This window comes from Sulfitobacter sp. 1A13368, assembly GCF_043557275.1.
In the GTDB taxonomy this organism is placed as follows: Bacteria; Pseudomonadota; Alphaproteobacteria; order Rhodobacterales; family Rhodobacteraceae; genus Sulfitobacter; species Sulfitobacter faviae.
In genome coordinates this window covers 1-109,192 of record NZ_JBIFFR010000004.1, presented here as the reverse complement: position 1 = coordinate 109,192, position 109,192 = coordinate 1, and the positions used below count along the sequence as shown (strand labels likewise).

Below are 109,192 nucleotides of genomic sequence, written 5' to 3'. Positions count from 1 at the left end.
CGCTGACCGAACCGCTGTATTTGCGCACCTTCTGGCGCACGGCGGTGATGTCGGTGCTGGCAACCGCGCTGACGCTGCTGATCGCCTTTCCAGTGGCCTATTACATCGCCAAAATGGCCAAGGGGCGGCTGCAGCAGGTGTTGTTCCTGCTCTGCCTGATCCCATTCTACGTCTCGGAACTGGTGCGCACCTTTGGCTGGATGATCCTGCTGCGCGAGACGGGTCTCGTCTCGAACCTGTTGCAATGGGTGGGGCTGGCCGACCGTCCGGTCGAGTTGCTTTATACGGATGCCACGATGATGGTGGGGCTGGTCTATACCTCTATGCTCTTCATGGTGGTGCCGCTTGTCACCACGCTGGAAAGTCTCGACGACAGCGTGATCGAGGCGGGCTATGATCTGGGCGGCAGCGGGCTTTCCGTCCTGCGTGAGATCATCATCCCCCATGCGATGCCCGGCATCGTGTCGGGCTGTATCGTGGTCTTCATGCTGAGCTTGGGCAACTACCTGACGCCGACGATGCTGGGCGGCAAGGACAGTCTGTGGTTCACCGAAATGATCTATAACCAGTTCATCGTGCGCTCCAATTGGGAGCTGGGCGCCGCCTTTGGCTTTATGCTTTTGGTGCTGTCTTCGGTGATCGTCTGGGGGATGCTCTGGCTGACGGGCCGGACCCTCAAGGAAACGATGGGGTGATCCAATGATCCCGACAATCCCGCAATCGCGCAGCTTTCGCATTGTCTATGGTAGCTATGTGGCGCTGTTCTTTCTCTATCTGGCCCTGCCGCTGACCGTGGTGGCGGTCTTCGCCTTCAACGACAGCCAGTTCCCCTCCCTCCCGTGGGAGGGGTTCACATGGAATTGGTTCTTTGGCGAGGAGCGCCCGCAGATCGGCGTCTTTCACGAGCGCGGCATTCTGCGCGCGGTCGGCACCTCGGCCTTTGTGGCGCTTTGCGTGGCCGTGCTTTCCGTCTGCGTGGGCACGACCAACGCCTTTTTGTTCAACCGCTATGAGTTCCGTGGCAAGGGGTTCCTCTATGTGCTGATGCTGCTGCCGCTGGTGATCCCCGGCATCGTCTTAGGTATCTCGGTGCTGGTGTTCTCCTCAACACTGGCCAATGGCGTCTGGGACTTGGCGCAGATCGACATTCAGGCGCTGCGCCCCGGTCTGCTTTTGGTGATCTTGGGGCAGTTCAGCTTTATCACCACCATCGCCACGCTGGTGATCTCGGCCCGGTTGCAGAAATTCGACCGGACCTTGGAGGAGGCGGCGCTGAACCTTGGCGCGGACCGTCTGACGGCGGTGCGCACGATCACGCTGCCCTTCCTCGCGCCTGCGATGGTCGGGGCCGTGGTGGTGGCGTTTTTGATGAGCTTTGAGAACTTTAACACCACGCTGATGCTCGTGGGCTCCGACGCGCCGCTGACCATCGCCATGTTCGACCGGCTGAAAGAGGGGTCGACCCCACTGCTGAACGCCGTGTCGCTGCTCTTGATGCTGGGCTCGTCGCTTTTGGCGCTGCTGGTGATCCTGTTCCAGAAAAAGGGTTAAGCCCCCTCGGCAGGCCCGCCAGCCGGGCCTGCCGCTTTCGGCTAGAGTGCGGCACGCACCGCCCGGCTGAACCTTTCAAGCGAATCCGCATCCTCCGCCAAATGGCGTCTCAGCGACCGGGGCAGTTCAAGCTGCACCCCTGCGCCCTTGCGGGTGCGGTTGCAGATATTCGTCTCATGCAGGCCGGGCAGGGTGGTGTTTACCTCCGCCCCGAAGCCCGCCCTGCGCAGGGCGGAGCCGATGGCATCGCGCATCGCCTTGTCCCGCCCGCCAAGCCATACGGTTTGGGTGCCATCGTCCTTGCGGCCATGCACGGCGACGGCCCCCTCGGCGCTGCCGACAAGCGCCAGCGCCTGCGGCTCATCGAAACGGTGCGAGGTGATGTGAAAATCCCCATGCGCCCCGGGCTTTAGCGCCTCGAAGACATAGAGCGACAGGTCGCGCCCCGCGATGGCCTCGGCGATCAGGCCCGTCTCGGGTTCGATCGTGCCGCCATGCGGGGCCAGAATGACGACCGCGCTGCCGCGGTCCTCGGCCCGGATGCGGTAATCGACGCCCGCGACCATCTCGGCGGAGAGGTCGGCAAAATTCTGGAAGCGATCTGCCATAAAGGCTCCTGTTAAATGGCGGTTACACGTCGAGCTTGCGGACCGTTTTGCGGATCAGCCCATCCTTCCGCTCCAGAAACACGATCTCGCCGAATTCGATCTTCAGCCATTCCTCCGCGTTTTCGGTCAGCGGCTCCGACGCAAGGATGGCCGAGGTCGCCTCCCCCTCGGGGCAGGCGTCGATGTCATAGGTGTTCGCATAGTCCCGAAAATTCGCCCCGGTCAGCAGGTAAATCGGCTCAAGCAGCATGGAGAGGGGCAAATCCTCATCTCGCAGCTTTTGCCAATCGCCGGTAACATCCGTCTCACCCTCATGGCCGCAGCCAAAGTTCACGCCGATGATCCGTTCCTTACTGACCAGCGCAATCTTGAGCTTTGTGAGCGCGGCGAGGTCAAGGTCACGGGCGGCTTTGCAGATCACCTGCAACAGCTTTTCGAACCCGCGCTGCACGTCTTCGTCGCTGTCGCCCTCCAGCAAGGACAGCAGCAGCACATAGAGGAATTCCGTATCCGTCGTGCCGCGCATCTGGGTGAGGTATTGGTCTTTGCAATGGGGCAGGAGTTCGCGCTGCAACTGCCGCCAATGGGGCAGGGCGCCGTTCTGGGCGATGATCCACGGCGTATGGTCAAAGGAGAATGGGTGGCAGTTCTCATCGGCCTGCACCACGCTGGCGTCATAAGAGGCCGCGCGGATATGCGACAGCAGGGTATGGGCCTGAAGGCTAGGGATCACCGATTTGGCGTTGTCGTCGTGAAAGGCGGCCTTGGGCCGGTGGTAGCACAGCGGCGCTTCGGGGTGCAGCAGATGGTCGCTCCAGGCGGCGAAACCCCATCCGGCCAGTTGCAGGCTCGGGTGCAGTTCCGGGTCGAGGCTTTGGTTCAGCAGGCTGTTCTCAGGCGCAAGGAGCAGCGACTCGATTGGCAGTTCAGGTCCGATATAGGCGAGGAAGCGGCACATGGTTTTCCTTACTCTTGAGATATTTCAGCGACTTCGAAAAAGGGTGTGAAGGGCTGAGATAGAGCAAGGCGCGCGAAAATCGACTTAGGACGCGGCAGCGCGGTCAGGGCAAGGTGTCCGTCGGCTGTGGGCGGCCCTGCAAACGGGCCACCCGAGGTTATAAATCAGATGTCAGAGATATAATCCGCCGAGACATAGCCCTGCACCTCAGGCGCATCGGCCAAGGAGACGCGGCACCACAATTGTCCGATCTCGGTCACGCAGTCGCGGCGGTTCAGGACGGTGCCGTCGGGCAGCCCCATGATGATCCCGAAATCCAAGCCCGGCCCGGACCGCAGTTTCAAAAGCTCATCCGGCCCGGTGCGGTGGACCATGACGCGGTCACTGGCCACGCCCGCGCAACCAGCGATGAACATAGCGGTGGAAACGGCTGCGAATGTAATGCTGCGCATGATCTGCCTCTCTTTTGTTTTCTTTCTCATAGATCGAAAACCGGGCTGATCCTAGCCGCCTTATTCCGCCGCCGTCTTGCACTGCTCCAACGCCCGTTTCAACGAATGTTCGTCATAGGGTTTCATCAAGCTGACATAGCGCCCCGCCTCTGCATCGCCTTCGGCATATTCCCGCGGATCGGCACCCGAGGCGATGATCACGGCGATTTCGGGGCGCAGCTGCGTCACATGCCGCACCAGTTCCATGCCAGAGCCATCGGGCAGGCCAAGGTCGGTGAACATGACATCGAACCGCTCTGCCTGAAGGCTGCGTTCGGCGGCGGCGACGCTGTCGGCCTCGGTCACGGCATAGCCCAGATCAGAGAGCATATCCGCCGTGGCCATGCAGATCAGCGCATCGTCTTCGACCAGCAGCACCTTGGGCGCGTCATCGGCGCTCGGCGCGGTCTCTGCCGCTGGCGGGGCGGTCTCGGCATTGGTTTGGCGCGAGAGGATCTCATGGATTTTCAGCGCCAGCCGCTCGCGGGTGTAGGGTTTGCTCAGCAGGTCGACCCCTTCGTCGAGCCGTCCGGCATGAACGATGGCGTTCTGCGTATAGCCCGAGGTAAAGAGCACGCCGACATTCGGCAGATGCGCCTTGGCCTCGCGGGCAAGCTCGGGGCTGCGGATTTTGCCGGGCATGACCACATCGGTGAACAGCAGGTTGATCTGGACCCCGCTTTCCACGATCGCCAGCGCACTGTCCGCATTCTCGGCGGTAAGCACGCCATATCCAAGATCGCGCAGTTGATCGACGGCAGTCTCACGCACGGCGGCATCGTCTTCGACCACAAGGATCACCTCGCCACTGCCGGTGGGCGTGTCGGTGGTGGCGGGCAGCGGGGCGCTTTCCTCCTTGCGCTGTGTGCGTGGCAGGTAGACCCGCACGGTCGTGCCTTGCTTCTCTTCGCTGTAAAGCTTGATGTGCCCGCCGGATTGTTTGACGAAACCGTAGACCATGCTGAGGCCCAGCCCCGTGCCCTCTCCGGTCTCCTTGGTGGTGAAGAAGGGGTCAAAGACCTTCTCCATGATCTCGGGCGGGATGCCCGCGCCGGTATCGGTGATCGCCAGCATGACATATTGGCCCGGCGCCACGTTCGGATGGTTCTGCGTATAGGCATCATCCAGCGCGGCATTGCCCACTTCGATCGTCAGCTTGCCGTGATGAGCCATTGCATCGCGCGCGTTGATGGCGAGGTTTAGGATCACGTTTTCCAACTGCGCCGGATCGACAAGACAGTTCCACAGGCCCCCCGAGATCACCGTCTCGACCTCGATCCCTTCGCCAAGCGTGCGGCGCAGCATGTCGTCCATGCCCCGCACCAATCGGCCAAGGTTCTGCGGTTTCGGCTCCAAGGGCTGCTGCCGCCCAAAGGCCAGCAACTGCGCGGTGAGCTTGGCCCCGCGCGACACGCCTGCCATGGCATTGTCGACGAACCGCCGCTTGGCGTCGCCCTCGGGCAGTTCTTTCGACAAGAGTTGCAGGTTACTGCCCACCACTTGCAACAGGTTGTTGAAGTCATGCGCGATGCCGCCGGTCAACTGGCCCACGGCTTCCATCTTTTGCGCCTGCACCAATTGCGCCTCAAGCCGGTCCCGCTCGGCCATGGCTTCTTCGATCTTGGTTTTCAGCGCGTTGTTGAACTCGATCTCGGCATTGCGGGCGCGCAGTTCTTCGCGCAGGTCGCGTACCTCGATCACCGTGCCCACGGTCTTGCCGGTCTCGTCCTTCATCGGGGAGGCGGTGAAACCCACGGGGTAGAAGCTGCCGTCCTTATGGACAAAGGTCTCTTCCCCTTGGGTCTGGTGGTTCTCGGGAAAGGCCCGGTCGATGGCGCAGTCTTCAATGGGGAAATGCCGCCCGTCGGGATGGGTGTGGTGGATCACATCATGCAACGGTCGGCCTGCGGTTTCCTCGAACCGATAGCCGGTCAGCTCTTCGGCGGCGCGGTTCATGAAAACGCATTGCTGTTTGTCGTCCATCATGAAGATGGCCATCGTCGTGTTGCTCAGGATGGCGTCCAGCCGGGCCGAGACTTTGGTCAGCGCCGCGTTGGCCTCTTTTTGTTTCGTGATGTCCTGAATGGCCGCGTAGAGGACCGTGTCATTCTCGGTCACGATCAATTGCAGATGGGTCAGCACGTTATAGCGCGACCCGTCCTTGCGTTGGTGGATCGTCTCATATTCCAGCGCCGTCTTCTCACCGCTCAGCAGCGGTTGGACGAGATCCAGAAACGCCTCGCGCGAGAGTTCGGGCTTGATGTCCCAAGCCGCCATGCCGCGCAGCTCATCCATCGAATAGCCAAGGTTCTCCCGCGCGCCGCGATTGGCGAGGGTGAAGGTGAAATCTTCGACTGAAAACAGGTAAACTTCGCTGGCCGCATCTTCGACGATCTGGCCAAGGCGATCACTCGCCAATCTGAATGCTTCTCGCACCACTTTCCTCAAACTTGTCGGCCATGATGACCGGCTAAATTGTTACTGCAAGATGCAGGTTTGTTTAACCTAGCCTTATGGAGGGACAAGACGAGGGCAAAAAGCCACATTCGTACAAGGGGCGGGTTTTTGCGCAGATAGGTGGGAGGGGCACCCGCCGGGGCCGGCGGATGCGCAGGGGGCAGGGCGCCGTTACGCCACGCGGTTGCCCATGGCATAGACCGCGCGCAGGATCGGCGCCTCTTTCATGATGTCAAAGAGGATCAGATCGGCCCGCGCGCCCAGAGCGATCTCGCCCCGGTCGGTCAGCCCCACATGATGCGCGGGCGTGCGGGTCACGGTAGCGAGCCCGCGTGCCATATCGCCCCATAGGTTGCCCAGTTGCACCGCGCCCAGCAAAAGGGCTGCGGGCACATAGTCGGACGACAGGATGTCGAGCAGGTCCAGTTCCGCCAGTTCCTTGGCCGCGACATTGCCCGAGTGCGAGCCGCCGCGCACGAGGTTGGGCGCGCCCATGATCGTGGCGATGTCTTGGGCATGGCACGCCTCTGCCGCCTCGCGGGTAGTGGGGAATTCGGCCAGCCGCACGCCATGGGCGTGGCTGGTCGCGACCTGTTCGGCGGTGGTGTCATCATGGCTGGCCAGCGCCGCGCCATAGCGCGCCGCCGCCGCGACCGCTGCCGCCTCATGTCTCGCGCCAAGCCGGTCCTGCAACCCATGTAGGAAGGTGACGTAATCGCCGAAATCCTCCCGCGGCAGGCCGTTCTTGCCGCAGACGTAATCTTCGAACTTTTGCACGTCGCGGAATTGCCGCTGGCCGGGGGTGTGATCCATCAGGCTGACGATGCCGACCTTGTCGTCGGGGCCAAACTCGGCCAGTTCTTCTTCCAGTGTTTCGGAACAGATTTCGGCGCGCAGGTGGATATGGTGGCTGATCGCCAGCGCCCCGCTGTCGCGCATCATCAGGATCTCATCGGCCATGTCGCGGGCGTACTTCCCGTAACGTTTGCGCCCTTCGTCCGACAGGATCGACCCCACCCGGATCGCATCGAAAACCGTGGTGATCCCGGTGCCTGCCAACTCGCGGTCATGGGCGATGATTGCGGCACGGTGCGGCCAGTCGACCTTGGGCCGCGGCTTCATGTGGCGCTCTAGGTTGTCGGTATGCAGCTCCACCAGCCCGGGGGCGAGGTAGCGCCCCTCGCAATCGATCGCCCCCTTGGGCAGGGCGGTGCCTTCGGCGATATCGGCGATCACCCCGTCGCGCAGCACCACGCTGCCGGGGATCACCGCATCGGGCAGGATGATTTTAGCATTGGCGAGAATGGTTTCTTTTGTCATGTGAAGGTCACGCTTGTTGCGCATCCATGGATGCAGGGAGAAGATGAATGAAGTTCGACCGCTACGCGATCTATTACACGCCCAAGGGCGCATTGGCCGAGGCTGGGGCCGCTTGGCTGGGGTGGGATTTGGCGCGCGGGCGTGCCGTGGCACATCCTGAGGTCGCGGGGCTGGACGTGGCCGCGCTGACCCAGACGCCGCGCAAATACGGGCTGCACGCGACGGTCAAACCGCCGTTCGTACTGGCCGAAGGCACATCGGCTGACGGGTTGCTGGCCAAGTTCAAGACGCTTTGCACGCGGCTTGCGCCCGTCGCGCTGGATGGGCTGGCGCTCACCCCGCTGGGCCGGTTTCTGGCGCTGACGCCCGAGGGGGACACCGCCGCGCTCAACGCCATGGCCGCCGAGGTGGTGCGCGGCCTTGATACTTTCCGCGCGCCGCCGACCGAGGCCGATCTGGCCCGCAGGCGTCAGGCCAATCTGACCCCGGTGCAAGAGGCCAACCTCAGCCAATGGGGCTACCCTTATGTGATGGAGGCGTTCCGCTTTCACATCACCTTGACCGGCAAACTGCCCAAGGGCGATCTGCCGCAGGTCACCGCAGCGCTCGCCCCCTATATCACGCCGCATCTGCCGCAGCCCTTCGTGCTGGACAGCCTGACACTGGTGGGGCAGGCCGAAGACGGTATGTTCCATGAGGTTCACCGCGCGGCCCTTTCGGGATAAAGCGCCGCCAGCGCCAGTGCCACGGTTTGCTTCAGCGGGCCGGAGTTGTCGATCTCGATGGCGGCGATATGGTCGGGCAAGACCCGTTCGGCGCGCGCCAGCCGGGCGGTGATTTCCGCTTCACTCTCGCGCCCACGGCCCCGCAGTCGCGCGGCCAGCACTTCGGGCGCGGCGGTGAGCGACAGCACCTCGAACCGGTCAAACCTGAGCTTCGCTTCGGTCAACACCGCGCGCGAGAGGTTGGCCAGCACGTCGCGCCCCTCGGCCAGCGCCATATCGGCCGCGATGGGAATGCCATAGCGCAGCCCATGCGCGGCCCAGCTGAGGGCAAAGGCGCCTTCCGCCTCCAGCCGCAGGAACGTGTTCTCGTCGATCCCGTCGAAGTCTTCGCCGCCCGCTTCGCTGGGCCGGGTGATGGCGCGGCGGGCGAGGAAGAGGTCGGGCCGCGCTTCCGCCAGCGCTGCCATCACGCTGTCCTTGCCCACGCCCGATGGCCCCACCACCGCGATGAAACGCCCGCTCATGCGGCCAGCCCGGGGGTGAAGCGGGTCACGTCCACTTCGCGGTCGCAGATTTGGTCGCGGGCGGCTTCGTCATGGAAAATGCCCAAGATCGCCGTGCCGCGGGCCTTGGCCTCTTCGATCAGCGCCAGCACCGTGGCGCGGTTGGTGGCGTCAAGGCTCGCCGTCGGCTCGTCCAGCAGCAGGACGGGGTAGGGATGCGCAAAGCCGCGCGCGATGTTCACCCGCTGCTGCTCACCGCCGGAAAAGGTCGTGGGGCTGAGCTGCCAAAGTCGTTCGGGGATGTTGAGTTGTGCGAGCAATTCTCCGGCCCGCGCCCGTGCCTCGGCCTCGCTGCTGCCCACCGCGCGCAGCGGCTCGGCCACGACATCCAGCGTCGCCACCCGCGGCACGACGCGCAGGAACTGGCTGACATAGCCTAGCACATGACGGCGCAGCTCCAGTATCTCGCGCGGGGCGGCTTGGGCGACATCCAGATCGCCCACCATGATCCGGCCCGAGGCGGTCAGGTAGTTGCCATAGATCATCCGCATCAGCGTCGATTTCCCGGCGCCCGAAGCGCCGGTCAACGCCACACATTCGCCCCGCGCCACGGTCAACTCACCGCTCCGCATCACCGGGATCACCGCAGCGCCCTGATTGTGCAGGGTGAAGGATTTGCTTACATTTTCCACGCGTATCATGGTTTAGCCTTGTTCGGTATGATTCTGAAATTGAATGGTTTTCTTTGCATGTTCACACCTGTAGCACGCTCGAGACCAAAAGCTGCGTATAGCCGTGCTGCGGGTCGTCGAGCACCTGATCGGTCAGGCCGGTTTCCACCACATGGCCATCCTTCATCACCATCAACCGATCCGCCAAGAGCCGCACCACCGCCAGATCATGGGTCACGATGATGGCGCTCAGCCCCATCTCGCGCACAAGCCCGCGCAGCAGGTCGAGCAGCCGCGCCTGAACACTCACGTCCAGCCCGCCTGTGGGTTCGTCCATGAAGACCAGCCGCGGCCCGGTCACGAGGTTGCGGGCGATCTGCAAACGCTGCTGCATCCCGCCAGAGAAGGCCGAGGGCCGGTCGTCGATCCGGTCTTCGTTGATCTCCACCCGGCCCAGCCAATCGGTGGCGCTGGCGCGGATGTCGCCGTAATGCCGCGCGCCCACGGCCATCAGCCGCTCGCCGACATTGCCGCCCGCGCTGACGTTCATGCGCAGCCCGTCGCGGGCGTGTTGGTGCACAAAGGCCCAATCGGTGCGCGACAGCATCCGGCGCTCCGGCTCGCTCATCGTCACCGTGTCGCGCAGCCCATCGGCGCGGGTGTCGAACCGCACCGCCCCGCGATTTGGGGTCAGATGCCCCGCCAGCGTGTTCAGCAGCGTCGACTTGCCCGAGCCGCTTTCCCCGACGATGCCCATGACTTCGCCGGGGAAGAGGTCAAAGCTGACATCGGTGCAGCCTATCCGCGCGCCATAGAATTTCGCGATGTTTTCAACTTGCAACAAGGGGGTCATGCCATGCCCTCCACCACAGGTGCCGCATCCGCGCCGCGATGTCCGGCGGCCTGACGGGCCGCGCAATAATCGGTGTCGGAACACATGAACAGACGCCCGCCTGCGTCATCGACGATCAACTCATCCAGATAGCTGTCTTCGGCCCCGCAGAGGCCGCAAGGATGGTCGGCCTTGCTCGCCTCAAAGGGGTGGTCCTCGAAATCCAGCGAGACGACCTGCGTATAGGGCGGCAGCGCATAGATCCGCTGCTCGCGCCCCGCGCCGAAGAGTTGGATCGCGGCCATTTCCAGTTTCGGATTGTCGAATTTCGGGATCGGCGAAGGGTCCATCACATAGCGCCCCTCGACCTTGACCGGATAGGCATAGGCCGTGGCAATCGCGCCGTGCTGGGCGATGTCTTCGTAAAGTTTCACATGCATCAGCCCGTATTCCTCCAGCTCGTGCATTTTGCGGGTCTCGACCTCCGAAGGCTCAAGAAAGCGCAGCGGTTCGGGGATTGGCACCTGATAGACCAGCACCTGATCCTCGCGCAGCGCGGCTTCGGGGATGCGGTGGCGGGTTTGGATGACGCTGGCCTCGGTCGTGGCTTCGGTCACAGCGACGCCAGCGGTCTTTTGGAAGAAGCGGCGGATCGAGACGGCATTGGTCGTATCATCCGCGCCTTGGTCGATCACCTTGAAGGTATCCTCGGGCGTCAGCACCGCGGCAGAGACTTGCACCCCGCCGGTGCCCCAGCCGTAAGGCATCGGCATTTCGCGGCTGGCGAAGGGCACCTGATAGCCCGGGATCGCCAGCCCTTTAAGGATCGCGCGGCGGATCATCCGCTTGGTCTGCTCGTCCAGATAGGCAAAATTGTAGTCGTTCATGCCCCGGTCCTCATGCCTGTCTTGGTCACTCTGTGTCATGGCAGGGTTCATTCCGCGGCCTCCCGTGGTGCGTCTTGCGCCGCGGCTGTCGCCTCGCGGCGCAGTTTGCGGATCAGTTCGAGTTCGGATTGGAAATCGACGTAATGGGGCAGTTTGATATGCTCCAAGAACCCCGTCGCCTGAATGTTGTCGGCGTGATAGAGCACGAATTCCGCGTCCTGCGCCGGCGCGCCGAGGTTGTCTTCACCCAATTCCTCCCAACGCAATGCCCGGTCCACCAGCGCCATGGAGATCGCCTTGCGCTCGGACATGCCAAAGACCAGCCCATAGCCGCGGGTGAACTGCGGCGGCTCGGTCTTGGAGCCTGCAAATTGGTTCACCGTCTCGCATTCGGTCAGCTCGACCTCGCCGATCTCGATGGCGAAACCCAGTTCGGGAATATCCATTTCGACCGCGACTTTGCCGATGCGCAGTTCCGCGACAAAAGCGTGGTTGCGCGCATAGCCGCGCTGCGTGGAGTAGGCCATGCCGAGCACGAAGCCCTCGTCGCCGCGGGTCAGCGCTTGCAGGCGCAGGTCGCGGGTGGCGGGGAGTTCCAAAGGCTCGCGGGTTAGGTCGCGCGGCGGGGTCTTGCTGTCCGTGTCGCGCTGCATCAGCCCTTCGCGGTCGAGGAATTCCATGATGTGCGGCGTCTCCGCGGGCGGCTCGCCCTCGGACGCTTCGGGGGCCGGGGGCACCTCACCATCGGCGGCGAGTTTGAAATCCAGCAGCCGGTGCGTGTAGTCGAAGGTCGGCCCCAAGACCTGTCCGCCCGGCGCATCCTTGAAGGTGGCCGAGACGCGGCGGTCGCAGGCCATGCTGCCGGTGTCCATCGGGCGCGAGGCCCCGAAACGCGGCAGGGTGGTGCGATAGGCGCGGATCAGAAACACCGCCTCGATCAGATCGCCCCGCGCCTGTTTGATCGCCAGCGCAGCGAGGTCAGGATCATAGAGCGAGCCTTCGGCCATCACCCGGTTCACCGCCAGCGTCATCTGCTCGCGAATCTGCGCGACGCTGAGTTCGGGCACCTTTGCGTCACCGCGCCGCTCTTCGGCGAGCCATGCGTGGGCGTTGTCAATCGCCCGCTCGCCGCCTTTTACCGCTACATACATCAGGACACCTTTGTGCTTCGGGGCAGCGCCGCCAGACGGTCGCCGCAGGTGAAAATGAAATCCAGCCCACGCGGGAAGAGCGCCGCGTTCTGCTGGAAGGCGGCGCGCTCGGGCAGCGACAGTGCCGCAGTATCCTTGATGCCGGGGCCGGAGAGGGTCGCGCCATCGCCGCGCAGATCATCCACCTCGACGATCAGCGTGGCAGAGCGGTCGGGGTAGGCGGCGGTCCCGAGGGGGAAGTCGCCGCGCGGCAGGTCGTCCCAGGCGCCCAAGGCAAATTCCGCCGCAGTTGCGGGGGCGAAGGGCGCGCCGGTGTGGAAGGTGATCCAGTCGCGCAATTCGGGCCGGTCGAAACCGGGGGCAAGGTAGAGCGGCGTTTCGGGATCGCAGAGCGTCAGCAGGACGACCCCGGCGGCGGTGGAGAGGCCCGCAGGCGGTTCGGCCCCGGTCACGCTGTTGATCTCCCCCGGTTTGGCCATGGCGTTCATCACCGCGCGAAAGGCGAAAGCGGCGTCTTTGGGTGCGTCGCGAAACCCACCTGTCAGCGATAGGGTCTGCATCAGTCTTCTCCTCTGACCATGGTGAAAAAGTCGACCTTGGTGGCGGCGGCCTTGGCGGCACGGCTGGCGCGGCGCTGGCTTTCGATCTCGGCCAGCGGGTCGAGCAGTTTGGCGCGGACTTCATCCGCCGCATCGCCCTGCATCAGCGCGTCGGTAAGGGCTGCTTGCAGCGCCTTGTCGCGGCTGCGGCCCTGCACATAGGCGTGACCGTCTGCCCCGTCCGTCAGCCGCACCGAACAGCGCGTGACCGACATCTCACCCATGTTGAAGGCATCACCCACAGCGCCCATCCGGCCCCGCAGCATGACGCCGCCGATCTCAGGCGCGCGGAGCACCTCATGGGCGGGCAGGGGGCCGAAGCCCTCCCATAGCCGGGCGAGATCGCGGGCCTCGGCCCGTGCGAGCAGGCCCATCCACGCCTGCCTGTCGCGGGTCTTTTCCTTGGTTTTAACCGTCATCTAGACACCTTGTGCATTTGTCTAATTTACTATACAACTAGACAAGTATTAGCCGCTGGCCTTCCGCTGGCGCAAGCTTGGATATGTGAAACTTCTGCGACATGGCCCGTACTGCGATCTGGAAAACCATCACCGCCGCCCTGACCCATGACATCGCCGCGGGGAAATACGCCCCCGGCGACCGGCTCCCGACCGAGGCGCAATTGGCGGCGCGCTTTGGGGTCAACCGCCACACGGTGCGCCGCGCGATCAGCGACATGAACGAGAGCGGGCTGACCTATAGCCGCCGGGGGGCGGGGGTCTTCGTGGCGCAGCGGCCCACGGATTATCCCATCGGCAAACGGGTGCGCTTTCACCAGAACCTCGCGGCGGCGGGGCGGGTGCCGGCCAAGGAGGTTTTGACGTTGGAGACACGGGCGGCTTCGGCCCATGAGGCCGAGCAGTTGGGGCTGGGTGGGGATGCAATGGTGCATGTCTATGAGGGGCTGTCACTGGCCGATGAGCAGCCCATCGCGATCTTCCGCAGCATCTTTCCCGCCGCGCGGTTTCCTGACCTGTTGGCGGCGCTTGAGGCCAGCCGCTCGGTCACCACGGCTTTGGCGCAGGGCGGGGTGGCGGACTACACCCGCGCCTCGACCCGGCTGACGGCGAAACTGGCCAATGCCACGCAGGCGCTGCATTTGCGATTGTCCGAAGGCGCGCCGATCCTGCGCTCGGCGGGGATCAACGTGGACCCGGAGTGCGTGCCGGTGGAATATGGGGTGACATGGTTCGCCGGGGACCGGGTGACGCTGACGCTCAACCCCGGCGACTAGCCGTATTTCTCAAGAAACGCTTCGGCGGGCAGGGTTTGGAAGTTCTTGAGCGATGCGTGCAGCCGGTCATGGGGCCAATCCCACCATGCCAACTCCTCCATCCGCGCGGCGATGCTTTCGGGAAAGCGGCGGCGCAGCGGTTTGGCCGGAATGCCTGCGACGATCATATAAGGGGCGACATCGCGGGTGACGATGGCGCCGCCCGCCACCACCGCGCCATTGCCGATCGTCACCTCGGGCCGGATCTGCGCGCCGTGGCCCAGCCATGTATCATGGCCGATCACCGTGCGGCGGCTGCGGCGCAGGGCGAACCAATCGGCGTCATCCTCGGCCCCGTCAAAGTAGTCCCCGGCGCGGTAGTGGAAGTGGTGCAGGCTGGCCTTTTCCATCGGGTGATCGGTGGCCCCGATGCGCACACTGGCGGCGATATTGCTGAACTTGCCGACTTGCGTGTTGGCGATGTCGCACCAGCGGTCGCAATAGGAGTAATCCCCGATCTTGGAATGGGCGAGGCGCGTGGCGCGCCCGATCTCGACATAGCGCCCGAACTGCGTGTCAGTCACTTCGCAGTCCGGGTGAAGGAAGGGCGCATCCGCTTTGAGACGCGCCATCAGTGGCCCGCCTCATTGCCCGCGATCAGCTTGCGGCGCAGCCAGCCCGAGAAGCTGTCCATCGCCACGACCATCAGGATGATCAGCACGATGTAATAGCTCACCTCTTCCCAGTCTTTCTGGGTGATGATCGCTTGGGTCAGCAAAAGACCGATGCCGCCCCCGGTGATCGCGCCGATGATGGTGGCAGAGCGGGTGTTGGACTCCAGATAGTAGAGGACTTGGCTAAGCAGAACCGGGGTGATCTGCGGGATAACGCCAAAGCGGTAGCGCTGTACGGGAGTGGCCCCGGTGGAGGCGATGCCCTCGATCTGCTTGTCGTCCACATTCTCCAGCGCCTCGGAAAAGATTTTGCCGAAGGTGCCGGTATCTGTCAGCAGGATCGCCAGCGAGCCGGTCAGCGGGCCGGGGCCAAAGGCACGGGACAGCACGATGGTCCAGATCAGCCCGTCGACCCCGCGCAGGAAGTCGAAGAGCCGCCGCGCGGCAAAGCGCAGACCGCCAAGCGGAGAGAAGTTCTTGGCCGCCAGAAACCCCAGCGGCAGGGCAATCATCGCCGCGCCAAAAGTGCCGAGGAAGGCCATGAGAACGGTCTCGACCAGCGCCCAAGCCACATCGCCGTGACGCCACATCTTGTTGGTCCAGAAGTCCTGCCAGATCGCGCCGTATTCACCGCTGCGCAACAGCTCAAGCGGGGACATGCCGTAGTAGGGGCTGTCGAGCGTGAAGAAGAACAGCTCCCACCCGTTGAAATAGCGGAACACCTCGGCGCGGTTGCGGGTGATCGTCAGGCGGCCTGCCTCCGTGGTCACGGCAAGACGGTTTTTCGAGGCGTTGATCCACGCGGGCAAGGGGCCGTCGGGCAGGGTGGCGTTGACGCCGCTGCGCCCCGGTGTGGCGGTGATCAGCCCGTAGCCCGGCACGTCATAGCGCACCTCTGGCCCCAGTTCGACGGTATGGCCGTTGCCCAACTCGACGATAGAGGTCTCGCCCAAGGTGACCCAATCGGGGGCGGTGCCGGGGGCATAGCGGCCCTTGCGCTCCCCTTCGATGGCGATTTCCATCTCGCCGTTGCGGTTGTCGCGGGCGACATGGGTTTTGTAGCTATAGCTGTCGGCCACCAGCGTCTTCATGTTCGACACATTGATGCGGTCACCCAGCCCGGCCACGTCGAAGGCAAAGAAGACGTAAGTGAGATAGGCAAGGATCAGCACCGGGGCGGCAAGGCTCGCCATGCGTTTGCGCCGGAAGCTACGGCTGGCGACCTGCTGAGCGGGGAGGGTGGAAGCGGTAAGGTCGGTCACAGGATGGCTCCCTTGTCCTTATAGGCGCGGCCATGGGTCAGCCGATCGCGGAAATGGCTTGAGACTTGGTCGACGATGATGATGGTGCCGAAGAGCAGCAGAAAGATCGCCGCCGCCTCGTCGAATTTGCCTTGGCCCCAAGACATCGTGTTGCGCAGGTCATAGCCGATGCCGCCTGCGCCGACGAAGCCGAGGATGGCCGAGGCGCGGATGTTGATCTCGAACCGCAGCAGCGCATAGGAGAGGTAGTTGGGCGCGACCTGCGGCACGACGCCCAGAACCATGCGTTGCAGCCAGCCCGCCCCGACAGACGCAAGGCCGTCGACAGGTTTGAGAGAGGCGTTCTCATTCACCTCGGAAAAAAGCTTGCCGAGCGCACCCACGGTATGCAGCGCGATGGCGATCATCGCAGGCACCGGGCCGCCGCCCAGAAGGAAGATCAGCACCAGCGCGACGACGATCTCAGGCACCGCGCGCAGCACGTCGAGCAGGCGGCGCAGCGGGGCCACGAGCCACGGCGCGGGGGCAAGGCCGCGGGTAGCCAGAAGGGCAGCGAAGAAAGCCAGCAGCGCGCCGATCAGCGTGGCGGCTCCGGCGATGTTCACCGTCTCGATCAGAGAGGGGAGGTATTTCGCGAAATAGCCGGGCAGCAGATGGATGCGCGCCCACGCTTCGCTCAGCACATCGGCGGGGAAGTCAAAGACATTGGGCAGCCCGTTCCAGAACCCGCCTGCGTTACGGGCATTGGCGGTGCCGAAACCGCCGATCAGCAGGGCCAGGAAAACGACCAGCAGGATCATGTTCATCACCCGCTTGTGTCGGGTGTGGGCAAGGTAATCCGCCGTGATATCTGGCGCGGTGGTGGTCTGGTGCATCTGTCGTCCCCCTATGACGACAGGCCCCGACAATCGTTGTCGGGACCTGCCAGATGTCTTGTAATCGCTGCGATCAGTTGGATTTCGCCTTGCGCGCTTCGACGATCGAGACATAGGCGTCATGCGCGATCGGATCGAAACCAAGGCTCTCGCCCGCGGCCACGCCGTAGGCGCAATCGGCGTCTTTCTCGTGCAGTTCATCCACCAGTTGGGTCATGGTCGCCTTGACCTCTTCGGGCAGGGCCTTGCGCAGAACGACCGGGCCTTCGGGGATCGGCTTGGAGCGCCAGATTTCCACCAGATCGTTCATGTCGACGAGGCCCGCGTCCACGGCTTTGCGCAGCGCGCCGGAGTTGTAGCCGTCTTCCCAGTTGCCCTGACCGTCGGCCCATGTCACGCCGCCGTCGACATCGCCGTTGTTGACCGCGACGATGGTCTGCTCATGGCCGCCGGTGAATTTCACTTCGCCGAAGTAGTCGCCGGATTCCATCGTGGCACCAGTGGTCTGGGGGATTTCGATGGAGGGGATCAGGTAGCCCGAGGTGGAGTTCGGATCGCCAAAGCCAAAGACCTTGCCCTGCATGTCTTCGAGGCTCTCGATGCCCGCGTCTTTGCGCGCGAAACCGATGGAGTGATAGCCGTAGGAGCCGTCGAGGTTGATCTTGACCAGCACCGGCTCGACCGCTTCGGGGTCTTGCAGGTGCACGGCGGCATAGGCCGAAGCGCCGAGCCATGCCATGTCGAGCGTGCCGCCCAGCAGGCCTTGGATCACGCCGTTATAGTCGGCAGGGGCAAAGAGTTTGGCCGGAACGCCAAGGCGCTCTTCGGTGTAGTCGCGCAGACATTCGTAGGAGTTCATCCGGTCCTGCGCGTTTTCCCCGCCGAGGATGCCGATGCGGAATTCGTCGATCTCGGCACTTTGGGCCATGGCGGTGCCGGTGAGGGCCGTGGTTGCCAAGGCGGCGGCGATGAGCTTTTTCATTGTGTCGTCTCCGTTTGCAAAAAATGCCCTTTGGGGCGGGTCGTGTCAGGCTGGCACTTTGTCCAGCGTTTCGATCTCGGTTGAGGTGGCGGCTTCGGAAAAGCTGCTGTCCGCACCGTAGATTTCGCGGGCCATGCCGGTGGTCAGCTGCTCGGGCGTGCCGTCAAAGACGATCTTGCCGTCGCGCATCCCCACCACGCGGTCGCAGTAGCGGCGCGCGGTATCCAGCGTGTGAAGGTTGGCGATGACCATGCGGCCATCTTCCTCGTGAATGCGGCGCAGCGATTGCATCACCACCTGCGCGTTCATCGGGTCGAGGCTGGCGATGGGTTCATCCGCCAGAATGATCTGCGGGTCCTGCATCAGGGCGCGGGCGATGGCGACGCGCTGTTGCTGCCCGCCGGAAAGCGCCTCGGCGCGTTTGGGCGCGTGCTGTGCGATGCCCAGCCGGTCGAGGATTTCGATGGCGCGGGTGATGTCGGCATCGGGGTAGAGGTTGAAGATGCTGCTGAGCGTCGAGCGGCGGTTGAGCGTGCCGTGCAGCACGTTCGATACCACATCCATCCGCGGGACGAGGTTGAACTGCTGAAAGATCATCGCGCATTCCGCCTGCCAGCCGCGCCGGGCCGCGCCGCGCAGGGCGGTCACATCGCGCCCCTGAAACAGGATCTGCCCCGAAGAGGCATCGGTCAGCCGGTTGAGCATCCGCAGGAGTGTGGATTTCCCCGCGCCGGAGCGTCCGATGATTCCGATCATCTGCGGCTTGTCGACCTCTAGGTTGGCGCGGGCCACCGCTGTGTTCGCGCCGAATGTTTTGGTCAGTTCAGAAATGACGAGCATAAGTCCCCCGGGGTTTGCGGGGCGAGCTATCGCAGCGGTGAATGTCACGAATGTTTAAGTTTGACGAAGCTTTTGTAACGCGTCCCTTTTTGCGGAACGGCTGCCTATGTCCGCGCGTTTGTGCTGGTTTCATAGGCGCTTGTGCGATGCCGCCGCCGCTGCGCAGGGGGCAAAAGAGGGGGCGTGCGGGGGTCAAAGAGTCGGTGGAACGCAATAAAACAAGGGCCTGCGAAATAGAGCTTGCGGAACAAACTGCGCGGATTAATGCTTTCTCTCTTAAGGCGGTTCAGATAGGGCCGCATCTGGTCAGGCCGCGCAATTGGCGCAGCGACCGTTAAGATCTTTGGCCGGATCACCGCGCGCGCAGTGTCTTCCACCCGCGCCCCCTATGGTGAGACAGGCCCCCGACAAGCATTCAAAGGAGCGCGTTCATGGACGCCCAAGTTATCGCATTTCTGATTCTGCTGCCGATCACGCTGGTTTTCGTCTACGCAGGCATCCACGAGTTTCGGCGCTACAAAAGCGAGGGCAAGGCGAACTACGGGTTGGTCTTTGACGAAGAGAGCGGCACGACCCACGTCAGCGGCATCGCCGAACATGAAGACCCCTTCGACCCCGAGGATTTCGATCCCAACGATTACAACGACCCCGAAATCAAATCCGACACGGATGAGCGCAAATCGTGAGCGCGAAGAGCCGCTGCGCCGCGCTGCTGCTCTGGCTCGCGCTGCCCGCGAGCGCTGACACCCCCGCCGAGATCGTGATCTTGGGCGAGGTGCATGACAATCCCCATGCCCATCTCGAACAGGCCGCCGCATTGAAGGCGCTGCGTCCTACGGCTGTGGTGTTCGAGATGCTCACCGCCGAAGAGGCGGCAAAGGCCGACGCCGATCGCAGCCAGATTGCGCAGGCTTGGGCGGCGAGCGGGTGGCAGCACTTCGATATCTATGCCCCCATCTTTGACGCTTTGGGAGACGCCCGCATCATCGGTGCCGCCGCCCCGCGCGCGGCGGTGCGGCGCGTGTACCGCGAGGGGGCAGCCGCGCTCTTCGGGCCTGAGGCGGTGCGCTTCGGCCTTGACCAGCCCTTGCCGGAGGATCAGCAGGCCGCGCGGGTAGAGTTGCAATTCGCCGCTCATTGCGAAGCCATGCCGCGCGAGATGATGGGCGGGATGGTCGCCGTGCAGCGCTACCGCGACGCCACCTTCGCCCGCGCCGCGCTCGCCGCGCTCAAAGCCTACGGCCCGCCCGTGGCGGTAATCACCGGCAATGGCCACGCCCGCACCGATTGGGGCATTCCCGCCCTCATCGCCCGCGCCGCGCCCGAAGTCACGAGCCACGCCATCGGCTTTGTAGAGGCTGAGACCGCAGTGCCTTTCAATGAGGCCCGTCTCATCCCGCCCGCCGAGCGCGACGACCCCTGCAACGCCCTGATCGAGAACTAAAGGACAGGCCCATGTATCTTGCTATGAACCGTTTCACCGTCTTGCCCGAGAATGCCGCCGCTTTCGAAGCGCTTTGGTTGAACCGCGAAAGCCACCTGAAGGAGAGCGAGGGCTTCGTCTCCTTCCATATGCTCAAAGGGCCGGAGACGGAGGGGGCGATCCTCTATGCCTCTCACACCGTTTGGGAGAGCGAGGCGCATTTTCGGGCTTGGACGACCAGCGATGCCTTTCGCGCCGCCCATGCGCGGGCGGGACAGACCCGCAAGCTGCACGAGGGCGCGCCGCAGTTCGAAGGCTTCAGTGCCATTCAGAAGATCGACGCGGAATAACGCGGGAGGGACGGGGTTTCTATACTTGACTAAAATAATCGGATTAAGTAGCCGTTAAAGGAACCCGGGCGTTTTGCCGGGGTATGAACGACTTTACGCCGAAACCGTCCAAGCCACCGCGCGTCGGAAGCCCGGATGTCAATGGAAAGGAGCCCGCCCCGTGAGGACACCCGTGACCACGCCCGAGCCAATGGCCCATGCCCGGCTACAGACCCCATCCAACAACAGCTGGCGCGACATCGCGCTTGGCAGCAACGATGCCGCAGCCTGCGACGGTTTTGGGCTGGAGCATCTCATCGATCTGCAACGCGCCCGCCAGATGGGAGAGATGGCATGAGCCTGATGCAAAAACTGCCCGATCCATCGCCCGCCGCCCAACCGGCCCAAGAGGCCGTGCATGATGCCCGTGCCTTGGTGCCCAATGGCTCGACCGCGAATATCGTCTTGGACGGCCAGACCTATACGCTGCGCATCACGCGGGCGGGCAAGTTGATCCTGACCAAATAAGCCTGCGCGCTTTCCCAAAGCGCGGCTTGCCCTGTGGGCGCGGCGTCTTTACTGACGCGCCATGCCCTGCCGTCTTTGCCCACTTTTGCCGCTGACATGCTGGCCCTGCTGAGCCTGTTCTTCGCGGCGCTGCTGGCGGCCACCCTGATCCCCGCGCAATCCGAAGCGGTGCTTTTGGGGCTGATGTGGTCGGGCGCTCATGCCACGGCGCTGTTGTGGCTGGTGGCGACGCTGGGGAATGTGCTGGGATCGCTGCTGAACTGGTGGCTGGGCCGCTACCTCAGCCATTTCGCCGATCACCGCTGGTTTCCCTTCTCGGCCAAGCAGATGGCCCGCGCCTCTGGCTGGTATCGGCGTTGGGGCTATTGGAGCCTGCTGGCCAGTTGGGTGCCGATCATCGGCGATCCGATGACCTTGGCCGCGGGCATGTTGCGCGAACCGCTTTGGCGGTTCTTGCTGATCGTCACCCTTGCCAAGGGCGGGCGTTACCTCGTGCTGATTCTGATCGCCCGCGGGGTTTTGTGACCCTTAGTGCGGGGTGATCCCTTCGAGCGGCGGCAGCGGGTTGGGCGCGGTCACAAGATGGGCGCGGCGCTTTTCGTAAAAGGCATTGCCCCCCGCCGTCACCACATAATGCATGTTGTTGTAGTTCGCATTGTACCACGCCGCGTGGAAGAATTTTGCGCGGGTGACTTTCGGATGCCGCTCCCCCTGAAGCACGGCAAGTGCCGTGGCGCGGGCCAGCGGGGCGCCGCGGTCGGTCATCGGTTTCGTCATCACGCCGGGGGCGAATTGATTGGGCTGACCGACCACGCCGCAGACCGTGTCAGGGAAGGCGTCGGAGTGGACGCGGTTCAGCACCACCGTCCCCACGGCCACCATTCCGTCGCGGCTGGAACGGTTGGATTCGAAATACATCGCGCGGGCCATACACTCCACCTCATCCGCCGGAACCGCGACGACTTCGGTCTGTTTGCCACCGCAGGCGGCGAGCAGGCCAAGGCCCAAGAACAAAGCGGCAGTGCGGATTTTCGGGGGCTGAACGCGCATGGGCGGCCTTTCTGGCTGAGGGGGCAGGTGGGACATAATTTTCCAGCAAACGCGGGCAGAGGCAAGACCCGCGCCCGGCTCCGGCGGTATCCCTCCGGGCGGGGCGCGCGGGGGGCGCTTGGGCTGGGAATTGATCTAGTGTAATGCTTGGTAAAACAGTCATGATCGCAGCAGGCCGCCCTATGAAAGTCACCTACCGGGATGTGAAAACCGACATCCTGTCAAAGATCACCAAGGGCGAGTGGCCGTTGGGCAGCCTTGTGCCCAATGAGGTCGATCTGGCCGAGACCTATGGCTGCGCCCGGGCGACGGTCAACCGCGCCATGCGCGAATTGGCCGAAGAGGGGTTCATCGAAAGGCGGCGCAAGGCGGGCACGCGGGTGCGCATGGCCCCGCTGCGGCAGGCCCGTTTCGACATTCCGCTGGTCCGGGCCGAGATCGAAGAGAAGGGCGCCGACTATCGGTATTCGCGGGTCAGTCACGCGATTGAGCCTGCGCCCGACTGGCTGCGCGCCCGGCTCAAACTGAGCGCGGGGAGCGAGGCATTGCATCTGGTTTGCATGCATTACGCCGATGGCGACCCCTATCAATTTGAGGACCGTTGGATCAACCTCGCCACCCTCCCGCAGGCGCGGGAGGAGAGTTTCACCGATGTCGGGCCGAACGAATGGCTGATCTCGGCCATTCCCTTTTCGGATGTGGAGATCAGCCTTTCCGCCGGTCTGGCCGATCAGAGGCTGAGCGAATACCTCGCCTGCGGTCTGGGCGATCCGGTCTTTACCGTCGAGCGGTCGACGTGGTGGGAGGGGCAGGCGGTGACCTATGTGCGGCTGTCCTACCGCCCGGGCCACCGCCTGACCACGCGCTATTAAGGTGCCGCCGCCGCGGATGGGCGGCGGCGTGCAGCGCTTAAAGGATACCCGGCAGGTTCAGCCCATGTTCGCGGGCGCAATCGCGCGCTTCGTCATAGCCCGCATCCGCATGGCGCATCACGCCCGTCGCCGGGTCGTTCCAGAGCACCCGCTCGATCCGCCGGTCGGCGTCCTCGGACCCGTCACAGCAGATCACCATGCCAGAGTGCTGTGAGAAGCCCATGCCAACCCCGCCGCCGTGGTGCAGCGACACCCAAGTCGCCCCCGAGGCGGTGTTCAAAAGCGCGTTCAGCAGCGGCCAGTCCGACACCGCGTCAGAGCCGTCTTTCATCGCCTCCGTCTCGCGGTTGGGCGAGGCGACGGAGCCACTGTCGAGGTGGTCGCGGCCAATGACCACCGGCGCGCTGAGCTCGCCCGTGCGGACCATCTCGTTGAACGCCAGCCCCAGCTTGTGGCGCACGCCCAAGCCCACCCAGCAAATCCGTGCGGGCAGCCCTTGGAAAGAGATACGCTCCCGCGCCATGTCGAGCCAGTTGTGCAGATGCGTGTCCTCAGAGAGGATCTCCTTAACCTTGGCGTCGGTCTTGTAGATATCCTCAGGATCGCCCGACAGCGCCGCCCAGCGGAAGGGGCCGATGCCGCGGCAGAACAGCGGGCGGATATAGGCGGGCACGAAGCCGGGGAAGTCGAAAGCGTTCTGCAACCCTTCCTCCAGCGCCATTTGGCGGATGTTGTTGCCATAGTCGACCGTTGGGATGCCAGCGGTGTGGAAATCGACCATCGCCTGCACCTGCACCTTCATCGAGGCGCGGGCGGCTTTTTCGACGGCTTTAGGACCGCTCTCGCGTTTCTCGCGCCATTCGCCCATCGTCCAGCCCTGCGGCAAGTAGCCGTTCACCGGGTCATGGGCCGAGGTCTGGTCGGTCACGATATCGGGGCGGACCCCGCGTTTCACCAGCTCGGAAAAGACATCGGCGGCATTGCCCAGAAGCGCCACGGATTTCGCCTCGCCCGCCGCGGTCCAGCGGTCGATCATCGCCAGCGCTTCATCAAGGCTGTCGGTCTTTTCATCGACATAGCGAGTGCGCAGGCGGAAATCGATGCTGTCGGGATTGCACTCCACCGCCAGACAGCAGGCCCCGGCCATGACCGCGGCCAAAGGCTGCGCGCCGCCCATGCCGCCCAAGCCCCCGGTGAGGATCCATTTGCCCTTGAGGTCACCGCCATAGTGCTGGCGGCCCGCCTCGACGAAGGTCTCATAAGTGCCCTGAACGATGCCTTGACTGCCGATGTAGATCCACGAACCGGCGGTCATCTGGCCGTACATCGCCAGACCCTTCTTATCCAGCTCGTTGAAATGGTCCCAATTGGCCCAATGCGGCACGAGGTTGGAGTTGGCGATCAACACGCGCGGCGCGTCTTTATGGGTTTGGAAGACGCCCACGGGCTTGCCTGATTGCACGAGCAGCGTCTGTTCCTCTTCTAGCGCGCGCAGGGAGGCGACGATCTGGTCATAGTCCTCCCACGTCCGCGCCGCGCGCCCGATGCCGCCGTAGACGACCAGCTCATGCGGGTTCTCGGCCACGTCGGGGTGCAGGTTGTTCATCAGCATCCGCAGGGGCGCTTCGGTGAGCCAGCTTTTCGCCGAAAGCTCGGTGCCGGTGGCGGGATAGACGTCACGGGTGTTCTTGCGCGGATCGCTCATGCTGTGCCTTTCAGGGTAGGGGCCAGTGCGGCCAGAGTTGTCAGGATATCGGTCAGATGGACGCGCAGCCGCGCGGCCTTGTCGGGGTCATAGGGCCAAGGCGGCGCCTCGGCGCCGAGGTAGCTGCTTTGGGCCAGTTCCATCTGGATCGCGTGGACCCCTTCGGCGGGGCGGCCATAGTGGCGCGTGGTCCAGCCGCCTTTGAAGCGCCCGTTGCTGACGGCGGTGTAGTCGGCTGCGGCGGCGCAGATCTCGGCGACGGCGGCTTCGATCTTGGGCGCGCAGGTAGCGCCCAGGTTCGTGCCGATGTTGAAATCGGGCAGCGGGCCGTCAAAGAGGAAGGGGATCAGCGGGCGGATCGAGTGGCAGTCATAGAGGATCGCGACCCCATGCAGGTCGCGAACGCGGGCCAGTTCAGCCTCAAGCGCTGCGTGATAGGGCGCGTGGTATGCCACGCGGCGGGCCTCAACCTCGGCTGCGTCGGGCGGGGTGGTCCAGATGTCTTGCCCGTCGAAATCCGTCAACGGCACCAGCCCGGTGGTGTTCTGCCCGGGGTAGAGCGATGCGCCTGAAGGGTCGCGGTTGGCGTCGATGACATAGCGGTGGAAGGTCGCGCGCACCGTGGTCGCGCCGGGCAGCAACCCGTCGTAGAGCCGATCGATATGCCAATCGGTATCCGCCAATTCCCGCCCGCGCGGGTTCAGGTCGCGCCGGATGTCCTCGGGCAGGTCAGTCCCAGTGTGGGGCAGGCCGAGCACGATGGGGCTGTCGCCGCGGGTGATCTCGACGGGGGTGATCTCAGCGGGGGTCATGTGGAAAGCCCCGGCATCTCGCAGGCGGCGACACGGGTGATCTCACCGCCCGCCACCATCCGTGCCGCGCGTTCCAGATCGGGGGCGAGGTAGCGGTCCTCTTCCAGCGTGGCGACCTCTTCGCGGACCCGCGCGACCACCCGCTGCAACGTCTCGCTGGTGGCCAGCGGCGCGCGAAAGTCGATGCCCTGCGCGGCGCAGAGCAGTTCCACCCCGAGGATGCGGTTCAGGTTCTCGGCCATCTGCCCCAGCCGTCGCGCGCCATGGGCGGCCATGCTGACGTGATCCTCTTGGTTGGCCGAGGTCGGCGTGCTGTCGGTAACGCAGGGGTTGGCGAGATGTTTGTTTTCGCTCATCAGGGCGGCGGTGGTGACTTCGGCGATCATATAGCCGCTGTTGAGACCGGGGGTTGGCGTCAGGAAGGGCGGCAGATTGAAGCTGAGCACCGGGTCCACGATCAGCGCCACCCGGCGCTGCGCGATGGCGCCGATCTCGGCCAGGGCGAGGGCGATCATATCGGCGGCGAAACCCACCGGCTCGGCATGGAAATTCCCGCCCGAAACGATGAGGTCCGCCCCCGTCAGCACCAGCGGGTTGTCGGTGGCGGCATTGGCTTCGACCTCCAGCGTGGCGGCGGCCATGCGCAGCACATCCATCGCCGCCCCTGTCACCTGCGGCTGGCAGCGGATGCAGTAAGGGTCTTGGACGCGGGCATCATTCGCCACATGGCTTTCGCGGATCTCCGAACCCTCGAGCAGGGCGCGCATGGTCTCGCCCGCTTCGATTTGGCCCCGGTGGCCGCGTAGGGCGTGAATTTCCGGTTGCAGCGGCGCGGTGGAGCCCATGATCGCATCCGTCGACAGGGCCGAGATCACCAGCGCCGAGGTCGCGGCCTGCCATGCGTCGAAGAGCCCCGCCAGCGCGAAGGCGGTGGAAAATTGCGTGCCGTTGATCAGCGCCAGCCCTTCCTTGGGGCCGAACTCCAACGGGGTAAGACCCGCGGCGGCCAGCGCCGCGCCGCCCGTCATGACGCGGCCCTCGAACTCCGCCTCGCCATGGCCCATCATCACGGCGGCCATATGTGCCAAGGGGGCCAGATCGCCCGAGGCGCCAACAGAGCCTTGCGCCGGGATCACCGGGGTCACGCCCCGCGCCAGCATGGCTTCGATCAGGTCCACGACCGCCAGCCGCACGCCCGAGGCACCGCGCCCGAGGCTCAGCAGTTTCAGCGCCATCAAGAGCCGCGCATGGCCGCGCGTGATCGCGGGGCCAACACCGCAGCAGTGCGACAGGATCAGGTTGCGTTGCAGCGCCGCCGTATCCTCTGCCGCGATCTTGACCGAGGCGAGCTTTCCGAAACCGGTGTTCACGCCGTAAACGGCATCTTCGCCCGCCACGGCCCGGGCGATGCGCGCATGGGCCTCTTCAATCGCGGGGCGGCAGGCGGGGGCGAGCCGCACCGATGCCTCTTCGCGGTAGATGCGGGCCAGATCGTCCAACGTGGCCGCGCCGGGGGTGAGGGTCAGGGTGGTCACGATTGGCCTCCGAAAATGCGGGAATGAAGCGGGTTGAAGCCGATGCGATAGGCAAGCTCGGCCGGGTGTTTAATGTCCCAAACGGCGAGGTCGGCGCGCAGGCCGGGGCGGATCATGCCGCAGTCGGCCCGCCCGAGCGCGCGGGCGGCGTGCTGCGTGGCGCCGCGGAGCGCCTCTTCCGGCGTCAGGCGGAACAGGGTGCAGCCCATGTTGAGCGTCAGCAGCAGCGAGTTCAGCGGCGATGAGCCGGGGTTGATATCCGTCGCCAGCGCCATCGGCACGACGTGTCGGCGCAGCAGGTCGATGGGCGGCGACTGGGTCTCGCGCAATGTATAGAAGGCACCGGGCAGCAGAACGGCGACGCTGCCCGCCTCGGCCATCGCGCTCACGCCGCTCTCATCAAGGTATTCGATATGATCCGCCGAGAGCGCGCCATAGGAGGCCGCGAGCCGCGCGCCGCCCAAGTTCGACAATTGCTCGGCATGGAGTTTCACCGGCAGGCCCAATTCCCGCGCCACGTCAAAGACCCGCGCGATTTGGGCGGGCTGAAAGGCGATGCCCTCGCAGAACCCGTCGACCGCATCTACCAGCCCTTCGGCATGAGCCGCACGCAGGGCGGGGAGGCAGACATCGTCGATATAGGCATCCGCGCGGCCTGTGTATTCGGCAGGCACCGCATGGGCGCCCAGGAAGGTGGTTGAGACGCGGATCGGGTGCTGCTGGCCAATGGCGCGAGCGGTGCGGAGCATGCGCAGCTCGGTCTCGATATCCAGACCATAGCCGGATTTCACTTCGATGGCCGTGACCCCTTCGGCGATCAGCACGTCGACGCGGCGCAGGGCATCGGCCAGCAACTCTGCCTCATCGGCGGCGCGGGTGGCGGTGACGGTTGAGACGATGCCGCCCCCGGCGCGGGCGATTTCCTCATAGCTGGCGCCCTCCAGCCGCATCTCGAACTCCCGCGCGCGGTCGCCGCCGTGCACGATATGGGTGTGGCAATCGATCAGCCCGGGGGTGACAAGCCGCTGGCCCAGCGATTCGGCGGGCAGGGCGCGGTAGCCTTGCGGCAGATCATCGCGCGGGCCGACCCATGCGATCTGGCCCTCGGCAATCGCGATCGCCGCATCTTCGATCAAACCATAGGGCTGTGGGCCATCCATCGTCGCCGCCGTGAGGTCGACCAAGACCCGATCCTGCGCTGTCATCCTATCGCCTCCTCCTAAGGTTTCACTTTTCTACATCGGTTTTATTTGCTATATGTCTATACATAAAGAAGCAGAGGGCCGTCAAATGATTTTCGCTACACATGCAAAACTGCCGCAGGGATGGGCGCGAGAGGTTCGGATCACGGTTGCCGATGGGCGGGTGACGCAGGTTGAGACCGGGCAGGCACCGCAGGCCGATGACACCCGTGTCGACACCCTGCTGCCCGCGCTGGCCAATCTCCACAGCCACAGCTTCCAACGCGCCATGGCCGGGATGACCGAGACGCGCTTGGCCGGGAAGGACAGTTTCTGGACATGGCGTGATTTGATGTATCGCTTCACCGCCCATCTGACGCCTGCGCATATCGAAGCCATCGCGGCCTTCGTCTTCCTAGAGATGCAAGAGGCCGGTTTCGCCAGCGTGGGAGAGTTTCACTACCTCCACCACCAACCCGACGGCACGCCCTATGACGAACTGGGGGAGCTATCGGCCCGGATCGCGGCCGCGGCGGCGCAGACGGGGATCGGGCTGACCCATCTGCCGGTGCTCTATACCTATGGCGAGGCGGGGCAGCAGCCCTTGCAGGCGGGGCAGGCGCGTTTTGGCAATGGGGTGGCGCGCTTCGGCGCACTGGTTGAGCATGCGCAGCGGGCGGTGCGGGACCTCCCCCCCGATTGCCGCGTCGGCATCGCGCCCCATTCGCTCCGCGCCACCGCCCCGGCGGAATTGGCCGAGGTGCTGGCCGCCCATCCCGATGTGCCGGTCCATATCCACATCGCCGAACAGCCCAAAGAAGTCGCGGATGTCTCCGCTTGGCTTGGCGCGCGCCCGGTCGACTGGTTGCTGGCCAATGCCGAGGTTGCCGAGAACTGGTGCCTGATCCACGCCACCCATATGACGGAAGGTGAGACCGCTGCCATGGCCCGCAGCGGCGCGGTGGCTGGGCTCTGCCCGGTGACGGAGGCCAATTTGGGCGATGGGCCGTTCAACGGGCCGGGCTACCTTGCCGCCGGGGGGCGGTTTGGCATCGGATCGGATTCCAACGTGTTGATTTCACTGACCGAGGAATTGCGCACGCTGGAATATTCGCAACGTCTGCGGGATTTGGCGCGCAATGTGATGGTGGCGGACGAAGGTTCGGTCGGGGCGGCGCTTTACACAGGTGCGGCGCGTGGCGGGGCACAGGCGCTTGGCCGGGGCCGGGGCGAGATTGCCGTGGGCGAATGGGCCGATCTTGTGGCGATCGACAGCCAAGACCCGGCGCTCTGCGCGCTGCGGCCTGACCAATTGCTCGACGGTCTGGCCTTTGCCGCCAAGGACCGGGTGGTGACCGATCTGTGGTCAGCGGGCCGCCATGCGGTGACGGGCGGGCGGCACCGGCAGCGGGATCGGATCGTGGCGGGTTACCGTCGCGCCATGGCAGAGGTGATGGCGCTTTTGTGAAACCTTCCCTTTCTGGGAACTTTAGCGCGGTCTGCCGGGTTGGCCCGGTAACGAGGACCGCGCGAAGTGCTGCGCGGCACAGCCCGAAGACAGCGAAAGGGAGCGGATCATGAGCCCACCAGACACGAACCTCAAAAAACAGGAAAGCCGTCACAAATGGCCCCTGATCGGCATGGCGCTTGTGGTGATCTTTGGCGTCGGGATCATCGTCTATTGGACGGGCGAAGAAGTCGCCACCGCGCCCGAGACGGAAGAAGAAGTGATCGTCGACGAGGAAAACGTCATCGAGGGCGACAATGAAGCATCGGTGCCGATCGCCCCTGATTGATCCAAACGGACAGCACCCAAATGCGAAACCCGGAAGCCTCGGCTTTCGGGTTTTGTTGTTTGACCTTGGCCGCGCGGGCGGGCCATCTTGCACCGGTATCAAGGGCAGCAGGGCAGGCACATGTGGTATTTGGTAGGGGACATCGGCGGCACCAATCTGCGCCTCGCAGCGGTAGACCCCGCGGGAGCGGTGGTAGAACGCCGCACCCATCCCACCGACGGGCTGACCACTTTGCCCGATGCCTGCGCGACGTTTTGTGCCGAGATGGGCCGCCCGCCCGAAGGGGTCGCCATGGCGGTGGCCGGGGTGGTTGTCGACGAGCAGGTGCGCATGACCAATGCGGCGCGCAGCATCTCGCGCGATGATCTGGCGCGGGCCTGCGGTTTGGACCCCACCAAGGTGCTGCTGCTCAATGATTTCGAGGCGGCGGCATGGTCCTTGGCCACGCTGGATACTGAGAAAGTGACCTATCTTCAGGGCGGGCCCGAACCGCAACCGGGGGCGCGGGTGATCATCGGCCCGGGGACGGGCCTTGGCGTCGGGTCTTTGGTCTGGCAGGGCGCGCGGCCCACGGCGGTGCCGGGCGAAGGCGGGCATCTGCGGCTCACCCCCCACAGCGCCGAGGAAGTGGCCTATTTCGAAGCCCTGATCGCGCTCTGGCCCGAGGTGCAGATGGGCGCGGCGCTGGCGGTCGAGGCCGAGGCGATCCTGTCGGGCACCGGCATGCCCTATTGGTATCGTGCCATCGCCTCCGCGCGGGGCGAGGCGGCGCATTTGGAGGGGGCGGCGGCGATTTTCGCGGCGGCCAAGGCCGGGGAGGACGCGAGCGCCTGTCGCGCGGTTGCTTTGATGGTGCAGTATCTTGGCGGGGTCGCGGGGGATCTGGGCTTGGTCATGGGCGCGCGCGGCGGGGTCTTCATCACGGGGGGCGTGGCGCAGCAGAACACTTGGATGCTAGATGACAGCTTCCTCGCCGCCTTTAACGCAGGGGGGCGGCACAGCAAATGGCGCGCGGCGATGCCCTTGGGCCTGTGCAGCGACCCCGACTTTGGCCTGCTGGGCGCGCGCAACTGCCTGTTTGTCCAGCACGAACACCCCCTGCCGGATTGACAGCAGGCAACGGGCCGCCATGATCGCCGCAGCAGTCGGAGTGCCCTATGTCCAACCTCAATGACCCGAAACGCCAGTTCTTGGCCGAACTGTTCGACACCGCCGTCGCCGCCGCCGATCCGCATTTGATCCTGAAAGACCGGCTGCCGCCGCCGCCCAAGGGGCGCACGGTGGTGATCGGTGCGGGCAAGGGGGCCGCGCAGTTGGCGCAGGCGTTCGAGGCCATCTGGCCGCACCCCTATGATGGTGTCGTGGTCACCCGCTACGGCTATGGCGCGCCTTGTCAGCGGATCAAGGTGATGGAGGCCGCCCATCCCGTGCCCGATCAGGCCGGGATCGAGGCTGCCCGCGCCTTGCAGGAAGCGGTGCAAGGTCTGGGGCCGGAGGATCAGGTGATCGCGCTGGTCTGCGGCGGCGGCTCATCGCTTTTGCCCGCTCCGCCCGAGGGGCTGACGTTGGAGGATTTGCAGGCGTTGAACGCGGCGCTGTTGGCCTCGGGCGCGCCGATTTCGGTCATGAATGACATCCGCAAGCAGTTCAGCACGGTCAACGGCGGACGTCTGGCGGAACTGGCCTATCCGGCGCAGGTGGTGAGCCTTGTCGTCTCGGACGTGCCGGGGGATGATCCGGGGGCCGTGGCCTCTGGTCCCACGGTGCCGGGGCGGCGTACTGCGGCGGCGGTGTTGGAAGAGGTGGCCGCGCGGGGGCTTGAGCTGCCGCCCCGTTGCATGGCGTTTCTGGAAAAGGCGGCGGAGCGGCCTGCTCAGGACGCGCCGAGCAACACGACCACCCATGTCATCGCTTCTGCGGGCCTGTCCCTCGCCGCCGCGGCCAAGGCTGCGCGGGCACGGGGCGTGAACGCATGGATCCTGTCGGACGCGATCGAGGGCGAGGCGCGGGAGGTGGCGCTGGTCCATGCGGCCCTTGCCCGACAGGCGCAGGAAAGCGGTTTTCCCCATCCTGCACCGCTGGTGCTGCTCTCGGGTGGGGAGACGACGGTCACCCTGCGCCACAAGGGGCGCGGCGGACGCAACAGTGAGTTTGCGCTGTCCCTTGCGCTGGCGCTCGAAGGGCGGGAGGGGATCACCGCTTTCGCCGCAGATACCGACGGGATTGACGGGTCAGAAGATAACGCGGGCGCCTTCGTCGAAGCGGGTACCGCGGCCGCGATGCGCGCGGCGGGTGTGGACCCGCGCGGCGCTTTGCAGCGCAACGATGCTTACGGCGCGTTCGAGGCGATTGACGCCCTGTTTCACACCGGCCCCACAGGGACCAATGTGAATGATTTTCGCGCTCTGCTGATCGGCGATTTGCCCGAGCGTTAAGCCAACCTAGGACCGGTCGAAAACGATCACATTGCGCCGCGCGGCCCCGGTCTTGGTGTCGGCAATCGCTTCGTTGATCTGGTCCAACCGCCAGCGGCCTGAGATCAGGCTGTCGAGTTGCAACCGGCCTTGGAGATAGAGGTCGACCATCCACGGGATATCCCGCTGGATCACCACATCTCCCATCTTAGAGCCGACCATGCCTTGCCCTAGGGCGGCGAGGACCACCGGCTCATAGCTGGCCTCGGCCCCGCTGTGGGGCATGCCGACCATGATCACCCGGCCTCCGGCGGCAAGGTAGCGCGGCGCGGTTTCATAGGCGGGGATCGCGCCCACGGTGACGATCACGGCATCTGCTCCGCGCCCCATGGCCTTGAAGGCCGCGCGCCACGGCTTCGCCTCGGTCGCGAGCACAGTGTCGGTCGCGCCGAATTCGCGGGCGATGGCGAGTTTGTCTTCGGTCATGTCGACCGCCACGATCCGCCGTGCGCCTGCGATGCGCGCCCCTTGGATGGCGTTGAGGCCGACACCTCCTGCACCGATGACCACCACGTCTTGCCCGGCGCGTAGCCCCGCCGCGTTGACCACGGCGCCCACGCCGGTGATCACGCCGCAGGCGATCAGGCAGGCGGCGTCTTTGGGAATGTCATGCGAGATTTTCACGACCTGCGAGCGGTCGACGACGACCTTCTCGGCGAAACCGCCGGTGTTCATCGCCTGAACGAGCGGTGCGCCCTCCGCCGTTTGCAGCGGCCCTTCGGGCGCTTGCGGGGTTTCGCAGATCGTCGGCTGGCCCGAGGCGCAGTTGGGGCAGCTGCCACAGGCGCGGATCAGGGTGACGATCACGCTGTCGCCCTCGGCCAGACCCTGCACATTCGGCCCCACGGCGCTGACGCGGCCTGCGGCCTCATGGCCATAGACGGCAGGCAGTGTGCCGCCCCAGCCACCTTCGGCAAATAGAATGTCGGAATGGCAGATCGCCACGGCATCCAAGGTCACTTCAACCTCACCCGATTGCGGTGCCTTGATGCGAATGTCTTCGACGCTCAGCGGTGTGTCAAAGGCATGGCAGACGGCGGCTTTGATGGTTTGCAATGGCCTGTCCCTTTCTTTCAATTTTCGCCAGCCTGACGCGGATGGGCCGGTGGCGCAAGACGGGGAATGGGCCTACTGCGGCGAAGTTTCACCTTGTGACGTGGGGGTAGGGCGGCTGGCAAAGAGCACCAAGCCGCCAAGGGTCAGCAAAAGCGCCAGCAGGAAGGGCGCGCCGGGCAGGTAAAGCGCAGCTTCCGGTGCGGTAAAATAGGCGAAAACCGCCGTCATCGTCAGCGGCGAGAGGATCATCGCCAGCGCGGTGGAGGAACTGAGCGCACCGTGCAGTTCCCCTTGGGCATCGGCGCTGACGCGGGCCGACATGATGCCTTGAAGCGCGGGCGGGATCACCCCGGCCAGCGCGGCGAGCGGGGTCATGATCAGCGCCCAAGTGCCCGAGGTCAGCACGGTCAGCGCGGCAAAGGCGGCAAGGGCAAAGATATGGCCTAAGATCACTGTGGCGCGCGCGCCCAAGCGGCGGATCACGGGGCCGATCAAGGCGCCTTGGACAAGCGCCATCAACACGCCGAAAAGGCCCAGAGACAGGCCGATCATCGTCGGGGACCAGCCAAAACGCTCGACCCCGAAATAGGCCCAGACCGCCGGATAGGCGGCAAAGCCCACATGGTAGATGAAATAGACCGCGAGCAGCCTGCCAACCTCGGGCAGGCGGCCAAGGGCGCGCAGCGCGCCCAGCGGATTGGCCCGTCGCCAGTCGAAGGCGCGGCGTTGCGTCGGGGGCAGGGTTTCGCGCAGCACGGCCCAGCCAAGCGCCGCGTTGCCCGCCGCCAGCAGCGCCGCCGCCCAAAAGGGCGCGCGGGTGCCATATTCGCCCAAGACGCCGCCCATCAGCGGCCCCAGAACAAAGCCCGCGCCAAAGGCCGCGCCGATCAGCCCGAAACGCGCCGCGCGGTCCTGCGCCGGAGAGATATCGGCCATATAGGCTGAGGCCGTGGCATGGGTCGCCGCCGTGATACCGCCCACGAGCCGTCCGATCAGCAGGAGCCAGATGCTGCCCGCCAGCGCCATGACACCGTAGTCCACCGTCATCACGACGAGTGCCAGCAGCAGGACCGGGCGGCGGCCAAAGCGGTCGGATAGCCCGCCCAGCACCGGGCCGAAGAGGAATTGCATGGCGGCAAAGCCCGTGGCCAGCACGCCGCCCCAAAGGGCCGCATCGCTCAGCCCGCCGCCGCGAACTTCGCGGATCAGGTCAGGCATGACGGGCAAGATCAGGCCGACGCCCATGGCATCGATCATCACCGTCACAAGGATAAAGATCAGTGGCAGCGGCATTCGGTCAGATGTGGTCCGCGCAGGGGCCAAAGGCAAGGGCGGACGTCGCGATAGGGCGCGAATGCGGCACGAGGCGCACGCGCATGGCCCGCCCGCTGCCGGACACACCTGCCGCCACGATCAGCCCTGCGCCTTCGGGATATGTCCGACACTGGCGAGGAAATCGTTCAACGTTTCTGCGTATTCCTGCGGCTGCTCGACACAGGGCAGATGGCCCGCGCGGCGGATCAATTTGAATTTCGAGGCAGGGATCAGGTCCATCAATTCGCGCACCAGATCGGGCGGGGTGGAGCCGTCTTCGGACCCCGCGATGCCAAGCGCGGGCAGGCGCAGGCCGGAGGTCGGAGTCATGAAGTCGCTGTGCGAGATCGCCGCCGAACAGCCCGCATAGCCCGCGTCGGGCTGCCGGGTCAGCATGTTGCGCCAGAGTGCCAGTTCGGGCGTGGCGCGGAACTGGGGCGAAAACCAGCGCTCCATCACCGCATCGGCAAGGCTTTCGATACCGCCCTGTTCCACCGCCGCGATCCGCGCATCCCAGATGTCGCGGTTGCCGATTTTGGTTGCGGTGTTGCTCAGCACCAGCGCGCGGATCATGTCGAGCCGTTTGACCGCCAGCCCCTGCGCGATCATCCCGCCGATAGAGAGGCCCACGAAGACGCAGCCGCGCACCTGAAGGTGGTCGAGCAGCCGCTCGGTATCTGTGATAAGCGAGCCCATGGAATAGGGCGCGGGCGGGCAGGACGACAGGCCGTGGCCGCGTTTGTCGAAACGGATGATGCGCAGACCGGGCGCGAGCAGCGGCAGGATCGGGTCCCACAGGCGCATGTCGGTGCCGAGCGAATTGGCGAAGACCACGGGCGCGCCGTCCTCAGGGCCGTCGACGCGGTAGTGCAGTTGCACCTCGCCGGTGTCGAAAATCTGCATGGGAGGTCTCCTTTGGGCGGCGTTGAGGGGCAGCATATCGTGCGAACGCGGGAGATCAAAGACGGGACAGTTCGAATAGGTACCGCCCGGTGGCACACCGGGCAGCGCCGACCCGCCCCCCTGGGGCGGCGCTTTCAGCACCACCCCGCGGGTCGGCGCTGCCCTAATCGTTACCCCAGCGTCTGCAGCGCGCGGGCGAACATATCCGCATCAACGTTCCCGCCGGAGATGGTGACGATCACATCGTCCCCGTCAATCTCTCCGCCCCGGAACAACGCCGCGGCAAGCGCCACGGCACCGCCCGGCTCGGCCACGAGTTTCAACCGGTTGAACGCATGCCCCATCGCCTGCAACGCCTCATCATCGCTCACCACCAGTCCCGGCCCTACAAGCCGCTGCATGATCGGAAAGGTCAGCTCCCCCGGCGCAGGCGTGACGATGGCGTCGCAGATCGAGCCGAGCGCCTTCGCATTCCGCTCGATCTGGCCGGAAACCAGCGAGCGGGCGGCATCGTCGAAGCCTTCCGGTTCCGCCGGGCGCACACGGAACCCCGGCGCCTCAGCCTCCAGCGCCAGCGCGATGCCGGAGGTCAGCCCGCCGCCGCCGCAGCAGACAATCACCTCGGCGGCTTCGATCCCGGCCTCGGCGGCCTGTTGGGCGATCTCGAGGCCGGTGGTGCCTTGGCCGGCGATGACCTGCGGCTCGTCATAGGGTTTGATCAGCGTGAGCCCGCGTTCCTCGGCCAAGGCCGCACCGATCTCCTCGCGGCTCTCATTCGCGCGGTCATAGAGCACCACCTCGGCGCCATAGGCGCGGGTGTTGGCGATCTTCAGGCGCGGGCTGTCCTCGGGCATGACGATCACGGCAGGGGCGCCGTGCATCTTGGCGGCCAGCGCCACGCCTTGGGCATGGTTGCCACTGGAATAGGCGATGACGCCCTTAGCGCGCTGCGCGCTCGGCAGGGCCGAGAGGGCCGACCACGCGCCGCGGAACTTGAAGCTGCCAGTATGCTGCAAACACTCGGGTTTGACCCAGACCCGGCGGCCCGCGATCTCGTCCAGAAAGGGGGAGTTCAAGAGCGGCGTGCGCCGCACATGGCCCTTGGCGCGGTCGGCGGCGGCGCGGATCATGTCGATGTTCATTTGATTTGTCCTATCCATTCGTGCAGCGCGGCAAGCGCTTGGGGTTCGTCGAGAAAGGGCACATGGCCGCGGTCCGGCACTTCGGCCACAATCATATCGGGGCGGCGGGCCTGCATTTGCATCAGTGTCTCGCGGCTGAACAAGGTGGAATTGGCCCCGCGGATCGTGACCAGCGGCAGGCCTTGCAGCGCATCGAAAAACGGCCAGAGATCAACCGTCGGTTGACCAGCCGCGGCCACGGCATCGCGCAGATGCGGATCATAGGTGATTTTCAGCCCATCGTCGGTCGCCCTGTAGTGACGCTTGACCTCCTCAAGCCAGCGGCGCTCGGGCACGCCGTGAAACTCGGGGAAGGCGCGGGCCATGGCGGCGGCGGCCTCTTCATAGGTTTTGGCGGCGGGGTTGCGACCGAGATAGCCCATGATGAATTCAACGCCCTTGGGGTCAAGCTCGGGGCCCACGTCATTCAGCGCCACGCCCAAAAGGTGATCATGAGCGACCATCGCCAGCGCCATGGCATTCAGCCCGCCACGCGAGGTGCCGATGAGGGCGACCTGTTCCAGCCCCAGATGCGCCAGCAATTCCAACACGTCGCGGCATTCCACCGAGAGCGTGTAGTTCCGCCAATTCGCGTCGAAATCCGAGCGGCCCCGCCCGCGGTAGTCCATGCGGATCAGCCGGTGATCAGCCAAATGCGGGGCGAGGTAGTCGAAATCCGCGCCGGTGCGGGTGAGACCGGCAAGGCAAAGGATCGGCAAGCCACTGCCCTCATCCGTGTAATGCAGCGACAGCCCGTCGGAGGTGGTGAAACGCGGCATCAGAGCCCCGCCAATGCGGGAATGCCGCTGAGTTCGCGCAACTGATGCGCGGGTTTCCACGGCAGCCGGTCCACCGGATCGCCGCCCCGGTTTACCCATGCGGTGGTGAACCCATAGCCCGTCGCCGCCGCCGCGTCCCAGCCGTTGGAGGACACGAACAGCACCTCGTCCTTGGCGCAGCCGAAGTGTTCTCCGACAAGGTCATAGACCGACGCATGCGGTTTGAAGACGCCGACGCTTTCGACCGAAAGCGAGACATCCAAAAGTTCACCGATTCCCGCCGATTGCACCGCCCCGTCCAGCATCGCGGGGGCGCCGTTGGACAGGATCGCTGTGTTCAGGCCCCCGTCTTTCAGCGCGCGCAGCATGGCGGGCACCTCGTCATAGGCGCGAAGCTCCCAGTAAAGCGCCAGCAGGCGCGCGCGCAGGGCAGGGTCATTGGCGAGGTTCATCTTCTCCAGCGTCCAATCCAGCCCCTCTTGGGTGACTTGCCAGAAATCATCATGCGCCCCGGTCACCGCCCGCAGCCATGAATACTGCAACTGCTTGAGGCGCCAGTGTTCTGCCAGTTCCGGCCAAGTCTCGGCGATGGCGGCGAAAGCGGGTTCGGCTGCGGCCTCACGGGCGGCGGCGGCCACGTCGAAGAGGGTTCCATAGGCGTCGAAAACGCAGGTGGTGATGGGCATCTGACAGGCTCTCCCTTTCCGTGTCGCGGCAGAGTGGCACGCAGGCGCGGCGGCGAAAAGGGGCGAATTCCGCGATCGACCCGGACGGGGGGTTTACTCTCGGGGTCACAATCTTCATGCTGTCGCGGAATTTGGAGCACCCGCGCAGATACGCGGCCTCCTTCCTTTTTTCCCCTACAGATTGGAGACACCCGATGGCTGAGGTCAAATCCGGCGACACAGTACAGATTCACTATACCGGCACGTTGAAAGACGGCACCACCTTCGACAGCTCCGAGGGCCGTGACCCGCTGGAGTTCGTTGTGGGCTCGGGCCAGATCATCCCCGGCCTCGACAGCGCGCTGCCCGGCATGACCGAGGGCGACAAGAAGGTCGTTCAAGTGCCCAGCGAAGAGGCCTATGGCCCCGTGAACCCCGAGATGCGTCAGGCCGTGCCGCGCGAGGGCATCCCGGCGGACATCCCGCTCGATCCCGGCACGCAGCTGCAGATGCAGACCCCCGAAGGTCAGGCCCTGCCGGTGACCGTGGTCGAGGTTGACGAGACCACCGTCACGCTCGACGCCAACCACCCGCTGGCGGGCAAGGACCTGCAGTTCGACATCGAACTGGTCAAGATCGCTCCGGCGGCCTGATATCGGTGGCCGGGGGGGCTTCCCCCCCGGCACGCCCCAAATACGTCTCCGGCGTCTTTTCCCCTCGCACGCCCGCGCATTGGCGCTTATGCAGGGGCCATGGATACCCCAGATACATTCGAGATTTTCCTTGTCTGCCCGCCCGGGCTTGAGGATTTGCTCTGCGCCGAAGCGCAGGAAAAAGGTTTTGCAGCAGCGCAGGCCCAGCCCGGTGGCGTGACCGTTCAGGGCGGCTGGCCCGAGGTCTGGCGCGCCAATCTGGAGCTGCGCGGCGCCGCACGGGTGCTGGCGCGGATCGGCGGTTTCATGGCCTTCCATCTGGCGCAGTTGGATAAGCGTTGTCGGAAGTTTCCTTTCAGTGACGTGCTGCGGTCGGATGTGCCGGTGAAGGTGCAAGTGACGACCAAGGCGTCGAAGATCTATCACGCCGGGGCGGCAGCCCAACGGGTCGAGACGGCGCTGCGCGAGAGCCATGGCATCACTGTCGATGCCGAGGCCGCGCTGGTGCTGAAGGTGCGCATTCACGACAATCAGGTAACCTTCAGCCTCGATACCTCTGGCGAGGCGCTGCACAAGCGCGGCCACAAGGAGGCCGTGGGCAAGGCGCCGATGCGCGAGAACATGGCGGCACTGATGCTGCGGTCCTGCGGCTATGCGCCCGGCGAGCCGGTGGTCGATCCGATGTGCGGCTCGGGCACGTTCCTGATCGAGGCCGCCGAGATCGCGGCGGGGCTGAAGCCCGGGCGCTCGCGGCGTTTCGCTTTCGAGGAACTGGCGAGTTTCGATGCCGGGGCGTGGGAAGAGATGCGCTCTGCGGGGGAGGTGGCCGAGCCTGCTGTGCGGTTCCACGGCTCCGACCGGGACGCGGGCGCGATCCGCATGAGCACGGCCAATGCCGACCGGGCCGGGGTGGGGGCGTGGTGTCACTTCGCCTGCCATGGGGCAGGGGAGGTGCAGCCGCCCGAAGGCCCGCCCGGGCTGGTGATCGTGAACCCGCCCTACGGCGGGCGGATCGGCAACAAGAAGCTACTTTATCCGCTCTACGGGACGCTTGGCGAGACGCTGAAGGCTCGGTTCCGCGGCTGGCGGGTGGGGCTGGTGACCTCGGAGCCGCCGCTTGCGAAGGCGACCGGGCTGCCGTGGAAGGGGCAGGGGCCGGCGATTGCGCATGGCGGGATGAAGGTGTGGCTCTGGCAGACAGAGGCGCTGCGGTAGAGGCTGCCACTTGGCCCGGAATCAAGCCGCAGGCGCCGGGCCATCGCCTGCCCGCCCGGACGGGTAGGCGATTTGGTGAGGCTGGACGCGACTTGGCGAAGTCACGTCACGGCTGAACCATAAAGTGGCAAGGTCCAGCCGTTGCCATCGCCGACCCGCGGGCAGGCGATGGCCCTCGTGCTTCGTTACAGATGCTCCGCCTGCGGCATCCCCAGCACGTGGAAGCCGCCATCCACACGGATGATCTCACCTGTTGTGCAGGCGCCGGCGTCAGACGCCAGATACACCGCCGTGCCGCCCACAGCCTCGAGCGTCGCGTTGGACCGCAGCGGCGCATTCTGATCCGTGTGCTTGTAGGTCTTGCGCGCGCCGCCGATGGCAGCCCCCGCCAGCGTCTTCATCGGACCCGGCGAGATCGCGTTCACGCGGATGCCTTCCGGCCCCAGATCATTCGCCAGATAGCGCGTCGCACTCTCCAGGGCCGCTTTGGCCACGCCCATCACGTTGTAATTCGGCGTCACCCGGTTCGAGCCCATGTAGGTCAGCGTCATCAGGGTACCGCCGGTGTCTTTCATCAGCGGATGCGCGCGGCGCGCCACGTCGATGAAGGAATAGGCCGAGATATCCATGGAGTTCTTGAAGTTCGCCCGGCTGGTGTTCAAAAACCGCCCCGTCAGTTCGGACTTGTCCGAAAAGGCAATGGCATGCACGACGAAGTCGATCGTCGGCCAACGCGCGCCCAACTCCTCGAAAGCGCGGTCGAGCGAGGCGTCGTCGGTCACGTCGACATCGACCATGAAGTCGGACCCGACGCTCTGCGCCAGCGGCTTCAACCGGCTGCCAAAAGCCTCGCCCTGATAGGTGAAGGCCAGTTCCGCCCCGGCCTCGGCCATCGCCTTGGCGATGCCCCAGGCGATGGAGCGTTCATTGGCCACACCCATGACGAGGCCACGTTTTCCTGCAAGTAATCCAGACATGCCCAGCCCTCAGCCTTGGTACTTCGACAGGATCATCGACCCGTTTGTGCCGCCGAACCCGAAGGAGTTCGTCATCACCGTGTCGAGGCCCGCGTTGTCGACCCGCTCGAGCGCGATCTCGGACGCATCAAGCGCGGGGTCGAGGTTCTGCACGTTGATCGACTTGGCGATGAAATCGTTGTCGAGCATCAAAAGCGAGAAGATCGCCTCCAGCGCGCCGGCAGCGCCCTGCGCGTGGCCGGTCATCGACTTGGTGGAGCTGACGGGCGGGGTGTTGCCCTCACCGAAGACACGGCGCACCGCCTCGATCTCGCCCACGTCGCCCACCGGGGTCGAAGTGCCATGGGCGTTGATATAGCCCACCTTGCGGCCCTCGGGCAGGGTCTCCAGCGCCAGACGCATGGCGCGCTCACCGCCCTCGCCCGAAGGGGCGACCATGTCATGCCCGTCGCTGGTGGCGGCATAGCCGGTCACCTCGGCGTAGATCTTCGCACCCCGCGCCAGCGCGTGGTCGAGGTCTTCCAGCACCAGCATGCCGCCGCCGCCGGAGATCACGAAACCGTCGCGGTCAGCGTCAAAAGCGCGGCTCGCGGTTTCGGGCGCGTCATTGTATTTGGACGACATTGCGCCCATTGCGTCGAAGAGGCAGCTGAGCGTCCAGTCCAACTCCTCACCACCACCGGCGAACATCACGTCTTGCTTGCCCAGCATGATCTGCTCGGCCGCGTTGCCGATGCAATGCAGGGAGGTAGAACAGGCCGAGGTGATGGAATAGTTGATGCCCTTGATCTTGAACGCGGTCGAGAGGTTCGCACTGACGGTCGAGGACATGCATTTGGGCACGGCAAAGGGCCCGATGCGCTTGGTCGCGCCGGTGTCCTTCACGATGTTATGCGCGGCGAACATGGCGGAGGTCGACGGCCCGCCCGAGCCTGCCACCAGACCGGTGCGCGGGTTGCTGATCTGCGCCTCGTCGAGACCCGCATCCTTGATCGCCTGATCCATGGCGACATAGGCATAGCCCGCGCCCGGCCCCATGAAACGCAAGGTCCGCTTGTCGATGTGATCGGCCAGATTCATCTTCAGCGTCCCGGCGACGCGGCTGCGGAACCCGTGTTCGGCCATCTCCGGGCTGGCTTCGATCCCGGAGGTGCCGTTTTTCAGTGCTTCGAGCACTTCTTCGGCGTTGTTTCCGATGGATGAGACAATCCCCAACCCTGTGACGACGACGCGGCGCATGCGCAGCACTCCTTTGTTTTGGCAGCCCCGGTGTATGCCAGCACGCCCATACGGCGCAAGCGGTTTGCCGATCCTCTGCGCGCGAAGGTCGCGGTCAAGGTTCTGTGATGGAACGGTGCAGTGGCAGGTGGTGTTGGCTTCACGAGACATAAAGGAGATTAGAATGCCCAAGATCAATACGGTAAATCCCGCCACCGAAGAGGTGCTCGACACCTATGACGTGATGTCCGAAACCGAAGCGACCCAAGCGGTCGAGGCCACGCATGAGGCGTTTAAGGAATGGCGCAAGCTGACCCATGCCGAACGCGCGCCCTATCTGAAAAAGATCGCCGAGAAGCTGCGCGAAAATAAGGAAAGCCTGTCGGAACTGATGACCCGCGAGGTCGGCAAGCTCTACAAAGACGGGCTGACCGAGGTCGAACTCTGCGCCCAGATCTTTGAATATACCGCCGAGAACGGCCCCGACATGCTGAAGGACGAGGAGCGTAAACACGCGGGCGGCAAGAAGCGCGGTGTGGTGACCTATCAGCCCATCGGCGTGATCTATCAGATTCAGCCGTGGAACTTCCCTCTCTACCAGCCCGTGCGCGTGCTGGCCGCGAACCTGCTGACCGGCAACGGCTGCGTCCTGAAACACGCGGAAATCTGCACCGGCAGCGGCTTGCGTTTGAAAGAGATCTGCGAAGAAGCGGGCCTGCCCAAAGACCTTTTCAACGTCATCATCATCGACCACGATACCTCCGACAAGCTGATCGGCCATAAGCTGGTACGCGGCGTGACCATGACCGGCTCTGACAGCGCGGGCAGCCATATCGGGTCCGAGGCCGCGAAACATCTCAAGAAATCCGTGCTCGAACTGGGCTCGAACGACGCCTATCTCGTGCTCGACGACGCCGATATCGAAACGGCGGTGAAATTCTCGACCATGGGGCGGCTTTATAACAACGGCCAGACCTGCGTGTCGGCCAAGCGTTTCATCGTGACCGAGAAGAATTACGACGCGTTCGTGAGCGCCTATGTCGATGCGATGAAGGCGATCCCGATGGGCGATCCAATGGACGAAGACACCAAGCTCGGGCCGCTGTCGAGCCAAGAGCAGTTTGAATCCGTCCGTGATCAGGTGAAAGAGAGTGTTGAGAAGGGCGCCAAGGTCCTCTGCGGTGGCGAAGTGCCCGATCGCACGGGTGCCTATTATCCCGCGACCGTTCTGGCCGAGGTCAAGCCGGGCATGCCAGCCTATGACGATGAAATCTTCGGCCCCGTCGCCTCGGTTATCCGGGCGAAGGATGACGAAGACGCGATGCGCATTGCCAATGACAGCCGCTATGGTCTGGGCGGCGGCATCTTCTGCACGGATGAAGAACACGCCCTGCGCCTTGCGCGGGATGAGTTCGACACCGGCATGGTGCGGATCAACAACTTTGGCGCCGCCGATCCGAATATGCCCTTCGGCGGGGTGAAGAATTCCGGCTACGGGCGCGAACACGGCGGCTTTGGCATGAAAGAGTTCGTCAACGCCAAGTCGATTTTTCTGCCGTCGTAACCGGCAAAGGGCGGGCGGCGCGAAACGCCGCTGCCCGTATCAAACTAAATTCCGAGAGGTTCCATATGACCATGAAAGTACTTGTCGCCGGTGCGACCGGCAAAACCGGGCGTCTGCTCGTCAGTGAATTGAAAGACCGCGGGGCCGAGCCCATCGCACTGGTGCGCGACGGCTCCGATACCTCTGTTCTGCCCGAGGGCACTGAAGAGCGGAAGGGTGATCTGACCAACCTGCAAGCGGGTGTGTGCGACGGTGTAGACGCCGTTGTTTTCGCCGCCGGGTCGGGCGGCAGCACGGGGCCGGAGATGACTGAGAAGGTCGACCGCGAAGGCGCGCAGCGTCTGGTCGATCTGGCCCGCGAGGCCGAGGTCGACCGCTTTGTGATGCTGAGTTCGGTGGGCGCCGATAATCCGCCGGAGGATCATGAGATGACCCATTACCTGAAGGCGAAGCAGGCGGCGGATGAACATCTGCAAGCATCCGGCCTGACCCATTCGATCCTGCGGCCCGTGGCGCTGACCGATGACCCCAAGACCAATGCGGTCAATCTCGGCGAAGGTGTCGATCAGAAGAGCGAGGCGCATCGTGCCGATGTGGCAGCCGTATTGGCCGAGGCCGCGGTGACCGGGCGTCATGACGGTAAGGTGCAGGAAATGCAAACGCTTTGAGCGACAATGCAAAAGGGGGCCGCGCGGCCCCCTTTTCATATCCGTAAAGTCGCAGCGCTTCAGCTCTCGCTGAGGGCGACTTTCATGTCTTTTACCTGATAGATCACCTCGCCGTCCGCCTCGACGATGCCATCGGCCACGCCCATGGTCAGGCGGCGGGTTTGGATCGCCTTGGTGAAGTCGATCTTGTAGGTCAGCATCTTGCGGTCCGGGCGCACCATGCCGGTGAGCTTCACCTCGCCCACGCCAAGCGCATAGCCGCGCCCCTGCCAGCCACGCCAGCCGAGGTTGAAGCCCGTGAGCTGCCACAGGCCGTCAAGGCCAAGGCAGCCGGGCATGATCGGATTGCCGGGGAAGTGGCATTCAAAGAACCACAGGTCGGGGGTGATATCGAACTCGGCGGTGATATGGCCCTTGCCATGCGCGCCACCATCGGCCGAGACATCGGTGATCCGGTCCATCATGAGCATCGGCGGGGCGGGAAGCTGTGCGTTGCCGGGGCCGAAAAGCTCACCGCGGGCGCATTTCAGCAGATCTTCCTTGTCGAAACTCGTGGGGTAGTCGGCCATCCTGCGGCTCTCCTGCTGCTCTGTTATAACGTCCGGCCCCGTTTAGCACCCCGCCGCCGCGTGCCGCAAGGGCGCGGCAGGGACGCTGCGACGATTGGTGCAAGGTTTTCAATTGAAAACCGGGGATTTCCTCCTTTATATGACCCTGAAAGGCAGGGAACTGATGTCCGTAGAGGTACAAGAGGTCGGAACGCGCTGGTTGGCTCAGGCCGGGCTGCGCCCCACGCGCCAACGTGTCACGCTGGCGAGCCTTCTGGTGGGCGATGGGCAAGACCGCCACGTCACCGCCGAAAGCCTGTTTGAGGCTGCGAAGGGGCAGGGCGAAGCCGTGTCGCTGGCGACGGTCTACAACACGCTGCGCGCCTTTTGTGATGCGGGGCTGTTGCAGGAGGTGACCGTGGATGGCTCGAAAAGCTATTTCGACACCAACACCCACGACCACCCGCATTTCTTTTGGGAAGACGACAGCAAGCTGACCGATGCGCCCTCGGAAGAGTTGGTGATCGCTCAGCTTCCTGATGCGCCTGAGGGGGCCGAGATTGCCTCGGTCGATGTGGTGATCCGGCTGCGCCGGAAGACCTGAACCGGCGGGGGACGCCCCGCCGCCTGCGTGATCAGCCGCGTTTGCGCAACACTAGGAAGGTCATCATGCCCATGGGCGGCAGGGCGCGTTCGTCTTCGACTTCCAGCGCATCTTGTTGCAACACGGTTTCCATCTCGAAATCCGAATGCCAGCCGAGCGTATTCGCAAAGGGGGCCGAGACTTTCTCAAGAAAGCCCAGCACCCCCGTGGTGCGCATGAAATGGTTGGCGATGACCACCTGACCGCCGGGTTTGAGCACGCGGGCGATTTCCTCCATCACCCGCTCAGGCTCGGGCACCACGGACAGCACATGCATCGCAGCAACCGTGTCGAAACTGGCATCGGGGAAGTCGAGGTCGCGCGCGTCCATCTGGCGCAGGTCAGCTACATGTTGCAGCCCTTCACGGGTGACGCGCTGGCGGGCCTTGGCGAGCATCTCGTCGCTGAAATCAATGCCTGTGACGGAGAGGTGCGGCGCGTAGTGGGGCAAGGACAGGCCGGTGCCGACACCCACTTCAAGGACAGAGCCGCTGCCCTTGTTGATATGGGCCACGACATGGCGGCGACCGCCGCTGGTCAGCGCGCCGAAGGTCTTGTCGTAGATCGGTGCCCAACGGGCATAGGAAGTCTCGACCGCCTTGATGTCCATTTCAATTCCTTTTGGTTAAACTCGTTTTCCGTGCTCTCAAAAGCCCCCAGATCACCATGCCGATATAGGCCAAGCAAAGCACGACGAGCGTGGTCCAAGCGTAGGTGGCCAAGGCGGCGGCGAAAATTGCCACGCCCACCAGCAGGTATTTCACATGGCGTCGGGAGACTTTGGTGGTTTTGAAAGACCATGTGGGGATGCGGCTGATCATCAGAAATCCAATCAGCACCATATGCAGGCAGATCATCCAATCCGGCAGGATCGGCCGGTTGTGAAAGGCAAAGGACAGCGTCATCGGCAAGAGCACCAGCAGCGCGCCCGCGGGCGAGGGGATGCCGGTGAAGAAGGAACCGGATTCGCCCACCGCATCGCCGTTCTTGGCCTTAGCGGCTTCGGCCTTGTCGTTGACGTTGAACCGCGCCAGCCGCACAACGCAGCAGACCGCGTAGACGAGCACAGAAATCCACGCCGCGCTGCGCATGTCTTGCAGCGCCCAGAAATAGAGGATCAGCGGCGGGGCCACGCCGAAGTTCAAAAAATCGGCCAGGGAGTCCAATTCCGCCCCCATCGGACTGGAAGACCGCAGGAGTCGCGCCAGCCGCCCGTCCAACCCATCCAGCACGCAGGCCAAAAGGATCAGTTGCACCGCCAGCACATAGTTGCCCTGCACCCCAAAGCGGATCGCCGAAAGCCCTGCGCAAATCGCGGTGATCGTCAGCGCATTGGGCAGAAGCTGGATCAGCGCAAGGTCCGCGCCGGTCTTTTCAGATGGGGGGCGCATGGGGTCTTTCCTAAAGCGGGGCGGTCTCTATGACCGGCTGTTTCAACTCGGCCAGCACGGTTTCCCCGGCGACCATGGTCTGCCCGATGCGCACCATCGGGTCGACGCCTTCGGGCAGGTAAACATCTAGCCGGGAGCCAAAGCGGATCAAGCCGAAGCGTTCGCCGGTCTCAAGCCCGTCGCCGGATTTCACGAAACAGACGATGCGCCGCGCCACGAGGCCCGCGATCTGCACCACCGCGATGTCGCGCCCGTCGTCCATGCGGATGCACAGGCTGTTGCGCTCATTGTCGGCGCTGGCCTTGTCGAGCGAGGCGTTGAAGAATTTGCCCGGACGGTAGGCCACGGCCTGCACCTTGCCCGCGACGGGGGCGCGGTTGATGTGGCAGTTAAAGACGCTCATGAAAACGCTGACGCGGGTCAGGGGTACATCCGGCATCCCCAGTTCGGCGGGCGGCACCGCAGGCTCGATGAGTGAGACGATGCCGTCGGCGGGGCTGACGATCAGGTCGGGCCGGTCCGGGGTGACACGCTCGGGGTCGCGGAAGAAGTAGTAGCACCAGATCGTCAGGCCGACGCCGATCCAGCCGAGGACTTCTTCGATGGCGAAGAGCACCAGCGTGACAGCGGCGAAGACCGCCACGAATTTGATGCCCTCGCGGTGCATCGGTTTGATGAATGTGTCGAGCAAGTTGACGGCCATCGGACCCTCCCGTTCAGGCTGTCTTCCGTCATAGGTGCATAGCGGGTGAGTGCAAGGAGGTTTTAGGTGGGCGCGTTTTTTGGGCGGTTGCGGGCTGAGGGTAGCGGATACCGGCGGTGTCTTGTCCGGGCATCGAAAAGGTTAGCCGCCATGCGCTGAGGGTGTCGCCCTCCCTGGGGGGCGATGAGCGGTCGCGTGGTATGGGGCGGTCATTCTGGACCCTGAGTGGCCCGTCCACCGAAACGTTGCAAGATCGCCCTCCGGGGGGAGGGAGGGCGATGCCCGTGGTTCCCACGGGCGGGACAGTTCAGAGGGGCCGCGCTCAAAACCACTGCCCCGGCTCCATCAAACCCAGATCCATCAACTGCCGGGAATGCCACTCGAACGGCTCGGAGTTGTGCCACTGGAATGTGACGATGTCATAGCGGCTGCCGGGATTGCGCTTCAGCGCCTTTGCCGTGCGGAACGAGCAGATCGCCGCCGTGACGTTGTGATGCCATTCGCAGGCGTAGGTGTTGTATTCCTCGTCGTTGAATGTGTGGTTGCCGCGCAGCTTCAGCCCCGGTTTGGCGCGAAACAGCGGAATACGGTCGATCTTGCGGCTTTGCGGCGGCACATGTTCCTCGAACCGCCAGCGCAGCCCGCCAAAGAAATCAAGCTGCCGTTCCTTGGGATGCCCCTGCCGGGCCGCATCCTTGCGCGCCAGCGCGTAATAGCCCGACCGGTCCAAATGCGCCTGCTCGAGTGAAACGGCATTGGGGTGTTGCTTGAGGTCCAGCGCATAGAGGTCCACCACATAGGCCAGCATGGAATCGCGCCGCTCTTCGCTGTGAAAGGCTAGCAATTCCTTGACGTTGCGTGTCTCGCTGAAGGGGTGGAGCAGGTATTCGGCGTTGTAGCAGTAATAAAGCCATTGCCCCGGCACCGCCGCGATCATGCGGTTCACGGCCCGCTCCAACGCGGCTTCGGCAGTGGTGTCATAGTCGACCCGCAGCACGCTTTCCTCTAGGTCGCGGGGCAGGTCGAAACCGGGGGGCATCAGCGCTACGACGCTGTCGAACCCTGCCTGCTGGTGGTGGCGCAGGGTGGTGTCGACCTCAACCTCATCCTCGACCAAGATCAGGGCGATCGGGCCTGTGTTCAGCGCCGTGCGGCCCTCTTTGATAAGCTGGTCGAGATCGCGATACCGCATAGGCCCCCGCTGGAATTTGCCGCCGGTAAAGTCGGCCAATTCCGGGTGCATTGCAAGACGCGGCCACCGCTGTTAGACGACGCCATCTGCCCGAAATCCGTCAAAACCCTTGGATGCCCGCCATGACCCAACCGAAAAAGCTGTTCATCAAGACCTATGGTTGCCAGATGAACGTCTATGACAGCGAACGCATGGCCGAGAGCCTGGGCGGGCAGGGCTATGTCACCACCGACCGCGCCGATGACGCGGATATGATCCTGCTCAACACCTGCCACATTCGCGAGAAGGCGGCGGAGAAGGTCTATTCCGAACTGGGCCGTCTGAAACCGCTGAAAGACGCGCGGCCCGATCTGAAGATCGGCGTGGCGGGCTGCGTGGCCCAAGCCGAGGGCGAAGAGATCATGCGCCGCCAGCCCGCCGTCGATCTGGTGGTTGGCCCGCAAAGCTACCACCGTCTGCCGGAGATGGAGGCGAAGGTGCAGGGCGGGCAAAGCGCGCTCGACACCGATTTCCCGGCGGAAGACAAATTCGACCACCTCAAGGGCCGCCCCAAGGCGAAACGCGCCCCCGCGGCTTTCCTGACCGTGCAAGAGGGCTGCGACAAGTTCTGCGCCTTCTGTGTGGTGCCCTATACGCGCGGCGCCGAAGTCTCTCGCCCCGCCGAGAGGGTGCTGGAAGAGGCCCGCGATCTGGTTGAGCGCGGCGTGCGTGAAGTCACGCTGCTAGGCCAGAACGTCAACGCCTACCACGGTGGCATGACGCTGGCGGGGTTGATCCGTGCGCTGGCCAAGATCGACGGGTTGGAGCGTATTCGCTACACCACCAGCCACCCCAACGACATGGGCGACGATCTGATCGCGGCACATGGGGAAGTGCCGGAACTGATGCCTTACCTGCACCTGCCGGTGCAGTCGGGCAGTGACCATATCCTGAAACGGATGAACCGCAGCCACACCGCCGAAAGCTACCTCAAGCTGCTGGAGCGCATCCGCGAAGCGCGGCCCGATATCGTGCTGTCAGGTGACTTCATCGTGGGCTTCCCGGAAGAGACCGAAGCGGATTTCGAGGCCACGATGGAGCTCGTCCGGCAGGTGCGCTACGGCTATGCCTATTCGTTCAAATACTCCACCCGCCCCGGCACGCCCGCCGCCGAACGCCCGCTGGTCGATCCAGCCGTGGCCGATGACCGTTTGCAGCGTCTGCAAGGGCTGATCACCCAGCACCAGCAGGAAATCCAGCAGTCGATGGTGGGGCGCGCAGTCTCGGTTCTGGTTGAGAAGAAGGGCCGTCTACCCGGTCAGATGCTGGGCGAGTCGGAGTATCTGCATGCGGTGCATATCGAGGATAGCACGGCGCAGATCGGTGATATCCAGCGTGTGCGGGTGACCGAGGCCAAGACGAACTCTCTGGCCGCCGTTCTGGTCTGATCCGCAGCCCTAAGGGGGGTCTGCAACGGGTGCGCGTCGCCGCGCACCCTTGGCTTGTCAGTAGTTGTGTTTGCGGTGCGACGCGGCATCCGCAAAGATCCGCTTCATCGTCGCTTTCAGCCCCTCGGGGTTGCCGACGAGTGTGTGATCCCGGCAGACCCGTTCTGCCACGGCATGGGCGGTGGCAAAGTCATAGCCCACGGCCACGAGGCTATCCACGAAGACCGAGTTTGGCCGGTCCCAGATCACGTCGTTCCACGGGCCGCGGTAGCAGCTGACGTGGATCACATTGCCCGTGGGGTGGGCCACACCTTGGTTGTGATAGGCGTATTTCACGCCCCCCGCGAAAGCGGGCAGGGCAAGCAGGCCGGTGACGGCGGTGGCGAGTAGCGTTTTCATCATAAGTTGGTCCCCCAGTTTTCATTGCAGCAATCAAGATCGGCAAAGCCGCGCGAAGTCCCACCCTCGCGATCCGATGGAAAGAGGTTTAGGTCTAAAGGTGCGATTTTCAAGAAAATTCAATGGCAGGGGCTGCTGTTTGCGAACAATCCCAAGGGCTTGCGCGGGATTGTCGCCAAGCCGTCCTCAATGGCCTGTTTTCGGCGGATCGGGGCAGGGTGAAATGGCCGCGCTCCGAAGCCGTTTTGCCGCTACCCCGCGGTGGATTCGTTGTAAGCCGCCAAGGTTCGGCCACAAAATGTTGATTTCACAGCTTCACAGCGAGACCGTTTTTACCTAACCTGACCCTATACTCAAAAGGCGCGGGTCCGGGGAGGGGTCGCATTTGCCAAAGATAAGAACCAGAAATTAGAATAGGACAAACGCTGTGGGACCCACTATTTCCAAAGCACTGCGCGCCATGGCCAGCCTGACGATGGCAGGGGCGCTGACCGTGGCCAGCACCTCGGTCGATGCGCAGACACCCTCGCAACAGGGCCGCGACAAGGGCGTTTACACGCCGACCATCTGGGTGGACCCGGATGGCTGTGAACATTGGGTTATGGATGACGGGGCCGAGGGCTATATGACCCCCCATGTCACCCGGCAGGGCATTCCGGTGTGCCGCCGCGGCGATGTCTGCGGCGTGATGGAGGCGGATCAGTTCTTTGCCACCGACAAATACAGCATCTCGCTGCAAGGCCGGGCGCGGCTGGCGAACTTCTTCCAATCGACCGGGGCGGTATCCTACATCATCACCGGCCATACCGACAGCCGCGCATCGGACGCCTATAACATGCGCCTGTCCTACAATCGGGCCAATGCCGTGGCGCGCATCGCCAATCAAGTGGGTGCCAAGATCGCCGATGTGCGGGGCTATGGCGAACGGATGCCCGCCGTGCCGAACAATTCCGCTGCGAACATGGCCAAGAACCGCCGTGTCGAAATCATCTGCATTCGCTGAAGGGACCGTAAAAGTGATTAAGACAAAACTTCTCATGGTCACAGCCTGTGCCGTCGGCCTTTCGGCCTGTACCGATTACGAAGGCGGTCTGGGCCGGGGCTACCCTTCGGACAAGACCTTTGACCGGGGCATCGACAAAAAGCACCTGAGCAACCTTCAGGCGGGCATCTGGGTCGATCCGAACGGTTGCGACCATTGGATCATCGACGACGGGGTCGAGGGCTATCTTTCGGCACGGCTCGATAAATTCGGGAAGCCGGTCTGCTCGGGCGTGGCACCGCCGACACATACCGCGGGCCACTTCAAGGGTGGCTCCAACATCAAAGACCCGAACTGACCTTGGCGGGCCATATCACAGACCCCGGGCCGGAGCGCGTTGCGCTTCGGCCCTTTTTGTCGCGACGGGTTGGTAAATCGATCCGGTCTGACTATTTCAACATTTAGTGCTTCACAAAGGATACGCGCATTGCCTTCAACTGATCTGATGACACCGGAAACCGCGGCCGAACGGGTGGTGGAATTTCCCGACAACCGCCTTTTGATCGACCTCTGCGGCGCCTATGACGCGCATCTGGCGGCCATCGAAAAATCGCTTGAGGTGCAGATCATAAGGCGTGGCAACCACTTGCAAATTCTGGGCGAAGGCGAGGCCGTGGAGAAGGCCGAGAGCCTGCTCAATGCGCTTTATGTCCGGCTGGAAGGTGGCCGCGCGGTTGAGCCTGCGGATGTGGACGGTCTGCTGCGCATGGGCAACTCCGGCGCGGGCACCGGCGTGCGTCAGGGCGACCAGTTGGAGATGCCGATCTCGGACGCGATCGAGATCCAGACCCGCAAAAAACGGGTGGAGCCGCGCACCGATGCGCAGAAAGCCTATGTGCAATCGCTCTTCGATAACGAACTGGCCTTCGGCATCGGCCCTGCGGGCACCGGCAAGACCTATCTGGCTGTCGCCGTGGGCGTGTCGATGTTCATTGGCGGCCATGTGGACCGGATCATCCTCAGCCGCCCGGCGGTCGAAGCGGGCGAGAAGCTGGGCTATCTGCCGGGCGACATGAAGGACAAGGTCGACCCCTATATGCAGCCGCTCTACGACGCGCTGAACGACTTTTTGCCGAGCAAGCAACTGGCCAAACTGCTAGAGGAAAAGCGCATTGAGATCGCGCCGCTGGCCTTCATGCGGGGCCGCACGCTGTCGAACGCTTTCGTGGTGCTGGACGAGGCGCAAAACGCCACTTCGATGCAGATGAAGATGTTCCTGACCCGGCTGGGGCAGAACTCGCGCATGGTGATCACCGGCGACCGCACCCAGATCGACCTGCCGCGCGGGGTGCAGTCGGGGCTTCAGGATGCGGAGCGCTTGCTCAAGCAAATCCCCAGCATCAGCTTTAACTACTTCTCGTCCAAAGACGTGGTACGCCATCCGCTGGTCGCCGCGATTATCGAAGCTTATGAGGCCGATAGCGGTGCCGCTTGACGTGATGCTGGAAGATTTCGACATCGTGATCGAAGACGACCGCTGGGCGGCGGTCGACCTTGAAGCGCGCGCTCATGCCGCGGCGCGGGCTACCTTGGGCCATCTCGGCCTTGATGCCGAAGCCGCTGAGATGACCCTGCTGGCCTGCAACGACAGCCGCATCGCCGCGCTGAACGAAGACTTTCGCGGCAAAGCGCGGGCGACGAATGTGCTAAGCTGGCCTGCGGAGGAACGCGGGGCGGTCACCCCGGGCGGCGATCCGCTGCCTGTCGCCCCCGGCATTGACGGGATGCTCGAACTGGGCGACATCGCCTTGGCTTTCGAGACCTGCGCCGCCGAAGCCGAGGCGGCGGAGAAGCCATTAGATGCCCATGTGACCCATTTAATCGTGCACGGGCTGTTGCATCTTCTGGGCTATGACCATGAAAATGACCCCGACGCGACGTTGATGGAGGGGTTGGAGCGCGAAATACTTGGCAAAATGGGTTATGATGACCCATATAAGGAAAATGGGCCTTGAGGGGCTTTGTAACACAGACGGGACCCAATGGGCGATACAGACGGATCATCTGACGCGGCGCAGAGCGCGCTGACAGATGAAGACAGACATGAGCAGCCGGATGATGGCGCGATGCGCACCGGTAATTTCTTTTCTCGGGTGTTCGAGGCGCTAAGCCCATCGGACAGTGAGGACGACACGCCAGAGACCTCGGCAGAGGCTGAGCGGCCCACGGGCCATGGCATGATGAACCTGCGCCGGATGCGGGTCGATGACGTGGCGATCCCAAAGGCGGATATCACCGCCGTGCCGGTCAGCGCCACGCTGGATGAGCTGGTCTCGGTCTTCAAGGAAAGCGGCATGACCCGCCTGCCGGTCTACGATGGCACGCTCGATACGCCCGTGGGCATGGTCCACCTCAAAGACCTTGCGCTAAACCACGGTTTCAATGGCAAAAACATCAAGTTTGATCTGCGCACCCTGCTGCGACCCTTGGTCTATGTGCCGCCGTCGATGACCATCGGCGTGCTGCTGACCAAGATGCAGGCCGAGCGGCGGCATATGGCGCTGGTGATCGACGAATATGGCGGTGTCGACGGGCTGGTGACCATCGAAGACCTGATCGAACAGGTCATAGGTGAGATCGAAGACGAACATGACGTCGACGAGGGCACCTATTGGACGGTCGAAAAGCCCGGCACCTATCTCGCGCTCGCCAAGACCCCGCTGGGGGATTTCGAGGCTGAGATTGGTCATTCCCTGACCGACCATGAGACCGTCGACGAAGAGGAGATCGACACGCTCGGCGGCTTGGTCTTTATGCTGTCGGGCCGCGTGCCTGCGCGGGGCGAGGTGGTCTTGCACCCCGACGGGCCGGAGTTCGAGGTGATCGACGCCGATCCGCGCCGCATCAAACGGTTGCGGGTCCGCACCCAAGGGGCCGGGGGATGAGGCAACGGCTGGCGATGCGGGGCCGGTTGCTGCTGGCCCCCCTCGCCGGGGCCATCGCAGCCTTCGGGCAAGCGCCTTATGAACTGCCTATTTTGCTCTTTGCCGGGCTGGTAGCCGCGTTCTGGCTGTTTCGCGCGCAGGCGGGCGGGCCGGCGCGGGTGGCGCTGCTGGGTTGGGGCTTTGGCTTTGGCTATTTCCTACATGCGCTGCAATGGATCGTCTCGCCCTTCATGGTCGATGTGGCGCGGCACGGCTGGATGGCACCTTTTGCGCTGATCCTGCTGGCCGCTGGCATGGCGCTGTTCTGGGGGCTGGCCTTCGGCCTCGCCCGTTGGATCGCGCCGAAGCGTGGGCTGGCGCTGGCGCTGACTTGGGCGGCGGTGGAACTGCTGCGCGCCTATATCTTCACCGGCTTCCCATGGGCCATGCCCGCTCAAGGACTGGTCGGCGTGATGGCGGGGCAGGGCCTTGCTTGGGTCGGCCCCTATACGCTGAACCTCTGGCTATTCGCCATTGCCGCGATCTTGCTGCTGCGCGGCCCTTTGAGCCTGCGGTTGGGGCAGGGGGCGCTGGCCTTGTCGACGGTGCTGCTGTTGCTGTTGCCCCCGCAAGCGCCGCCCGCGGTGCTGACCGAGAACGTGGTCCGTTTGGTGCAGCCCAATGCCGCGCAACGCGATAAGTGGAACCCCGATACCTTTGAATTCTATTTCTCCCGCCAGCTCGACTACACCGCCGCCGAGCCGCAGGACGAAAGCACGGCCCCCGATCTGGTGATCTGGCCCGAAACCGCGATCCCATGGTCGTTGGACATGGCGGGGAGCGCCTTGGATGAGATCGGCGCGGCCTCGGACGTGCCGGTGGTGCTGGGCGTGCAGCGCCGGTCGAACATGCGCTATTACAACTCGCTTGTTGTGTTGAACGAAGGCGGCGCGGTCGATCAGCTTTATGACAAACATCACCTCGTGCCCTTTGGCGAATATATGCCATTGGGTGATCTGATGGGGCGTTTCGGTATCCACGGCCTCGCCGCGCAGGAGGGGAACGGCTTTTCCAGCGGGCCGGGCGCGCAGGTTTTGGATCTGGGGCCGCTCGGTGCCGCATTGCCGTTGATTTGCTACGAGGCCGTCTTTGCCCATGACGTGAACGCCGCCCCGGCGCGGCCCGCCTTTCTGATGCAGGTCACCAATGACGCATGGTTCGGCAAGGCCGCAGGCCCGCGCCAGCACCTTGCCCAAGCGCGGATGCGGGCGATTGAGCAGGGGCTGTCCATGGCCCGGGCGGCCAATACCGGCATCTCGGCGATGATCGACCCGCAGGGGCGGGTGATCGCTTCGCTGCCGCTCAATTCCGCAGGCTTCATCGACGCGCCGCTGCCGGCGCCACTGGCGCCCACGCTCTATAGCCGCAGCGGTGATTTGCCTTTGATCCTGCTTCTGACCCTCTGCCTTGGCGGGCTTGCCGTGGCCCGCCGTCGCAGCCCGGGGAATGCCGATTGACCATCCACCAGCGGTTGTCTAAGCCGTTGGGAGAGCACCACAACGGCTTCCTGACGTGGTGCGTAATTTTTATTGGAGCACTACATGTCCCGTCAGAACTATACTTTCACTTCGGAATCCGTTTCCGAGGGGCACCCGGATAAGGTCTGCGACCGGATTTCTGATGCCATCCTCGACGCTTTCATCAGCGAGGAACCCGAAGCGCGGGTCGCCGCCGAAACCTTTGCCACCACCAACCGCGTCGTGATCGGGGGCGAGGTCGGGCTGGCGAACAAGACCAAGCTCGATGAATATCTGGCGGGTGTCGAGGATATTGCCCGCGCCTGCATCAAAGACATCGGTTACGAGCAGGATGAGTTCCACCACGCGACATGTGAGATCACCAATCTGCTGCACCCGCAGTCGGCGCATATCGCCCAAGGCGTCGATGCCGCCGATGGCAAGGAAGAGGGCGCAGGCGATCAGGGTATCATGTTCGGTTTCGCCACCGATGAGACGCCCGAGTTGATGCCCGCGCCGATCCATTACGCCCATGCGATCCTGCGCCGTCTGGCCGAGGTGCGCAAAGACGGGACCGAGCCGACCCTGCGGCCCGATGCGAAAAGCCAACTTTCGGTGCGTTACGAGAACGGCAAACCGGTGGGCGTAAGCTCCATCGTGCTGTCGACCCAGCATGAGAGCGAAAGCCAGACCAGCGCCGATATCCGCGAGATCGTGGAGCCCTATATCCGAGAGGTGCTGCCCGAAGGGTGGATCGATGCCGACACCGTTTGGCATGTGAACCCCACCGGCGTTTTCGTGATCGGCGGGCCGGATGGCGACGCGGGTCTCACGGGCCGCAAGATCATCGTCGACACCTATGGCGGGGCGGCACCGCATGGCGGCGGCGCGTTTTCGGGCAAAGACCCAACCAAGGTCGACCGTTCGGCGGCCTATGTGGCGCGCTATCTGGCCAAGAACGTCGTAGCGGCAGGGCTGGCGAACAAATGCACCATCCAACTGAGCTATGCAATTGGCGTGAGCGAGCCGCTGTCGATCTATTGCGACACCCATGGCACCGGTGACGTGCATGACGCCGCGATCGAAAAAGCGATCCGCCAGATCATTGACCTGACCCCGCGCGGCATTCGCGAGCATTTGCAATTGAACAAGCCGATCTACCAGCGCACGGCGGCCTATGGCCACTTTGGCCGCGCGCCCGACGCGGATGGCGGTTTCAGCTGGGAACGCCGCGATCTGGTCGATCAGTTGAAAGCGGCTGTGTAAGTATTCAGGGGGTGGGCGACAGCGCCCACCCTTTTCGCGGCGGGGGTCAGCCCCGTTTCGCCTCGACCAAGGCCACGGCGGCGGCCACCGCATCTTCGATCGCCATTTCCGTCGTGTCGATCTGCTTGGCATCCTCGGCGGGTTTCAGCGGCGCTTGGTCCCGGCTCATGTCGCGCAGGTCGCGCTGGCGCACGTCTTCCAACACATCTTCATAACTGGTCTCGATCCCCTTGCCCGATAGCTCAGCGAAACGGCGCTGCGCGCGCACTTCGGGACTGGCGGTGATGAAGAGTTTGACCGGCGCGTCGGGGCAGATCACCGTGCCGATGTCCCGCCCGTCGAGCACCGCACCGCCCGCGCGGGTGGCAAAGCTGCGCTGGAACCGCACAAGGGCGGCACGCACCGCGGGGATCACCGCCACTTTGCTGGCCTCTTGGGCAACCTCGGGGCTGCGCAGAGTAGGGTCTTCCAGATCGACGGGGGCGAGGGTCTGGGCCGCTTCTTCCGGGTCCATCCCGGTGAGGGTCTTGGCCGCGACCGCGCGGTACAAAAGCCCGGTGTCGAGATGCGCAAAGCCGAAATGCGCCGCCACGGCCTTGGCCACGGTGCCTTTGCCCGCCGCGGCGGGCCCGTCGATGGCAACGGTGATGCCGTTGGTTTTGTTATCCGTCATTGCAAATTCCTCTTGTTCCGGGCCCGCAGGCCAAGCAGCAGGGCCGCCGTGAAACAGCCCGCTAGTATGAACCATTTCGCCATCGTGAATAGGCTCGCCGTTGCGACCGCTTGTGCGGTGATCCGGTCCGGGCCCAATTCGACCAACCGCGCGATCAGCATGTTTTCGGTGTAATCCGCCCCCAGATACAGCGCTACGGCCAGCGTCAGCCCCAGCCGCAGCCCGCCCGATGACCAGCGACGGAACCACAGCAGCAGGGCCAGCGCCAAGAGGGCGGGGAAGGCGGTGTCGGCCAGCCGGAACTGGCCCAGATACAGCGCCGTCTGCTCGGGGCTAAGTGCTGACAGATAGGCGCGCATCTCGGGCAGATCATAGCCCAGAAGCCGCCCATCCAAGACGCCCATGCCCGCCGCGCGCAGATGCGTTTCGGCAAAGCCCGCAAGGGCTGCAAAGGCCAGTGCAGCGCAAAGGCTGAGCCAGATCAGCCGGTCGCCTGTCACGCAGGCAACCGTTCGACCTGCGCACCCAAGGAGGCCATCAGCGGCTCGAAAATCGGGAAGGAGGTGGCGATGGGTCCTCCGTCATCGACTTGCACCGGCTGTTGTGCGACCATGCCAAGGATCAGGAACGACATGGCGATACGGTGGTCGAGATGGCTTTGGCAGGTCGCACCGCCGCGGATATTTCCGTGGCCCAGCCCTTTGACGGTCCACCAATCCGGCCCGTCTTCGACCGCGACCCTATTGGCGCGCAGCCCGCTGGCCATGGCCTCGATCCGGTCGCTTTCCTTGACGCGGAGTTCCTTGACGCCGCGCATCACGGTCTCGCCCGTCGCACAGGCTGCCACGACCGAGAGCACGGGGTATTCGTCGATCATGCTCGCCGCGCGTTCGGCGGGGACTTCGATGCCCTTGAGGTTGGGCGAGAATTTCGCGCGTAGATCGGCCACAGGCTCGCCGCCTTCGGTGCGTTCGTTTTCATAGGTCAGGTCCGCGCCCATCTCGCGCAGGGTGGTGAACAGCCCCGCCCGCGTGGGGTTCAACCCGATGCCGGGCACCAGCACGTCCGATCCGGGGACGATCAGCGCCGCGCAGACAGGAAAGGCGGCGGAGGAGGGGTCGCGCGGCACGTCGATATGCTGCGGCTTCAACTCGGGCTGGCCGGTCAGGGTGATGACGCGGCCCTCATCGGTATCCTCAACTGTGATCTCGGCACCGAAGCCCGCCAGCATCCGTTCGGTATGGTCGCGGGTGGCCTCGGCCTCGATCACCACGGTTTTGCCGGGGGCATTCAGCCCGGCCAGCAGCACTGCGGATTTGACCTGCGCCGAAGGCACGGGCACGGTGTAGCGCACTGGCACAGGCTCGGCCGCGCCGACCAGCGTCATCGGCAGGCGGCCCCCGGCGCGGCCCACGGATTGCGTGCCGAACAGCGCCAGCGGGTCGGTCACCCGCGCCATCGGGCGGCTGTTGAGGCTGGCATCGCCCGTGAAGGTGACCGAGATCGGAGAGGTCGCCATCGCCCCCATCAACAGCCGCACGCCGGTGCCGGAATTGCCGCAATCGATCACATTGTCAGGCTCGGCGAAACCACCGACGCCGACGCCGTGCACGGAATAGGAGCCGCCGCCGTGGTCGATCACCTCGGCCCCGAAAGCGCGCATGGCTTTGGCGGTGTCGAGCACGTCTTGCCCCTCCAAAAGCCCGGTGATCGTGGTCTCGCCCACGGCCATGGCGCCAAGGATCAGGCTACGGTGCGAGATCGACTTGTCGCCGGGCACTTCGGCGGTGCCGCTAAGCGGCCCGCAGGCGCGCGATGACATGGGAATGGGGCTGCCGTGACTGGACATGAGGTACCTCTGATCTGCTCAAGGTTCCTATTATCGCAGGCGGGCGGCAGCGTCCATCGCCGCGCGTGCGATGGATTGGAAACGGGGTGGTATCAGGCGCAAATACTTAGCGTTTGCGGAAGGTCAGGTAATGCGGGGTGCGCCCTTCGCGCAGCGCCTTTTGCTCATAGCGGGTCGAAATCCAGTCATCCCAAGGCGCGCGCCAGTCGTCAGGCCCTTCGGCCAGCCAATCAAACCCATGCTGCGGCACCTGTTCGAGCGTCTGGCGAACGTAATCCTCGATATCCGTCGCCACGCGGAAGATCGCGCCGGGTTTCAACACGCGGGCCAAGGGCTCCAGATGCTCGGGCGTAACAAAACGGCGGCGGTGGTGGCGGGTTTTCGGCCAAGGATCGGGATAGAGCAGGAATGCCCGGTCGATGGAGTCTTCGGGCAGCACGTCGAACATATCGCGCACGTCACCGGGGTGAATGGCAAGGTTGTCCACACCCGCGCGCCGGATTTTACCCAGCAACATGGCGACGCCGTTGATGTAAGGCTCGCAGCCGATGATGCCTACATCGGGGTTCTGCCCGGCCTGATGCACCAGATGCTCACCGCCGCCAAAGCCGATTTCCAGCCAGACCTTGCGCCCGCCAAACAGCGTATCGAGGTCGAGGGGCCTACGGTCGGGATTGCTCTCCCAATCGACGGCCCCCGGCGACAATGCGTCGAGGTCTTCGTCAATATAGGTCTTTTGCGACTTCTTCAGCGCTTTGCCTTTGAGGCGGCCATAGAAGTTGCGGCGGGGGCGTGTTGTATCACTCATGGCGGCTCATGTAGCGGCCCCGCCGCGCCACCGCAACATTCCTCTGCAAGGCTGGCGGCGAATAGGGGCGGGTTAACCATTTGTTAGGCTCCGTGGGCGTAAATGCCGAGGCAAAGCAGGGGGACGGCTGATGAGCGTGGCAAGGCGCGGAAGCGGTGCAGGCGATAGGGCGGATGGCGCGGCTGAGCCTTTGGCGGCGGCGCGTATCCTGATCGTCGATGACCAGCGTTTTGACCGGATGCGGATCAAACGGCTCTGCGGTGGCTTGGACTTTCCGGTCTCCCTGACAGAGGCGGAGAGCCTCGCCGCCCTTGCTCAGCAGTTGGATGAGGGGGCGTTCGACCTGATCTTGCTGGACTACAACCTGCCCGATGGGGATGGCCTGCGCGGCTTGCAGATGATCCGCGCCCACCCGCGTAACGGTGGTGTGGCCACGGTGATGGTCACAGGGACGGAGCAGAGCGACGTCGCAATCGAAGCGCTGCGCGGCGGCTGTAGTGACTATATCGCCAAGGATGAATTGTCGCAAAGCACGCTCAGGCGTTCCGCCTTTCACGCGCTTCACAAGACCGCGCTGCAACTGGGCGTGGCCACGCAAGAGCAAAAACGGTCTGAGCTGCAAAGCGTTCTACGGCGGTTCACCGAGGAATGCGCGCAGGATATCAAGCCGATGGTGAATGAGAGCATGCGCGCGCTATGCGCCTTGGACCGGTCGAACCCCGCCGCCGTGGCGGAGGCGTTGGGAAAGGTCGATTACACTTTCTTGCGTCTGTGGGAGTTCGTTGAGGATCTTGCTAGCTATCAAGGCAGTGACCTTGCCGAAGGCGATCTTGCCGATCCGCCGAAACCCGCGCCGGGGCTGGGCGCGGGTTGGGGCGGGTGAGCGGCAGGCTTACCGCGGCAGGGGTCGTGCAAATCGCTAGGAAAAGGTTGCAGCGCCGCGATGGCCCTGATCCGTTGTGGTGCCCACTATCCCCGGGCGCGCTACGGAACCCTCGCCCGGCAGAACCCCGCATATCCCCCGGCCAGCACGCCATAGCCCTTGCAGGAGCGTCAAAATTCGCCTATACGCGCCTTGTCTAAGGGGCGGTTACAGCTTCGGACGCGATATAGCGGGCAGGGTCGGTACTAACCGGCCCTCTTTTGTTTGCGTTCGGCTGCGGGTCAACCGCTGTGCTTTTATGTCGGAGCTTCTCTGACAAGATCGGCACGGTGCCACCACAACGACCAATTGCAACTCCAGACCGGCGGAGACAACCGCGCGGCCAGAAACATTTGATAAGGATACGAAAAGCTACATGACCAAAGCAATGGACGAATTCGAAGCGCTTCTTAACGAGAGCTTTGAAATGGACACGCCCCAAGAGGGCACAGTCGTCAAAGGCAAGGTGATCGCTGTCGAAGCGGGCCAAGCCATCATCGACGTCGGCTACAAAATGGAAGGCCGCGTTGAGCTGAAAGAATTTGCTGATCCCGGCGAATCCCCCAAAATCGAAGTTGGCGACGAAGTCGAAGTTTTCCTTCGCCAAGTCGAAAACGCGCGTGGCGAAGCCGTCATCAGCCGCGAAATGGCCCGCCGTGAGGAAGCCTGGGATCGTCTGGAAAAAGCCTATGCCGCAGAAGAGCGTGTCGAAGGCGCGATCTTTGGCCGTGTCAAAGGTGGCTTCACCGTCGACCTCGGCGGCGCAGTTGCATTCCTGCCCGGCTCCCAAGTCGACGTGCGCCCCGTGCGCGACGCAGGCCCGCTCATGGGTCTCAAGCAGCCGTTCCAAATCCTCAAGATGGATCGCCGTCGTGGCAACATCGTGGTGTCGCGCCGTGCGATCCTCGAAGAGTCCCGCGCCGAACAGCGTGCCGAAGTCATTGGCAACCTGACCGAAGGTCAGACCGTCGATGGTGTGGTCAAGAACATCACCGAATACGGTGCGTTTGTTGACCTTGGCGGTGTCGACGGCCTGCTGCACGTCACCGACATGGCATGGCGCCGCGTGAACCACCCGTCCGAGATCCTGTCGATCGGCGAGACCATCAAGGTTCAGGTCATCAAGATCAACAAAGAGACCCACCGCATCAGCCTCGGCATGAAGCAGCTGCAGGAAGATCCGTGGGATCTGGTTGGCGCGAAATACCCGCTGGGTTCCGTGCACAGCGGCCGCGTGACCAACATCACCGACTACGGCGCATTCGTCGAGCTGGAGCCCGGTGTCGAAGGTCTGGTCCACGTCTCCGAGATGTCCTGGACCAAGAAGAACGTGCACCCCGGCAAGATCGTGTCCACAAGCCAAGAAGTCGAAGTCATGGTTCTGGAAATCGACAGCGCCAAGCGTCGCGTTTCCCTTGGTCTCAAGCAGACCATGCGCAACCCATGGGAAGTCTTCGCTGAGACCCACCCCGAGGGCACCGAAGTCGAAGGCGAAGTCAAGAACATCACCGAATTCGGTCTGTTCGTTGGCCTGCCCGGCGACATCGACGGTATGGTTCACCTCTCCGACCTCAGCTGGGACCAGCGCGGCGAAGAAGCGATCCAAGACTACCGCAAAGGTGACGTGGTTCAGGCCGTTGTCTCCGAAGTGGACGTTGAGAAAGAGCGCATCTCGCTCTCGATCAAGAACGTCGGCGGTGACAAGTTCGCCGAAGCCGTGGGCGGCGTGAAGCGCGGCTCGATCGTGACCGTGACCGTGACCTCCATCGAAGATGGCGGCATCGAAGTCGAATACGAAGGCATGAAGAGCTTCATCCGTCGTTCCGACCTCAGCCGTGACCGTGCCGAACAGCGCCCCGAGCGTTTCTCGGTCGGTGACAAGGTCGACGTGCGCATCACCAACGTTGACGCGAAAGCACACCGTCTGGGCGTCTCCATCAAAGCACGCGAGATCGCGGAAGAGAAAGAGGCGGTACAGCAGTACGGTTCCTCCGACTCCGGCGCGAGCTTGGGCGACATCCTTGGTGCGGCGCTGAAAGGCGACGACGAGTAAGCATATTCCACGTTGAATATGTAATCTTAGCGAAGGCCCCGCATGGCGACATGCGGGGCCTTTTGCTGTTCCGGGGGCAAGGTCGAATCGCGAAGCGGGTTTTGGCCCTTATGCCCAATCCCTACGCGCCATGGCCTTCAGCGGCGGCAGGCGGCGGAAAAGAGCCGAAATAACAGAGGTTTCGCTGCGAAAAATCTATCGCCGCCCCGGTGGAACACCTTCCCGTGTGGGGCGTTATTTCCTATAGTCGGGTAAGACATCAATAAATTCTCGGGGGACGTGCCATGATCCGGTCGGAACTGATCCAGAAGATCGCTGACGACAATCCGCATCTTTATCAACGTGATGTTGAGCGGATCGTAAACACGGTCTTTGATGAGATCACGGGCGCCATGGCGCGTGGGGACCGGGTCGAATTGCGCGGCTTCGGTGCTTTTTCCGTCAAGAAACGCGATGCCCGTGTGGGGCGCAACCCGCGCACTGGTGAGACGGTGAATGTCGAAGAAAAGCATGTACCCTTCTTCAAGACGGGCAAGCTCTTGCGTGACCGGCTGAACGGGAAAAGCTGATGCGTTACATTCGTTATGCCTGCATCGCGCTTTTCGCGATTGCGCTGGTTTCCGTTGCTCTGGCGAACCGGAACATCGTGACACTTCAAGTGCTTCCAACCGAGATTTCAGGTTGGTTTGCCGTGAACCCTTCTATCGAACTGCCGCTCTTTATCGTGATCCTTGGCGGGATTATCGTAGGGCTTTTGGTGGGCTTCGTTTGGGAGTGGATACGCGAACATGGCCACCGGGCCGAACTGGCGCGGCAAGCGCGTGAGCGTCGTCGGTTGGAGCGTGAGGTGATCCGCCTCAAGGAAGAGAAGCATCAGGGCAAGGATGAGGTGCTGGCGCTGCTCGACGAAGCAGGCTAAACCCCACCCATGCCTGAGAACGTTAACGTAAAAATCTGCGGTTTGACCGACCCTGCCGATGTGCCTGCCGCCCTTTTGGCGGGCGCACGGACGCTGGGGTTCGTCTTTTTCGAGAAATCCCCGCGCCATCTATCGCTTGAGGCGGCGGCGCATATGACCGAGGCAGTGCCTGATGGCATTTGCAAAGTCGCGCTGACCGTCAATGCCGATGATGCGGCGCTAGATGCGCTGCTGGCCGCGGTGCCCTTTTTGGACATGCTACAGCTGCACGGCAGCGAAAGCCCGGCGCGGGTGGCCGAGGTTAAGGCGCGCTATGGGCTGCCGGTGATGAAGGCCGTCGGCGTGGCGGATCGCGATGATCTGGCGCTGCTGAACGACTATGTCACCGTCGCGGATCAGCTTTTGGTCGATGCCAAACCGCCTAAGGACGCGGTGCTGCCGGGGGGCAACGGGCTGGCCTTTGACTGGCGGCTGATCGCCGGGCGGCGCTGGCCCAAGCCTTGGATGCTCGCCGGCGGGCTGAACGCCGAGAATGTGGCGGAGGCGATTGCTCTCACCGGGGCGCGACAGGTCGATGTCTCTTCGGGTGTCGAGAGCGCGCCGGGGGTGAAGGATGCCGCGCGCATTCGCGCCTTCTGTGAAGCGGCGCTGAAGTAAGACCTTCTGGTTCAAAGAAAAAAGGCCCGGTGGCGATGCCCCGGGCCTTTGTCGTTCTGGTGCCGTAAATGGCGATCAGATCGATTGATCGTAATCGCCCACGCCCGGCTCTGTGCGGATCACCGCATCGATATCGGCGAAGATCGCGCGCATTTCGGCGTCAGATTCGGGGCTTTCGCAGACCACGACGAGGTTCGGCGTGTTAGAGGAAGCCCGCACGAGGCCCCAGCCGCCGTTGTCGAGCATGACGCGTGCGCCGTTGACTGTAATGACCTCGGCAATCGCGCGGCCGCCGATCTTGTCCCCGGCGTCGGCCTTGGCTGTGAGCTTCTCCACGATCCGGTCGAGGATGTCGTATTTCTCGGTGTCCGAGGCATAGGGCGACATGGTGGGCGTCGAATAGGTCTGGGGCAGGGCGCGGCGCAGGTCCGACATGGATTTGTCGGGGTTGCGGTCCATCAGCTTGCAGATTTCCACCGCCACGCGCATGCCACAGTCATAGCCCCGGCCAATTGGCTCGGCCAAGAAGTAGTGGCCGGACTTTTCGAAGCCCGCCAGCGCGCCCAGTTCTTTGACACGGCGTTTCATGTGGCTGTGGCCGGTTTTCCAATAGTCCGCCTTGGCTCCGTGTTTCTGCAACTCAGGATCCGAGGCAAAGAGGCCGGTGGATTTCACATCTGCGACGAAGGTGCTGTTTGGGTGCAGTTTGGCCAGATCGCGGGCCATGATGACGCCCATCTTATCGGCGAAAATCTCTTCGCCCTCGTCATCCACCACGCCGCAGCGGTCCCCGTCACCGTCGAAACCAAGCGCCAGATCGGCACCAGAGGCGCGGACGCTGTCGGCCATGTCGTGCAGCATCTCCATGGCTTCGGGGTTTGGGTTGTAATGGGGGAAGGTGTAGTCGAGCGTGTTGTGGCTATCGACGACCTCGACCCCCAAGCGGCGGAACAATTCGGGCGCGAAGGCCGATGCGGTGCCATTGCCGGTGGCGCAGACGACCTTCAGTTTGCGGGTCATTTTGAAGTCGCCGACGAGGTCATCCAGATAGGCTTCGCGCACGCCGTCGACGAACTCATATGCCCCGCCCGGACGCCGTTCACCACGGCCATTCAGGACGATGTCGCGCAGCTCGGCCATCTCGTCCGGGCCGTGGGTGAGGGGGCGCTGAAAACCCATTTTGACGCCGGTCCAGCCGTTCGGGTTGTGGCTCGCCGTGACCATGGCAACGGCAGGGGCATCGAGGTGGAACTGGGCGAAATAGGCCATTGGGGAAAGCGCCGGGCCGATATCCTTAACCGTGATCCCGGCCTGCATCAGCCCCAGCATCAGCGCATTTTTGATTGAGAGCGAATAGTCGCGATAGTCATTGCCCACGGCGATGACAGGCTCAATCCCACGCGCATGCATCTGCGTGCCAAGCCCAAGGCCGAGGGCGGTGATGCCGGGCAGGTTGATGTCGTCGGGGTATTTCCAACGCGCGTCATATTCGCGGAAACCTGTCGGGGTGATCATCGCATCGCGCAGGAATTCCCAAGTGTTCGGGGTCACGGTGGAGGCCGGTTTACTCACGTCAAATACTCGCTTTTTAAGATAAATTTAGAAAGTCAGCGGATGGCTTTTGGCCAGCGCGTCGAATTGCATCAGCAGGTTGATCAGCCCCGGCATCTGGTCGAGGTAGATCATATTGGGCCCATCACTGGGCGCGCGGTCGGGGTCTTCGTGGGTTTCCATGAAGATCGCCGCAACGCCGATGGCGGCAGCTGCCCGGGCCATGACGGGGGCAAACTCACGCTGGCCGCCCGAAGAGCCGCCCTTGCCGCCGGGTTGTGCCACGGAATGTGTCGCGTCCATCACCACTGGGTAGCCGGTCTGGGCCATCTGCGGCAGGCTGCGCATGTCGGCGACCAGCGTGTTGTAGCCAAAGGTGGTGCCGCGTTCGGTCAGCAGGATGTTGCGGTTCCCGGTGCTTTCGATCTTGTCGACGATGTTCTGCATCTCCCAAGGGGCGAGGAACTGCCCCTTCTTCACGTTCACTGCCTTTCCGGTCTCCCCGGCGGCGAGCAGCAGGTCGGTTTGGCGGCAGAGGAAGGCAGGGATTTGCAGCACGTCGACCACGTCACCGACCTGTGCGCATTGCGCCTCATTATGCACATCCGTCAGCACCGGCACGTCATTGACACGGGCCACGGATTGCAGGACTTGCAGCCCCTTTTCGATGCCCAAACCGCGTTTGCCCGAGAGGGAGGTGCGGTTGGCCTTGTCATAGCTGCCCTTGAAGATGAACTGCGCGCCTGCGGCGTCACAGGCCTCTTTCAGAATGCCCGCAACCATCTGCGCGTGGTCTTCGCTCTCCAACTGGCAGGGGCCAGCGATCACGGTGAGGGGACGATCATTGCCGACGGTCAGATTGCCAATGCGCAGCTGGGTCATGAAGTTACCTGTTCTCTTAGAATGGACGCTGTCAGAGACAACATCAGGTAGATGCCTGCAAAGATAAGGAAAGCCAATATCGTGTTTTCGAACTTGCGGGGGTAGGTCGCCTCGTCCGGGGCCACGGGGTTGACCGCCACGGTGAGGTAGCGGACCTGCCGCCCGGCCTCGGTTCGGGCCTGTTCCATTGCGGTTTGCGCGCTTTGCAGCACCATGTCGGCAGAGGCCAGATCGGCCTGCGCAAGCTGGGCTGCGACCGCCTGTTGCGCCAGCGAGTTTTCGCCTTCGTTGGCGGCGGTCATCCGCTCGCGCAGTTTGGTGAGCTGTTCGCGCAGCCGTCGCACATCCCCGCGCGCGCCATCGACCTTGGCTTGGTTCGGGCGCTGGTTGTCGAGCAGGGCGGCGAGTTCGAGTTCCTTTTCGATCAAAAGGGTCTCGTAATTTGTGATCTGCGTGCGGATCGACGCGATCATCGCCTCGGGGTCGACGTTGTTGTCGACCTGCAATTTGATCAGCGCCTCCTGCGCCGCGCGGCGGTTTTCCAGCGCGGTTTCATAACCCTCCAGCGCGTCGCGCATCCCGTCTTCGCGCTTTTGCTTGCTCAGGTCATTCACCCGCTCTTCGGCATAGGTGAGCAGACGTTTCGAGAATTCTTCCGAGACCTCGGGATCGGCGGCAATCACCTCCATCCGGATCACGCCTTCGGTCGGGTCATATCCGATTTTGACGTTCTTCTTGTAGGTTTTGTAGGCTTCTTCGTTGCTGGGGTTTTCCGAAAGCCGTTGGATGGCGTCGATCTGCGGGTCGGCGAAATGCGCGCGGAACCCTGCGTCTTCGTCAAGGCGCAGCATCGCGTCTTTCGATTGCAGATAGGCCTGCGTGGCGATGCTGTCGGCGCTATTGGCGAATTGCGTGGGCAGCAGCCCGCCAAAGGGGCTGGAGCCGCCGCCACCTTCGTTCTGAATGATCAGAAACTGGCTTTCGGTGGCATACATGGGTGTGGCGATTCTGTAGAAATAATAGCCGGCGGCAATGGTCGGCAGCATGACGAAAAAGGCCAGCCGGACCAGCAGCATGGCCGCTTTGCGGCGACGGCGGCGGGTGATGTCACGCTGAATGTCCGAGATCTCGCGCTGGCGACGCTCGGCGGGGCTGACATCGGTTGAGGGCAGGCCGCGCGGGCCGCGGGGCGTGGTCTGGGGCAGTTGCACCTTCGGGTCGCCGGGCTGGTCCCGGGTGGCGGGCAGGCCGCTGTCCGCCGGATCGCCCGACTGCGGCACCACGAGTTCCAGCATGTTGGACCGCTGAAACGGGTCGATCCCCTTGGCCCGCAAAAGACGCACCGCGTCGAAATCCGAGGTCGGCGCCAGCCCGTGTTTCTGCGCCACCCGCCGCGCCATGCGCAATTGGCGGCCTGTCAGCCCCTCGCGGCGGATCGCGTCAATGTCCTGCTCGGCCGAGACTTCATTGGCGGAAGACACCTCGCCCGAGCGGGCGCTTTCGGAATGGGGCGCTTTGCCGCTGCGGGCGGCATGTTCCAAGGCTTCCTTGCTGTGCGAGGGTTCCACCTCGGTCGCATCGGCGACGGCGCGCAGCTTGGCCTTGCGCGCGGCCTTTTCGGCGTCGGTCTGGCCCGCCTGCGCCTTCTCGGCGCTGCTCGGCGCGGCGCTGCTGCCCGAGGGGGGCGGCGCCTTGCGGATGCGGAATTTTCTAGCCTTGGGTTTCGTAGTCATAGAGCTGTTTCGCTTCTTCCAAGGTGTCGAACATATGTAGCTTGCCGTCCAAAAGGACAGCGGCGGAGCGGGCAAATTTCTCAAGCGTATGGGCCTGATGCGAGACGATGATGATCGTCGTGGTCCGCAGCCGTTCTTTCAGAATATCACCCGCTTTGCGGTTGAATTCCACGTCTGTCGTGCCGGGCATGCCTTCGTCAATCAGATAGATATCAAAATCCAGCGCCAACATCAGCGCGAAAGAGAAACGCGCCCGCATCCCGGCGGAATAGGTGCCGAGCGGCTGATCGAAATACTCCCCCAGACCGCAAAGCCAGCGACAGAAGCTTTCCACGTAATCAGGGTCAAGCCCATAGAGCCGCGCGATATAGCGGGCGTTCTCCATGGCTGAGACTTTATTGACCACCCCGCCCATAAAACCCAAAGGAAACGAGATGTTACAGCCGCGCCTGATCTCTCCTTCGTCGGGTTTTTCCAGCCCGGCCATCATGTTGATAAGGGTTGTTTTGCCGGTGCCGTTGGGGGCCAGAATGCCCAAGGAGTTGCCAAGCTCCACGCGAAAAGACACCCGGTCAAGAATGACCTTGTGCTGCGATCCCGTCCAAAAGGACTTGGACACATTTTCAAATTCCAGCATTCGCTGCTCCGGTTGGTGCTAAGCGGGGCGTCGCGGCGCCTCTGGTATCAGAGGTATCTTAACCGTTTATTCACGGAATTTGACCACAATATGTCGAAACGCGGGCGTTCGCTGGGGCAGGGCGCCGTGCGGGGCTGTTTGGTAACGGTAAAACCTGCTGCCCGCAGGACGGGTATCCTGCGGGGGAGGGCGCATAAGAGGAGGGCATATCGGCCCGCGCCCGTGCGGGGGTCAGTGTAGCGTATGAGTGCTCTCGGTCGGGGCCATCTCGCCGATGTAGCTGACGTTCATCAAGGCCGCCTGCGTGCGGTCACCGTCGATGTTTTGCACCGGGCCCACGGGCACGGCGCTCATCAGGCCAAGCCGTGTCATCCAGCGGCTGAAGGTGGCGGGCACGATGCCCAGAACATGGCTTGCGCCCATGGCATAGGCGGCACCGGCCATCTGGTTCATCAGCATACGTTGCACGGCGATGCGGCGTTGGGCGGGGACTGCGCTCGTCAGGAACAGGCGGGTGGCTTCCCAGATGTCGTCACGCACGGGGGCTTTGAAGAACAGCACGTCCTGCGGAATATCCGGCAGCATTCCCAGTTGCGCATCGCGCAGCATGTAGCTGTATTGCGCGCAGGTCGAGGTGGTGGGCATCAGGCGCACGCCGCCCATGACCTCCCCATATTCATGCAAAACGATCCAACGCGCGCGGGGCGTGTCGTATTGGTCAAACTCCATCCCATCAACCTGAGGGAGATTCCATTGCTTATCGTCGATAAAGATTCGGCGCCGCGCCCGGAGGAAATTAACGAATAATTCCCCGTGCTGATGCATGTTCAAAAATGACAAAGTTGTGGCACGCATATAGGGGTTGGCCCGGGCAAGGGCCTCGGGGCTATAGGGGTCGACCTCTGTCGATTTGCTGTTAAGCAGTTTTCGTGGGAAGCGGTTGTTCTTTACTTCCAGCGCCTTAGCGTCCTGTGGCGTCAGTTCGGGAAGAACATCCTGCCAAGATTTTCCACTGAAGCTCCGTCCTTGCAGACTCATGTTGGACCTCGAAAATTCGCTGTAAAAATACCTCTTATCAAGAGGCTAACCTCTAGTTGCATGAAATGGCCATACTTATGTCCCATTTCCGGGTGTAGAAGGGAAGATGATCGCGTCTAACATGTGCTTCGATGCCGAAATGCAACATGTTAAGAGCGTTTGTCGGCAGAATGCCGGCATTCGAGCAGCCGACCGAAGAAAACGAGAGCGATGTCGCAGGAAAAAGTAACATACGGCCCGATTCATACGCCGCATCTGGCAGACGCGACAAAGGTGCAGCAGATGCGGGACTACTCCCAAGTCGGCGTTAACCTGTTTTGGCAGCGGCAGATGATCTTTGCGGCGGCCATTTGCCTGTCTGCGTTCTACTATGATCTGTGGCTGTCGATCTCGACGGTCATCCTGATCGCGATTTCCGAGACTTTCGACTATCTGCTTTTCCTGCGCATCACCCGCTGGCGGGGGCGCAGCCCGCGTTTGGCGCGTTTGTTCATGAACCGGATCTATATCGGCACGGTGCTGAGCGCCGGGGTGATCAGCTATTTCGCCCTTGGGATCGCGCTTCAGCAGGGGGCGACGACGCATTTTCTGCCGCTCTTCTTCCTTTTCGCCGCGGCGCTCTTCGCCTCGATGAACAACCACCATATCCTGCCGGTGCTGATGCTGCGGCTTGCGATCTATGGCGCGACATTCCTCTTCATCCCGATCTGGGACATCGTGCGCACGGGGGCGAGCATCGAATCCGAGCTTTGGACCCAGTTGTTCACCGTGGTCTTCGTGCTCTACTTCATCGTCGATTGCTCTCGCATCTTCCTAAAGATGTACCGCACCAATCTACGCCAGCTCGAAGAGCTGAAGGTCGAGCATGAGAAAACCAAGATCGCGTTCAAGGTGAAGACCGAATTCGTCTCGACCATCAGCCATGAGCTGCGCACGCCGATGACCTCGATCAAAGGGTCGCTCGATATGGCCTGCGCCGGGGTTTTGGGCGAAATGACCCCGCAGATGGAGAAAGTTCTAAAGATTGCGCAGCGCAATTCGGCGCGGCTGACGTCGATCATTAACGAGATTCTCGACCTGCAAAAGTTCGAGGCGGGCAAGATCAGCTTTGATATCGAACCGCTTGAGGTGCAGACCATCATCGAAGACGCGATTGAGTTGAACCAATCCTTTGCAGGCAACCTTGGCGTGACGCTGCGCTATGCCAAACCGTCGGAGCCTGCGGGGATCGCCACGGACGAGAAACGCCTGCAACAGGTGATGTCCAACCTTCTGTCAAACGCGGCCAAATTCTCGCCCGCCGGGTCGACGGTCAAGGTCACCTCGGTCAACCTTGGCGACAAGGTGCGGATCAGCGTGATCGACGAGGGGATCGGCCTTGCCGAATCCGAGCGCGAAAAGGTCTTTGACGAATTTTCGCAGATCGATTCCTCGGACCAGCGGGCCGTTGGCGGCACTGGATTGGGGATGAACATCTCCAAACGGATCATCGAAGCCTTGGGCGGGCAGATCGACTATTTCAAGAACGACGGCCCCGGCACGACCTTCTATATCGATATGCCCTTGGGCAATGGTACGGGGAAGGAATTGCCCCATGGGATGGCCGTCAAGGACATGGTGAATGGCGAGGGGCCGATTGGGGATGAACCCTCCGAAAAGCCAGACGGAGAGCGCGCGGCGGCGTAAGTCGCGAGCGCCTCGCTGCCCGGCCTCTCGGCGCGGGCGACATCTGCCCTCACCTCAGTAACAGTCGAAACGAAAAAGGGGGCGGCATTTCTACCGCCCCCGCATTCGGGTCGTCAGTTTGACGCGGTCACGCCACCAACTGCCAGATCACACCCGCAAAGATCGCTCCGACGAAGGCAAAACCGATATAGGCGGCGAAAACATGCGGTTTGACCAGTGCCCAGACCGCGATGGCCGCCGGAATGCAGCTTACCCCGCCCGCCACGACAAAGGACATGGCCGCGCCTTGGGTCATCCCTTGCGCCAGCAGCGCGTCGATCAGGGGCACGGCGGCATAGCCATTCAGGTAGGCCGGTGCGCCCACGAATGCGCCCAGAATGATCGGCATGATCCCGGTGCCGCCCAAGACATTGGCGATCCATTCCGCGGGCACATAGGTCAGCATGAGGGCTTCGACCACATAGGCGAGGGTCAGCCATTTGACGAGGAACAGCGCATTGGTCAGCGCCGTGTCGGCAAAGCTCGCGCGGCGCTCGGCCTCTTGCCAGAACTTCCAGACCGGCGCGCCAGAGAACGGTTTGGCCGAAGAACAGCAGCTGCTTTTCGCAGGCTGCGGGCGCAGGGGGTCGTTGAAAATCGGCGTGCGGGACAGGGCCATGACGGTGAAACCCCCGAACATGCCGACGCCAAGCGCCGCGATGGTTTTCGCCAAGGCGAAGTCGAAGCCGAGCGTGCCTGAGGTGATCGCGAACATTGCCGGGTCCATCAGCGGGGAGGCCAGCCAAAAGGCCATCACCGCGCCGAGCGGGGCGCCGACGGCCAGCAGCGCAGCAATAAAGGGGATCACTTCGCAACTGCAAAAGGGGGACAAACCGCCGAGCGCCGCTGCCATTACCACCATCCGGGCCGGGTTGCCCTCGAACGCGCGGGCAAGCAGGCTCTCCGCCCCGCTGGCTTTGAGATAGGCCACCGCCAGCACCGCGAAGGCGATGAAGGGGGCGGTGTGCAAAAGCGCCTCAGACGCGAAGATGACCGTCGGCATGACCTGTGGCGGATCCAGCAGCGCGATCAGCGCCAAGAGCGCCAGCGTGATGCCCCAAGCGCTTTTTAGAAAGGCCAAACGGTGCAACGCGGGGAGGGTTTGTGTGGTATCAGCCATGGTTATGCTCCGTGCAGCCGTCGATTGCGTCCGCGCAGCATTCGGTCAGCAGGAAATTCGCCAAGGCTTGCACCTCTTCATAGGCGACGGCGGCGCAGATGGTGCTGCGGCCTTGTTTTTCCTGTTTCACCAGACCGGCAGAGGCCAAGAGTTTCAGGTGATGTGTCAGGGTCGAGCCGGTCACGCCGGTGCGTTCGCCCAGCGTGCCGATGTTCAGCCCCTCTGATCCGGCGCGCACCAGCGTGCGCAGCACCAGAAGGCGTTGTTCCGATCCAAGCGCCGCAAAGCTGCTGGCGGCAAGGGTGAGGGCGGGAGTTGCGGATTCTTGTTTCATGATTCTAGAAATATCGAAATGTTAGCGCGATGCAAGGTTTATTTCGATAATTGTCGAAGTGACGGCTCACCGCCCTTTATCTTTTCGCCCTACCGCTTATCTCCTGCTCATGAAGGATATCCGAGATGATCTGGCGGCCTGCCGCCTTTGTGCCGAGCGTTTCGCCGTGACCGCCACCCAGCATCGCCCGCGGCCCATCGTCTGGTTCAAACCCGGCGCGCGGCTGCTGATCGCCAGCCAAGCGCCCGGCAAACGTGTGCATGAGGCGGGCAAGCCGTTCTGGGATATGTCCGGCACCCGCCTGCGCGACTGGCTGGGGCTGGATGAGGCGACATTCTATGACCGCGACAGGGTCGCCATCGTGCCGATGGGCTTTTGCTTTCCGGGCTATGATGCCAAGGGCAGCGACCTGCCGCCGCCGCGTATCTGTGCGCAGACTTGGCGCAAACCGGTGCTGGAGATGCTGCCCGATCTGCGGCTCACGGTGTTGATTGGGGCCTATGCAATGAAATATCACCTCCCCGGATTTCGCAATGTGACCGAGGCCGTGGCGGGCTGGCGGGATCATCCGCCGGGGGTCTTTGCCTTGCCTCATCCGTCGTGGCGCAATACCGGATGGTTGAACAAGAATCCCTGGTTCGCGGAAGAGGTCTTGCCCCGTCTGCGCGCCGCCGTGTCCGAGGTGATGAATGACCGACCGCCAAACTGACCCCAAGACCGAGCCGACCCCGCTCGACCAAGCCCATGCCGCGATGGCCTCCGCCCCCGACGACGACGCGGCGCGGCTGCGCTTTTACGAGCGTATCGCGGATGTCGAGCTGTTTATGTTGCTCGAGGATGAGCCGCAGGGCGATCAGATCAGCCCGGTGCTGCTTGACGATAGCTATGTTATGGTCTTCGACCGCGCGGCGCGGCTCTCGGCTCACGTGGGGGAGGCGTCTCCTTACGTGGCGCTCTCGGGCCGTGCGATTGCCGCGATGTTGGCGGGGCAGCCCTTGGGCATGGCGGTGAACATCGGCGTGGCCCCGTCCGAGATCCTGCTGCCTGCCGAAGCGATGGACTGGCTGCGCAGCACATTGGCCCATGCGCCGGGCGAGGTGGAGGCGGGCATCGACCGCGTGTTCCCGCCGCAGGGCTTGCCCGAGACGCTGATCGCCGCGATTGATGCGAAATTGGCGACGGCCACGGGCATGGCGGCGGGGGCCTTCCTTGTCGGTGTCGAATACAGCGGCGGCGGGCGCGGGCATCTGCTGGCCTTCGTCGGTGCGATCCCTCGCGCGCAAGACGCGCTGGTGCGCGCGGCGTCCGAGGCGCTGACCTTTTCGGGGATCGAGGCGGGGGCGATGGATGTCGGCTTCTTCGGTCCCAATGACGCGGTGGTCGAGAAGCTGGCCCGCGTCGGCCTGCGGTTTGACCTGCCGCAGATGGAGCCTTTGCAGAATACGCCCCGGATGGCCCCGGGCAGCGATCCGGCGAAACCGCCGAAACTGCGCTGATCTAGGCCTCAGGCAAGAAAAAGGCGGGTAGGGCACTCAAGCCCGCCCGCCTTTTTCTTTCATTCCGCCGGACTTAGCGGCGGCGGTCGCGCCGGGCGCTCATCGGTTGGAAGGCGACGCCGACATGGGCCTCGCAATAGGGTTTGCCCTGCTGCACGGGCAGGCCGCAGAACCAGAAATCATCGGTCGCCGGGTCGCCCACGGGCCATTTGCAGGTGCGTTCGGTCAGTTCCATCAGGCCGATCTTCTTGGCCTTCTTCTCGACTTCGCTGACCTTGGCCAGCGCCTCGGGGCTGATCTCATTCGCCGACGGCTGCGGCGGCAGGGGTTGGCCTGCGGGGATGATCTGCTTGCGTGCGGGCAGGTTGGGCTTGGGCGCCGGGGCTGCGGCGGGCTCTTCGGTTTCGGGCGCGGGGGCGGCTTCGGCCTCCGGCTCGGACGCGGCTTTGGCGGCGGGCTTTGCCTTGGCCTCGGCCTTGGGGGCTGCGGGCTTGGCCTTGGGCTCCGGCTTGGCAGTCGCCGCCGCGGCGGCGGGTGCGCCAGCGGTGCGGTTCGACAGGCCCAGACGGTGCACCTTGCCGATCACGGCATTGCGCGTCACCCCACCCAGTTCTTTCGCGATCTGGCTGGCGGACTGGCCTTCGCCCCACATCTTTTTCAGTGTCTCTACGCGCTCATCAGTCCAGGACATACGGGGTTCCCCAGTTAAAAAGCGGCCCCCTAGCCCGGACCGCTTTGTCAGTGTATCGGCCCCCATTTTATCTTCTGGGGCCGCAGGTGCAAGCGCCGATGCCCTCTGGGCACGGGGCGCTGCGATTGGGGCTTTACGTGGGGGATGAAGGGCGGCTATGCAAGAGCCATGATCAAATCTGCCGCATATTCCATCCGACGACGCTCCGTCCGATAACATGGTGCCCCCCTTTGGGGCGGCGTGATGGCCTGATCTCGCAGCCTGCGTGCTGCATCCTTTCAAAAACAAGCAAATCCCATTGACCCTGCGCCAGCCCCATGCCCTTTTACCGGCGTGACACGGCCCTCTTTCAAGGACAAACAGATGATCCCTTCCGTTCTGCCAACCTATAATCGCGCTCCTTTGACCTTCGTCAAAGGCGAAGGCACTTGGCTGATCGAGGCGGATGGGCGACGTTTTCTTGATCTGGGCGCGGGGATCGCGGTGAACGCGCTTGGCCATGCGCATCCGGCGCTGGTGAAGGCGCTGACCGATCAGGCGCAGGCGCTATGGCATACCTCGAACCTCTACCACATTCCGCAGCAAGAGGCGCTGGCCGACCGGCTGGTGGCCGAGACCTTTGCCGACACCGCCTTCTTTTGCAATTCGGGGACCGAGGCCTGCGAATTGGCGGTGAAGATGGCGCGCAAGTATTTTTACGAGGCAGGCCAGCCCGAGCGGGTCGAGATCATCGCCTTTAACGGGGCCTTTCACGGCCGCTCTTCCGCCGGGATCGCGGCGGCGGGGTCTGAGAAGATGACCAAAGGCTTCGGCCCGCGACTCCCGGGTTTCGTGCATCTCGACCTCGGCGACAGCGCCGCACTTGAGGCCGCCATCACCGACAAGACTGCCGCCATCATGGTCGAGCCGGTACAGGGCGAGGGCGGTATCCGCGCGGTGCCGGATGCCGAATTGCAGCAGATGCGCGCGCTGTGCGACGCCCACGGGCTTTTGCTGATTTGCGATGAGGTGCAATGCGGCGTGGGCCGGACCGGGCGGCTCTTTGCCCATGAATGGGCCGGGATCAGCCCCGACATCATGATGGTCGCCAAGGGCATCGGCGGGGGCTTTCCGCTGGGCGCCGTACTGGCCACGGAAAAGGCGGCCTCGGGCATGACGGCAGGAACCCATGGCTCAACCTATGGGGGCAACCCGCTGGGCTGTGCCGTGGGCTGCGCGGTGCTGGATGTGGTGGCCGACGCGGCCTTTCTGGCCGAGGTGAGCCGCAAGGCGGGGCTGCTGCGTCAGCGTCTCGAAGGGCTGGTGGCTGAGCATCCGGAGGTTTTTGAAGAGGTGCGCGGCGCGGGGCTGATGCTGGGGCTGAAATGCAAAGTGGCGAATGCCGATGTGGTCGCCTCGGGCTATGCCCATGAGCTGATCACCGTGCCCGCCGCCGACAATGTGATCCGCCTGCTGCCGCCGCTGACCATTTCCGACGATGAGATTGCCGAGGCGGTGACCCGCCTTGACGCCATCGCGCGTGACCTGACCCCGGCCTAAGCGCCATTCACCCCAAAACATTCCTCGGGCTTTCAAGGCCGTGGCCTTGGACCCCGCAAGACAGAGACGACAGATGAACCATTTTCTCGATATCCACCAAACCGACCCCGCCGATCTGCGGCAGATCATCGACAATGCCGCCGCCATGAAAGCCGCGCGCAATGGCCGCCCGCGCGGCGCGCCGGATGATGACCAGCCGCTGAAAGATCACATGGTCGCGCTGATTTTCGAGAAGCCCTCGACCCGGACGCGTGTCTCCTTCGACGTGGGCGTGCGGCAGATGGGCGGGCAGACGATGGTGCTTTCGGGTGCCGATATGCAGCTCGGCCATGGGGAGACCATCGCCGACACCGCCCGCGTGCTGTCGCGCTACGTCGATATGATCATGATCCGCACTTTCGAAGAGCAGACCCTGCTGGAGATGGCAGAATATGCCACCGTTCCGGTGATCAACGGGCTGACCAACCGCACGCATCCCTGCCAGATCATGGCCGATATTCAGACGTTTGAGGAGCACCGCGGCCCGATCAAAGGGCGCAAGGTGGTCTGGTCGGGCGACGGCAACAACGTCTTCGCCAGTTTCGCCCATGCGGCCAAGCAGTTCGACTTCGACCTTGTCTTCACCGGGCCGGAGCCGCTCGACCCCGAGCGCGCGCTCGACGGGCTTTATACCACCGAGCGCGACCCCCAGAAGGCCGTGGAGGGTGCCGATCTGGTGGTCACCGATACTTGGGTCAGCATGCATGATCCGCAATCGGCGCGGGAGCGGCGGCACAACCAGCTGCGCGGCTATCAGGTGAACGATGCGCTGATGGCGTTGGCGAAACCGGACGCGCTTTTCATGCATTGCCTGCCCGCGCACCGCGATGACGAGGCGACAAGCTCAGTCATGGATGGGCCGCATTCGGTGATCTTTGACGAGGCCGAGAACCGTCTTCACGCGCAGAAAGCCGTCATGCGCTGGTGTCTGGGCGCATGAGCGACGGCCCCCGCATCGTTGTTGCGGGCGCGGGGGCGGTGGGCTGCTTCGTCGGCGGGCTGCTGGCCGGAGCGGGCCATGCCGTGACCCTGCTGGCGCGGCCCCGCATTCAGGCCGAGATCCGCACCCATGGGCTGACCCTCACCGATTTCGGCGGCATGGCGCGTTACCTTTCGGCGGATGATCTGAGCCTTGCGGGGGATGAGACCAATCTGCGCGATGCCGATATCGTGCTGGTCACGGTCAAATCGCGCGACACCGAAGACATGGCCCGGCTGATCGCCCGCCACAGCGCGCCGGGCGTGCAGGTCATCAGCCTGCAAAACGGCATGGGCAACCGCGCGGCCTTGGCCCGGCATCTACCGCAGCATGATCTGCGCGCGGGGCTGGTGCCGTTCAACGTCGTGGCCATGGGGCAGGGCTGCTACCACCGGGCAAGCTCGGGCGATTTGGTGATCGAGGCGGGCCCGGCTGATCTGGCCGCGCGGCTGTCGCTGCCGGACCTAAAGGTAGAGGAACGCGCCGATATCACCGCCCTGCAATGGGGCAAGTTCCTGATGAACCTCAACAATGCCCTGAACGCTTTAAGCGGTCTGCCGTTGCAAGCGCAGTTGCAGGATCGGGCGTGGCGGCGTCTGATGGCCGATCAATGGGCCGAGGCGCTGGCGGTTTTGCGCGCCGACAAGATCCGCCCCGCCATGACCACGCCGATACCGGCGCGGCTGGTGCCGACACTCCTGCGCCTGCCGACGCCGATTTTCACCCGCGTCGCCGCCACCATGTTGCAGATCGACCCGCAGGCGCGGACCTCGATGTCGCAAGACCTCGCCGCGCGCCGCCCGACTGAGATCGACGCGCTCCAAGGCGAGGTGCAGCGCCGCGCAAGGGCGCTTGGCCGCGCGACGCCGGTGACGGATATGGTGCTGCGGGTGATGGGCTGGGCAGAGCTTGCGGATGAAGGGCTGCCGCATCTGCCGGTCGCCGCGCTGCGGGCCGAAATGGCGGCAGGGCAGGACCGGCAAGAGGGGTGAGGCGCAGGCGCGCCTGACCTTAGTTCACAAAGGCGTTCAGCACCCAAAAGACGATGCCAGAGAGCAGCGCCGCAGCAGGCACGGTGATCACCCAAGCCGCAACGATGGTCATGAAATGCGAGCGGCGTACGAGCTTGCGGCGGCGGCGTTCTTCCTTGGCGATGCGCTTGACCTCACCGGTCTTGGCCCCGATCCGGCGCAGCCGACGCTCCATATGCCATTCACGGTAAAAGCCCACGCCAAAGACCCCGCCCACGGCGATATGGGTCGAAGACACGGGCAGGCCCAGCCAGCTTGCCACGATTACGGTGATGGCGGCTGAGAGTGCTACGCAATAGGCGCGCATCGGGTTCAGCTTGGTGATCTGGCTGCCCACCATACGGATCAGTTTCGGGCCAAAGAGGAACAGACCAAAGGAGATGCCGAAGGCCCCGATGATCATCACCCATGTCGGGATGCTGACCTTATCCTCAAAACCGCCGAACTCGGTCGCATGGACGATCGCCGCCAGCGGGCCAACCGCATTGGCCACGTCATTCGCGCCATGGGCAAAGCTGAGAAGCGCGGCAGAGAGGACCAGCGGCAGGCCAAAGAGCGTTTTGACCGAGCGGTTGCGGTTCTCCATCCCTTCAGAGGCGCGGCGGATCAGCGGGGCGGAAATGGCATAGACCACGAGCCCGGTCACCAGCCCGATGATCAGCGCCATCGGCATGTCGATGCTGATAATTTTCTTCAGGCCCTTCAGCGCCAGATAGGCGGCAAAGACCCCGGCCATCAGGCCAACCAGAACCGGCACCCAAGTGCGCGATGCGGCGATTTTGTCGTCCTGGTACAGGATGCGCGCCTTGATGAAGGCCAAAAACATCGCCGCCACGGCACCGCCCAGCACGGGCGAGATCACCCAGCTTGCGGCGATCATGCTCATTGAACTCCAGTTGACCGCGCCAAGGCCCGCAGCCGCGATGCCCGCGCCCATGACCCCGCCCACGACCGAGTGGGTGGTCGAGACAGGCGCGCCGACCCATGTGGCAAGGTTGACCCAAAGCGCGGAGGAGACCAGCGCGGCCATCATCGCCCAGACAAAGATGCGCGTGTCCGCCACGCTCGCCGGATCGATGATGCCCTTGGAAATGGTCGAGACGACATCGCCCCCCGCCAGAAGCGCCCCGGCGGATTCGCACAGTGCCGCGATGACAATCGCGCCGCCCATGGTCAGCGCGTTGGCCCCAACGGCGGGGCCCATGTTGTTGGCCACATCATTCGCGCCGATGTTCACCGCCATATAGGCACCGAAAACCGCCGCTGCGATTACGACAAAACTGGAGGGCTGCTGCCCGAAGAATACCGCCGCAACGGCACCTGCCACCACGATAAAGGCCAGCGCGATGCCCGGCGCCACAAGGGGGCGGGCGACATAGGTCGCGGCCAGTTCGACTTGCGAAATACGGTTGAGGTCCTTGTCCAGCGTCTTCCACTGGCTGCCCTGCGGTTCCGTTGCCATTCCTGTATGATCTCCCAACGATCCAAACGTTCAGCGGGGGGTGACATAAGGCTATCGAGGGCGCAAGTCACCCTGTCACAAAATTGTAACATCCCGAAACGGGCAATATTGGCGGTAGGGCAAGGGCAATATGGCACCGGACAGTTGCCCGGTGCCGAAGGGGCTTAATGGAACGCGGACAAGATTGCTTTAAGATCAGGCTCATCCACGAGTTCCGATGCCTCTTGCGGGGTGAACCACGCGCGTTTGCGCATGCCCGCTTCGGGGTATTCCTCGCTCAGATCGCGGACGCGGGTGAGGTAGACCTGTGTGGTCACGGGCACGGTCAAACCTTCGCCGAGACCCTTGTCATAGTCGAAAATACCCATCGGATCGGATTCGATATCCGCTTTGGTCACCCCGGCCTCTTCCCATGCTTCCTGCAAGGCGGCGCCGGCGCCGTCCAGCCCATCGATCGGCCAGCCCTTGGGCAAAATCCAGCGACCCGTGTCGCGGCTGGTGATCAGCAGGACCTTTTTGCCCGCCTCGGTGTCGCGGTAGCACAGGGCGGCAACCTGCACACGGCGGGGACGTTTAAAAATAGGAAGGACCATATCCTCCCATGCGCGTCTAAATACTTGTGTCATTACAGAACTATGCCTCGGTCGGGTGTTTTTCTTGTTATCCGCACATTATATAGTCTTCCCGAACGCAAATCAAACTGCGGCCTGCCGGATAGGCGGGCTTGGCAGTATGACAGGCTAGAAATGAGGCATGATCGTTATGGCAACTGGCACGCAGGCGGATGGGGGCGCGGCGCAGGGCGCAGGCGCCGATATCGGGGTATACGGTCTGGGGACCATGGGCTCGGCTCTGGCGCTGAATTTGGCCGACAGTGGATTTACCGTGGCGGTGAGCAACCGGGAGGCGGACTGGATCGCGCCGTTCCTTGACGAGGCCGGACCGCTGGCCGAGCGCCTGATCGGGACGGAGCGGCTTGAGGATTTCGTTGCCGCCATCGCCCGCCCGCGCAGCATTCTTTTCATGATCCCCTCCGGCGCGCCGGTCGATGCGATGATCGAGGCGATCAAACCGCTGCTGGATGAGGGCGACACTTTGATCGACGGCGGCAACGCCGATTTCCACGATACCCGCCGCCGCAGTGCCGAACTCGAAGGCACGGGGCTGCATTTCGTCGGCATGGGCGTGTCGGGTGGTGAGGCCGGGGCGCGCAATGGCCCGTCGATGATGGTCGGCGGCAGCGCGCATTCCTGGACCCAGTTCAAACCGATGGCCGAGAAGATTGCCGCGCAATTTGAGGGCACGCCATGCGTGGCGCATCTCGGCCCCGACGGGGCGGGGCATTTTGTCAAAACGGTGCATAACGGCATCGAATATGCCGACATGCAGATGATCGCCGAAGTCTACGGCCTGCTGCGCGATGCGGGCGGGCAGGGCGCGGTTGAGATTGGCAACCTCTTTGCCGACTGGCGCAAAGGGCCGCTGAACTCCTATCTGATCGAAGTCTCGGCCGCGGCGCTTTTGTCGGTCGACACCCAGACCGGGACGCCGATGGTCGATGTGATCCGCGATCAGGCTGGGCAAAAGGGCACCGGGCGCTGGACCTTGATCGAAGCGCTCAAGATGGGGCAATCGGCCAATACCATCGAAGCCGCCGTCGGCGCGCGTGGATGGTCGAGCGTGAAGTCTGTGCGCGAAATGGCCGAGCCGCTGTTGCCCGAAGGTGTGCAGGACGCGCCGCTGCCCGAGGTGGCGGATCTGGAAATGGCGCTTTTGGCAGGGCGGATCATTGGCCACGCGCAGGGCTTTCGCATCCTGTCGGCGGCATCGGAGGAGTTTGACTGGTCGCTCGACATGGCGCGGATCTCCGAGATTTGGCGGGCAGGCTGCATCATCCGCTCGGCGCTGCTGGACGAGTTTGCCGATGCCTTCCGGGGCGAATTGCCCGGTGGGCATCTGATCCTCGCCCCCGCCATGCGCAAACGTTTGGAAGAGAGCATTCCGGCGCTGCGCCGGGTCGTGGCGGCGGGCGCATTGTTGGGCGTGGCGCTGCCCGCGCTGTCGGCGGCGCTGGCGTGGTATGACAGCATGCGCCGGGCGCGCGGCACGGCGAATATGATCCAAGCGCAGCGCGATTTCTTTGGCGCACATGGGTTTGAGCGGATAAGCGAAGAGGGCAAGTTTCACGGGACGTGGACGCCTCTGCCGTAAGAGGGCTTATAGGTCCGGAAACAAGCCGAAGGCGCCGGACCATCGCCTGCCCGCCCGGTCGGGGAGGCGATTTCGCCAAGGGCGGTGCCCTCTGGGTAACGCGCCCCTAGGCTGCACGATAAAGTGGCATGAACCGACTGAAGTATCGCCACCCCGCGGGCAGGCGATGGTCCGCGTCACGCCTTAGCGAACGGGTCCACCGGATAGCTCACATGCGCCAAGTATAACCCCTGCGGCGGGCAGACTGGCCCGCAGGCGGCCCGATCCTTCGCCGCAAGTGCTGCACCCATATCCGCCACGCTCCATGACCCCGCGCCGACACGCTCGAGCGAACCGACGAAACTGCGCACCTGGTTGTGCAGGAAGGACCGCGCGCGCACGTCGAAATGATACTCCGTCCCGGCCATGGTCTCGACCTGCGAGACCTGTAACCGATCGAGCGTTTTCACCGGGCTTTCCGCCTGACAAACGGTCGAGCGGAAGGTGGTGAAATCATGCTTGCCCACCAAAAGATCCGCCGCTGCCTGCATGGCCGCGACATCTAGGCGGTGTTTGATCTGCCAGACCAGCCCCGCTTGATGCACCGCCGGGGCGCGGCGGCTGAGGATGCGGAAGTGGTAGCGCCGCTCAAGCGCCGAAAAGCGGGCGTGAAAATCCTCGGGCGCCAGCACGCAATCGGTGATCGCGATGGGCTGCGGCTTGAGGTGATAGTTCAGCGCCTCGCCGAGCCGGAAGGGCGACCAATCGCGGGCCATGTCGCAATGCGCAACCTGCGCCAGCCCATGCACCCCGGTATCGGTGCGCCCGGCGGCGGCGATGGTGTGGTCACCGGGTTCCAGCTTGGCCAAAGCGGCCTCGATCGCGCCTTGCACTGTGGGCTGGTCAACCTGACGCTGCCACCCGTTGAAGGGCGCGCCGTGGTATTCGATTTTCAGGGCATATCTGGGCATGACCGGGGCCTTAGCGCGGGCGGGCGCTTCTGGCAATCCCTGCCTGCCGACCCTATGTTGAGGCCAAAGAAAGAAGGACGGGCGCAGCTTTGGGTATCACAGGCATTGCCGACGGGATTTGGCGGCAGTTTGAGAATGTCACCGACACGGTGGGCGAGACGTTTTTCGAGCCGGTAATCCGGCTCGGGGTCACGGGGCTTGCGCGTTCGGGCAAGACGGTTTTCATCACCTCGCTGGTGGCCAACCTGCTGGACCGGGGGCGGATGCCGGGGCTGCTCGCGGCCTCTGAGGGGCGGATCGAGGCGGCGTTTCTGCAGCCCCAGCCCGACGATACCGTGCCCCGGTTCGAGTATGAGACCCACCTTGCCGCGCTGACCGGAAAGACGCCCCATTGGCCCGAAAGCACGCGGGCGATTTCGGAACTGCGGCTCTCGCTCAAGGTGCGGCCCAATGGGTTGCTGGCAGGTCTGCAAGGGCCGCGCACCTTGCATCTGGATATCGTGGATTACCCCGGCGAATGGCTGCTAGATCTGGCGCTGATGGATGTCACCTATGCCGAATGGTCGGCGCAAGTCATTGAACGCATCGCGTCGCGTGAAGAGGCGGCGGGCTACCGCGCGCTGGCCGCGCAGACCGATCCTCATGCGGAGTTGGAGGAAACTAGGGCCCGCAAGCTTGCCGACAGCTTTGCCGACTATCTGCAAACCGCCCGTGCTAATGGCTATTCCGACTGCACGCCGGGGCGGTTCCTGCTGCCCGGTGATCTCGCCGGATCGCCGGTGCTGACCTTTGCGCCGCTGCCGGGATCGGAAGGCGCGCCGCGCAAATCGCTGATCCGCGAAATGGCGCGGCGGTTCGAGGCCTATAAGAAACAGGTGGTGCAGCCCTTCTTCCGCGATCACTTTTCGCGCATTGACCGGCAGGTGGTGCTGGTCGACGCGCTTGGCGCGATCCACCAAGGGCCGCAGGCGGTCGAAGACCTGCGCGGCGCCATGGCCGATATTTTGGGCGCGTTCCGGCCGGGGACGAACAACTTTCTGACCACCCTCTTGCGGGGCAAACGGGTCGAGAAAATCCTCTTTGCCGCGACCAAGGCCGACCATCTCCACCACAGCCAGCACCCCCGGCTGAGCGGGATCATGCAGGCGCTGATCCGTGAGGCGCGGGACCGGGCGCAATATGCGGGGGCGGGCACGCGGGCCATGGCCATCGCCAGCCTGCGCGCCACGACCGAAGACGTGATGACCCATGGGGGAGAGTCGCTCGACGTGGTGCGCGGCACGCTTTTGAACGAGGATGAGACGCGCGGGCGGCAGGCGGCATTCTATCCCGGTGAACTGCCCGAAGACCCGGCCCATCTGCTGACCCCCGCACGGCAGGGCGCGCAGGAATGGCTGGGGGCGGATTATCAGATCATGCGCTTTGCCCCGGCCGTGTTGGACCTGCGCCCCGGCGATGGGCCGCCGCATATCCGGCTTGACCGCGCGGCGGAATTCCTGATTGGGGATCGGCTGTGAGTGCGGTTGTGACAGGCCCGGCCACCCTGCGCCCGGCGCAGCCTCTCGACGCAGGCGCCGTGGGCGGCATCATGAGCGATTTCGCCCGAAACACAGCGTGGTTGCCGCGCATTCATACCGGTGCCGAGGATATCGCCCATGCGGATGCGATGATCGCCCGGGGCTGGGTCACGGTGGCCGAGCGGGAGGGCCGCGTGGCCGGTTTCGCGGCCTGCGAGGGCGGCGCATTGGATGCGCTATTCGTGGCGCAATCGGCGCGGGGGCAGGGCATCGGCTCGGCGCTTTTGGGCGCGTTAAAGACGCGGCATAAATCGCTGACCTGCTGGACCTTTCAGGCCAATGCCCGGGCCATCGCCTTCTACCGCCAACACGGGTTTGCCGAGACCGCGCGCAGCGATGGCAGCGCCAATGACGAAGGGCTGCCCGATTTGACATTGCACTGGCAAAGGGAGGCCGCCTGATGGCCCGCGGACCGATCCTGTTCGACCTTGAAGAAGACACCAAGCCGCAGCCCTCGGTCGCCGATGCGCCGGCGGTGCCCGAGTTGGACGTCGAGGCTCCACCGCCCAAGGGCCAAGCGATGCAGATCGCCGCCCGGCTTGCCGCGCGCAAACCGTCGCGCTTGGTGCGGCTGTTCTGGGCGCTGGCGGGGGCATTGGTCACGGCGCTGGTGTCGATCGCGGCTTGGACTTTTGTCACAGACCTGATGGCGCGCTACCCGCTGCTGGGTTGGGCGATGACGCTGCTGATCGGGGCGTTCCTGCTGGTGCTGCTCTTGCTGTCGCTGCGCGAGATGGCGGCCTTCGGACGGCTCGCGCGGCTCGACGGGCTGCGCCATGACGCGGGCGAAGCGCTGGCGCAGGGGGATTTGACCGCCGCGCGCAGCGTCACGGACCGGCTTGAGGCGCTCTACAAACACCGTGAGGATACCCGCTGGGGCCGCGACCGGCTGACGGAGCTGCGGGGCGATCAATTCGATGCCGAAGCGCTTCTGGGGCTGGCTGAGAGCGAGGTTCTGGCCCCGCTGGACCGTGCCGCCACCCGCGAGGTCGAGGCCGCCGCCCGGCAAGTCGCCGCCGTGACCGCGCTGGTGCCTCTGGCGCTGACCGATGTCGCCGCGGCCCTTAGCAGCAACCTGCGCATGATCCGACGCATCGCCGAAATCTATGGCGGGCGCTCGGGCTTTTTCGGCTCGTGGCGGCTGGCCCGCGCGGTGCTGTCGCATCTGGTGGCGACGGGGGCCGTGGCCGTGGGGGATGATCTGATCGAGCCACTCTTGGGCGGGTCCATCGTCGCCAAGCTGAGCCGCCGTTTCGGCGAGGGGCTGGTGAACGGGGCGCTGACCGCGCGCGTTGGCGTGGCCGCCATCGAGGTCTGCCGCCCGCTGCCCTTTGCCCGCGAGAAACGCCCCGGCGTGCGGGGCATCATCAAACGCGCGCTGACCGGGGTGCTCGGCGAGGGTTAACCGATCACGCTGCCTCGACTGCTTCGCGCACCGCGCGCAGCGGGTGCTGGATCAGGCCGGGCCAAGGCGAGACCTGCAACCCAGGGGCATAGCCCCACCGCGCGGCCTCAGCCGTCTGTGCCTTCGTCATCTGCCTGGCCCCGGCGTAGGTTTGATTTCCGTCTGCAATGCCTTCGGGCAATGCTGCCTCGGGCAGGTCCACAAAACGCGCGATCTGGCGCAGGGCGCGGGGGGCGTCGGCGACGATATCCTCATAACGCAGAACCATCACCGCATGCAGATAGGGCAGGTCATCCAGCATCTGCGCCTGTGCCGCGATCCAATGGTCGATCAACGCCTGCGCCGGGGCATCGACCCATGACGCGACCGAGGCGGCGACGGCCTCGGGGTGGCGCAGGACGACGATGAATTGCGACATGGGAAAGAGGTGCTGCATCAGCCGCATACGGGTCAGGTTCACCGGCGACTTCTCAACCCGCCATTGCAGGTCCGGAGCAAACCATGGCGCCCAATCCTGTGCCAGCCGGGTCTTCGTCTCCAAACTGTTGAGCGGATGCGCCTCGGTCAGATGTTCCTCAGGGTTGGTCGCGAAATGCATGGGCCGCCCGGATTGCGCCGTATGGGGAATGGCCCCTTGCAGGTAGACCCCCTCATTCTCGGGCGCCGCCGATCCGGTGATGCCGCCCGCGCCGGGCAGGGCATTGGCCAAGCGGTTGACCAGCGAGGTGCCAGAGCGGTGCAGCCCGCCGATGAACAGGTAGCGCGGGGGGATTTCTGAGGGCATCACGACGGCTCTGATTGGGGGAGAGAGAGGCGGGGTTCAATGGCAGGCAGCTAGGACGTCCAACCGCGCTGTCCAGCGATGTATGCATTAACATTTGTTATCGGAACGGATGGGCCGTGAGAGGGGTCACCCCCCCATAAGGAGACCCATTCATGTTCATTTGCCACATTGCCCTCGGGGGCTGCCTCACGGCGCCGTCTGTCAACTATGGCGTGACCGAAGATACCGGCGGTCACATCGCCTATATCTTGGGGGCGGCCCGCGCGCAGGCGGTGCGGGGCGATGTGGATGCGGTACAGATCGTGACCCGTGCTTTCGATGAACCGAGCCTTGGGGCCGTGCATGCCCAGACCGAGCAGCAGGTCAGCCGCAGCCTGTCGATCCGGCGGCTCTGGACGGCGGAGCGGGGGTATCTGAGCAAGGAAAACCTCGCCGCGGAAATCCCCGCGCTGGTTGAGGCGTTCCTTGAGGACTTGGCGCAGGCTAAACGGTTGCCGGATGTGATCCACGCGCATTTCGCCGATGCGGCGCAATTGGCGCTGGCGGCGCGTGCTCGGTTCGGCATTCCGGTGATCTATACCCCCCATTCGCTGGCTTTGAGCAAGTCAGGAACTAAGGTGGACGCCGCCCGCGTCGCGGCGGAACGGCGCGCGCTGTTGGAGGCCGATGCGGTAGTGCTGTCTTCGCGCGATGAGGCCGAGGTGCAGGTCGCGGCCTATGGGGCGGATGCGCAGGCGCGGGTGCACCGCGTCTCTCCGGGCGTATCGCTGCGCCGCCCGGCTGAGGCCGGGGCGGGCCGTGCGCTCTTGGCCGGTCAGTTGAGCGACCCCGACCGCCCAACGCTGCTCGCCGTGGCGCGCCCCGTGGCCCGCAAGAACCTTGCGACTTTGGCGCGGGTTTATGCGCAAAGCCCCGCTTTGCACGCGCGGGCGAACCTTGTGATCCTCGCTGGACAGCATGGCGATGCGCTTCAGGCGAATGCAGAGGCCCGCGCGGAGTTGATCCGCCTGCGGGAGACGTTGGAGGTGCCGGAACTGCGCGGCAAAGTAGCGCTGCCGCCGAGCCATACGCAGGGCGATGTGGCGGCCCTCTACGACCGCGCGGCGCAGACCGGTGGGGTTTTTGTTAACCTCGCACTGCATGAGCCCTTTGGCCTGACCATGTTGGAGGCGGCATCGCATGGCCTGCCGGTGGTGGCCACGCGTGAAGGCGGGCCTGCCGATATCGTGGCGGACCTCGGTCATGGGCTCTGTGTGCCGCCCTGCGATGGCGCGGCCATCGAGGCGGCGCTGTTGAAGCTGTTGGACGATCGCGCATTCTGGACTGAGGCATCGGAAGCCGGGCGTGCCAATGTTGGGCGCTACGACTGGTCGAAATGGGCCGAAGAGGTGCAGCATATCTGCGAAGATATCCGCCACGTCGCGCCACTGCCGACGCAAGCGCCCGTCCTGTTGGCGAGCGATATCGACAACACGCTCACGGGCTGCGCGCCATCCGCCGCCCTGTTCAACGCTTGGATCGCCCGGGACCGACCGCTTTTTGCCGTGGCCACGGGGCGCAGCCTGCCGGAGGCCCGCCGTATCCTGCGCGATTGGAACCTGCCCAGCCCGCGCGTCTTCATCACCTCTGTCGGGACCGAGGTCTATCTGCCCGATGCCGAAGGGCGGCTGTGTCTGGATGAGCGTTTCGCCCAAAAGCTTGACGCCGGATGGGACCGGGCCGGGGTGGAGCGGGCGCTGAAGGAGTTCGGCTTTAACTGGCAAGCGCCGGTTGAGCAGCGGCGGTGGAAGCTCAGCGGTTTCGGCGACATGCGCACCGCGCGCCGGGTGGAGCGGCATCTGGCGCGGCGCGGTGCTGCGGCGCAGATCGTGGCCTCGCATGGGCGGCTGATCGATGTTCTGCCCTTGGCGGCGGGCAAGGGACCTGCGGTCTGTGCCGCCGCGCGGCGGTTGGGCATGCCGATGGACCGGGTCGTGGTGGCCGGGGACAGTGGCAATGATTTCGATATGTTGCAGGCGGTGGAAGATGGTCCGGGCCGGGGCATCTTAGTCGGCAATGCGATGGACGGGCTGCGCGAACGTCTGAGCGGCAGACGGCTCTACCACGCCCGCGCGGCCCATGCGGCTGGGGTCTTGGAGGGGTTGGAAACCTTCGGTTTTGCCCTCAACGCGATGGAGCCGCCCGTGAAGATGGTGGCGCAATGACGCGGCCCATCGGTTACTTCGTCCACCATCAGGGCCGGGGCCATGCTGAACGCTGCGCCGCGGTGGTCAACGCGCTGCCCGAGAGCCAGCCGGTGACCGTCTTCTGCGCGAAACCGGACATTTTCCCCGCCTTCACCCGGGCGGTGGAAGTCATCACCCTGCCATCGCTTTTCGAGGCGACGGGGGCCGAGGACATCAACGACACCACCAGCGCGCCGGATATGGTGCATTGCGCGCCGCTTGGCTGGCCCGGCATCCGGCAGGCCATGGCGCAACTTGCCGCTTGGTTCGCCAGCGCCAATCCGGTGTTGATGATCAGCGACGTCTCGGCTGAGGTGGCGCAGCTTGCCCGGCTTTGTTCGGTGCCGCATGTGAAAGTGCTGCAACATGGTCAGCGCGGTGATCCGGGGCATCAGGCGGCCTATGACGGGGCGGTCGGGTTGCTTTGTCCCGCCGCCAAGGCGCTGGCGCAGCCGGACTGGCCCGCGCGGCATATGGCCAAGACGCATTTCGCCGGGGGCTTGGGCGTCGATGTGAAACGCCCCGATCCCGCGCGGCGGGACAGGTTGCGCGAGAGGCTTGGCGTCGGGCCAGAGCAGCGCATGGTGCTGGTCATGTCGGGCGGGGGCGGCACGGGTTTCGCCTCCGCCCCCTTCGGCATCGCGGCGCGGGCGATGCCCGAGACGGCTTTCATCACCATCGGGCGCATGGCACGCGATTGGCATGCCACCGAGCCTGCCAACCTGCGCCATCACGGCTGGGTCGAAAACGCGGCGGATTATCTGGCGGCGGCGGATATGGTCGTGGCCTCGACCGGGAACACCACCTGCCACCAGATCCTAGCGGCAGAGACCCCGTGGCTCGCCGTGCCGGAGTGGCGCTATTTCGACGAACAGGTCGAAAAGGCCGAGGCGCTGGCGCGGGCGGGGGCAGCGCATCACCTGCCGCATTTCCCGTCTTCCGCCGCAGCATGGCGCCGCGCGATCCAAGATACCTTCGATGCCCATGACCCCGCCCTGCAGCGGGCCTTGGTCAACGAGGATGCCGCCGTAGAGACGGCCAATTGGCTGATCGGCCTCACCGATCAGTTGCTATCTGAAACACCCAGAATTACCGGAGACTTACATGACGTCGTTCACCCCATCCGTGCCTGAAAATACCACAGTTAGCGCGCTGACGCTCGCGCGGGGGCGGGCGGCGCATCTGCGCAATGTGATCCTTGGCCTGACCCGTCAGACCCGCCAGCCGGATGAGCTTGTGATCGGGGTCATGCAGGACAGGCTTTACGACGACCTGCCGCAGACCGATTTCCCGATCCGGCAGGTGCAGGTGACGGGTAGCGAACTGCCGCTGTCACGCGCGCGCAATACCGTCGCGGCAGAGGCCAGGGGCGATTGTTTGGTCTTCCTCGACGTCGATTGCATCCCCGCGCCGGAGCTAATCGCCGACTATATGGGCTATGCGGTGCCGGGCAACGGGCTGATCATGGGCGAGGTCAACTACCTCCCCGCCGGAACCGCCACCGAAGGTTGGAGCTATCCCAAACTGGAGGCCGTTGCCGTGCGCCATTCCGACCGTCAGGGGCCGCCCGCCGAGGGGCTGAAACGCTGCAACGATTACCGCTGCTTCTGGTCGCTGAACTTTGCGATCCACCGCGAAGATTGGGACCGCTCCGGCGGGTTTGACGAGCGTTTCACCGGCTACGGAGGTGAGGATACCGACTTTGGCCGTGAGTTGGACGAACGCGGCGTGCCGATCCACTGGGCGAAGGGCGCGAAGGTCTTTCACCAGCATCACCCGCATTGCATGCCGCCGATCCACCACATCCCCTCGATCCTGCGCAATACCGAGATTTTCGCCGACAAATGGGGGCACCGTACCATGAACCATTGGCTCACCGCCTTTCGCCTCATGGGGCTGGTGGGGAGCGACGGAGACGCGCTGGTGCAGCTGCGCGAGCCGGATGCGGATGACTTCGCGCTTTGCGAGCAGCAGTCGGACCAGCCTTACGCCAATACCGCGCGGGTGCTGCGCTATCTGCGCGGCGAAGAGCGGATCGCGGCGGAATGACCCTGCGCATCGCCATCGTCGGCCATATTCGCCACCCCATCGCCGCCCCCTTCAAGGGCGGGATGGAGGCGTTTACCCACGGTCTTGCCCGGATCTTGGCCGAGCGCGGGCATGAGGTGACCCTATTGGCCAGCGAAGACAGCGCGGCGAGCCTGCCGCCGGGGGTGAAGCTGCTGCCGATCTGTGACGCGCATTACGACGCGCGTTTTCCATGGCATGACTTTCACGGCACCGACGCGCTGAACGACCATCTCGACGCCTGCTATGCCCGCGCCGCGCGGCTCTTGCTGGAAGGCGGCTTTGACGTGGTGCACAACAACGCGCTGCACCGCTTCCTGCCGCGCCTGTCGCGGGCGGAACGGCTGCCGATGGTGACCTCGCTGCACATCCCGCCCTTCAAAGTGTTGCGCAGTGCGCTGATGGATGGGGCGGCGCCTTGGCATCTGTCCTCCGTCGTCTCGGCCCGGCAGCGCGGCATCTGGTGGCCCGAGGGCGCGCCCGACACGGCGCATGTGGTGCACAACGGGATCGACCTTGACGAATGGCCGCAAGTCGGGCCGGGGGATGGCAGCGCCGTTTGGGCGGGGCGGATCACCCCGACCAAGGGCACCCATCTGGCGGCAGAGGCGGCGCAGATCGCAGGGGTGCCCCTGCGCATCTACGGCGTCGTCGAGCATCGGGATTACTTTAACGATCTGGTAAGACCGCATCTTTATGGCGATGTGGCCTATGTCGGGCATCTGGAAACAGCGGCGCTTGGGGCGGCCTATGGGCGGGCCTCGGTGGCGCTCTTCACCCCGCAGTGGGAGGAACCCTTTGGCCTTGCCGCCGTGGAGGCGATGGCGACGGGCTTGCCCGTTGCCGCGACCCCGCATGGCGCAGTTGAGGAGGTGCTTGGCGAGGCGGGTGTCATCGCGGCTGAGGATAGCGCGGATGCCTTGGCGCAGGCCCTGCTACAGGCGCGCGATATCCCCGCCGATGTGCCCCGCGCCCGTGTGGCACGGCTCTTTGATGCGCAGGCGATGGTGACGAAGTTCGAACGGCTCTATCACGCGGTCCGGGCGCAGAGGGATGTCGCGCTGCCGTGTAAAACCTATCCGGCGATTGCTTTGCAGGTGGAAGGTGCGCCCCAGCCTCTGGCAGAGGCGGGCTAAAGCGCCGCTTCGGCTTGGGGCATATAGAGGTAGGCAGGCTCGAACTGGCCGACCTTATGCAGCCCCGCGCGGTCGTGGATCAGCAGTTTGCCGCCCGTCACGGCGCAGCAGCCATGTTCGCGCAGCTCACGCAGGGTGCGGCTGACATGGACCGAGGTGAGGCCGGTGGCATCGGCGATATCGGTCTGGCGCAGGCTGAAGGGCAGGCTCTGACGCTCCATCCCATACGCAGCGGTCATGCGGGCATCGAATTCGCTCAGGAAATTCGCCACCCGCGCCAGCGCGCGCATGGCGCTGTTGCGCATCACCCAATGGCGGTGGATGGAGGCATCGACCAAGGTCATCAGCCAGAGTTTCCGGGCCATCTCAACATCGCCATTGAGCAACTCGCGCAGTGGCTCATGCGAGATGATGGCGACATGGGTATCGGTCAGCGAGATCACATCATGGTCGAGTTGCTTCAGCGGGAAGGCGTGCAGATCGACAAACTCGCCGGGGAATTGGAGGGCGACGAAGGTGCTGCGGGCACGCTGTCCGCGCGGCACGCTGCGGGCGATCAACCCATCGAGCAGCAACAGACTGTGATCCAGAAAATCCCCCCTGCGACTGATCACGGTTCCGGGCGTGAAACGCTTGTGCTGGGTCATCAGCGGGGCAAGCTTGGCCCATTGCGCGCCGCTTAGATGGTCGACCATGCCCGACGGTTTTACGGCCATATCGTGATAAAAGGTGTCTTTGATGGTCACACGCAGGTCTTTCTGCCCATTAGAATTGTCGCGGGTTCCCCAAAACGGAGCCCGCGGAAATAAAGCTTTGTCGAATACCTTATGATGCTGTTTTCGCCGAAAAATTCAAGCGAAGGCCGGGGATCATAAAAAATGTTAAGTCCGGCGGGCGGCGACTCTGGCAGTGTTTTCAGCCCGATTGTCGCGCGTCTTCCGGGGCTTGTCGGGGCAGGGGGGGCTGTTTATAAGCGGGCCCATGACACGCCTCACCGCGATCATTATTCGAATTATATTCCCGGCGCTCTAAGCAGTTGAGACGCCGGGCCGAGGTGCTTGAGCCATTCGCACCGACCGAGATTGAATAACCCCCCAAATGCCTAAAGGACGCCCCCCATGTGCGCCGAGACCCCCGACTACAAAGCCACGCTGAACCTGCCCAAAACCGATTTCCCGATGCGCGCCGGACTGCCCAAGCGCGAGCCCGGCTGGCTGGAACGCTGGGAGAAGATCGGCGTCTATGACCGCCTGCGCGAGAAAGAGGGGCGGGAGCCTTTCACCCTGCATGACGGCCCGCCTTATGCCAACGGTAACCTGCACATCGGTCACGCGCTGAACAAGACTATCAAGGACATGATCGTGCGCTCCCACCAGATGATGGGCTATGACGCGCGCTACATCCCCGGTTGGGACTGCCACGGCCTGCCGATCGAGTGGAAGATCGAAGAGCAGTACCGCAAGAAGGGCCGCGACAAGGATCAGGTGCCGATCAACGAATTCCGCGCTGAATGCCGCGACTTCGCCGCCAAATGGGTCGACGTGCAGCGCGAGGAGTTCAAACGCCTTGGCATCACCGGCAATTGGGGAAATCCCTATCTGACCATGGATTTCCACGCCGAGCGGGTGATCGCCGAGGAATTCATGAAGTTCCTGATGAACGGCACGCTCTACCAAGGCTCCAAGCCCGTGATGTGGTCGCCGGTCGAGAAGACCGCGCTGGCCGAGGCCGAGGTCGAGTATCATGACAAGGAAAGCTTCACCGTCTGGGTCAAGTTCAACGTCGTGGGCACCGACAGCGAGTTGGATGGCGCCAAGGTGGTGATCTGGACCACCACGCCTTGGACCATGCCCTCGAACAAGGCCGTGGTCTACGGCGAGGGCATCTCCTACGGCCTTTACGAGGTTACCGTCACGCCCGAGGAATGCTGGGCCAATGTGGGCGACCGTTACCTCTTGGCCGACGATCTGGCCGCCGACGTGCTGGGCCGGGCGCGGCTGGAAGATGGCATGTGGCGCCGGGTGCGCGGCGTGAGCAATGATGAGTTGGCCAAGATTTCGCTTCAGCACCCGCTGGCCGGGGCCGAAGGGGCAAACGGCGAATGGGACGATCTGCGCGATTTCCGTGCCGCCGATTTCGTGACCTCGGACGAGGGCACGGGCTTTGTGCATTGCGCGCCCTCGCACGGTCTGGAGGAATATGAGCTCTACCGTGATCTCGGCATGCTGCCGCAGGTCATCACCTACAACGTCATGGAAGATGGCCGTTTCCGCGACGATCTGCCGTTCTTCGGTGGCAAGGCGATCCTCAAGCCGAACGGCAAGGAGGGCAACGCCAACAGCGCCATCATCGACAAGCTCGTGGAGGTCGGCGGCCTGTTGGCGCGCGGCAAGATCAAGCACAGCTATCCGCACAGCTGGCGCTCTAAAGCGCCGGTGATCTACCGCAACACGCCGCAGTGGTTCGCCGCCATCGACAAGGAGGTGGGCGACGGTCTGGACCAGAACGGCAAGACCATCCGCGAGCGTGCGCTGACCTGCATCGACAAGGTCAACTGGGTGCCGAAATCCGGCCGCAACCGGCTCTATTCGATGATGGAGGCGCGGCCCGACTGGGTGCTGAGCCGCCAACGCGCCTGGGGCGTGCCGCTGACCTGTTTCGTGCGCAAGGGCGTCGCGCCCACGGACGAGAACTTCCTGCTGCGCAACGAAGAGGTGAACCAGCGCATCGTCGAGGCTTTCGAGGCCGAGGGCGCGGATGCGTGGTATGCCGAGGGCGCAAAGGAGCGGTTCCTCGAAGGTATCGTCGACCCGACGAAGTTCGATCAGGTAACCGACATTCTCGACGTCTGGTTCGACAGCGGCTCGACCCATGCCTTCACCCTGCGCGACCGCGAGGACGGGACTGAGGACGGCATTGCGGACGTCTACATGGAGGGCACCGACCAGCACCGTGGCTGGTTCCATTCCTCGCTTCTGCAATCCGTGGGCACCACCGGCCGCGCGCCCTACCGCAATGTTGTGACCCATGGTTTCACGCTGGACGCCAAGGGCATGAAAATGTCCAAGTCCATCGGCAACACCATCGTGCCCGAAAAGATCGTGCAGCAGTATGGCGCCGATATCCTGCGGCTCTGGGTGGCGCAGACCGATTACACCGCCGACCAGCGCATCGGGGACGAGATCCTGAAAGGCGTGGCCGACAGCTATCGCCGCTTGCGCAACACCATGCGCTACATGCTGGGCGCGCTGAGTGACTTCTCCGAGGCGGACCGCGTGGACCCGGCGGAGATGCCGGAACTTGAGCAGTGGGTGCTGCACCGGGTGGCGGAACTCGACAAGGTGGTGCGCGACGGTTTTGCGCGTTTCGACTTCCAAGGCGTGTTCCAAGCGGTCTTCACCTTTGCCACCGTCGATCTTTCGGCCTTCTACTTCGACATCCGCAAAGACGCGCTTTACTGCGATGGCGACACCCTGCGCCGCCGCGCGGCGCGGACGGTGCTGGATATCCTCTTCCACCGTCTGACCACATGGCTGGCCCCGGTGCTGGTCTTCACCATGGAAGAAGTCTGGCTGGAGCGCTTCCCGGGCGACGACTCCTCGGTGCATCTGGTCGACATGCCCGAGACGCCCGAAGCATGGTTGAACCCGGAACTGGCGGCGAAATGGGCCAAGGTCCGCGCCGCGCGCCGGGTGGTGACCGCAGCGCTCGAAGTGCAGCGGACCGAGAAGGTCATCGGCGCCTCGCTCGAGGCGGCCCCCGTGGTACATGTCGACGACGCGGCGCAGCGCGAGGCGTTGGAGAGCGTGTCCTTCGAGGATGTCAGCATCACCTCCGACATCACCGTGACCGGCGATCCAGCACCTGCCGAGGCTTTCCGGATGCCCGAGACCGACGGCGTGGCCGTGGTGTTTGAAAAGGCCGAGGGCGCGAAATGCGAGCGCTGCTGGAAGGTGCTGCCGGATGTCGGCACGCATGAATATCCCGGCGTCTGCGGGCGCTGTGATGAGGCGGTTCGTGAGGCATTGGCGGAGGAAACAGCATGAAAACTATTAATGAGGCTTTCGAAACTGCACAGGGGGCGCTGGCAGCATTGAAAGCAGCAGTAAGAACTGTTCTCGAAAATGGCCCTGAAGAAGGACTGAGAAACGTGGATGTCGGAAAATGTTTGGGCATCTATGGCGGACATGTTGAACATGTAGGACACATTTCTAGAACGGTCCTTGCAATGCTTGAAAGTGACGGCGTTGCAGAACAGTTCGGGCCAGAGAAACGTTGGCGGCTAGTCCGCCACGTTCAGTAAGAGGGCTGCGGGTGTCGGGGTAACCGGCGCCCGTTTCTTTTTGCGCAATCCTGGTCAAGCGTCCCGCCCGTGGGAACCACGGGCATCGCCCTCCCTCCCCCCGGAGGGCGATTTTGCAGCGTTTGCGCGCTTTGCTTGGTCAGCGTCTCACGCGCCTATCTGCACGCCAGATAGGTCGTATCGCCCCCCAGGGAGCGCGATGCCCTCAACGCTCTTTCGCAGGCGTGATTTCTGGCGCAGAGTGGGGCGATGAAACAGGCCTCTCTCTCCACGCCCTTCGGCGATCTAATCGTCACTGAAGAAGACGGCGCCATCACGGCGCTCGGCTGGGGGCAGGCCGCGGGGCAAGACCGCTCGGTGCTGCTCGACACTGCACTGCGCCAACTTAACGAATACGCGACAGGCCAGCGTCAGCACTTTGACCTGCCGCTGCGCGTCACCGGCAGCGATTTCCAGCGCGCGGTCTGCGCCGCCATCGCGGCCATTCCCTTCGGCCACACCCGCACCTACGGCGAGATCGCCCGTGACCTCGGCGTGCCAGCGCAGGCCGTGGGCGGGGCCTGCGGCGGCAATCCTATACCGATCCTCATCCCCTGCCACCGCGTCATGGGCGCCAAGGGGCTCACCGGTTTCAGCGGCGCGGGCGGGGTCGAGACCAAGGTCGCCCTGCTGCGCCATGAAGGCGCGGCGGGACTGTTGATTTGAGGAGCAATGGCGGGTTAATCGTCGCCCGACGGGATCAGCTGCTGCGCGGCGCCGGCGCAGATCAGGTAGACAGAGGTGATCACCAGACCCCAATGCGCCCAGCTTTCGGGGTGGAAGTTCACCCAAGCGGACCAGCCCGCAAAGAAGGTCCATGCCAGCGCCATGGGCAGCGTCACGGGACGCCAACGCTCGGTCCGGACGGGGTGGACGAATTTGATCGGCAGAAACATCGCCGCGGCAAGGATGGTGACCACGATTAGGCTGACCCACCATTGGGGTTGCAAGGCAAAGAGCACCAGCACCAGCATGTTCCAGCAGCCGGGGAAACCTTTAAAGGAATTGTCCTTTGTTTTCATCCGCGTGTCAGAGAAATACATGACGCTGGCGAAGGTGATGATAATGATCATCGCCCAGCCGCTCCAGCCATCCATCAGCCCCGAGGTGAAAAGCGCGAAGGCCGGGATGAAGACATAAGTCAGATAGTCGATGATCAGATCCATCAAGACGCCATCGAACTCGGGCGCGTTGGTCTTTACATCATATTTGCGCGCCAGCGGCCCGTCGATGCCATCGACGAAAAAGGCGATCACCAGCCATAGAAACATGAGGTCCCATTTCTCTTCCACGGCGGCAAGCATGGCGAGCATCGCCAGCACTGCTCCGGTGGCAGTGAAAAGGTGAACGAAAAGGGCGCGCATCTGTATGGTCATGCGTCTGCATCGCAAATCCATCGGGGGGATGCAAAGGAAACTCTGGCCCGAGCGGCAAAAACCAGCGTAGCAAAGGCGGCGCAGGGGCGGGGCGGTTGACGCGATCGGCGGCGGGTGCAGGAAATATGGCCAAGTCCCGCGCATCGGGTTGACGGCTACCGCGATTCCCCTTAAAGCCAGCGAACCAATTCAGGGTCGGCTCTGCGCGGCCCCCACGTTATGTGTGTTTCCGGATCGCTGGAAGGACACAACAGCAAAAGGATGAACCCATGTCGCGCCGTTGCGAATTGACCGGAAAAGGCCCGATGACGGGCAACAACGTAAGCCACGCCAACAACCGTACACGCCGTCGGTTCCTGCCGAACCTCAACGACGTGTCGTTGCAGTCCGAAGCACTGGGCCGCGCGTTCAAGCTGCGCATCTCTGCCGCAGCCCTGCGCAGCGTTGACCACCGTGGTGGTCTGGACAAGTTCCTGGCGAAAGCCAAGGACGTTGAACTGTCCGACAACGCGTTGAAAATCAAAAAGGCCATCGCGAAATCCAGCGCGACTGCCGATGTGCTGAGCTAAGGCTTATCGCATAGAGATTGGGGCCTCGATCCGAAAGGATCGGGGCCTTTTTCGTTTTGGTCTTAGGGATTTGTTAGGGTTTCCGGCCTATCAGGGGCTAGGGCCGTGGCGGCCCGGGGTAATTTTCTTGCGCAGGGGCATGTTTTAATTCGGGAAACCTTGGAAATGCGCGCTAATTGATCTTCCGACAATTGTTGTTCTGACCATGCTACCTGCCGAGCGGGGTTCAGACAGTGCATCAAGATCGGAGACTCCATGACCGATCCCACACCCGGCACGTCCAGTTCCACTACGCCACCCGATACGAATGAGATTGAGACTGATTTCGAGGTCGGCCAAGACAATATCGACGGTTCCCTCGGCCCCTTGGGTTTTGACATTCACAACCCGGTCTTCATGGTCTCGGGCCTGACGGCGGTGGCCTTTGTGCTGCTGACCATGCTCTTCCCGGATCAGGCCGGTGTGGTCTTCCTCGCGGTTCGTGATTTCGCCACGACCAAGCTGGATTGGCTGTTCATGATCATCGTGAACATCTTCGTTCTGTTCTGCATCGCGCTGATCTTCATGCCGATTTCAAAGGTCAGGCTCGGCGGGCAAGAGGCCGTGCCGGAATATTCCTATCTGGCGTGGTTCGCCATGCTTTTTGCCGCGGGCATGGGCATCGGCCTGTTGTTCTTTGGCGTGCTCGAACCGGTGTACCATATGAACGTCTCCGGCCCGCTGGGGGTGCCCCTGCCGATTGCCGAGGATGGGTCGATCATCCCCGAGAATGTGGAGGCTGCCCGCGCCATGGGTCTTGCGGCGACCTTTTATCACTGGGGGCTGCACGGTTGGGCGGTCTATGCGATCATGGCGCTGGCCTTGGCGCTCTTCACCTATAACAAGGGGCTGCCCTTTTCGATCCGGTCGTGCTTCTACCCCCTGCTGGGGGATCGGGTCTGGGGCTGGCCGGGGCATATCATTGATATTCTGGCGGTTTTCGCGACGCTCTTTGGTCTCGCGACATCGCTTGGCCTTGGCGCGCAGCAGGCCAATGCAGGGTTCAACTTCGCCTTCGGGCTCGAGATTTCGACCAATGTGCAGGTGATCATCATTCTCTTGGTGACCGCCGTGGCGCTGGTGTCGGTCTGGCGCGGGCTGGATGGCGGGGTAAAGATCCTGTCTGAGCTGAACATGATCGTGGCGGTCCTATTCTTCCTCTTCGTGCTTTTCGTCGGCCCGACGCTGGTGGGGCTCGACGGGTTCTGGACCGGTCTGTTGGCCTATACGCAAGAGATCATCCCGCTCTCCAATCCATTCGGCCGGGAGGATGATTCCTACCGTGAGGGTTGGACCGCGTTCTATTGGGCCTGGTGGGTCTCCTGGGCGCCTTTCGTGGGCATGTTTATCGCGCGCGTCTCGCGCGGGCGCACGGTGCGGGAGTTCATCATCTGCGTGTTGTTGATCCCGTCGCTGATCATCTTCATCTGGATGGGCGTCTTTGGCGGCATCGCGATTGACCAGATCCTTGCCAGCCCTGAGACATCGCTGGTCAAGGCCAATGTGATCGACAGCTATTCGCCGGAACTCTCGCTTTTCGGGATGCTGAATGAACTTCCCTTTACCAAGATCGCGTCGACCATCGCGATCCTTCTGGCGCTGGTGTTTTTCGTCACCTCCTCGGATTCGGGCTCGCTGGTTGTCGATACGATCACGGCGGGGGGCAAGATTGACGCCCCGGTGCCGCAGCGCATCTTCTGGTGCATCGTCGAAGGGTTGATCGCCATCGTGCTGCTGATCGGCGGCGGGTTGTCGGCGCTGCAGGCCGGGGTCACCGCGACGGGGGTGCCTTTTGCGATCCTGATGCTGGTGATGTGTTACACGATCTACAAAGGGTTGCGCAGCGAACCGCGCTGACGGCCCGTGGCGCGCCGGTAACTAGTGGCGCGCCTCAAGCACTTCGGCCACCCATTCCGGCACTGTCTGGCTGGCGGGCCCGATGCGATGTTCGGCGAACTGATTGCCCACGGCGGAGCGTTCGAGATTGAATTCTATCGTATGCGCCCCGGCGCGGCGGGCTTCGGCGACAAAACCGGCGGCGGGGTAGACATTGCCCGATGTGCCGATGGCGGCAAAGATATCCGCCTCGGCCAGATGATCGAAAAGCGCGTCCATCTCATAGGGCATTTCACCAAACCAAACGATATCGGGCCGCGCGGCGGGGGCACCGCAGGCCGGGCAGGGATCGCCCGGTGCCATGACCATGGGCGCGGGCCAGCGGTGGTCGCAAGCGGCGCAGAGCGCACCCTTGAGCGCGCCATGCATATGCATGACCTGCCGCGAGCCGCCCTGTTCGTGCAGATCGTCGACGTTTTGGGTGATCACCACCACCTCGCCGTCCAACTCGGCCTCCAGCCGAGCAAGGGCGCGGTGCGCGGCGTTGGGGGCCACTTCGGCGGCCTGCGCGCGGCGCGCGTTGTAGAAGTCGACCACCAGTTTGGGGTTGCGGGCGAAACCTTCGGGCGTCGCCACGTCTTCGACCCGGTGTTGCGCCCAGAGGCCATCTGAGACGCGGAAGGTCTCAAGCCCGCTTTCGGCAGAGATGCCCGCGCCGGTGAGGATCACGATCTTGGTCATGGGGCATTATTCTCCGATAGGGTCCATGTCTTCAAGCAGGTGAAAGCCGTCGGCCAGCCAGGGCAATTGCGCGATGGCGGGGGCGATCATATGGGTCTGCATCAACTGCCGCAGGGTCTGGGCGATGTCGCGCGGCACGGGGCCGGACCATTCCGCACCCGCGAAGAGAGAGATGGTGCGCGCAGGCGGTTGGGCCTGTGCCGCCGCGGGCAGGGGGTGCGCGGCGAGGCGGTCGTGAAAACGGGCGGCGCGCATGTATCCCAAGGGCGTCGTCATCGCCCAGCCAATCCCGCGTGCCACCATGGCCATCAGCGCCAGATGGCTGCCAATCTCGAAGCGGGCGGGCAGGTTGTGTCCCTCAGATGCAAGATGCGCCTCGATCTGCCGCGCGATCAACTGATCGGCGGCATAGCGCAGGAACGGCAGGTCGGTGGCGCCGCGCAGCAGGGCGTCGGGATCGGCAGAGGTGCCTGCGGGGGTAACGAGGATAAACGGATCGCGGGCCAGCGGGTATTCCAAAACCCCCGCCATCGGTTCGTCGATCTGCGCCGAGAGTGCCATATGCAGGCTTTTATCGCGCAGTGCCCCGGCCAATTCATTGCTGCCTGCGGTGATCATCCGAAAGCGGCATCCGGTCAGGCTGTCGCCAAGGATCGTGGCAAGGCGTGGGGTCAGGTCATCGTCGAAATCGTCGATCACGCCGAGGTTCAGCGCCTCCAGATGGGCCAGATCCATCACCGTGACTTCGCTCTGCGCTTGGCGCAATTCGCTGAGCGCCTGTTCGGCCCGGCGCAGGAACATCTGCCCGGCTGGGGTCAGTCGCATGGGGCGGCGGGTGTGGTCGACCAGTTCCGCGCCGATGGCCGCTTCGAGGTTGCGCATCTGCTGGCTGACGGCGGGCTGGCTGAGCCCTGTGGCCTCGGCCGCCTGCGCCACCGATCCGCTCCGCGCCAGCGCCTCAAACACTTCGATGCCCCGCAGGGTGATGCCCTTGTTCAGCATATGGTCCAATCTCTTTCAGAACTTGTGAAACCATGGGCGGGTCAGGTCAAGCCTTTGCCCAAGCAAGCGGCAGCCCCTCGGACGGTTCCATGAAAGCGACGCCGCCCGTCTTGAAGCTACCGGTAAAGCTGCGCAGACTGCGCGAAAATGAGGAGCCTTTTGAATGAAAATCGCCACAGCAGCCTATCCGCTCGATGTTCTGACATCATGGGCGCAGTACGAAGACAAACTGGCCCATTGGGTCGCCGAGGCGGCGGTGCAGGGGGCGGAACTGCTGGTTTTTCCTGAATATGCGGCGATGGAACTGGCGACGCTCGACGGGGCCGAGGTGGCGGGCGATTTGGAACGTTCGCTCTTTTCGGTGTCGGACAAGCTTGAGGAGGCGGACCGGCTGCATGTGAAACTCGCCGCCGAGCATAATGTGCATATCGTGGCAGGCTCTGGCCCCGCAGCGACTGAGAGCCGTCCGGTCAACCGTGCCCGTCTGATCACGCCCTCGGGGCAGATCGGCGTGCAGGACAAGCAGATCATGACCCGTTTCGAGCGTGAGGAATGGGGCGTGATCGGGGGCAATGCGCTTCAGGTCTTTGACACGGCGATTGGCAAGATCGGGGTACTCATCTGCTATGACAGCGAGTTTCCCTTGCTGGGCCGTGCGCTGGCGGAATGTGATGTGATCTGTGTGCCCAGTGTGACCGAAACGCTCGCGGGCTATTGGCGCGTGCGCATCGGCTCCATGGCGCGGGCGCTTGAGAATCAGTGTATCACTGCCATGTCTTCGGTCGTGGGCAAGGCCGATTGGTCCGAGGCTTTGGGGCAATCCTATGGTGCGGGCGGGATTTTCTGCCCCCCGGATCGCGGCTTCCCGCCCACGGGGATTTTGGGCATGCGCGAGGTTAACGCCCCCGGCTGGACCGTGGCGGACGCCGATTTGGCGCAGGTCGCCGAGGTGCGCGCGGATGGCATCGTGCTTAACCGAAGGGACTGGCAAGACCAGATTGGCCGCGACGGAAAGGCGATAAACGTCGCTTTGCGCTGAATCCCCCTTGAAAAAGCGCGAAAATGCGCCCATTTAAGCCTGCGCCCTCGTTTTGGAGGGTTTTGTGCTCAAGGAGAGACCATGGCCAAGGAAGATACGCTCGAATTTCCCGGTGTCGTGAAGGAACTCCTGCCTAACGCGACGTTTCGGGTCGAGCTGGAAAACGGCCATGAGATCATCGCGCATACGGCAGGCAAGATGCGGAAAAACCGCATCCGTGTTCTGGCTGGCGACAAGGTTCAGGTGGAAATGACACCCTATGATTTGACCAAGGGTCGGATCAACTATCGCTTCAAGTAAGCGGCACCGCGTTCGCGCGTTGCGCGGCGCAGGCGGGGCCGTGCGCGGCCCCGACCGGGCCGCCGGCCTCAGGCAAAGAGGCCCATAAGATGCAATTCATTCTTGGATCAGGATCGCCGCGCCGGTTGGAGCTTTTGGCCCAGATCGGCGTGACCCCCGATGCCATTCGCGCCCCCGACATCGACGAGACCCCCCATAAGGCCGAGCTGCCGCGCCCCTATTGCGCCCGAATGGCGCGCGAGAAAGTGGCGGCGGTGCCCGCGGGGGCGGAGGATATCGTGCTTTGCGCCGATACCACCGTGGCGCTCGGGCGGCGCATTCTCGGCAAGCCCGAGGATGAGGCCGAGGCCGAAGCCTTTTTGCGGCTGATGTCGGGCCGTCGGCATAAGGTGGTCACCGCCGTCGCCGTGAAGCGCGGCGAGAGGTTGTGGCAGCGCGATGTACAAAGCAGCGTGAAAATGAAATCCCTGTCCGAGCCCGAGATTCGCCGCTACCTCGCCACGGGCGATTGGCGCGGCAAGGCGGGCGGCTATGGCATTCAGGGCCCCGCGGGCGCGTTGATCCCTTGGATCAGCGGGTCATTCACTGCAATTGTCGGCCTGCCATTGGCAGAGGCTGCGAACCTGCTGCAAGCCGCAGGCTACCCATTTGACGGAAGGACGCCATGAAAGGCCGTACGATTATTCTCGACCATCTCGGTGATATCGAGGCCGCCGCCCTGATGGTGGACGGCAAGCTGGATGATTTTCTGATCGACAGCGACGGGCCGCGCGTCGGCACCGTTTATCGTGCGATTGCGGATCGTCCGGTCAAGGGGCAGGGGGGCATGTTCCTCAAGACCCCCGATGGCCCGGCGTTTCTGCGGCAGATCAAGGGGCTGGCTCCCGGTCAGACGATTCTTGTGCAGGTCTCGGGCCATGCAGAGCCGGGCAAGGCGATCCCGGTGACCAATAAGCTGCTCTTCAAGTCGCGCTATGCCATCGTGACGCCGGATGCGCCGGGGCTAAACATCTCGCGCTCTATCAAGGACGAGGAAGAGCGCGACCGGCTGCTGGAAATCGCCCATGAGGTGGCGGGCGGGTCCGATCTGGGCCTGATCCTGCGGTCCTCCTGCGCCGGGGCCGATGCCGAGGATATTGCCGAGGATATCGCCAATATGCTTAGCTTGGCGGATACCGTGGCCAATGATGACGCGCAACAGATGGAGGTGCTGAGCGAAGGCGATGGTCCGCATCTGCTCGCTTGGCGCGATTGGACCGCGCCCGCCGAGGTGGTGACCGAGGCCGGTGGTTTTGACGACCACGGCGTTCTGGAAGAGCTCGACCGCGTGGCCTCGGCGCAGGTGCCGCTCGGCGGCGGCGCGTCGATCTTTGTGGAGCCGACACGCGCGTTGGTTGCGGTCGATGTGAACACCGGCAACGATGCCTCGCTCGCCGCCGGGGTGAAGGCCAATATGGCCTGTGCCAAAGCGCTGCCCCGCGCCCTGCGTCTGCGCGGGCTTGGCGGGCAAATCACGCTCGACCCTGCACCCATGCCCAAGAAGGACCGCCGGACGTTTGAAAGCGCCCTACGTGCTGCTTTCCGCGCCGACGACGTGGATACGACGCTGGTCGGCTGGACGCCTCTGGGCCATTACGAGCTGCAACGCAAACGTGCGCGCCCGGTGCTGGCGGAGGTGCTGACAGGGGCCGCCCGATGAGCTGCCCGATCTGCAAAGCCGAAACCGTCAAGGCGCATCGCCCCTTCTGCTCGCGCCGCTGCGCCGACATCGATCTGGGCCGCTGGTTCAACGGCAGCTACGCCGTCCCCTCGCGCGACCCCGAAGACGTGGAAGCCGCCATTGACGCCGCCGAAGCGGCACAAGACCGTCCCGCAAAGCCCCATTAACACAGGAAAATTTGCGTTTTTTGAAAAGAAGTGGGTTTCAGGGCAAAATGGGGCTGGACACCCCGCGCCACAGGTCCTAGAACCCGCTCACCCGACCTCGAAAGAGGTGACCCGTGCCCGGGTAGCTCAGGGGTAGAGCAGTGGATTGAAAATCCTCGTGTCGGTGGTTCGATTCCGCCCCCGGGCACCATTTTTACTAAAACAGACAGACCGTAACCCTCGCTGCCCAACGCGCGTGATTTCCCTCACAACGGAACCCGCGCCTCCTTCCCAACGTTGTTCCCCTACCCAGATAGAGGAGAGCAACCATGGCAAATGACGACCAAGCAAAAGGCAAGGCGAAAGACATCGGTGGCAAACTGAAAGAAGAAGCCGGCGATGCCACGGGCAACGAAGACCTGAAGCACGAAGGTCAGGCCGATCAGGCCGAGGGCAAAGTGCAAAAGGGTGTCGGTGACGCCAAGGACAAACTATCTGATTGATTGCAAAAGCGCGCCTCTTACCGGAGGCGCGCTTTCTCTATTCGGGCTGCTGCCCGCGCTCTCACCTTTTGATGATGATATAGAGCGCATGGGCGATCCCGGGCAGGTAACCCAGCAAGGTCAGGAGAATGTTAATCCAGAAGTGCTTTCCCAGACCTTCCTGCAAGAACACCCCAAGAGGGGGCAGTAGGATAGCGATGATGATGCGAATGATGTCCATAGTGTCACGCCGGGTGCGCCGGGCTCCTTTCCAAACTGATTAAACCTTGCCCTAAGCTAGCCTCCGATCGTCACACGGCCAGTGGTGGCGCGTTGAGCGGGGCGCAATTAACACTCGCCGCAGCATGGGTTTTGCGGCAATCTACCAGAAAGCCAGAGGAGGGGCAGGGTGGAGCCAGTCAGGATCATGTGGCGCCAGATCATGGAGATGGCGCGAGATACAATCGCACTTTTGCCGCAGATCGCTGTCGCAACCCTCGTATTGATATTAACCTGGGCCATTGCCGCGCTTGGCCGGTCGCTGGTCGGCAAAACCCTGTCCAAGACCAAGCTGCGCCCGAGCCTTCAGGACCTCTTTACCCTTTTGACGTCTATCCTCATCTGGGTCTTCGGCATCATGATCGCGGCCGTGATCGTCTTTCCCGGGCTCACGCCTGCCAGCATTCTGGCGGGGCTCGGCATTGGGTCGGTCGCCATCGGCTTCGCTTTCAAGGACGTCTTTGAGAATTTCCTCGCCGGGATCATCATCCTCTTTCGCCGGGAAATGCGCATGGGGGATCATATCGAATGCGAGGGGATCGAGGGCAAGGTCACCCATATCGCCATTAGAGAGAGCCATATCCGCCAGACGGACGGGCAGCTGGTGATCGTGCCCAATGCGATGCTCTTTAAGAACCCCGTCTATGTGCGCACGGATCAAACGCACCGTAGGCAAACCGTGATCTGCGGAGTGGCCTATGATGTCGATCTGGGTGAAGCGCGGGCGGTGATCTCCGAAGCGGTCGCGCGCTGCGAGACGGTAGAGCAGGGGGAGCATCCGATTCAGGTCTTCGCCCAAGAGTTCGGGGAGTCCTCCATCAATTTCGAGGTCACTTGGTGGACAGGCTCAGCCCCGGTCGAGCAGCGCCGCTCTCGGGATGAGGTGGTGACCGCGGTGAAACGGGCGCTGGACGAGGCAGGGCTGGAGATTCCTTTCCCCTACCGCACGCTCACCTTCAAAGAGCCGCTTCCGCTCAGTCGGGCGGAGGGGGATGCAGGGGAGGGGTAGGGCCTGTGCTGCGAGTCGCCGATTTTGCCCTGTGATCCCGTGAATCGCGGTCGTTTCATGGGCCCGCGTTGAAGCTGTCGGCTAAGATAGGGCAGGGGAGGCTAACTCCGGCGCGTTAGATGCGGAAAATTAGCACGCCATTTCAGCATCTTGCCGAAAAGTTCCCCGAAATCTCATCTTTTCTCAACTTTCTGCTTGCGGCTTTGCCTCAGTAACCTTAGAACCCCCTCTACCGGCGGCGCTGAGACGCACTGCTGGGGCGCCAGACGGGGCGGACGGCAGCGGAGACGCGGTGGTTCGGATCACGAGGCGGATAAGAATTCGAGGTAT

At 63.7% G+C, this 109,192-nt stretch carries 115 protein-coding genes, 1 tRNA gene, 1 pseudogene and 1 riboswitch (1 of these 118 cut by a window edge); of the genes and pseudogenes, 60 read left to right on the top strand and 57 right to left on the bottom strand.

Features of this window, described 5'->3' with window-relative positions; translation table 11 throughout:
- A protein-coding gene (locus ACGYK4_RS09920) for an ABC transporter permease (protein ID WP_209217402.1) crosses the window boundary here: on the top strand, positions 1-695 show its 3' portion. Its footprint begins 163 nt before the window's first position; only the last 695 of its 858 coding nucleotides appear in the window; its start codon lies beyond the left edge, outside the window; its stop codon occupies positions 693-695.
- Positions 696-699: 4 nt separating this feature from the next.
- Positions 700-1,551 (top strand): ABC transporter permease, encoded by an 852-nt coding sequence (locus ACGYK4_RS09915; RefSeq protein ID WP_394456260.1) that lies wholly within the window; start codon positions 700-702, stop codon positions 1,549-1,551.
- Positions 1,552-1,592: 41 nt separating this feature from the next.
- Here the strand turns inward: ACGYK4_RS09915 and ACGYK4_RS09910 are convergent, their stop codons facing one another.
- The 5 genes from ACGYK4_RS09910 to ACGYK4_RS09890 form a co-directional block, all read right to left on the bottom strand.
- Positions 1,593-2,159 (bottom strand): poly-gamma-glutamate hydrolase family protein, encoded by a 567-nt coding sequence (locus ACGYK4_RS09910; RefSeq protein WP_394456258.1) that lies wholly within the window; start codon positions 2,157-2,159, stop codon positions 1,593-1,595.
- A 22-nt stretch (positions 2,160-2,181) separates the two neighbouring features.
- Positions 2,182-3,117 (bottom strand): class II glutamine amidotransferase, encoded by a 936-nt coding sequence (locus ACGYK4_RS09905; protein ID WP_394456257.1) that lies wholly within the window; start codon positions 3,115-3,117, stop codon positions 2,182-2,184.
- Positions 3,118-3,281: 164 nt separating this feature from the next.
- Positions 3,282-3,569 carry an SH3 domain-containing protein gene (locus ACGYK4_RS09900; RefSeq protein ID WP_209217398.1) on the bottom strand — a complete coding sequence of 96 codons (288 nt, stop codon included), beginning with the start codon at positions 3,567-3,569 and terminating at the stop codon, positions 3,282-3,284.
- A gap of 60 nt (positions 3,570-3,629) precedes the next feature.
- Positions 3,630-6,026, bottom strand: coding sequence for a PAS domain S-box protein (locus ACGYK4_RS09895; protein ID WP_394456255.1), 2,397 nt, complete (start codon positions 6,024-6,026; stop codon positions 3,630-3,632).
- Positions 6,027-6,236: 210 nt separating this feature from the next.
- A complete protein-coding gene (locus tag ACGYK4_RS09890; protein ID WP_394456253.1) occupies positions 6,237-7,385 on the bottom strand; it encodes an alpha-D-ribose 1-methylphosphonate 5-triphosphate diphosphatase in 1,149 nt (382 codons plus the stop codon).
- A gap of 47 nt (positions 7,386-7,432) precedes the next feature.
- On the opposite strand from ACGYK4_RS09890, the gene ACGYK4_RS09885 reads away from it, so the two are divergent.
- Entirely contained in the window at positions 7,433-8,110 is a 678-nt protein-coding gene (locus ACGYK4_RS09885; RefSeq protein WP_394456251.1) for a DUF1045 domain-containing protein, read from the top strand.
- Here the strand turns inward: ACGYK4_RS09885 and phnN are convergent.
- The 7 genes from phnN to phnG are packed head-to-tail and all read right to left on the bottom strand — an operon-like array spanning position 8,086 to position 13,172.
- Complete coding sequence (phnN, locus tag ACGYK4_RS09880) at positions 8,086-8,634, bottom strand: phosphonate metabolism protein/1,5-bisphosphokinase (PRPP-forming) PhnN (protein WP_394456250.1); 549 nt, start codon at positions 8,632-8,634, stop codon at positions 8,086-8,088. The two genes, ACGYK4_RS09885 and phnN, sit on opposite strands and share 25 nt — an antisense overlap.
- The gene (gene phnL / locus ACGYK4_RS09875) at positions 8,631-9,314 is read right to left on the bottom strand and encodes a phosphonate C-P lyase system protein PhnL (RefSeq protein ID WP_394456248.1); all 684 of its coding nucleotides are present in this window, start codon (positions 9,312-9,314) and stop codon (positions 8,631-8,633) included. Before phnL ends, phnN begins: the two co-directional genes overlap by 4 nt.
- 52 nt (positions 9,315-9,366) lie before the next feature.
- Positions 9,367-10,137, bottom strand: a complete 771-nt coding sequence (gene phnK, locus ACGYK4_RS09870) for a phosphonate C-P lyase system protein PhnK (RefSeq protein ID WP_394456246.1) — start codon at positions 10,135-10,137, stop codon at positions 9,367-9,369.
- Positions 10,134-11,003 (bottom strand): alpha-D-ribose 1-methylphosphonate 5-phosphate C-P-lyase PhnJ, encoded by an 870-nt coding sequence (locus ACGYK4_RS09865; protein ID WP_209217597.1) that lies wholly within the window; start codon positions 11,001-11,003, stop codon positions 10,134-10,136. The genes phnK and ACGYK4_RS09865 overlap by 4 nt, the downstream gene beginning before the upstream one ends.
- 47 nt (positions 11,004-11,050) lie before the next feature.
- Positions 11,051-12,154 carry a carbon-phosphorus lyase complex subunit PhnI gene (locus tag ACGYK4_RS09860; protein ID WP_394456244.1) on the bottom strand — a complete coding sequence of 368 codons (1,104 nt, stop codon included), beginning with the start codon at positions 12,152-12,154 and terminating at the stop codon, positions 11,051-11,053.
- The gene (phnH, locus tag ACGYK4_RS09855; RefSeq protein ID WP_394456242.1) at positions 12,154-12,714 is read right to left on the bottom strand and encodes a phosphonate C-P lyase system protein PhnH; all 561 of its coding nucleotides are present in this window, start codon (positions 12,712-12,714) and stop codon (positions 12,154-12,156) included. Before phnH ends, ACGYK4_RS09860 begins: the two co-directional genes overlap by 1 nt.
- A complete protein-coding gene (phnG, locus tag ACGYK4_RS09850; protein WP_394456241.1) occupies positions 12,714-13,172 on the bottom strand; it encodes a phosphonate C-P lyase system protein PhnG in 459 nt (152 codons plus the stop codon). Before phnG ends, phnH begins: the two co-directional genes overlap by 1 nt.
- Before the next feature lie 101 nt (positions 13,173-13,273).
- On the opposite strand from phnG, the gene phnF reads away from it, so the two are divergent.
- A complete protein-coding gene (gene phnF, locus ACGYK4_RS09845) occupies positions 13,274-13,987 on the top strand; it encodes a phosphonate metabolism transcriptional regulator PhnF (RefSeq protein ID WP_394417719.1) in 714 nt (237 codons plus the stop codon).
- Here the strand turns inward: phnF and ACGYK4_RS09840 are convergent.
- The 5 genes from ACGYK4_RS09840 to phnC all read right to left on the bottom strand — a co-directional run bounded on the left by ACGYK4_RS09840 (position 13,984) and on the right by phnC (position 18,599).
- A complete protein-coding gene (locus ACGYK4_RS09840; RefSeq protein WP_394456239.1) occupies positions 13,984-14,598 on the bottom strand; it encodes a chloramphenicol acetyltransferase in 615 nt (204 codons plus the stop codon). The genes phnF and ACGYK4_RS09840 overlap by 4 nt on opposite strands.
- Positions 14,598-15,833: a phosphonate ABC transporter, permease protein PhnE gene (phnE, locus tag ACGYK4_RS09835; RefSeq protein WP_394456541.1), complete on the bottom strand. Its 1,236-nt coding sequence runs from the start codon at positions 15,831-15,833 to the stop codon at positions 14,598-14,600. The genes ACGYK4_RS09840 and phnE (ACGYK4_RS09835) overlap by 1 nt, the downstream gene beginning before the upstream one ends.
- A gap of 65 nt (positions 15,834-15,898) precedes the next feature.
- Positions 15,899-16,777: a phosphonate ABC transporter, permease protein PhnE gene (gene phnE, locus ACGYK4_RS09830; protein WP_394419753.1), complete on the bottom strand. Its 879-nt coding sequence runs from the start codon at positions 16,775-16,777 to the stop codon at positions 15,899-15,901.
- 73 nt (positions 16,778-16,850) lie between these two features.
- Positions 16,851-17,759: a phosphonate ABC transporter substrate-binding protein gene (phnD, locus tag ACGYK4_RS09825; protein ID WP_394456237.1), complete on the bottom strand. Its 909-nt coding sequence runs from the start codon at positions 17,757-17,759 to the stop codon at positions 16,851-16,853.
- 45 nt (positions 17,760-17,804) lie between these two features.
- Positions 17,805-18,599 carry a phosphonate ABC transporter ATP-binding protein gene (gene phnC / locus ACGYK4_RS09820; protein ID WP_067261353.1) on the bottom strand — a complete coding sequence of 265 codons (795 nt, stop codon included), beginning with the start codon at positions 18,597-18,599 and terminating at the stop codon, positions 17,805-17,807.
- 431 nt (positions 18,600-19,030) lie between these two features.
- Here phnC and ACGYK4_RS09815 point away from each other — a divergent pair, with 431 nt between their 5' ends.
- From ACGYK4_RS09815 to ACGYK4_RS09790, 6 genes are all read left to right on the top strand, one after another.
- Positions 19,031-19,285 carry a hypothetical protein gene (locus ACGYK4_RS09815; protein ID WP_394456236.1) on the top strand — a complete coding sequence of 85 codons (255 nt, stop codon included), beginning with the start codon at positions 19,031-19,033 and terminating at the stop codon, positions 19,283-19,285.
- Positions 19,282-20,043, top strand: a complete 762-nt coding sequence (locus tag ACGYK4_RS09810) for a ChaN family lipoprotein (RefSeq protein WP_394456234.1) — start codon at positions 19,282-19,284, stop codon at positions 20,041-20,043. Before ACGYK4_RS09815 ends, ACGYK4_RS09810 begins: the two co-directional genes overlap by 4 nt.
- Positions 20,044-20,054: 11 nt before the next feature.
- Entirely contained in the window at positions 20,055-20,372 is a 318-nt protein-coding gene (locus tag ACGYK4_RS09805; RefSeq protein WP_394403129.1) for an antibiotic biosynthesis monooxygenase family protein, read from the top strand.
- 160 nt (positions 20,373-20,532) lie between these two features.
- Positions 20,533-20,709, top strand: coding sequence for a hypothetical protein (locus ACGYK4_RS09800; RefSeq protein ID WP_156505605.1), 177 nt, complete (start codon positions 20,533-20,535; stop codon positions 20,707-20,709).
- Between the two features lie 5 nt (positions 20,710-20,714).
- Entirely contained in the window at positions 20,715-20,879 is a 165-nt protein-coding gene (locus ACGYK4_RS09795; protein WP_082851946.1) for a hemin uptake protein HemP, read from the top strand.
- Between the two features lie 96 nt (positions 20,880-20,975).
- The gene (locus ACGYK4_RS09790) at positions 20,976-21,404 is read left to right on the top strand and encodes a YqaA family protein (protein WP_394432326.1); all 429 of its coding nucleotides are present in this window, start codon (positions 20,976-20,978) and stop codon (positions 21,402-21,404) included.
- Between the two features lie 3 nt (positions 21,405-21,407).
- On the opposite strand, the gene ACGYK4_RS09785 is transcribed toward ACGYK4_RS09790, so the two are convergent.
- Positions 21,408-21,929 carry a cell wall hydrolase gene (locus ACGYK4_RS09785; protein WP_394432205.1) on the bottom strand — a complete coding sequence of 174 codons (522 nt, stop codon included), beginning with the start codon at positions 21,927-21,929 and terminating at the stop codon, positions 21,408-21,410.
- A gap of 182 nt (positions 21,930-22,111) precedes the next feature.
- On the opposite strand from ACGYK4_RS09785, the gene ACGYK4_RS09780 reads away from it, so the two are divergent.
- A complete protein-coding gene (locus tag ACGYK4_RS09780) occupies positions 22,112-22,801 on the top strand; it encodes a UTRA domain-containing protein (RefSeq protein WP_394456233.1) in 690 nt (229 codons plus the stop codon).
- Positions 22,802-22,838: 37 nt separating this feature from the next.
- Here ACGYK4_RS09780 and hutU read toward each other — a convergent pair whose 3' ends face one another.
- From hutU to hutI, 4 genes are read right to left on the bottom strand one after another with little or no spacing between them, the layout of a single operon-like run.
- The gene (gene hutU / locus ACGYK4_RS09775; protein ID WP_394456232.1) at positions 22,839-24,506 is read right to left on the bottom strand and encodes a urocanate hydratase; all 1,668 of its coding nucleotides are present in this window, start codon (positions 24,504-24,506) and stop codon (positions 22,839-22,841) included.
- Positions 24,503-25,303: an N-formylglutamate deformylase gene (hutG, locus tag ACGYK4_RS09770; RefSeq protein ID WP_394456539.1), complete on the bottom strand. Its 801-nt coding sequence runs from the start codon at positions 25,301-25,303 to the stop codon at positions 24,503-24,505. Before hutG ends, hutU begins: the two co-directional genes overlap by 4 nt.
- Before the next feature lie 11 nt (positions 25,304-25,314).
- Positions 25,315-26,853 (bottom strand): histidine ammonia-lyase, encoded by a 1,539-nt coding sequence (gene hutH, locus ACGYK4_RS09765; RefSeq protein WP_394456230.1) that lies wholly within the window; start codon positions 26,851-26,853, stop codon positions 25,315-25,317.
- Complete coding sequence (gene hutI, locus ACGYK4_RS09760; protein ID WP_394456228.1) at positions 26,850-28,058, bottom strand: imidazolonepropionase; 1,209 nt, start codon at positions 28,056-28,058, stop codon at positions 26,850-26,852. Before hutI ends, hutH begins: the two co-directional genes overlap by 4 nt.
- A gap of 85 nt (positions 28,059-28,143) precedes the next feature.
- Between hutI and ACGYK4_RS09755 the strand changes: the two genes are divergently transcribed.
- From ACGYK4_RS09755 to ACGYK4_RS09740, 4 genes are all read left to right on the top strand, one after another.
- On the top strand, positions 28,144-29,502 hold the full coding sequence (locus ACGYK4_RS09755) for a formimidoylglutamate deiminase (protein WP_394456226.1): 1,359 nt from the start codon (positions 28,144-28,146) through the stop codon (positions 29,500-29,502).
- Between the two features lie 109 nt (positions 29,503-29,611).
- Positions 29,612-29,830, top strand: coding sequence for a hypothetical protein (locus ACGYK4_RS09750; protein WP_271691879.1), 219 nt, complete (start codon positions 29,612-29,614; stop codon positions 29,828-29,830).
- A 120-nt stretch (positions 29,831-29,950) separates the two neighbouring features.
- Entirely contained in the window at positions 29,951-30,940 is a 990-nt protein-coding gene (locus tag ACGYK4_RS09745) for an ROK family protein (RefSeq protein WP_394456224.1), read from the top strand.
- Between the two features lie 47 nt (positions 30,941-30,987).
- Positions 30,988-32,265, top strand: a complete 1,278-nt coding sequence (locus ACGYK4_RS09740; protein ID WP_394456222.1) for a glycerate kinase — start codon at positions 30,988-30,990, stop codon at positions 32,263-32,265.
- A 6-nt stretch (positions 32,266-32,271) separates the two neighbouring features.
- Here the strand turns inward: ACGYK4_RS09740 and ACGYK4_RS09735 are convergent, their stop codons facing one another.
- The 6 genes from ACGYK4_RS09735 to ACGYK4_RS09710 all read right to left on the bottom strand — a co-directional run bounded on the left by ACGYK4_RS09735 (position 32,272) and on the right by ACGYK4_RS09710 (position 38,223).
- Positions 32,272-33,360 carry a zinc-binding dehydrogenase gene (locus tag ACGYK4_RS09735; RefSeq protein WP_394456220.1) on the bottom strand — a complete coding sequence of 363 codons (1,089 nt, stop codon included), beginning with the start codon at positions 33,358-33,360 and terminating at the stop codon, positions 32,272-32,274.
- A gap of 72 nt (positions 33,361-33,432) precedes the next feature.
- Positions 33,433-34,653, bottom strand: a complete 1,221-nt coding sequence (locus ACGYK4_RS09730; RefSeq protein ID WP_394456218.1) for a TCR/Tet family MFS transporter — start codon at positions 34,651-34,653, stop codon at positions 33,433-33,435.
- Between the two features lie 120 nt (positions 34,654-34,773).
- Positions 34,774-35,577, bottom strand: coding sequence for a 3-oxoadipate enol-lactonase (gene pcaD / locus ACGYK4_RS09725; protein ID WP_394456217.1), 804 nt, complete (start codon positions 35,575-35,577; stop codon positions 34,774-34,776).
- Between the two features lie 170 nt (positions 35,578-35,747).
- Positions 35,748-36,719, bottom strand: coding sequence for a threonine/serine dehydratase (locus ACGYK4_RS09720; RefSeq protein WP_394456215.1), 972 nt, complete (start codon positions 36,717-36,719; stop codon positions 35,748-35,750).
- Positions 36,716-37,537 (bottom strand): alpha/beta fold hydrolase, encoded by an 822-nt coding sequence (locus tag ACGYK4_RS09715; RefSeq protein WP_394456213.1) that lies wholly within the window; start codon positions 37,535-37,537, stop codon positions 36,716-36,718. The genes ACGYK4_RS09720 and ACGYK4_RS09715 overlap by 4 nt, the downstream gene beginning before the upstream one ends.
- Complete coding sequence (locus ACGYK4_RS09710) at positions 37,537-38,223, bottom strand: haloacid dehalogenase type II (RefSeq protein ID WP_394456211.1); 687 nt, start codon at positions 38,221-38,223, stop codon at positions 37,537-37,539. The genes ACGYK4_RS09715 and ACGYK4_RS09710 overlap by 1 nt, the downstream gene beginning before the upstream one ends.
- Positions 38,224-38,417: 194 nt before the next feature.
- Between ACGYK4_RS09710 and ACGYK4_RS09705 the strand changes: the two genes are divergently transcribed.
- Entirely contained in the window at positions 38,418-38,855 is a 438-nt protein-coding gene (locus ACGYK4_RS09705; protein WP_067261388.1) for a peptidylprolyl isomerase, read from the top strand.
- Between the two features lie 99 nt (positions 38,856-38,954).
- Positions 38,955-40,070, top strand: coding sequence for a class I SAM-dependent RNA methyltransferase (locus ACGYK4_RS09700; protein WP_394456209.1), 1,116 nt, complete (start codon positions 38,955-38,957; stop codon positions 40,068-40,070).
- A gap of 185 nt (positions 40,071-40,255) precedes the next feature.
- On the opposite strand, the gene ACGYK4_RS09695 is transcribed toward ACGYK4_RS09700, so the two are convergent.
- Entirely contained in the window at positions 40,256-41,047 is a 792-nt protein-coding gene (locus tag ACGYK4_RS09695; RefSeq protein WP_394456207.1) for an enoyl-ACP reductase, read from the bottom strand.
- A gap of 9 nt (positions 41,048-41,056) precedes the next feature.
- Complete coding sequence (gene fabB, locus ACGYK4_RS09690) at positions 41,057-42,286, bottom strand: beta-ketoacyl-ACP synthase I (RefSeq protein ID WP_394456206.1); 1,230 nt, start codon at positions 42,284-42,286, stop codon at positions 41,057-41,059.
- A 163-nt stretch (positions 42,287-42,449) separates the two neighbouring features.
- Here fabB and ACGYK4_RS09685 point away from each other — a divergent pair, with 163 nt between their 5' ends.
- Both ACGYK4_RS09685 and ACGYK4_RS09680 read left to right on the top strand, forming a co-directional pair.
- A complete protein-coding gene (locus ACGYK4_RS09685; RefSeq protein WP_394456205.1) occupies positions 42,450-43,829 on the top strand; it encodes an NAD-dependent succinate-semialdehyde dehydrogenase in 1,380 nt (459 codons plus the stop codon).
- 65 nt (positions 43,830-43,894) lie between these two features.
- Positions 43,895-44,497 (top strand): SDR family oxidoreductase, encoded by a 603-nt coding sequence (locus ACGYK4_RS09680; protein ID WP_394456203.1) that lies wholly within the window; start codon positions 43,895-43,897, stop codon positions 44,495-44,497.
- A gap of 59 nt (positions 44,498-44,556) precedes the next feature.
- Here ACGYK4_RS09680 and fabA read toward each other — a convergent pair whose 3' ends face one another.
- The gene (fabA, locus tag ACGYK4_RS09675) at positions 44,557-45,066 is read right to left on the bottom strand and encodes a bifunctional 3-hydroxydecanoyl-ACP dehydratase/trans-2-decenoyl-ACP isomerase (protein ID WP_067261401.1); all 510 of its coding nucleotides are present in this window, start codon (positions 45,064-45,066) and stop codon (positions 44,557-44,559) included.
- Between the two features lie 163 nt (positions 45,067-45,229).
- Here fabA and irrA point away from each other — a divergent pair, with 163 nt between their 5' ends.
- Complete coding sequence (irrA, locus tag ACGYK4_RS09670) at positions 45,230-45,649, top strand: iron response transcriptional regulator IrrA (protein ID WP_394432245.1); 420 nt, start codon at positions 45,230-45,232, stop codon at positions 45,647-45,649.
- 31 nt (positions 45,650-45,680) lie between these two features.
- Here irrA and ACGYK4_RS09665 read toward each other — a convergent pair whose 3' ends face one another.
- From ACGYK4_RS09665 to ACGYK4_RS09650, 4 genes are all read right to left on the bottom strand, one after another.
- The gene (locus ACGYK4_RS09665) at positions 45,681-46,298 is read right to left on the bottom strand and encodes a class I SAM-dependent methyltransferase (protein ID WP_394410569.1); all 618 of its coding nucleotides are present in this window, start codon (positions 46,296-46,298) and stop codon (positions 45,681-45,683) included.
- Between the two features lies 1 nt (position 46,299).
- The gene (pssA, locus tag ACGYK4_RS09660; protein ID WP_067261404.1) at positions 46,300-47,079 is read right to left on the bottom strand and encodes a CDP-diacylglycerol--serine O-phosphatidyltransferase; all 780 of its coding nucleotides are present in this window, start codon (positions 47,077-47,079) and stop codon (positions 46,300-46,302) included.
- Between the two features lie 10 nt (positions 47,080-47,089).
- Positions 47,090-47,782 carry a phosphatidylserine decarboxylase gene (locus ACGYK4_RS09655; RefSeq protein WP_394456201.1) on the bottom strand — a complete coding sequence of 231 codons (693 nt, stop codon included), beginning with the start codon at positions 47,780-47,782 and terminating at the stop codon, positions 47,090-47,092.
- Between the two features lie 322 nt (positions 47,783-48,104).
- On the bottom strand, positions 48,105-48,974 hold the full coding sequence (locus ACGYK4_RS09650) for a hypothetical protein (protein WP_394456199.1): 870 nt from the start codon (positions 48,972-48,974) through the stop codon (positions 48,105-48,107).
- A 122-nt stretch (positions 48,975-49,096) separates the two neighbouring features.
- Here ACGYK4_RS09650 and miaB point away from each other — a divergent pair, with 122 nt between their 5' ends.
- A complete protein-coding gene (gene miaB / locus ACGYK4_RS09645) occupies positions 49,097-50,401 on the top strand; it encodes a tRNA (N6-isopentenyl adenosine(37)-C2)-methylthiotransferase MiaB (protein WP_394456197.1) in 1,305 nt (434 codons plus the stop codon).
- 57 nt (positions 50,402-50,458) lie between these two features.
- Here miaB and ACGYK4_RS09640 read toward each other — a convergent pair whose 3' ends face one another.
- Positions 50,459-50,800 (bottom strand): hypothetical protein, encoded by a 342-nt coding sequence (locus tag ACGYK4_RS09640; protein WP_271691860.1) that lies wholly within the window; start codon positions 50,798-50,800, stop codon positions 50,459-50,461.
- Positions 50,801-51,260: 460 nt separating this feature from the next.
- Here ACGYK4_RS09640 and ACGYK4_RS09635 point away from each other — a divergent pair, with 460 nt between their 5' ends.
- The 7 genes from ACGYK4_RS09635 (at position 51,261) to metK (ending at position 57,489) form a co-directional block, all read left to right on the top strand.
- Positions 51,261-51,803, top strand: a complete 543-nt coding sequence (locus tag ACGYK4_RS09635; RefSeq protein ID WP_394456537.1) for an OmpA family protein — start codon at positions 51,261-51,263, stop codon at positions 51,801-51,803.
- Between the two features lie 13 nt (positions 51,804-51,816).
- Complete coding sequence (locus ACGYK4_RS09630) at positions 51,817-52,140, top strand: hypothetical protein (protein ID WP_197470808.1); 324 nt, start codon at positions 51,817-51,819, stop codon at positions 52,138-52,140.
- A gap of 147 nt (positions 52,141-52,287) precedes the next feature.
- Complete coding sequence (locus tag ACGYK4_RS09625; protein WP_394456535.1) at positions 52,288-53,277, top strand: PhoH family protein; 990 nt, start codon at positions 52,288-52,290, stop codon at positions 53,275-53,277.
- Positions 53,252-53,797 carry an rRNA maturation RNase YbeY gene (gene ybeY, locus ACGYK4_RS09620; RefSeq protein ID WP_394456195.1) on the top strand — a complete coding sequence of 182 codons (546 nt, stop codon included), beginning with the start codon at positions 53,252-53,254 and terminating at the stop codon, positions 53,795-53,797. The genes ACGYK4_RS09625 and ybeY overlap by 26 nt, the downstream gene beginning before the upstream one ends.
- A 27-nt stretch (positions 53,798-53,824) precedes the next feature.
- Complete coding sequence (locus ACGYK4_RS09615) at positions 53,825-54,727, top strand: hemolysin family protein (protein ID WP_394432251.1); 903 nt, start codon at positions 53,825-53,827, stop codon at positions 54,725-54,727.
- On the top strand, positions 54,724-56,223 hold the full coding sequence (lnt, locus tag ACGYK4_RS09610) for an apolipoprotein N-acyltransferase (protein WP_394456193.1): 1,500 nt from the start codon (positions 54,724-54,726) through the stop codon (positions 56,221-56,223). The genes ACGYK4_RS09615 and lnt overlap by 4 nt, the downstream gene beginning before the upstream one ends.
- A 31-nt stretch (positions 56,224-56,254) precedes the next feature.
- Positions 56,255-56,303, top strand: a riboswitch (SAM-SAH riboswitch).
- A 4-nt stretch (positions 56,304-56,307) separates the two neighbouring features.
- On the top strand, positions 56,308-57,489 hold the full coding sequence (gene metK / locus ACGYK4_RS09605; protein ID WP_271691856.1) for a methionine adenosyltransferase: 1,182 nt from the start codon (positions 56,308-56,310) through the stop codon (positions 57,487-57,489).
- Between the two features lie 46 nt (positions 57,490-57,535).
- Here metK and ACGYK4_RS09600 read toward each other — a convergent pair whose 3' ends face one another.
- From ACGYK4_RS09600 to trmB, 4 genes are all read right to left on the bottom strand, one after another.
- A complete protein-coding gene (locus ACGYK4_RS09600) occupies positions 57,536-58,162 on the bottom strand; it encodes a d(CMP) kinase (RefSeq protein ID WP_271689435.1) in 627 nt (208 codons plus the stop codon).
- The gene (locus ACGYK4_RS09595) at positions 58,159-58,662 is read right to left on the bottom strand and encodes a hypothetical protein (protein WP_394456191.1); all 504 of its coding nucleotides are present in this window, start codon (positions 58,660-58,662) and stop codon (positions 58,159-58,161) included. Before ACGYK4_RS09595 ends, ACGYK4_RS09600 begins: the two co-directional genes overlap by 4 nt.
- Entirely contained in the window at positions 58,659-60,011 is a 1,353-nt protein-coding gene (gene aroA / locus ACGYK4_RS09590; protein WP_394432261.1) for a 3-phosphoshikimate 1-carboxyvinyltransferase, read from the bottom strand. Before aroA ends, ACGYK4_RS09595 begins: the two co-directional genes overlap by 4 nt.
- Before the next feature lie 106 nt (positions 60,012-60,117).
- Positions 60,118-60,819, bottom strand: a complete 702-nt coding sequence (gene trmB / locus ACGYK4_RS09585; RefSeq protein WP_394432263.1) for a tRNA (guanosine(46)-N7)-methyltransferase TrmB — start codon at positions 60,817-60,819, stop codon at positions 60,118-60,120.
- A 130-nt stretch (positions 60,820-60,949) separates the two neighbouring features.
- Here trmB and ACGYK4_RS09580 point away from each other — a divergent pair, with 130 nt between their 5' ends.
- From ACGYK4_RS09580 to ACGYK4_RS09560, 5 genes and pseudogenes are all read left to right on the top strand, one after another.
- Positions 60,950-61,702, top strand: coding sequence for a response regulator (locus ACGYK4_RS09580; RefSeq protein WP_394432265.1), 753 nt, complete (start codon positions 60,950-60,952; stop codon positions 61,700-61,702).
- A 397-nt stretch (positions 61,703-62,099) separates the two neighbouring features.
- Positions 62,100-63,794: pseudogene (rpsA, locus tag ACGYK4_RS09575) on the top strand (30S ribosomal protein S1); the annotation flags it as partial.
- Positions 63,795-64,078: 284 nt separating this feature from the next.
- A complete protein-coding gene (gene ihfB, locus ACGYK4_RS09570) occupies positions 64,079-64,363 on the top strand; it encodes an integration host factor subunit beta (protein ID WP_067261426.1) in 285 nt (94 codons plus the stop codon).
- Positions 64,363-64,713 carry a lipopolysaccharide assembly protein LapA domain-containing protein gene (locus tag ACGYK4_RS09565; protein ID WP_067261428.1) on the top strand — a complete coding sequence of 117 codons (351 nt, stop codon included), beginning with the start codon at positions 64,363-64,365 and terminating at the stop codon, positions 64,711-64,713. The genes ihfB and ACGYK4_RS09565 overlap by 1 nt, the downstream gene beginning before the upstream one ends.
- A 9-nt stretch (positions 64,714-64,722) precedes the next feature.
- Complete coding sequence (locus ACGYK4_RS09560) at positions 64,723-65,370, top strand: phosphoribosylanthranilate isomerase (protein WP_394456189.1); 648 nt, start codon at positions 64,723-64,725, stop codon at positions 65,368-65,370.
- A 75-nt stretch (positions 65,371-65,445) separates the two neighbouring features.
- On the opposite strand, the gene ACGYK4_RS09555 is transcribed toward ACGYK4_RS09560, so the two are convergent.
- From ACGYK4_RS09555 to ACGYK4_RS09535, 5 genes are all read right to left on the bottom strand, one after another.
- Complete coding sequence (locus ACGYK4_RS09555; RefSeq protein ID WP_271689441.1) at positions 65,446-66,942, bottom strand: phosphomannomutase/phosphoglucomutase; 1,497 nt, start codon at positions 66,940-66,942, stop codon at positions 65,446-65,448.
- Positions 66,943-66,969: 27 nt separating this feature from the next.
- A complete protein-coding gene (gene kdsA, locus ACGYK4_RS09550) occupies positions 66,970-67,803 on the bottom strand; it encodes a 3-deoxy-8-phosphooctulonate synthase (RefSeq protein ID WP_394456187.1) in 834 nt (277 codons plus the stop codon).
- Positions 67,800-69,536: a capsule biosynthesis protein gene (locus ACGYK4_RS09545; RefSeq protein WP_394456185.1), complete on the bottom strand. Its 1,737-nt coding sequence runs from the start codon at positions 69,534-69,536 to the stop codon at positions 67,800-67,802. Before ACGYK4_RS09545 ends, kdsA begins: the two co-directional genes overlap by 4 nt.
- A complete protein-coding gene (locus ACGYK4_RS09540) occupies positions 69,514-70,173 on the bottom strand; it encodes an ABC transporter ATP-binding protein (RefSeq protein WP_067261436.1) in 660 nt (219 codons plus the stop codon). Before ACGYK4_RS09540 ends, ACGYK4_RS09545 begins: the two co-directional genes overlap by 23 nt.
- A 231-nt stretch (positions 70,174-70,404) precedes the next feature.
- A complete protein-coding gene (locus ACGYK4_RS09535) occupies positions 70,405-70,998 on the bottom strand; it encodes an acyl-homoserine-lactone synthase (protein WP_394456533.1) in 594 nt (197 codons plus the stop codon).
- 495 nt (positions 70,999-71,493) lie between these two features.
- Here ACGYK4_RS09535 and ACGYK4_RS09530 point away from each other — a divergent pair, with 495 nt between their 5' ends.
- On the top strand, positions 71,494-72,897 hold the full coding sequence (locus ACGYK4_RS09530) for a cell wall metabolism sensor histidine kinase WalK (RefSeq protein ID WP_271689444.1): 1,404 nt from the start codon (positions 71,494-71,496) through the stop codon (positions 72,895-72,897).
- A 127-nt stretch (positions 72,898-73,024) separates the two neighbouring features.
- Here the strand turns inward: ACGYK4_RS09530 and ACGYK4_RS09525 are convergent, their stop codons facing one another.
- Complete coding sequence (locus ACGYK4_RS09525) at positions 73,025-74,056, bottom strand: permease (RefSeq protein WP_394456183.1); 1,032 nt, start codon at positions 74,054-74,056, stop codon at positions 73,025-73,027.
- Entirely contained in the window at positions 74,049-74,390 is a 342-nt protein-coding gene (locus ACGYK4_RS09520) for an ArsR/SmtB family transcription factor (RefSeq protein WP_394414264.1), read from the bottom strand. The genes ACGYK4_RS09525 and ACGYK4_RS09520 overlap by 8 nt, the downstream gene beginning before the upstream one ends.
- Before the next feature lie 109 nt (positions 74,391-74,499).
- Here ACGYK4_RS09520 and ACGYK4_RS09515 point away from each other — a divergent pair, with 109 nt between their 5' ends.
- Positions 74,500-75,099, top strand: coding sequence for a uracil-DNA glycosylase family protein (locus ACGYK4_RS09515; protein ID WP_136720430.1), 600 nt, complete (start codon positions 74,500-74,502; stop codon positions 75,097-75,099).
- Entirely contained in the window at positions 75,080-75,886 is an 807-nt protein-coding gene (locus ACGYK4_RS09510; RefSeq protein ID WP_394456181.1) for an SseB family protein, read from the top strand. Before ACGYK4_RS09515 ends, ACGYK4_RS09510 begins: the two co-directional genes overlap by 20 nt.
- Before the next feature lie 73 nt (positions 75,887-75,959).
- Here the strand turns inward: ACGYK4_RS09510 and ACGYK4_RS09505 are convergent, their stop codons facing one another.
- On the bottom strand, positions 75,960-76,577 hold the full coding sequence (locus tag ACGYK4_RS09505) for a GcrA family cell cycle regulator (protein ID WP_394456179.1): 618 nt from the start codon (positions 76,575-76,577) through the stop codon (positions 75,960-75,962).
- 363 nt (positions 76,578-76,940) lie between these two features.
- Between ACGYK4_RS09505 and ACGYK4_RS09500 the strand changes: the two genes are divergently transcribed.
- The 3 genes from ACGYK4_RS09500 (at position 76,941) to ACGYK4_RS09490 (ending at position 80,126) form a co-directional block, all read left to right on the top strand.
- Positions 76,941-78,116 carry an aspartate aminotransferase family protein gene (locus tag ACGYK4_RS09500; protein ID WP_394456177.1) on the top strand — a complete coding sequence of 392 codons (1,176 nt, stop codon included), beginning with the start codon at positions 76,941-76,943 and terminating at the stop codon, positions 78,114-78,116.
- A gap of 73 nt (positions 78,117-78,189) precedes the next feature.
- Positions 78,190-79,095: an ornithine carbamoyltransferase gene (gene argF, locus ACGYK4_RS09495; RefSeq protein WP_271691836.1), complete on the top strand. Its 906-nt coding sequence runs from the start codon at positions 78,190-78,192 to the stop codon at positions 79,093-79,095.
- Positions 79,092-80,126 carry a 2-dehydropantoate 2-reductase gene (locus tag ACGYK4_RS09490; protein ID WP_394456176.1) on the top strand — a complete coding sequence of 345 codons (1,035 nt, stop codon included), beginning with the start codon at positions 79,092-79,094 and terminating at the stop codon, positions 80,124-80,126. The genes argF and ACGYK4_RS09490 overlap by 4 nt, the downstream gene beginning before the upstream one ends.
- Positions 80,127-80,145: 19 nt before the next feature.
- On the opposite strand, the gene ACGYK4_RS09485 is transcribed toward ACGYK4_RS09490, so the two are convergent.
- Both ACGYK4_RS09485 and ACGYK4_RS09480 read right to left on the bottom strand, forming a co-directional pair.
- Positions 80,146-81,627 carry an inorganic phosphate transporter gene (locus ACGYK4_RS09485; protein ID WP_394456174.1) on the bottom strand — a complete coding sequence of 494 codons (1,482 nt, stop codon included), beginning with the start codon at positions 81,625-81,627 and terminating at the stop codon, positions 80,146-80,148.
- A 164-nt stretch (positions 81,628-81,791) separates the two neighbouring features.
- The gene (locus ACGYK4_RS09480; protein WP_231886276.1) at positions 81,792-82,220 is read right to left on the bottom strand and encodes an NUDIX hydrolase; all 429 of its coding nucleotides are present in this window, start codon (positions 82,218-82,220) and stop codon (positions 81,792-81,794) included.
- 169 nt (positions 82,221-82,389) lie between these two features.
- Here ACGYK4_RS09480 and gndA point away from each other — a divergent pair, with 169 nt between their 5' ends.
- Positions 82,390-83,838 (top strand): NADP-dependent phosphogluconate dehydrogenase, encoded by a 1,449-nt coding sequence (gndA, locus tag ACGYK4_RS09475; protein ID WP_394456531.1) that lies wholly within the window; start codon positions 82,390-82,392, stop codon positions 83,836-83,838.
- Positions 83,839-84,014: 176 nt separating this feature from the next.
- On the opposite strand, the gene truA is transcribed toward gndA, so the two are convergent.
- Entirely contained in the window at positions 84,015-84,788 is a 774-nt protein-coding gene (gene truA, locus ACGYK4_RS09470) for a tRNA pseudouridine(38-40) synthase TruA (protein WP_322329316.1), read from the bottom strand.
- Positions 84,789-84,877: 89 nt separating this feature from the next.
- Here truA and ACGYK4_RS09465 point away from each other — a divergent pair, with 89 nt between their 5' ends.
- The 3 genes from ACGYK4_RS09465 to ACGYK4_RS09455 are packed head-to-tail and all read left to right on the top strand — an operon-like array spanning position 84,878 to position 87,770.
- A complete protein-coding gene (locus ACGYK4_RS09465) occupies positions 84,878-86,305 on the top strand; it encodes a YcjX family protein (protein WP_394456172.1) in 1,428 nt (475 codons plus the stop codon).
- Positions 86,302-86,766, top strand: coding sequence for a GNAT family N-acetyltransferase (locus ACGYK4_RS09460; RefSeq protein ID WP_322329318.1), 465 nt, complete (start codon positions 86,302-86,304; stop codon positions 86,764-86,766). Before ACGYK4_RS09465 ends, ACGYK4_RS09460 begins: the two co-directional genes overlap by 4 nt.
- Positions 86,766-87,770, top strand: coding sequence for a YcjF family protein (locus tag ACGYK4_RS09455; RefSeq protein ID WP_394456170.1), 1,005 nt, complete (start codon positions 86,766-86,768; stop codon positions 87,768-87,770). The genes ACGYK4_RS09460 and ACGYK4_RS09455 overlap by 1 nt, the downstream gene beginning before the upstream one ends.
- Positions 87,771-87,774: 4 nt before the next feature.
- On the opposite strand, the gene ACGYK4_RS09450 is transcribed toward ACGYK4_RS09455, so the two are convergent.
- A complete protein-coding gene (locus tag ACGYK4_RS09450) occupies positions 87,775-88,554 on the bottom strand; it encodes a sulfotransferase family protein (protein WP_394456168.1) in 780 nt (259 codons plus the stop codon).
- 152 nt (positions 88,555-88,706) lie between these two features.
- Here ACGYK4_RS09450 and ACGYK4_RS09445 point away from each other — a divergent pair, with 152 nt between their 5' ends.
- From ACGYK4_RS09445 to ACGYK4_RS09430, 4 genes are read left to right on the top strand one after another with little or no spacing between them, the layout of a single operon-like run.
- On the top strand, positions 88,707-90,758 hold the full coding sequence (locus ACGYK4_RS09445) for an HAD-IIB family hydrolase (protein ID WP_394456166.1): 2,052 nt from the start codon (positions 88,707-88,709) through the stop codon (positions 90,756-90,758).
- Complete coding sequence (locus tag ACGYK4_RS09440; RefSeq protein ID WP_394456164.1) at positions 90,755-91,912, top strand: glycosyltransferase; 1,158 nt, start codon at positions 90,755-90,757, stop codon at positions 91,910-91,912. Before ACGYK4_RS09445 ends, ACGYK4_RS09440 begins: the two co-directional genes overlap by 4 nt.
- Complete coding sequence (locus ACGYK4_RS09435; RefSeq protein ID WP_394432299.1) at positions 91,884-92,828, top strand: glycosyltransferase family 2 protein; 945 nt, start codon at positions 91,884-91,886, stop codon at positions 92,826-92,828. The genes ACGYK4_RS09440 and ACGYK4_RS09435 overlap by 29 nt, the downstream gene beginning before the upstream one ends.
- A complete protein-coding gene (locus ACGYK4_RS09430; RefSeq protein ID WP_394456162.1) occupies positions 92,825-93,982 on the top strand; it encodes a glycosyltransferase in 1,158 nt (385 codons plus the stop codon). Before ACGYK4_RS09435 ends, ACGYK4_RS09430 begins: the two co-directional genes overlap by 4 nt.
- Here the strand turns inward: ACGYK4_RS09430 and ACGYK4_RS09425 are convergent.
- Positions 93,979-94,728, bottom strand: coding sequence for a Crp/Fnr family transcriptional regulator (locus ACGYK4_RS09425; protein ID WP_394456160.1), 750 nt, complete (start codon positions 94,726-94,728; stop codon positions 93,979-93,981). The genes ACGYK4_RS09430 and ACGYK4_RS09425 overlap by 4 nt on opposite strands.
- 372 nt (positions 94,729-95,100) lie before the next feature.
- Between ACGYK4_RS09425 and ileS the strand changes: the two genes are divergently transcribed.
- The 3 genes from ileS to ACGYK4_RS09410 all read left to right on the top strand — a co-directional run bounded on the left by ileS (position 95,101) and on the right by ACGYK4_RS09410 (position 98,990).
- Positions 95,101-98,028 carry an isoleucine--tRNA ligase gene (gene ileS / locus ACGYK4_RS09420; RefSeq protein WP_394432305.1) on the top strand — a complete coding sequence of 976 codons (2,928 nt, stop codon included), beginning with the start codon at positions 95,101-95,103 and terminating at the stop codon, positions 98,026-98,028.
- Positions 98,025-98,285, top strand: coding sequence for a hypothetical protein (locus ACGYK4_RS09415; protein WP_394403065.1), 261 nt, complete (start codon positions 98,025-98,027; stop codon positions 98,283-98,285). Before ileS ends, ACGYK4_RS09415 begins: the two co-directional genes overlap by 4 nt.
- A 249-nt stretch (positions 98,286-98,534) precedes the next feature.
- Positions 98,535-98,990 carry a methylated-DNA--[protein]-cysteine S-methyltransferase gene (locus ACGYK4_RS09410; RefSeq protein WP_394456157.1) on the top strand — a complete coding sequence of 152 codons (456 nt, stop codon included), beginning with the start codon at positions 98,535-98,537 and terminating at the stop codon, positions 98,988-98,990.
- A 14-nt stretch (positions 98,991-99,004) separates the two neighbouring features.
- Here the strand turns inward: ACGYK4_RS09410 and ACGYK4_RS09405 are convergent, their stop codons facing one another.
- Positions 99,005-99,700 (bottom strand): CDP-alcohol phosphatidyltransferase family protein, encoded by a 696-nt coding sequence (locus ACGYK4_RS09405; protein ID WP_394401360.1) that lies wholly within the window; start codon positions 99,698-99,700, stop codon positions 99,005-99,007.
- A 269-nt stretch (positions 99,701-99,969) separates the two neighbouring features.
- Here ACGYK4_RS09405 and rpmB point away from each other — a divergent pair, with 269 nt between their 5' ends.
- Positions 99,970-100,269 (top strand): 50S ribosomal protein L28, encoded by a 300-nt coding sequence (gene rpmB / locus ACGYK4_RS09400; protein WP_067268014.1) that lies wholly within the window; start codon positions 99,970-99,972, stop codon positions 100,267-100,269.
- Positions 100,270-100,524: 255 nt separating this feature from the next.
- Positions 100,525-102,165 carry a BCCT family transporter gene (locus tag ACGYK4_RS09395; protein WP_394432313.1) on the top strand — a complete coding sequence of 547 codons (1,641 nt, stop codon included), beginning with the start codon at positions 100,525-100,527 and terminating at the stop codon, positions 102,163-102,165.
- A 21-nt stretch (positions 102,166-102,186) separates the two neighbouring features.
- Here the strand turns inward: ACGYK4_RS09395 and ACGYK4_RS09390 are convergent, their stop codons facing one another.
- Together ACGYK4_RS09390 and ACGYK4_RS09385 are read right to left on the bottom strand one after the other, a co-directional pair.
- A complete protein-coding gene (locus tag ACGYK4_RS09390) occupies positions 102,187-102,885 on the bottom strand; it encodes an NAD-dependent deacylase (protein WP_394456155.1) in 699 nt (232 codons plus the stop codon).
- A gap of 6 nt (positions 102,886-102,891) precedes the next feature.
- Positions 102,892-103,887: a LysR family transcriptional regulator gene (locus ACGYK4_RS09385; protein WP_394456153.1), complete on the bottom strand. Its 996-nt coding sequence runs from the start codon at positions 103,885-103,887 to the stop codon at positions 102,892-102,894.
- 163 nt (positions 103,888-104,050) lie between these two features.
- On the opposite strand from ACGYK4_RS09385, the gene ACGYK4_RS09380 reads away from it, so the two are divergent.
- The 7 genes from ACGYK4_RS09380 to ACGYK4_RS09350 all read left to right on the top strand — a co-directional run bounded on the left by ACGYK4_RS09380 (position 104,051) and on the right by ACGYK4_RS09350 (position 107,595).
- Positions 104,051-104,926 carry a carbon-nitrogen hydrolase family protein gene (locus ACGYK4_RS09380; protein ID WP_394456151.1) on the top strand — a complete coding sequence of 292 codons (876 nt, stop codon included), beginning with the start codon at positions 104,051-104,053 and terminating at the stop codon, positions 104,924-104,926.
- 81 nt (positions 104,927-105,007) lie between these two features.
- Positions 105,008-105,226, top strand: coding sequence for a translation initiation factor IF-1 (infA, locus tag ACGYK4_RS09375; RefSeq protein WP_005978431.1), 219 nt, complete (start codon positions 105,008-105,010; stop codon positions 105,224-105,226).
- Positions 105,227-105,315: 89 nt separating this feature from the next.
- Positions 105,316-105,894 (top strand): Maf family protein, encoded by a 579-nt coding sequence (locus ACGYK4_RS09370; RefSeq protein ID WP_394456149.1) that lies wholly within the window; start codon positions 105,316-105,318, stop codon positions 105,892-105,894.
- Complete coding sequence (locus tag ACGYK4_RS09365) at positions 105,891-106,925, top strand: ribonuclease E/G (RefSeq protein WP_394456147.1); 1,035 nt, start codon at positions 105,891-105,893, stop codon at positions 106,923-106,925. Before ACGYK4_RS09370 ends, ACGYK4_RS09365 begins: the two co-directional genes overlap by 4 nt.
- On the top strand, positions 106,922-107,113 hold the full coding sequence (locus ACGYK4_RS09360) for a DNA gyrase inhibitor YacG (protein WP_067268003.1): 192 nt from the start codon (positions 106,922-106,924) through the stop codon (positions 107,111-107,113). Before ACGYK4_RS09365 ends, ACGYK4_RS09360 begins: the two co-directional genes overlap by 4 nt.
- A gap of 115 nt (positions 107,114-107,228) precedes the next feature.
- Positions 107,229-107,303, top strand: a tRNA-Phe gene (locus tag ACGYK4_RS09355).
- 118 nt (positions 107,304-107,421) lie between these two features.
- Positions 107,422-107,595, top strand: a complete 174-nt coding sequence (locus tag ACGYK4_RS09350) for a CsbD family protein (RefSeq protein ID WP_082852044.1) — start codon at positions 107,422-107,424, stop codon at positions 107,593-107,595.
- A 61-nt stretch (positions 107,596-107,656) separates the two neighbouring features.
- Here ACGYK4_RS09350 and ACGYK4_RS09345 read toward each other — a convergent pair whose 3' ends face one another.
- Positions 107,657-107,815 carry a YqaE/Pmp3 family membrane protein gene (locus ACGYK4_RS09345; RefSeq protein ID WP_394432322.1) on the bottom strand — a complete coding sequence of 53 codons (159 nt, stop codon included), beginning with the start codon at positions 107,813-107,815 and terminating at the stop codon, positions 107,657-107,659.
- 186 nt (positions 107,816-108,001) lie between these two features.
- Between ACGYK4_RS09345 and ACGYK4_RS09340 the strand changes: the two genes are divergently transcribed.
- Positions 108,002-108,862 (top strand): mechanosensitive ion channel family protein, encoded by an 861-nt coding sequence (locus ACGYK4_RS09340; protein ID WP_394419827.1) that lies wholly within the window; start codon positions 108,002-108,004, stop codon positions 108,860-108,862.
- Positions 108,863-109,192 lie beyond the last annotated feature (330 nt).

Excerpts from the sequence above, each read along its gene's own strand:
- ACGYK4_RS09540 (WP_067261436.1), bottom strand. The coding sequence starts at position 70,173 with ATGCTGGAATTTGAAAATGTGTCCAAGTCCTTTTGGACGGGATCGCAG.
- ACGYK4_RS09395 (WP_394432313.1), top strand. The coding sequence starts at position 100,525 with ATGACCGATCCCACACCCGGCACGTCCAGTTCCACTACGCCACCCGAT.
- pssA (WP_067261404.1), bottom strand. The coding sequence starts at position 47,079 with ATGCGCCCCCCATCTGAAAAGACCGGCGCGGACCTTGCGCTGATCCAG.
- phnE (WP_394419753.1), bottom strand. The coding sequence starts at position 16,777 with ATGCACCAGACCACCACCGCGCCAGATATCACGGCGGATTACCTTGCC.
- ACGYK4_RS09370 (WP_394456149.1), top strand. The coding sequence starts at position 105,316 with ATGCAATTCATTCTTGGATCAGGATCGCCGCGCCGGTTGGAGCTTTTG.
- phnF (WP_394417719.1), top strand. The coding sequence starts at position 13,274 with ATGGCCCGTACTGCGATCTGGAAAACCATCACCGCCGCCCTGACCCAT.
- ACGYK4_RS09750 (WP_271691879.1), top strand. The coding sequence starts at position 29,612 with ATGAGCCCACCAGACACGAACCTCAAAAAACAGGAAAGCCGTCACAAA.
- ACGYK4_RS09345 (WP_394432322.1), bottom strand. The coding sequence starts at position 107,815 with ATGGACATCATTCGCATCATCATCGCTATCCTACTGCCCCCTCTTGGG.
- ACGYK4_RS09785 (WP_394432205.1), bottom strand. The coding sequence starts at position 21,929 with ATGCGCGTTCAGCCCCCGAAAATCCGCACTGCCGCTTTGTTCTTGGGC.
- ACGYK4_RS09890 (WP_394456253.1), bottom strand. The coding sequence starts at position 7,385 with ATGACAAAAGAAACCATTCTCGCCAATGCTAAAATCATCCTGCCCGAT.
- ACGYK4_RS09405 (WP_394401360.1), bottom strand. The coding sequence starts at position 99,700 with ATGACCATACAGATGCGCGCCCTTTTCGTTCACCTTTTCACTGCCACC.
- metK (WP_271691856.1), top strand. The coding sequence starts at position 56,308 with ATGTCCCGTCAGAACTATACTTTCACTTCGGAATCCGTTTCCGAGGGG.
- ACGYK4_RS09500 (WP_394456177.1), top strand. The coding sequence starts at position 76,941 with ATGATCCCTTCCGTTCTGCCAACCTATAATCGCGCTCCTTTGACCTTC.
- ACGYK4_RS09905 (WP_394456257.1), bottom strand. The coding sequence starts at position 3,117 with ATGTGCCGCTTCCTCGCCTATATCGGACCTGAACTGCCAATCGAGTCG.
- ACGYK4_RS09430 (WP_394456162.1), top strand. The coding sequence starts at position 92,825 with ATGACCCTGCGCATCGCCATCGTCGGCCATATTCGCCACCCCATCGCC.
- pcaD (WP_394456217.1), bottom strand. The coding sequence starts at position 35,577 with ATGCAGATTTTCGACACCGGCGAGGTGCAACTGCACTACCGCGTCGAC.
- ybeY (WP_394456195.1), top strand. The coding sequence starts at position 53,252 with ATGAGGCCGATAGCGGTGCCGCTTGACGTGATGCTGGAAGATTTCGAC.
- ACGYK4_RS09860 (WP_394456244.1), bottom strand. The coding sequence starts at position 12,154 with ATGTATGTAGCGGTAAAAGGCGGCGAGCGGGCGATTGACAACGCCCAC.
- ACGYK4_RS09390 (WP_394456155.1), bottom strand. The coding sequence starts at position 102,885 with ATGACCAAGATCGTGATCCTCACCGGCGCGGGCATCTCTGCCGAAAGC.
- ACGYK4_RS09865 (WP_209217597.1), bottom strand. The coding sequence starts at position 11,003 with ATGAACGACTACAATTTTGCCTATCTGGACGAGCAGACCAAGCGGATG.
- ACGYK4_RS09455 (WP_394456170.1), top strand. The coding sequence starts at position 86,766 with ATGGCCCGCGGACCGATCCTGTTCGACCTTGAAGAAGACACCAAGCCG.
- fabB (WP_394456206.1), bottom strand. The coding sequence starts at position 42,286 with ATGCGCCGCGTCGTCGTCACAGGGTTGGGGATTGTCTCATCCATCGGA.
- ACGYK4_RS09705 (WP_067261388.1), top strand. The coding sequence starts at position 38,418 with ATGGCTGAGGTCAAATCCGGCGACACAGTACAGATTCACTATACCGGC.
- phnE (WP_394456541.1), bottom strand. The coding sequence starts at position 15,833 with ATGGCGAGCCTTGCCGCCCCGGTGCTGATCCTTGCCTATCTCACTTAC.
- ACGYK4_RS09445 (WP_394456166.1), top strand. The coding sequence starts at position 88,707 with ATGTTCATTTGCCACATTGCCCTCGGGGGCTGCCTCACGGCGCCGTCT.
- ACGYK4_RS09720 (WP_394456215.1), bottom strand. The coding sequence starts at position 36,719 with ATGAACATCGACATGATCCGCGCCGCCGCCGACCGCGCCAAGGGCCAT.
- ACGYK4_RS09440 (WP_394456164.1), top strand. The coding sequence starts at position 90,755 with ATGACGCGGCCCATCGGTTACTTCGTCCACCATCAGGGCCGGGGCCAT.
- ACGYK4_RS09410 (WP_394456157.1), top strand. The coding sequence starts at position 98,535 with ATGAAACAGGCCTCTCTCTCCACGCCCTTCGGCGATCTAATCGTCACT.
- kdsA (WP_394456187.1), bottom strand. The coding sequence starts at position 67,803 with ATGACCCAGCTGCGCATTGGCAATCTGACCGTCGGCAATGATCGTCCC.
- phnD (WP_394456237.1), bottom strand. The coding sequence starts at position 17,759 with ATGAAAAAGCTCATCGCCGCCGCCTTGGCAACCACGGCCCTCACCGGC.
- phnH (WP_394456242.1), bottom strand. The coding sequence starts at position 12,714 with ATGCAGACCCTATCGCTGACAGGTGGGTTTCGCGACGCACCCAAAGAC.
- ACGYK4_RS09600 (WP_271689435.1), bottom strand. The coding sequence starts at position 58,162 with ATGACGGATAACAAAACCAACGGCATCACCGTTGCCATCGACGGGCCC.
- ACGYK4_RS09505 (WP_394456179.1), bottom strand. The coding sequence starts at position 76,577 with ATGTCCTGGACTGATGAGCGCGTAGAGACACTGAAAAAGATGTGGGGC.
- ACGYK4_RS09815 (WP_394456236.1), top strand. The coding sequence starts at position 19,031 with ATGGACGCCCAAGTTATCGCATTTCTGATTCTGCTGCCGATCACGCTG.
- phnC (WP_067261353.1), bottom strand. The coding sequence starts at position 18,599 with ATGCTCGTCATTTCTGAACTGACCAAAACATTCGGCGCGAACACAGCG.
- ACGYK4_RS09780 (WP_394456233.1), top strand. The coding sequence starts at position 22,112 with ATGAAAGTCACCTACCGGGATGTGAAAACCGACATCCTGTCAAAGATC.
- ACGYK4_RS09740 (WP_394456222.1), top strand. The coding sequence starts at position 30,988 with ATGTCCAACCTCAATGACCCGAAACGCCAGTTCTTGGCCGAACTGTTC.
- ACGYK4_RS09730 (WP_394456218.1), bottom strand. The coding sequence starts at position 34,653 with ATGCCGCTGCCACTGATCTTTATCCTTGTGACGGTGATGATCGATGCC.
- fabA (WP_067261401.1), bottom strand. The coding sequence starts at position 45,066 with ATGGCCGACTACCCCACGAGTTTCGACAAGGAAGATCTGCTGAAATGC.
- truA (WP_322329316.1), bottom strand. The coding sequence starts at position 84,788 with ATGCCCAGATATGCCCTGAAAATCGAATACCACGGCGCGCCCTTCAAC.
- gndA (WP_394456531.1), top strand. The coding sequence starts at position 82,390 with ATGGCAACTGGCACGCAGGCGGATGGGGGCGCGGCGCAGGGCGCAGGC.
- miaB (WP_394456197.1), top strand. The coding sequence starts at position 49,097 with ATGACCCAACCGAAAAAGCTGTTCATCAAGACCTATGGTTGCCAGATG.
- ACGYK4_RS09650 (WP_394456199.1), bottom strand. The coding sequence starts at position 48,974 with ATGCGGTATCGCGATCTCGACCAGCTTATCAAAGAGGGCCGCACGGCG.
- phnG (WP_394456241.1), bottom strand. The coding sequence starts at position 13,172 with ATGACGGTTAAAACCAAGGAAAAGACCCGCGACAGGCAGGCGTGGATG.
- ACGYK4_RS09385 (WP_394456153.1), bottom strand. The coding sequence starts at position 103,887 with ATGCTGAACAAGGGCATCACCCTGCGGGGCATCGAAGTGTTTGAGGCG.
- ACGYK4_RS09435 (WP_394432299.1), top strand. The coding sequence starts at position 91,884 with ATGACGTCGTTCACCCCATCCGTGCCTGAAAATACCACAGTTAGCGCG.
- ACGYK4_RS09545 (WP_394456185.1), bottom strand. The coding sequence starts at position 69,536 with ATGACTACGAAACCCAAGGCTAGAAAATTCCGCATCCGCAAGGCGCCG.
- ACGYK4_RS09340 (WP_394419827.1), top strand. The coding sequence starts at position 108,002 with ATGTGGCGCCAGATCATGGAGATGGCGCGAGATACAATCGCACTTTTG.
- ACGYK4_RS09910 (WP_394456258.1), bottom strand. The coding sequence starts at position 2,159 with ATGGCAGATCGCTTCCAGAATTTTGCCGACCTCTCCGCCGAGATGGTC.
- ACGYK4_RS09710 (WP_394456211.1), bottom strand. The coding sequence starts at position 38,223 with ATGCCCATCACCACCTGCGTTTTCGACGCCTATGGAACCCTCTTCGAC.
- hutU (WP_394456232.1), bottom strand. The coding sequence starts at position 24,506 with ATGAGCGATCCGCGCAAGAACACCCGTGACGTCTATCCCGCCACCGGC.
- ACGYK4_RS09840 (WP_394456239.1), bottom strand. The coding sequence starts at position 14,598 with ATGGCGCGTCTCAAAGCGGATGCGCCCTTCCTTCACCCGGACTGCGAA.
- ACGYK4_RS09360 (WP_067268003.1), top strand. The coding sequence starts at position 106,922 with ATGAGCTGCCCGATCTGCAAAGCCGAAACCGTCAAGGCGCATCGCCCC.
- trmB (WP_394432263.1), bottom strand. The coding sequence starts at position 60,819 with ATGAGTGATACAACACGCCCCCGCCGCAACTTCTATGGCCGCCTCAAA.
- ACGYK4_RS09615 (WP_394432251.1), top strand. The coding sequence starts at position 53,825 with ATGGGCGATACAGACGGATCATCTGACGCGGCGCAGAGCGCGCTGACA.
- ACGYK4_RS09525 (WP_394456183.1), bottom strand. The coding sequence starts at position 74,056 with ATGGCTGATACCACACAAACCCTCCCCGCGTTGCACCGTTTGGCCTTT.
- argF (WP_271691836.1), top strand. The coding sequence starts at position 78,190 with ATGAACCATTTTCTCGATATCCACCAAACCGACCCCGCCGATCTGCGG.
- ACGYK4_RS09715 (WP_394456213.1), bottom strand. The coding sequence starts at position 37,537 with ATGCCGCGTTTCACCACCTCCGACGGGCTGTCGCTGCATTACACGGAT.
- ACGYK4_RS09700 (WP_394456209.1), top strand. The coding sequence starts at position 38,955 with ATGGATACCCCAGATACATTCGAGATTTTCCTTGTCTGCCCGCCCGGG.
- irrA (WP_394432245.1), top strand. The coding sequence starts at position 45,230 with ATGTCCGTAGAGGTACAAGAGGTCGGAACGCGCTGGTTGGCTCAGGCC.
- ACGYK4_RS09485 (WP_394456174.1), bottom strand. The coding sequence starts at position 81,627 with ATGGCAACGGAACCGCAGGGCAGCCAGTGGAAGACGCTGGACAAGGAC.
- ACGYK4_RS09790 (WP_394432326.1), top strand. The coding sequence starts at position 20,976 with ATGCTGGCCCTGCTGAGCCTGTTCTTCGCGGCGCTGCTGGCGGCCACC.
- ihfB (WP_067261426.1), top strand. The coding sequence starts at position 64,079 with ATGATCCGGTCGGAACTGATCCAGAAGATCGCTGACGACAATCCGCAT.
- phnK (WP_394456246.1), bottom strand. The coding sequence starts at position 10,137 with ATGACCCCCTTGTTGCAAGTTGAAAACATCGCGAAATTCTATGGCGCG.
- ACGYK4_RS09380 (WP_394456151.1), top strand. The coding sequence starts at position 104,051 with ATGAAAATCGCCACAGCAGCCTATCCGCTCGATGTTCTGACATCATGG.
- ACGYK4_RS09565 (WP_067261428.1), top strand. The coding sequence starts at position 64,363 with ATGCGTTACATTCGTTATGCCTGCATCGCGCTTTTCGCGATTGCGCTG.
- lnt (WP_394456193.1), top strand. The coding sequence starts at position 54,724 with ATGAGGCAACGGCTGGCGATGCGGGGCCGGTTGCTGCTGGCCCCCCTC.
- ACGYK4_RS09755 (WP_394456226.1), top strand. The coding sequence starts at position 28,144 with ATGATTTTCGCTACACATGCAAAACTGCCGCAGGGATGGGCGCGAGAG.
- ACGYK4_RS09350 (WP_082852044.1), top strand. The coding sequence starts at position 107,422 with ATGGCAAATGACGACCAAGCAAAAGGCAAGGCGAAAGACATCGGTGGC.
- ACGYK4_RS09515 (WP_136720430.1), top strand. The coding sequence starts at position 74,500 with ATGAAGGATATCCGAGATGATCTGGCGGCCTGCCGCCTTTGTGCCGAG.
- aroA (WP_394432261.1), bottom strand. The coding sequence starts at position 60,011 with ATGTCCAGTCACGGCAGCCCCATTCCCATGTCATCGCGCGCCTGCGGG.
- ACGYK4_RS09635 (WP_394456537.1), top strand. The coding sequence starts at position 51,261 with ATGGCCAGCCTGACGATGGCAGGGGCGCTGACCGTGGCCAGCACCTCG.
- ACGYK4_RS09665 (WP_394410569.1), bottom strand. The coding sequence starts at position 46,298 with ATGGACATCAAGGCGGTCGAGACTTCCTATGCCCGTTGGGCACCGATC.
- ileS (WP_394432305.1), top strand. The coding sequence starts at position 95,101 with ATGTGCGCCGAGACCCCCGACTACAAAGCCACGCTGAACCTGCCCAAA.
- phnL (WP_394456248.1), bottom strand. The coding sequence starts at position 9,314 with ATGATACGCGTGGAAAATGTAAGCAAATCCTTCACCCTGCACAATCAG.
- ACGYK4_RS09415 (WP_394403065.1), top strand. The coding sequence starts at position 98,025 with ATGAAAACTATTAATGAGGCTTTCGAAACTGCACAGGGGGCGCTGGCA.
- ACGYK4_RS09580 (WP_394432265.1), top strand. The coding sequence starts at position 60,950 with ATGAGCGTGGCAAGGCGCGGAAGCGGTGCAGGCGATAGGGCGGATGGC.
- ACGYK4_RS09480 (WP_231886276.1), bottom strand. The coding sequence starts at position 82,220 with ATGGTCCTTCCTATTTTTAAACGTCCCCGCCGTGTGCAGGTTGCCGCC.
- ACGYK4_RS09915 (WP_394456260.1), top strand. The coding sequence starts at position 700 with ATGATCCCGACAATCCCGCAATCGCGCAGCTTTCGCATTGTCTATGGT.
- ACGYK4_RS09885 (WP_394456251.1), top strand. The coding sequence starts at position 7,433 with ATGAAGTTCGACCGCTACGCGATCTATTACACGCCCAAGGGCGCATTG.
- ACGYK4_RS09450 (WP_394456168.1), bottom strand. The coding sequence starts at position 88,554 with ATGCCCTCAGAAATCCCCCCGCGCTACCTGTTCATCGGCGGGCTGCAC.
- ACGYK4_RS09745 (WP_394456224.1), top strand. The coding sequence starts at position 29,951 with ATGTGGTATTTGGTAGGGGACATCGGCGGCACCAATCTGCGCCTCGCA.
- ACGYK4_RS09510 (WP_394456181.1), top strand. The coding sequence starts at position 75,080 with ATGACCGACCGCCAAACTGACCCCAAGACCGAGCCGACCCCGCTCGAC.
- phnN (WP_394456250.1), bottom strand. The coding sequence starts at position 8,634 with ATGAGCGGGCGTTTCATCGCGGTGGTGGGGCCATCGGGCGTGGGCAAG.
- ACGYK4_RS09655 (WP_394456201.1), bottom strand. The coding sequence starts at position 47,782 with ATGGCCGTCAACTTGCTCGACACATTCATCAAACCGATGCACCGCGAG.
- ACGYK4_RS09530 (WP_271689444.1), top strand. The coding sequence starts at position 71,494 with ATGCGGGACTACTCCCAAGTCGGCGTTAACCTGTTTTGGCAGCGGCAG.
- ACGYK4_RS09695 (WP_394456207.1), bottom strand. The coding sequence starts at position 41,047 with ATGTCTGGATTACTTGCAGGAAAACGTGGCCTCGTCATGGGTGTGGCC.
- ACGYK4_RS09640 (WP_271691860.1), bottom strand. The coding sequence starts at position 50,800 with ATGAAAACGCTACTCGCCACCGCCGTCACCGGCCTGCTTGCCCTGCCC.
- ACGYK4_RS09680 (WP_394456203.1), top strand. The coding sequence starts at position 43,895 with ATGACCATGAAAGTACTTGTCGCCGGTGCGACCGGCAAAACCGGGCGT.
- infA (WP_005978431.1), top strand. The coding sequence starts at position 105,008 with ATGGCCAAGGAAGATACGCTCGAATTTCCCGGTGTCGTGAAGGAACTC.
- ACGYK4_RS09795 (WP_082851946.1), top strand. The coding sequence starts at position 20,715 with ATGCAAAAACTGCCCGATCCATCGCCCGCCGCCCAACCGGCCCAAGAG.
- hutI (WP_394456228.1), bottom strand. The coding sequence starts at position 28,058 with ATGACAGCGCAGGATCGGGTCTTGGTCGACCTCACGGCGGCGACGATG.
- ACGYK4_RS09535 (WP_394456533.1), bottom strand. The coding sequence starts at position 70,998 with ATGCATCAGCACGGGGAATTATTCGTTAATTTCCTCCGGGCGCGGCGC.
- ACGYK4_RS09685 (WP_394456205.1), top strand. The coding sequence starts at position 42,450 with ATGCCCAAGATCAATACGGTAAATCCCGCCACCGAAGAGGTGCTCGAC.
- ACGYK4_RS09520 (WP_394414264.1), bottom strand. The coding sequence starts at position 74,390 with ATGAAACAAGAATCCGCAACTCCCGCCCTCACCCTTGCCGCCAGCAGC.
- ACGYK4_RS09805 (WP_394403129.1), top strand. The coding sequence starts at position 20,055 with ATGTATCTTGCTATGAACCGTTTCACCGTCTTGCCCGAGAATGCCGCC.
- rpmB (WP_067268014.1), top strand. The coding sequence starts at position 99,970 with ATGTCGCGCCGTTGCGAATTGACCGGAAAAGGCCCGATGACGGGCAAC.
- ACGYK4_RS09900 (WP_209217398.1), bottom strand. The coding sequence starts at position 3,569 with ATGCGCAGCATTACATTCGCAGCCGTTTCCACCGCTATGTTCATCGCT.
- ACGYK4_RS09560 (WP_394456189.1), top strand. The coding sequence starts at position 64,723 with ATGCCTGAGAACGTTAACGTAAAAATCTGCGGTTTGACCGACCCTGCC.
- ACGYK4_RS09625 (WP_394456535.1), top strand. The coding sequence starts at position 52,288 with ATGACACCGGAAACCGCGGCCGAACGGGTGGTGGAATTTCCCGACAAC.
- ACGYK4_RS09365 (WP_394456147.1), top strand. The coding sequence starts at position 105,891 with ATGAAAGGCCGTACGATTATTCTCGACCATCTCGGTGATATCGAGGCC.
- ACGYK4_RS09490 (WP_394456176.1), top strand. The coding sequence starts at position 79,092 with ATGAGCGACGGCCCCCGCATCGTTGTTGCGGGCGCGGGGGCGGTGGGC.